The sequence below is a fragment of the Ramlibacter sp. genome (genome assembly GCA_019635435.1).
Taxonomy (GTDB): Bacteria; Pseudomonadota; Gammaproteobacteria; order Burkholderiales; family Burkholderiaceae_C; genus JAHBZM01.
Genome location: JAHBZM010000001.1, coordinates 4,048,394 through 4,157,643, shown reverse-complemented (window position 1 = coordinate 4,157,643; position 109,250 = coordinate 4,048,394). Strand labels below are relative to the sequence as shown.

117 protein-coding genes, 2 tRNA genes and 1 pseudogene (2 of these 120 running past the window's edge) are annotated in these 109,250 nt (G+C 67.7%); 63 read left to right on the top strand and 57 right to left on the bottom strand.

The features are described from left to right. Together dhaK (KF796_20295) and KF796_20290 are read right to left on the bottom strand one after the other, a co-directional pair. On the bottom strand, positions 1–70 hold the 5' end (the start) of the coding sequence (gene dhaK, locus KF796_20295; protein ID MBX3588979.1) for a dihydroxyacetone kinase subunit DhaK. 914 nt of this gene lie to the left of the window's left edge; the window shows 70 of its 984 coding nt (coding positions 1–70); it begins with the start codon at positions 68–70; its stop codon lies beyond the left edge, outside the window. A 52-nt stretch (positions 71–122) separates the two neighbouring features. Continuing rightward, entirely contained in the window at positions 123–1,151 is a 1,029-nt protein-coding gene (locus KF796_20290; protein ID MBX3588978.1) for a LacI family DNA-binding transcriptional regulator, read from the bottom strand. Positions 1,152–1,524: 373 nt separating this feature from the next. Between KF796_20290 and KF796_20285 the strand changes: the two genes are divergently transcribed. From KF796_20285 to KF796_20245, 9 genes and pseudogenes are all read left to right on the top strand, one after another. Next, on the top strand, positions 1,525–2,856 hold the full coding sequence (locus KF796_20285) for an extracellular solute-binding protein (GenBank protein MBX3588977.1): 1,332 nt from the start codon (positions 1,525–1,527) through the stop codon (positions 2,854–2,856). 103 nt (positions 2,857–2,959) lie between these two features. After that, positions 2,960–3,856, top strand: a pseudogene (locus KF796_20280) (sugar ABC transporter permease). Continuing rightward, a complete protein-coding gene (locus KF796_20275; protein ID MBX3588976.1) occupies positions 3,853–4,800 on the top strand; it encodes a carbohydrate ABC transporter permease in 948 nt (315 codons plus the stop codon). Before KF796_20280 ends, KF796_20275 begins: the two are co-directional and overlap by 4 nt. After that, positions 4,797–5,000, top strand: coding sequence for a hypothetical protein (locus KF796_20270; protein MBX3588975.1), 204 nt, complete (start codon positions 4,797–4,799; stop codon positions 4,998–5,000). The genes KF796_20275 and KF796_20270 overlap by 4 nt, the downstream gene beginning before the upstream one ends. Then, positions 4,997–6,106: an ABC transporter ATP-binding protein gene (locus tag KF796_20265; protein ID MBX3588974.1), complete on the top strand. Its 1,110-nt coding sequence runs from the start codon at positions 4,997–4,999 to the stop codon at positions 6,104–6,106. The genes KF796_20270 and KF796_20265 overlap by 4 nt, the downstream gene beginning before the upstream one ends. After that, the gene (locus KF796_20260) at positions 6,099–7,109 is read left to right on the top strand and encodes an ABC transporter ATP-binding protein (protein MBX3588973.1); all 1,011 of its coding nucleotides are present in this window, start codon (positions 6,099–6,101) and stop codon (positions 7,107–7,109) included. Before KF796_20265 ends, KF796_20260 begins: the two co-directional genes overlap by 8 nt. Positions 7,110–7,137: 28 nt before the next feature. Then, entirely contained in the window at positions 7,138–7,776 is a 639-nt protein-coding gene (gene dhaL, locus KF796_20255; GenBank protein MBX3588972.1) for a dihydroxyacetone kinase subunit L, read from the top strand. Next, positions 7,773–8,756 carry a dihydroxyacetone kinase subunit DhaK gene (dhaK, locus tag KF796_20250; GenBank protein ID MBX3588971.1) on the top strand — a complete coding sequence of 328 codons (984 nt, stop codon included), beginning with the start codon at positions 7,773–7,775 and terminating at the stop codon, positions 8,754–8,756. Before dhaL ends, dhaK (KF796_20250) begins: the two co-directional genes overlap by 4 nt. A gap of 43 nt (positions 8,757–8,799) precedes the next feature. Further along, positions 8,800–9,924 (top strand): ABC transporter substrate-binding protein, encoded by a 1,125-nt coding sequence (locus KF796_20245; GenBank protein ID MBX3588970.1) that lies wholly within the window; start codon positions 8,800–8,802, stop codon positions 9,922–9,924. A 10-nt stretch (positions 9,925–9,934) separates the two neighbouring features. On the opposite strand, the gene KF796_20240 is transcribed toward KF796_20245, so the two are convergent. Together KF796_20240 and KF796_20235 are read right to left on the bottom strand one after the other, a co-directional pair. After that, on the bottom strand, positions 9,935–10,687 hold the full coding sequence (locus KF796_20240) for an enoyl-CoA hydratase/isomerase family protein (GenBank protein ID MBX3588969.1): 753 nt from the start codon (positions 10,685–10,687) through the stop codon (positions 9,935–9,937). Between the two features lie 43 nt (positions 10,688–10,730). Beyond that, positions 10,731–11,774 (bottom strand): amidohydrolase family protein, encoded by a 1,044-nt coding sequence (locus tag KF796_20235; GenBank protein ID MBX3588968.1) that lies wholly within the window; start codon positions 11,772–11,774, stop codon positions 10,731–10,733. Between the two features lie 260 nt (positions 11,775–12,034). On the opposite strand from KF796_20235, the gene KF796_20230 reads away from it, so the two are divergent. Beyond that, positions 12,035–12,742 carry a FadR family transcriptional regulator gene (locus KF796_20230; protein MBX3588967.1) on the top strand — a complete coding sequence of 236 codons (708 nt, stop codon included), beginning with the start codon at positions 12,035–12,037 and terminating at the stop codon, positions 12,740–12,742. A 133-nt stretch (positions 12,743–12,875) separates the two neighbouring features. Here KF796_20230 and KF796_20225 read toward each other — a convergent pair whose 3' ends face one another. Next, positions 12,876–13,802 carry a LysR family transcriptional regulator gene (locus tag KF796_20225; GenBank protein MBX3588966.1) on the bottom strand — a complete coding sequence of 309 codons (927 nt, stop codon included), beginning with the start codon at positions 13,800–13,802 and terminating at the stop codon, positions 12,876–12,878. Positions 13,803–13,941: 139 nt separating this feature from the next. On the opposite strand from KF796_20225, the gene KF796_20220 reads away from it, so the two are divergent. The 9 genes from KF796_20220 to KF796_20180 are packed head-to-tail and all read left to right on the top strand — an operon-like array spanning position 13,942 to position 20,412. Further along, complete coding sequence (locus tag KF796_20220; GenBank protein ID MBX3588965.1) at positions 13,942–14,778, top strand: intradiol ring-cleavage dioxygenase; 837 nt, start codon at positions 13,942–13,944, stop codon at positions 14,776–14,778. Positions 14,779–14,798: 20 nt separating this feature from the next. Further along, positions 14,799–15,890: a C4-dicarboxylate TRAP transporter substrate-binding protein gene (locus KF796_20215; protein MBX3588964.1), complete on the top strand. Its 1,092-nt coding sequence runs from the start codon at positions 14,799–14,801 to the stop codon at positions 15,888–15,890. Continuing rightward, positions 15,887–16,450, top strand: coding sequence for a TRAP transporter small permease (locus tag KF796_20210; GenBank protein MBX3588963.1), 564 nt, complete (start codon positions 15,887–15,889; stop codon positions 16,448–16,450). Before KF796_20215 ends, KF796_20210 begins: the two co-directional genes overlap by 4 nt. Continuing rightward, positions 16,447–17,766 carry a TRAP transporter large permease gene (locus tag KF796_20205; protein ID MBX3588962.1) on the top strand — a complete coding sequence of 440 codons (1,320 nt, stop codon included), beginning with the start codon at positions 16,447–16,449 and terminating at the stop codon, positions 17,764–17,766. Before KF796_20210 ends, KF796_20205 begins: the two co-directional genes overlap by 4 nt. 8 nt (positions 17,767–17,774) lie before the next feature. Then, positions 17,775–18,074 carry a YciI family protein gene (locus tag KF796_20200; GenBank protein MBX3588961.1) on the top strand — a complete coding sequence of 100 codons (300 nt, stop codon included), beginning with the start codon at positions 17,775–17,777 and terminating at the stop codon, positions 18,072–18,074. 14 nt (positions 18,075–18,088) lie between these two features. Further along, a complete protein-coding gene (locus KF796_20195; protein ID MBX3588960.1) occupies positions 18,089–18,427 on the top strand; it encodes a Dabb family protein in 339 nt (112 codons plus the stop codon). Then, the gene (locus KF796_20190; GenBank protein ID MBX3588959.1) at positions 18,417–19,034 is read left to right on the top strand and encodes a nuclear transport factor 2 family protein; all 618 of its coding nucleotides are present in this window, start codon (positions 18,417–18,419) and stop codon (positions 19,032–19,034) included. Before KF796_20195 ends, KF796_20190 begins: the two co-directional genes overlap by 11 nt. Positions 19,035–19,076: 42 nt before the next feature. Further along, the gene (locus KF796_20185) at positions 19,077–19,625 is read left to right on the top strand and encodes an NAD(P)H-dependent oxidoreductase (GenBank protein MBX3588958.1); all 549 of its coding nucleotides are present in this window, start codon (positions 19,077–19,079) and stop codon (positions 19,623–19,625) included. Positions 19,626–19,656: 31 nt separating this feature from the next. After that, on the top strand, positions 19,657–20,412 hold the full coding sequence (locus tag KF796_20180; protein MBX3588957.1) for a sulfite exporter TauE/SafE family protein: 756 nt from the start codon (positions 19,657–19,659) through the stop codon (positions 20,410–20,412). Here KF796_20180 and KF796_20175 read toward each other — a convergent pair. From KF796_20175 to KF796_20165, 3 genes are all read right to left on the bottom strand, one after another. Next, a complete protein-coding gene (locus KF796_20175; GenBank protein ID MBX3588956.1) occupies positions 20,358–23,741 on the bottom strand; it encodes a response regulator in 3,384 nt (1,127 codons plus the stop codon). The two genes, KF796_20180 and KF796_20175, sit on opposite strands and share 55 nt — an antisense overlap. Positions 23,742–23,846: 105 nt before the next feature. Then, a complete protein-coding gene (kefC, locus tag KF796_20170) occupies positions 23,847–25,694 on the bottom strand; it encodes a glutathione-regulated potassium-efflux system protein KefC (protein MBX3588955.1) in 1,848 nt (615 codons plus the stop codon). A gap of 2 nt (positions 25,695–25,696) precedes the next feature. Then, positions 25,697–26,326, bottom strand: a complete 630-nt coding sequence (locus KF796_20165; protein ID MBX3588954.1) for an NAD(P)H-dependent oxidoreductase — start codon at positions 26,324–26,326, stop codon at positions 25,697–25,699. 63 nt (positions 26,327–26,389) lie between these two features. Here KF796_20165 and KF796_20160 point away from each other — a divergent pair, with 63 nt between their 5' ends. Both KF796_20160 and KF796_20155 read left to right on the top strand, forming a co-directional pair. Next, positions 26,390–27,007 carry a ParA family protein gene (locus tag KF796_20160; protein ID MBX3588953.1) on the top strand — a complete coding sequence of 206 codons (618 nt, stop codon included), beginning with the start codon at positions 26,390–26,392 and terminating at the stop codon, positions 27,005–27,007. A gap of 94 nt (positions 27,008–27,101) precedes the next feature. Beyond that, positions 27,102–27,557, top strand: a complete 456-nt coding sequence (locus tag KF796_20155) for a MaoC family dehydratase (GenBank protein MBX3588952.1) — start codon at positions 27,102–27,104, stop codon at positions 27,555–27,557. Positions 27,558–27,642: 85 nt separating this feature from the next. Here KF796_20155 and KF796_20150 read toward each other — a convergent pair whose 3' ends face one another. Beyond that, positions 27,643–27,927 carry a DUF4148 domain-containing protein gene (locus tag KF796_20150; GenBank protein ID MBX3588951.1) on the bottom strand — a complete coding sequence of 95 codons (285 nt, stop codon included), beginning with the start codon at positions 27,925–27,927 and terminating at the stop codon, positions 27,643–27,645. 213 nt (positions 27,928–28,140) lie between these two features. Between KF796_20150 and KF796_20145 the strand changes: the two genes are divergently transcribed. Further along, the gene (locus KF796_20145) at positions 28,141–29,070 is read left to right on the top strand and encodes a LysR family transcriptional regulator (GenBank protein ID MBX3588950.1); all 930 of its coding nucleotides are present in this window, start codon (positions 28,141–28,143) and stop codon (positions 29,068–29,070) included. On the opposite strand, the gene KF796_20140 is transcribed toward KF796_20145, so the two are convergent. From KF796_20140 to KF796_20130, 3 genes are all read right to left on the bottom strand, one after another. Beyond that, a complete protein-coding gene (locus KF796_20140; protein MBX3588949.1) occupies positions 29,060–29,386 on the bottom strand; it encodes a hypothetical protein in 327 nt (108 codons plus the stop codon). The genes KF796_20145 and KF796_20140 overlap by 11 nt on opposite strands. A 134-nt stretch (positions 29,387–29,520) precedes the next feature. Beyond that, positions 29,521–29,988 carry a tRNA (uridine(34)/cytosine(34)/5-carboxymethylaminomethyluridine(34)-2'-O)-methyltransferase TrmL gene (trmL, locus tag KF796_20135; protein MBX3588948.1) on the bottom strand — a complete coding sequence of 156 codons (468 nt, stop codon included), beginning with the start codon at positions 29,986–29,988 and terminating at the stop codon, positions 29,521–29,523. 131 nt (positions 29,989–30,119) lie between these two features. Further along, complete coding sequence (locus KF796_20130) at positions 30,120–30,815, bottom strand: ComF family protein (protein MBX3588947.1); 696 nt, start codon at positions 30,813–30,815, stop codon at positions 30,120–30,122. A gap of 34 nt (positions 30,816–30,849) precedes the next feature. On the opposite strand from KF796_20130, the gene KF796_20125 reads away from it, so the two are divergent. The 8 genes from KF796_20125 (at position 30,850) to KF796_20090 (ending at position 37,101) form a co-directional block, all read left to right on the top strand. Further along, the gene (locus tag KF796_20125; GenBank protein ID MBX3588946.1) at positions 30,850–31,752 is read left to right on the top strand and encodes a biotin synthase; all 903 of its coding nucleotides are present in this window, start codon (positions 30,850–30,852) and stop codon (positions 31,750–31,752) included. An 81-nt stretch (positions 31,753–31,833) separates the two neighbouring features. Then, the gene (locus KF796_20120; GenBank protein ID MBX3588945.1) at positions 31,834–32,310 is read left to right on the top strand and encodes a DUF2244 domain-containing protein; all 477 of its coding nucleotides are present in this window, start codon (positions 31,834–31,836) and stop codon (positions 32,308–32,310) included. A 64-nt stretch (positions 32,311–32,374) separates the two neighbouring features. Beyond that, positions 32,375–33,556, top strand: a complete 1,182-nt coding sequence (gene coxB, locus KF796_20115) for a cytochrome c oxidase subunit II (GenBank protein MBX3588944.1) — start codon at positions 32,375–32,377, stop codon at positions 33,554–33,556. 35 nt (positions 33,557–33,591) lie between these two features. After that, positions 33,592–35,205, top strand: a complete 1,614-nt coding sequence (ctaD, locus tag KF796_20110) for a cytochrome c oxidase subunit I (protein ID MBX3588943.1) — start codon at positions 33,592–33,594, stop codon at positions 35,203–35,205. Between the two features lie 7 nt (positions 35,206–35,212). Beyond that, positions 35,213–35,323: a cytochrome oxidase small assembly protein gene (locus tag KF796_20105; protein MBX3588942.1), complete on the top strand. Its 111-nt coding sequence runs from the start codon at positions 35,213–35,215 to the stop codon at positions 35,321–35,323. A gap of 13 nt (positions 35,324–35,336) precedes the next feature. Further along, a complete protein-coding gene (locus KF796_20100; protein ID MBX3588941.1) occupies positions 35,337–35,963 on the top strand; it encodes a cytochrome c oxidase assembly protein in 627 nt (208 codons plus the stop codon). Next, positions 35,960–36,178, top strand: a complete 219-nt coding sequence (locus tag KF796_20095) for a DUF2970 domain-containing protein (GenBank protein MBX3588940.1) — start codon at positions 35,960–35,962, stop codon at positions 36,176–36,178. Before KF796_20100 ends, KF796_20095 begins: the two co-directional genes overlap by 4 nt. Before the next feature lie 41 nt (positions 36,179–36,219). Next, positions 36,220–37,101 carry a cytochrome c oxidase subunit 3 gene (locus KF796_20090; protein ID MBX3588939.1) on the top strand — a complete coding sequence of 294 codons (882 nt, stop codon included), beginning with the start codon at positions 36,220–36,222 and terminating at the stop codon, positions 37,099–37,101. A gap of 65 nt (positions 37,102–37,166) precedes the next feature. Here KF796_20090 and KF796_20085 read toward each other — a convergent pair whose 3' ends face one another. Further along, positions 37,167–37,388, bottom strand: a complete 222-nt coding sequence (locus KF796_20085; protein MBX3588938.1) for a twin transmembrane helix small protein — start codon at positions 37,386–37,388, stop codon at positions 37,167–37,169. A gap of 3 nt (positions 37,389–37,391) precedes the next feature. On the opposite strand from KF796_20085, the gene KF796_20080 reads away from it, so the two are divergent. The 6 genes from KF796_20080 to KF796_20055 are packed head-to-tail and all read left to right on the top strand — an operon-like array spanning position 37,392 to position 42,364. Then, entirely contained in the window at positions 37,392–38,177 is a 786-nt protein-coding gene (locus KF796_20080; protein ID MBX3588937.1) for an SURF1 family protein, read from the top strand. Then, positions 38,116–38,865 (top strand): hypothetical protein, encoded by a 750-nt coding sequence (locus KF796_20075; protein MBX3588936.1) that lies wholly within the window; start codon positions 38,116–38,118, stop codon positions 38,863–38,865. The genes KF796_20080 and KF796_20075 overlap by 62 nt, the downstream gene beginning before the upstream one ends. 2 nt (positions 38,866–38,867) lie before the next feature. Continuing rightward, complete coding sequence (locus KF796_20070) at positions 38,868–40,034, top strand: COX15/CtaA family protein (protein ID MBX3588935.1); 1,167 nt, start codon at positions 38,868–38,870, stop codon at positions 40,032–40,034. Continuing rightward, positions 40,031–40,930, top strand: coding sequence for a heme o synthase (locus KF796_20065; protein MBX3588934.1), 900 nt, complete (start codon positions 40,031–40,033; stop codon positions 40,928–40,930). The genes KF796_20070 and KF796_20065 overlap by 4 nt, the downstream gene beginning before the upstream one ends. A gap of 10 nt (positions 40,931–40,940) precedes the next feature. Continuing rightward, complete coding sequence (locus KF796_20060; GenBank protein ID MBX3588933.1) at positions 40,941–41,549, top strand: SCO family protein; 609 nt, start codon at positions 40,941–40,943, stop codon at positions 41,547–41,549. A gap of 2 nt (positions 41,550–41,551) precedes the next feature. After that, complete coding sequence (locus KF796_20055; protein ID MBX3588932.1) at positions 41,552–42,364, top strand: DNA alkylation repair protein; 813 nt, start codon at positions 41,552–41,554, stop codon at positions 42,362–42,364. Positions 42,365–42,454: 90 nt separating this feature from the next. Here the strand turns inward: KF796_20055 and KF796_20050 are convergent, their stop codons facing one another. From KF796_20050 to selD, 4 genes are all read right to left on the bottom strand, one after another. Then, positions 42,455–43,492: a tripartite tricarboxylate transporter substrate binding protein gene (locus KF796_20050; GenBank protein MBX3588931.1), complete on the bottom strand. Its 1,038-nt coding sequence runs from the start codon at positions 43,490–43,492 to the stop codon at positions 42,455–42,457. A 71-nt stretch (positions 43,493–43,563) separates the two neighbouring features. Then, positions 43,564–45,264 carry a GGDEF domain-containing protein gene (locus KF796_20045; protein ID MBX3588930.1) on the bottom strand — a complete coding sequence of 567 codons (1,701 nt, stop codon included), beginning with the start codon at positions 45,262–45,264 and terminating at the stop codon, positions 43,564–43,566. A 75-nt stretch (positions 45,265–45,339) separates the two neighbouring features. After that, positions 45,340–46,275 (bottom strand): RNA polymerase sigma factor RpoH, encoded by a 936-nt coding sequence (gene rpoH / locus KF796_20040; GenBank protein ID MBX3588929.1) that lies wholly within the window; start codon positions 46,273–46,275, stop codon positions 45,340–45,342. 205 nt (positions 46,276–46,480) lie between these two features. Further along, a complete protein-coding gene (gene selD / locus KF796_20035) occupies positions 46,481–48,760 on the bottom strand; it encodes a selenide, water dikinase SelD (protein MBX3588928.1) in 2,280 nt (759 codons plus the stop codon). A 92-nt stretch (positions 48,761–48,852) separates the two neighbouring features. Between selD and KF796_20030 the strand changes: the two genes are divergently transcribed. Both KF796_20030 and KF796_20025 read left to right on the top strand, forming a co-directional pair. After that, positions 48,853–49,383, top strand: a complete 531-nt coding sequence (locus KF796_20030) for a TlpA family protein disulfide reductase (GenBank protein MBX3588927.1) — start codon at positions 48,853–48,855, stop codon at positions 49,381–49,383. 54 nt (positions 49,384–49,437) lie between these two features. Then, complete coding sequence (locus tag KF796_20025) at positions 49,438–50,541, top strand: transglutaminase family protein (GenBank protein ID MBX3588926.1); 1,104 nt, start codon at positions 49,438–49,440, stop codon at positions 50,539–50,541. A gap of 21 nt (positions 50,542–50,562) precedes the next feature. Here the strand turns inward: KF796_20025 and KF796_20020 are convergent, their stop codons facing one another. Continuing rightward, positions 50,563–51,195, bottom strand: a complete 633-nt coding sequence (locus KF796_20020) for a glutathione S-transferase C-terminal domain-containing protein (GenBank protein ID MBX3588925.1) — start codon at positions 51,193–51,195, stop codon at positions 50,563–50,565. Between the two features lie 8 nt (positions 51,196–51,203). Beyond that, entirely contained in the window at positions 51,204–51,884 is a 681-nt protein-coding gene (locus KF796_20015) for a DJ-1/PfpI family protein (GenBank protein ID MBX3588924.1), read from the bottom strand. Positions 51,885–51,990: 106 nt separating this feature from the next. Between KF796_20015 and KF796_20010 the strand changes: the two genes are divergently transcribed. Further along, positions 51,991–53,022, top strand: a complete 1,032-nt coding sequence (locus tag KF796_20010) for a helix-turn-helix domain-containing protein (GenBank protein ID MBX3588923.1) — start codon at positions 51,991–51,993, stop codon at positions 53,020–53,022. Here KF796_20010 and KF796_20005 read toward each other — a convergent pair whose 3' ends face one another. From KF796_20005 to KF796_19985, 5 genes are all read right to left on the bottom strand, one after another. Continuing rightward, positions 53,023–53,685 carry a DUF3047 domain-containing protein gene (locus tag KF796_20005; protein MBX3588922.1) on the bottom strand — a complete coding sequence of 221 codons (663 nt, stop codon included), beginning with the start codon at positions 53,683–53,685 and terminating at the stop codon, positions 53,023–53,025. It abuts the gene before it with no gap. A 19-nt stretch (positions 53,686–53,704) separates the two neighbouring features. Beyond that, the gene (locus tag KF796_20000; GenBank protein ID MBX3588921.1) at positions 53,705–54,532 is read right to left on the bottom strand and encodes a DUF547 domain-containing protein; all 828 of its coding nucleotides are present in this window, start codon (positions 54,530–54,532) and stop codon (positions 53,705–53,707) included. A 4-nt stretch (positions 54,533–54,536) separates the two neighbouring features. Next, positions 54,537–56,795, bottom strand: coding sequence for an FAD-dependent oxidoreductase (locus KF796_19995; GenBank protein MBX3588920.1), 2,259 nt, complete (start codon positions 56,793–56,795; stop codon positions 54,537–54,539). 126 nt (positions 56,796–56,921) lie between these two features. Continuing rightward, complete coding sequence (locus KF796_19990; protein MBX3588919.1) at positions 56,922–57,470, bottom strand: AhpC/TSA family protein; 549 nt, start codon at positions 57,468–57,470, stop codon at positions 56,922–56,924. A 90-nt stretch (positions 57,471–57,560) separates the two neighbouring features. After that, entirely contained in the window at positions 57,561–58,397 is an 837-nt protein-coding gene (locus KF796_19985) for an AraC family transcriptional regulator (GenBank protein ID MBX3588918.1), read from the bottom strand. A gap of 146 nt (positions 58,398–58,543) precedes the next feature. Here KF796_19985 and KF796_19980 point away from each other — a divergent pair, with 146 nt between their 5' ends. The 4 genes from KF796_19980 to alkB are packed head-to-tail and all read left to right on the top strand — an operon-like array spanning position 58,544 to position 62,580. Beyond that, a complete protein-coding gene (locus KF796_19980) occupies positions 58,544–59,596 on the top strand; it encodes a hypothetical protein (GenBank protein ID MBX3588917.1) in 1,053 nt (350 codons plus the stop codon). Beyond that, positions 59,593–60,918 (top strand): TIGR04283 family arsenosugar biosynthesis glycosyltransferase, encoded by a 1,326-nt coding sequence (locus tag KF796_19975; GenBank protein MBX3588916.1) that lies wholly within the window; start codon positions 59,593–59,595, stop codon positions 60,916–60,918. Before KF796_19980 ends, KF796_19975 begins: the two co-directional genes overlap by 4 nt. Then, on the top strand, positions 60,911–61,930 hold the full coding sequence (locus KF796_19970) for a nucleoside hydrolase (protein MBX3588915.1): 1,020 nt from the start codon (positions 60,911–60,913) through the stop codon (positions 61,928–61,930). Before KF796_19975 ends, KF796_19970 begins: the two co-directional genes overlap by 8 nt. Further along, complete coding sequence (alkB, locus tag KF796_19965) at positions 61,927–62,580, top strand: DNA oxidative demethylase AlkB (protein ID MBX3588914.1); 654 nt, start codon at positions 61,927–61,929, stop codon at positions 62,578–62,580. Before KF796_19970 ends, alkB begins: the two co-directional genes overlap by 4 nt. A 12-nt stretch (positions 62,581–62,592) precedes the next feature. On the opposite strand, the gene KF796_19960 is transcribed toward alkB, so the two are convergent. Beyond that, positions 62,593–64,230, bottom strand: coding sequence for a hypothetical protein (locus KF796_19960; GenBank protein MBX3588913.1), 1,638 nt, complete (start codon positions 64,228–64,230; stop codon positions 62,593–62,595). A gap of 105 nt (positions 64,231–64,335) precedes the next feature. Here KF796_19960 and KF796_19955 point away from each other — a divergent pair, with 105 nt between their 5' ends. Further along, positions 64,336–64,944 carry a hypothetical protein gene (locus KF796_19955; GenBank protein ID MBX3588912.1) on the top strand — a complete coding sequence of 203 codons (609 nt, stop codon included), beginning with the start codon at positions 64,336–64,338 and terminating at the stop codon, positions 64,942–64,944. Positions 64,945–64,973: 29 nt separating this feature from the next. On the opposite strand, the gene KF796_19950 is transcribed toward KF796_19955, so the two are convergent. From KF796_19950 to KF796_19935, 4 genes are all read right to left on the bottom strand, one after another. Then, entirely contained in the window at positions 64,974–65,717 is a 744-nt protein-coding gene (locus KF796_19950) for a VF530 family DNA-binding protein (protein ID MBX3588911.1), read from the bottom strand. Positions 65,718–65,742: 25 nt separating this feature from the next. Beyond that, on the bottom strand, positions 65,743–66,648 hold the full coding sequence (locus KF796_19945) for an acyltransferase (GenBank protein ID MBX3588910.1): 906 nt from the start codon (positions 66,646–66,648) through the stop codon (positions 65,743–65,745). A 69-nt stretch (positions 66,649–66,717) separates the two neighbouring features. Next, positions 66,718–67,137 (bottom strand): hypothetical protein, encoded by a 420-nt coding sequence (locus KF796_19940; GenBank protein MBX3588909.1) that lies wholly within the window; start codon positions 67,135–67,137, stop codon positions 66,718–66,720. 9 nt (positions 67,138–67,146) lie between these two features. After that, positions 67,147–67,614 carry a nuclear transport factor 2 family protein gene (locus KF796_19935; GenBank protein MBX3588908.1) on the bottom strand — a complete coding sequence of 156 codons (468 nt, stop codon included), beginning with the start codon at positions 67,612–67,614 and terminating at the stop codon, positions 67,147–67,149. Between the two features lie 74 nt (positions 67,615–67,688). Here KF796_19935 and KF796_19930 point away from each other — a divergent pair, with 74 nt between their 5' ends. Both KF796_19930 and KF796_19925 read left to right on the top strand, forming a co-directional pair. After that, positions 67,689–68,327 carry a TetR/AcrR family transcriptional regulator gene (locus KF796_19930; GenBank protein MBX3588907.1) on the top strand — a complete coding sequence of 213 codons (639 nt, stop codon included), beginning with the start codon at positions 67,689–67,691 and terminating at the stop codon, positions 68,325–68,327. 21 nt (positions 68,328–68,348) lie between these two features. After that, a complete protein-coding gene (locus KF796_19925; protein ID MBX3588906.1) occupies positions 68,349–68,966 on the top strand; it encodes a DUF2889 domain-containing protein in 618 nt (205 codons plus the stop codon). A 124-nt stretch (positions 68,967–69,090) separates the two neighbouring features. On the opposite strand, the gene KF796_19920 is transcribed toward KF796_19925, so the two are convergent. Continuing rightward, positions 69,091–69,870 carry a GNAT family N-acetyltransferase gene (locus KF796_19920; protein MBX3588905.1) on the bottom strand — a complete coding sequence of 260 codons (780 nt, stop codon included), beginning with the start codon at positions 69,868–69,870 and terminating at the stop codon, positions 69,091–69,093. Positions 69,871–69,993: 123 nt separating this feature from the next. Between KF796_19920 and KF796_19915 the strand changes: the two genes are divergently transcribed. From KF796_19915 to KF796_19895, 5 genes are all read left to right on the top strand, one after another. Continuing rightward, the gene (locus tag KF796_19915; protein MBX3588904.1) at positions 69,994–70,455 is read left to right on the top strand and encodes a YHS domain-containing protein; all 462 of its coding nucleotides are present in this window, start codon (positions 69,994–69,996) and stop codon (positions 70,453–70,455) included. A gap of 66 nt (positions 70,456–70,521) precedes the next feature. Then, the gene (locus KF796_19910; protein MBX3588903.1) at positions 70,522–70,989 is read left to right on the top strand and encodes a hypothetical protein; all 468 of its coding nucleotides are present in this window, start codon (positions 70,522–70,524) and stop codon (positions 70,987–70,989) included. Then, positions 70,986–71,810: an alpha/beta hydrolase gene (locus KF796_19905; protein MBX3588902.1), complete on the top strand. Its 825-nt coding sequence runs from the start codon at positions 70,986–70,988 to the stop codon at positions 71,808–71,810. The genes KF796_19910 and KF796_19905 overlap by 4 nt, the downstream gene beginning before the upstream one ends. Next, entirely contained in the window at positions 71,804–72,418 is a 615-nt protein-coding gene (locus KF796_19900; protein MBX3588901.1) for a VTT domain-containing protein, read from the top strand. Before KF796_19905 ends, KF796_19900 begins: the two co-directional genes overlap by 7 nt. Next, a complete protein-coding gene (locus KF796_19895) occupies positions 72,415–73,560 on the top strand; it encodes a hypothetical protein (GenBank protein ID MBX3588900.1) in 1,146 nt (381 codons plus the stop codon). Before KF796_19900 ends, KF796_19895 begins: the two co-directional genes overlap by 4 nt. Before the next feature lie 89 nt (positions 73,561–73,649). On the opposite strand, the gene KF796_19890 is transcribed toward KF796_19895, so the two are convergent. The 6 genes from KF796_19890 to ftsY all read right to left on the bottom strand — a co-directional run bounded on the left by KF796_19890 (position 73,650) and on the right by ftsY (position 78,876). Beyond that, a complete protein-coding gene (locus KF796_19890; protein ID MBX3588899.1) occupies positions 73,650–74,261 on the bottom strand; it encodes a CDP-alcohol phosphatidyltransferase family protein in 612 nt (203 codons plus the stop codon). A gap of 2 nt (positions 74,262–74,263) precedes the next feature. Further along, a complete protein-coding gene (locus KF796_19885; GenBank protein MBX3588898.1) occupies positions 74,264–74,884 on the bottom strand; it encodes an ATP-binding cassette domain-containing protein in 621 nt (206 codons plus the stop codon). After that, positions 74,881–75,594 (bottom strand): hypothetical protein, encoded by a 714-nt coding sequence (locus KF796_19880; protein ID MBX3588897.1) that lies wholly within the window; start codon positions 75,592–75,594, stop codon positions 74,881–74,883. The genes KF796_19885 and KF796_19880 overlap by 4 nt, the downstream gene beginning before the upstream one ends. After that, positions 75,594–76,526 (bottom strand): hypothetical protein, encoded by a 933-nt coding sequence (locus KF796_19875; protein ID MBX3588896.1) that lies wholly within the window; start codon positions 76,524–76,526, stop codon positions 75,594–75,596. The genes KF796_19880 and KF796_19875 overlap by 1 nt, the downstream gene beginning before the upstream one ends. Before the next feature lie 4 nt (positions 76,527–76,530). After that, complete coding sequence (locus KF796_19870) at positions 76,531–77,739, bottom strand: ABC transporter substrate-binding protein (GenBank protein MBX3588895.1); 1,209 nt, start codon at positions 77,737–77,739, stop codon at positions 76,531–76,533. Positions 77,740–77,802: 63 nt separating this feature from the next. Next, complete coding sequence (gene ftsY / locus KF796_19865; protein MBX3588894.1) at positions 77,803–78,876, bottom strand: signal recognition particle-docking protein FtsY; 1,074 nt, start codon at positions 78,874–78,876, stop codon at positions 77,803–77,805. A gap of 29 nt (positions 78,877–78,905) precedes the next feature. On the opposite strand from ftsY, the gene KF796_19860 reads away from it, so the two are divergent. From KF796_19860 to coaD, 5 genes are all read left to right on the top strand, one after another. Then, a complete protein-coding gene (locus tag KF796_19860) occupies positions 78,906–80,321 on the top strand; it encodes an insulinase family protein (GenBank protein MBX3588893.1) in 1,416 nt (471 codons plus the stop codon). Positions 80,322–80,337: 16 nt separating this feature from the next. Then, complete coding sequence (locus KF796_19855) at positions 80,338–81,720, top strand: insulinase family protein (GenBank protein ID MBX3588892.1); 1,383 nt, start codon at positions 80,338–80,340, stop codon at positions 81,718–81,720. A 121-nt stretch (positions 81,721–81,841) separates the two neighbouring features. Next, positions 81,842–82,429: a hypothetical protein gene (locus KF796_19850; GenBank protein MBX3588891.1), complete on the top strand. Its 588-nt coding sequence runs from the start codon at positions 81,842–81,844 to the stop codon at positions 82,427–82,429. Positions 82,430–82,464: 35 nt separating this feature from the next. Continuing rightward, positions 82,465–83,061 (top strand): 16S rRNA (guanine(966)-N(2))-methyltransferase RsmD, encoded by a 597-nt coding sequence (rsmD, locus tag KF796_19845; GenBank protein MBX3588890.1) that lies wholly within the window; start codon positions 82,465–82,467, stop codon positions 83,059–83,061. A gap of 57 nt (positions 83,062–83,118) precedes the next feature. Then, positions 83,119–83,619, top strand: coding sequence for a pantetheine-phosphate adenylyltransferase (gene coaD, locus KF796_19840; GenBank protein ID MBX3588889.1), 501 nt, complete (start codon positions 83,119–83,121; stop codon positions 83,617–83,619). 3 nt (positions 83,620–83,622) lie between these two features. Here coaD and KF796_19835 read toward each other — a convergent pair whose 3' ends face one another. Next, positions 83,623–84,324, bottom strand: coding sequence for an alpha/beta fold hydrolase (locus KF796_19835; GenBank protein ID MBX3588888.1), 702 nt, complete (start codon positions 84,322–84,324; stop codon positions 83,623–83,625). Positions 84,325–84,454: 130 nt separating this feature from the next. On the opposite strand from KF796_19835, the gene KF796_19830 reads away from it, so the two are divergent. Then, complete coding sequence (locus KF796_19830; protein ID MBX3588887.1) at positions 84,455–85,144, top strand: histidine phosphatase family protein; 690 nt, start codon at positions 84,455–84,457, stop codon at positions 85,142–85,144. Here KF796_19830 and KF796_19825 read toward each other — a convergent pair. From KF796_19825 to KF796_19795, 7 genes are read right to left on the bottom strand one after another with little or no spacing between them, the layout of a single operon-like run. Then, complete coding sequence (locus KF796_19825; GenBank protein MBX3588886.1) at positions 85,108–86,436, bottom strand: tetratricopeptide repeat protein; 1,329 nt, start codon at positions 86,434–86,436, stop codon at positions 85,108–85,110. The genes KF796_19830 and KF796_19825 overlap by 37 nt on opposite strands. Then, the gene (locus tag KF796_19820; protein MBX3588885.1) at positions 86,426–87,847 is read right to left on the bottom strand and encodes an amidase; all 1,422 of its coding nucleotides are present in this window, start codon (positions 87,845–87,847) and stop codon (positions 86,426–86,428) included. The genes KF796_19825 and KF796_19820 overlap by 11 nt, the downstream gene beginning before the upstream one ends. 19 nt (positions 87,848–87,866) lie before the next feature. Then, positions 87,867–89,357 (bottom strand): ABC transporter substrate-binding protein, encoded by a 1,491-nt coding sequence (locus KF796_19815; GenBank protein MBX3588884.1) that lies wholly within the window; start codon positions 89,355–89,357, stop codon positions 87,867–87,869. A gap of 59 nt (positions 89,358–89,416) precedes the next feature. Further along, positions 89,417–90,286, bottom strand: a complete 870-nt coding sequence (locus KF796_19810) for an ATP-binding cassette domain-containing protein (protein MBX3588883.1) — start codon at positions 90,284–90,286, stop codon at positions 89,417–89,419. Further along, the gene (locus KF796_19805; protein MBX3588882.1) at positions 90,283–91,275 is read right to left on the bottom strand and encodes an ABC transporter ATP-binding protein; all 993 of its coding nucleotides are present in this window, start codon (positions 91,273–91,275) and stop codon (positions 90,283–90,285) included. Before KF796_19805 ends, KF796_19810 begins: the two co-directional genes overlap by 4 nt. A gap of 11 nt (positions 91,276–91,286) precedes the next feature. Continuing rightward, positions 91,287–92,162 (bottom strand): ABC transporter permease, encoded by an 876-nt coding sequence (locus KF796_19800; GenBank protein MBX3588881.1) that lies wholly within the window; start codon positions 92,160–92,162, stop codon positions 91,287–91,289. After that, positions 92,159–93,109, bottom strand: a complete 951-nt coding sequence (locus tag KF796_19795) for an ABC transporter permease (GenBank protein ID MBX3588880.1) — start codon at positions 93,107–93,109, stop codon at positions 92,159–92,161. The genes KF796_19800 and KF796_19795 overlap by 4 nt, the downstream gene beginning before the upstream one ends. Before the next feature lie 44 nt (positions 93,110–93,153). Between KF796_19795 and KF796_19790 the strand changes: the two genes are divergently transcribed. Beyond that, positions 93,154–93,441, top strand: a complete 288-nt coding sequence (locus tag KF796_19790) for a YfhL family 4Fe-4S dicluster ferredoxin (protein MBX3588879.1) — start codon at positions 93,154–93,156, stop codon at positions 93,439–93,441. A 4-nt stretch (positions 93,442–93,445) separates the two neighbouring features. Here the strand turns inward: KF796_19790 and KF796_19785 are convergent, their stop codons facing one another. The 8 genes from KF796_19785 to KF796_19750 form a co-directional block, all read right to left on the bottom strand. After that, positions 93,446–93,871 (bottom strand): hypothetical protein, encoded by a 426-nt coding sequence (locus KF796_19785; protein MBX3588878.1) that lies wholly within the window; start codon positions 93,869–93,871, stop codon positions 93,446–93,448. Between the two features lie 20 nt (positions 93,872–93,891). Further along, positions 93,892–94,500 (bottom strand): aminoacyl-tRNA hydrolase, encoded by a 609-nt coding sequence (gene pth, locus KF796_19780; GenBank protein MBX3588877.1) that lies wholly within the window; start codon positions 94,498–94,500, stop codon positions 93,892–93,894. 78 nt (positions 94,501–94,578) lie between these two features. Then, entirely contained in the window at positions 94,579–95,235 is a 657-nt protein-coding gene (locus KF796_19775) for a 50S ribosomal protein L25/general stress protein Ctc (GenBank protein ID MBX3588876.1), read from the bottom strand. Between the two features lie 115 nt (positions 95,236–95,350). Then, positions 95,351–96,331: a ribose-phosphate pyrophosphokinase gene (locus tag KF796_19770; protein ID MBX3588875.1), complete on the bottom strand. Its 981-nt coding sequence runs from the start codon at positions 96,329–96,331 to the stop codon at positions 95,351–95,353. 63 nt (positions 96,332–96,394) lie between these two features. After that, positions 96,395–96,471 (bottom strand) — tRNA-Gln (locus KF796_19765). A 33-nt stretch (positions 96,472–96,504) separates the two neighbouring features. Further along, positions 96,505–97,398: a 4-(cytidine 5'-diphospho)-2-C-methyl-D-erythritol kinase gene (gene ispE, locus KF796_19760; protein ID MBX3588874.1), complete on the bottom strand. Its 894-nt coding sequence runs from the start codon at positions 97,396–97,398 to the stop codon at positions 96,505–96,507. 27 nt (positions 97,399–97,425) lie between these two features. Then, a complete protein-coding gene (locus tag KF796_19755) occupies positions 97,426–97,905 on the bottom strand; it encodes an outer membrane lipoprotein LolB (GenBank protein ID MBX3588873.1) in 480 nt (159 codons plus the stop codon). A gap of 23 nt (positions 97,906–97,928) precedes the next feature. Next, entirely contained in the window at positions 97,929–99,668 is a 1,740-nt protein-coding gene (locus KF796_19750) for a tetratricopeptide repeat protein (GenBank protein ID MBX3588872.1), read from the bottom strand. 39 nt (positions 99,669–99,707) lie between these two features. Between KF796_19750 and mutM the strand changes: the two genes are divergently transcribed. Genes mutM through mutY form a run of 3 tightly spaced genes read left to right on the top strand, consistent with a single transcriptional unit; the run spans position 99,708 to position 103,571 of the window. Next, the gene (gene mutM / locus KF796_19745; GenBank protein MBX3588871.1) at positions 99,708–100,523 is read left to right on the top strand and encodes a bifunctional DNA-formamidopyrimidine glycosylase/DNA-(apurinic or apyrimidinic site) lyase; all 816 of its coding nucleotides are present in this window, start codon (positions 99,708–99,710) and stop codon (positions 100,521–100,523) included. A 49-nt stretch (positions 100,524–100,572) separates the two neighbouring features. Further along, positions 100,573–102,534 (top strand): dynamin family protein, encoded by a 1,962-nt coding sequence (locus tag KF796_19740; GenBank protein ID MBX3588870.1) that lies wholly within the window; start codon positions 100,573–100,575, stop codon positions 102,532–102,534. Further along, a complete protein-coding gene (gene mutY, locus KF796_19735; GenBank protein ID MBX3588869.1) occupies positions 102,531–103,571 on the top strand; it encodes an A/G-specific adenine glycosylase in 1,041 nt (346 codons plus the stop codon). The genes KF796_19740 and mutY overlap by 4 nt, the downstream gene beginning before the upstream one ends. On the opposite strand, the gene rapZ is transcribed toward mutY, so the two are convergent. From rapZ to KF796_19720, 3 genes are read right to left on the bottom strand one after another with little or no spacing between them, the layout of a single operon-like run. Further along, positions 103,568–104,431 carry an RNase adapter RapZ gene (gene rapZ, locus KF796_19730; protein ID MBX3588868.1) on the bottom strand — a complete coding sequence of 288 codons (864 nt, stop codon included), beginning with the start codon at positions 104,429–104,431 and terminating at the stop codon, positions 103,568–103,570. The two genes, mutY and rapZ, sit on opposite strands and share 4 nt — an antisense overlap. 59 nt (positions 104,432–104,490) lie before the next feature. Next, positions 104,491–106,155, bottom strand: a complete 1,665-nt coding sequence (recN, locus tag KF796_19725; GenBank protein ID MBX3588867.1) for a DNA repair protein RecN — start codon at positions 106,153–106,155, stop codon at positions 104,491–104,493. Between the two features lie 12 nt (positions 106,156–106,167). Then, a complete protein-coding gene (locus KF796_19720) occupies positions 106,168–107,052 on the bottom strand; it encodes an NAD kinase (protein ID MBX3588866.1) in 885 nt (294 codons plus the stop codon). Positions 107,053–107,080: 28 nt separating this feature from the next. Here KF796_19720 and hrcA point away from each other — a divergent pair, with 28 nt between their 5' ends. Then, on the top strand, positions 107,081–108,085 hold the full coding sequence (hrcA, locus tag KF796_19715) for a heat-inducible transcriptional repressor HrcA (protein MBX3588865.1): 1,005 nt from the start codon (positions 107,081–107,083) through the stop codon (positions 108,083–108,085). Between the two features lie 24 nt (positions 108,086–108,109). Continuing rightward, a tRNA-Ile gene (locus KF796_19710) sits at positions 108,110–108,186 on the top strand. A 178-nt stretch (positions 108,187–108,364) separates the two neighbouring features. Here KF796_19710 and KF796_19705 read toward each other — a convergent pair. Together KF796_19705 and KF796_19700 are read right to left on the bottom strand one after the other, a co-directional pair. Beyond that, positions 108,365–109,054 (bottom strand): SOS response-associated peptidase family protein, encoded by a 690-nt coding sequence (locus tag KF796_19705; GenBank protein MBX3588864.1) that lies wholly within the window; start codon positions 109,052–109,054, stop codon positions 108,365–108,367. Between the two features lie 78 nt (positions 109,055–109,132). Then, on the bottom strand, positions 109,133–109,250 hold the 3' portion of the coding sequence (locus KF796_19700; protein MBX3588863.1) for a hypothetical protein. The gene runs 110 nt beyond the window's last position; the window shows 118 of its 228 coding nt (coding positions 111–228); its start codon lies beyond the right edge, outside the window; the stop codon is at positions 109,133–109,135.

Genomic DNA, 109,250 nt, shown 5'->3' with positions numbered 1-109,250 from the left:
CATGGGCCGCGCCGAACCCCAGCATGCTTTCATACACCAGATCGCCTGGCAGGTTGGTGAACTTCTTCATCGCACGTGGTTCGGGAGGGGTGACAGATTATGGGCAGCGCGTGGCGGGCCTGTCACGCGAGGTTTTCCGCAGTAAGGATCTCCACCCTGGGGTTGCTGACCGCCAACGCGCCGCGCACTTCCTCGCACAGCATGCGCAGCACCTTGGCGGCGGTCATCACGGCGTAGTAGACGTCTTGCTGCAGCACATAGGAGACGGCGTTCGAGGTCAGCAGCGCGCGGTGGGCTTCGAGCAGGTCATGGACGACAAAGCCCAGCGTGCTGTCGTAGCCCAGCGACTGCAGGGCGCGGCTGACGCCATGCGCCCCCGGCCCGACGTTGTACAGGGCGTGCAGCGGGCCGCCCGTGGCCACGGGGTCCAGAAAGCGCTGGGCGAAGCTGAAGGCGGCATCTTCCGCCTCGGGCAGCTCGTCCAGTTGCAGCAGCGTGGCGCCGGGGTAGCGCTCCTCCATCACCTGGGTGAAACCGATGCGCCGGTCAATCTCGGCGCAAAAGCGGGTGGCCGGCGACAGCAGCGCCACCCGGCCCGGCCCCTCGCGCGGCAGGCAGCGGCCCAGCAGCACGCCGGCCGTGCGGCCGGCGGCCCGGTTGTCGGCGCCCACAAAGGTTTCGCGCAGCGAGCCCGGCACGTCCGAGAACAGCGTCACCACGTGCACGCCAGAGCGCACCAGCTCGTTGATGGCCAGTTTGACCGGGGGCACGTCGGGCGCCAGCAGGGCGATGCCGTCCAGATCGGTCATGCGGGCGAGTTCGTTGGCGAAATCCGCGCCATCCACATTGGGCAGGCGGTGGGTGATCTCGGTGATGTGCTGGTGCCGGAAATCGCCGGCCGACTGGGCGACGACGCGGTCCACCATGTCAAAGAAACCGCGCCGCAGCGCCGGCAGGACAAAGGCAAACCGGTAGTTGGGCGTGGAGCGGGGCCGGCCCCGGCTCGGGCTGGCTGCGCCCAGCGTCTGCATGACCGCCCGCACCTTGTCCACCGTGGCCGGGTTGACCCCGGGGCGGTTGTTCAGCACGCGGTCCACGGTGGCGGTGCTGACTCCCGCGGCCTCGGCGATTTGGGTGATGGTGATGGCCATGGTGCGCAGATTGAGTGAGGGGTTTGCCCGAATTACATCTGCCAACCCCGTCCTGTCTGTCCCGAATTTACCGCATTTCCCATCAAAAGTTGCCGCGCGCCTTGCCGGGGAGCTCTGGAGCGCGATTCCAAAGTTCGGTTCAAATTTTTGATGGAATTAGGGTTTGTATTGATTGATGTATTAAATGATGGAATTAACATCAATTCCATCAAGCGAGGCATCTCCTCATGCCGTCCAGCCGCAGGGCCGGGAGGAGGCCCCGTCTGATCGGCGGCTCACGCCGAGCCCACCGGGGGCGCAGACAAAGGGTTTGCGCCTTCATTCATGCAACCAGTCGTGGCCAGAGCCACGCTAGCGAGATGGAGACGAACACATGAGCAAGGTCAAAACAACCCTCTGGCGCGCTGTCGCCGGGGCCGCGCTGGGCCTCACAGCGCTGGCGGCGCAGGCCCAGGACAAACAGCTGACGCTGTGCTGGGCCGCGTGGGACCCGGCCAACGCGCTGGTGGAGTTGTCGAAGGACTTCACGGCCAAGACCGGCATCCAGATGAAGTACGAATTCGTGCCCTGGCCCAACTTTGCCCAGCGCATGCTCAATGAGCTCAATTCCAAGGGCAAACTGTGTGACCTGCTGATTGGCGACAGCCAGTGGATCGGCGCCGCCGCGACCGAGGGTCACTACGTCAAGCTCAACGAGTTCTTTGACAAGAACGCGATCAGGATGACCGACTTCATGCCGGCCACGGTCGAGGGCTACTCCACCTGGCCCAAGGGCACCAAGAACTACTGGGCCTTGCCAGCGATGGGCGACGCCGTGGCGTTCACCTACCGCAAGGACTGGTTTGCCCGCCCCGAGCTGCAGGCCGAGTACAAGAAGAAGCACGGCCACGACCTGGCGCCCCCCGCGACCTGGGACGAGTTCAAGAAGATTGGCGAGTTTTTCCAGAACCGGGTGATCGACGGCAAGAAGGTGTACGGCGCGGCGCTGTACACCGAGCGCGGTTCCGAGGGCATCACCATGGGCGTGACCAACACCATGTACGCCTATGGCATGGAGTACGACAACCCCAAGAAGCCGTATGACATGAAGGGCTACATCAACGGCGCCGGCGCCGTGAAGGGCCTGAAGTTCTACAAGGAACTGTATGACTGCTGCGTGCCGCCGGGCCACAGCAACGCCTACATGACCGAAGACCTGGACGCCTACAAGTCGGGCCAGGTGGCCATGCAGATGAACTTCATCGCCTTCTTCCCGGGTATCTCCAAGGACCCGCAGGTGGGCGGCGAGAAGACCGGCTTCTTCCCCATCCCCAAGGGCGACAAGCAGCATGCCCAGCTGGGCGGGCAGGGCATCTCGGTGGTCAAGTATTCCGACAAGAAGGACCTGGCCCTGCAGTACATGAAGTGGTTTGCCCAGCCGGCCATCCAGAAGAAATGGTGGGACGGCGGCGGCTTCACCTGCCTGAAGTCCATCCTGGAGTCCCCCGGCTTCGAAACCAGCACGCCTTACGCCAAGGTGTTCCTGGACTCCATGAAGATCGTCAAGGACTTCTGGGCCGAGCCCAGCTATGCCCAGCTGCTGTTGTCGATGCAAAGCCGGGTGCATGAGTACGTGGTGGCCGGCAAGGGCACACCGCAACAGGCGCTGGACGGCCTGCTCAAGGACTGGACCCAGGTCTTCAAGGACGACGGGAAACTGAAGTGAACCCAAGGCCATCACGCAGCGCATGGAGCATCCTGTGAACTCAACCGCCCTCTCCGCAGCGACGGTGGCCGAAGGCCCCCGGCCTTCCGCCGCCGTCGCACCGCGCCCCTTGCTGGCCCGTCACGGCCTGTCAGACAGGGCCCTGGCCTGGCTGTTCGTCGGGCCCACCATCGCGCTGCTGCTGGCCTTCAACATCTTTCCGCTGCTGTGGACGATCTACCTGTCGTTCACCAACTTTCGCGCCAACCGCCCCAGTGCCCAGGTGCAGTGGCTGGGCCTGTCCAACTACCAGAGCGTGCTCAATGACGAGCGCATCTGGGAGAACATGCGCACCACCGCGCACTTTCTGGGCTGGTCCATCCTGCTGCAGCTGGTGCTGGGCTTTGCGCTGGCGCTGCTGATCAACCGCAAGTTCCGCTCCCACAGCTTCTGGAGCACGGCCATCCTGTTGCCCATGATGCTGGCCCCCGCCGTGGTCGGCACGTTCTGGAAGTACTTCTTCGAGCCCCAGTACGGCATCTTCAATGCGGCCTTCCGGCTGCTGGGTGGCACGGGTGACTTCACCATGCTGGGCGACACCCAGCTCTCGCCCTGGGCCATCGTGCTGGTGGACACCTGGATGTGGACGCCCTACGTCATGCTGCTGCTGCTGGCCGGGCTGCGCTCCATCCCCACCTACCTGTACGAGGCGGCGGAGATCGACCGCGCGTCCGAGTGGACCAAGTTCTGGCGCATCACCCTGCCCATGGTCATGCCCTTCATCATCCTGGCCCTGCTGTTCCGCTCGATTGAGAACTTCAAGATGTTCGATCTGGTGGACAACCTCACCAATGGCGGCCCGGGCTCGGTGACCGAGCTGGCTTCCATCCACCTCAAGCGCGAGGCCTTCGAGAAATGGCGCACCGGCTACAGCTCGGCCTTCGCCATCATTCTTTTCGTGGCCATCTACGGCATGTCGCTGGTGACCGTTCGTTTCCTGGACAAGGTGAAGCAGCGATGAAAGCCATTCCGCACAGCCCGCTCGAACCCTCGGCCCTGGCCAAGTGGGTCAGCGGCATCCTGGTCATCGGCTACACCGTGCTGTCGCTGGTGCCGCTGGCCTGGATCCTGATGACCAGCCTGCGCACCCCGCAGGACGCGATTGCCTACCCGCCCAAGGTGGTGGCCGAAGCGTCGCTGGTCGGCTACGTCAACCTGTTCACGACGCGCTCGCGCGTCTCCAGCGAGGAGCTGGCCCAGCTGCCACCCCCCGCCACCTGGTACGAAGGCCTGGTGCGTGAGCAGCAGATGATCCTGGCCGGCCCTTCGCGCTTTTCAGACCGCTACCTGAACTCGCTGCTGATCGGCTTTGGCTCGACCTTCCTGTCGGTGGTGCTGGGCACCCTGGCCGCCTATGCCTTCTCGCGCTTCAGGGTGCCGGGCAAGGAGGACTGGCTGTTCTTCATCCTCTCCACGCGCATGATGCCGCCCATCGCGGTGGCCATCCCGATCTACCTGATGTTCCGCCACCTGGGGCTGAACGACACCCACCTGGGCCTGATCCTGCTGTACACGGTGGTCAACCTGTCGCTGGCGGTGTGGCTGCTCAAGGGCTTCATGGACGAAATCCCGCGCGAATACGAAGAGGCAGCCATGGTCGACGGCTACACCCGCTGGCAGGCCTTTTTGCGGGTGGTGCTGCCCCAGGCCGCCACCGGCATCGCCACCACGGCCATCTTCTGCCTGATCTTTGCCTGGAACGAATACGCCTTCGCCCTGCTGCTGACCAGTGGCACGGCGCAGACCTCGCCCCCCTTCATCCCCACCATCATCGGCGAGGGCGGTCTGGACTGGCCCGCCATGGCGGCCGGCACCACGCTGTTCCTGTTGCCCGTGCTGGTGTTCACCGTGTTGCTGCGCAAGCACCTGCTGCGTGGTGTGACCTTTGGAGCCATCCGCAAATGAGTGCCCCTTCTTCCTTCCCGCGCTGGCTGCGGCGCGCCCCCTGGGAGCGCGGCACCGCGCTGCTGATCGGCCTGGGCCTGCTGATGCTGATGCAGCCCTGGTCCATCGGGGTCTTCAGCTACGGCTTCACCGTGCTGCTGGCTGGCGTAGTGGGCTACTCCATCGCCGGCAAGCTCCCCACCGGAGTGACCCCGTCATGAGCGAAATCAGGCTGCAGAACCTGCAAAAGCGGTTCGCCGACTTCACCGCCGTGGCCGGATCGACGCTGGTGCTCGACAGTGGCAAGTTCGTGGTGCTGCTGGGCCCGTCGGGCTGTGGCAAGACCACCACGCTGCGCATGATCGCGGGGCTTGAATACCCCACCGACGGCCGCATCACGCTGGACGACCAGGACGTTACCTACCTGCGACCGCGCGACCGCGACATCGCCATGGTGTTCCAGCTGTTTGCGCTGTACCCCCACCTGGGGGTGCGCGGCAACCTTGAATTTCCGCTGCGCAACGAGGGTGTGCCGCGCGCCGAGATCGACCGCCGGGTTCGGGAGGTGGCGGCCATTCTGCGCATCGAGCACCTGCTGGACAGCAGCGTCAACGGCCTGGCGGGGGGCGACCGCCAGCGCGTGGCCCTGGGCCGTGCCATCGTGCGCCAGCCCAAGGCCTTCCTGATGGACGAGCCCCTGGGCACGCTGGACGCCGAGTTCCGCGAGCTGATGTGTGTGGAGCTGCGCAAGCTGCACGACCGCCTCAAGACCACCACGGTGTTCGTTACCCACGACCAGAACGAGGCCATGGCCCTGGCCGACCACATCGTGGTGATGAACGAGGGCCGCATCCTGCAGGCCGACAGCCCGCAGGGGATCTATCACTTCCCGTCCTGCCTGTTCGTGGCCCGCTTCATTGGCCGCCCGCCCATGAACCTGCTGCAGGTGCATGGGCCGGTTGCCGCGCAGGCCAGCGAGGTAGGTCTGGGTGGCGCCGTGCAGGCCGTGCCCGCGCCGCACGCGGCAGCGACCAGGGTCTTGCTGGGCATACGGCCCGAGCATGTGACGATGTGCGCCGCCGGGTCGGCGCGGCTGGCGGGGCGGGTGCACAACGTCGAGTACTTCGGCTCGCACTGGATTGCCGAGGTTGGCACCGATGCCGGCGCGGTCCGGGTCGTGGTGGACAAGTCCCAGCGGCCGGCCCTGCAGGACGCGGTCAGCCTGGCCTTTGACACCGACCGCATCGTGATGTTTGACGCCCAGACCGAGCTGCTGATCCCCAGCGCCACCACCGTTCACCACCAACCGAGCATGCGCCATGGCTAGCATTTCCCTGCAGGGCATCCAAAAGCGTTTTGACGGCGTGACGGCCCTGGCCGGCGTCGACCTGGACATTCACGACGGCGAGTTCTTTGTGCTGCTGGGCCCCAGCGGGGCCGGCAAAACCACCACCTTGCGCGTCATCGCCGGGCTGGAGCGGCCCGAGACCGGCCGCGTGTCCATGGACGGGGAAGATGTGACCGCCGCCGCGCCCTCCCGGCGCGACTGCGCCTTTGTCTTCCAGCAGTACTCGCTCTATCCGCACCTGACGGTCTATGACAACCTGGCGTTTCCGTTGCGGGCGCCGCTGCGCCGCGTGGCCGAAGCCGTTATCCGCGAACGGGTGCAGCAGGTGGCCGCCCTGCTGCACATCGAGGGCAAGCTGCAGCGCAAGGCCACGGCCCTGTCAGGCGGCGAGATGCAGCGCGTGGCCATCGGGCGCGCCCTGGTGCGTGAGCCGCGCGGCTACCTCATGGACGAGCCCTTGTCGTCACTGGACGCCAAGCTGCGGGAGGAACTGCGCGTGGAGCTCAAGCGCATCCAGCGCCAGAGCGGGGCCACCGTGGTCTATGTGACGCACGACCAGGTCGAGGCCACCACCATGGCCGACCGCATTGCCATCCTGGACGGGGGGCGCATCCTGCAGGTGGGCACGCCGCAAGAGATCTACCAGGCCCCGGTCTCGGTGGGGGTGGCCCAGCGGCTGGGTTCGCCGGTCATCAACCTGCTGCCCGCCGCCTGGTTCCCCGGCCAGCACCCCCGGGCGGCCGCCACGGTGGGCATCCGCCCCGAGGACGTGGCACTGGCCACAGGCGACGGCGGCGTGGAATGCACGGTGATTGAGTCGTCGCTGCTGAGCCACCACGTGGTGGCCGAGCACGCGGGCGTCGAGGTGCGCGCGCACCTGCCGCATGACGCGGCGCCCGCGCCGCGCTCGCGCATCCGCCTGCACTTCCCGCCCGCGCAATGCCTGTTGTTCGACCCCCAGGGCCAGCGCCTGGCCGCCTGAGTTTTCCACCTCTCACTCCCTTCACGCCATGAACACACAAGACATCATCTCCGCCGCCGCTTCGGTGCATGCCGCCATCCTAGCCAACGAGGAACACATTGAATCGCTGGACCGTGCCATTGGCGACGGTGACCACTTCATCAACATCCGCCGCGGCTGCGAGGCCATCGACGCACTCAAGCCCGATCTGGTGGCGCTGGCGCCCACGGCCGCGCTGCACCGCATCGGCATGAAGCTGCTGAGCACCATCGGCGGCGCCTCCGGCCCCCTGATCAGCAGCTTCTTCATTGCCATGGCCCGGGACCTGGAGGGGCTGGTCGAGCCCGACGCCAGGCAGTTCGCGCGCGCGCTGTCGGCTGGCGTGGAAGCCATCAAGAGCCGCGGCAAGGCCGACCTGGGGGAAAAGACCATGCTGGATGTGCTGATCCCGGCGGCCCGGCTGCTGGTGCGGCTGACGGAGGAGGGCTGCGATCTGGACACGCTGTGCGCCCGCCTCAAGGCCGATGCGCAGGCCAACATGCTGGCCACCCGCGACATGATCGCCACCAAGGGCCGCGCCCACTTCCTGGGTGAGCGCGCCCTGGGCCACATCGACCCGGGCGCCAAGACCAGCCAAGTGGCGCTGTTTGCGGTGTGCGACATGCTGACGGCGAGGGTTTCGTCATGAAGAAATTCGTCAACGATGTCGACAACCTGCTGCACGAGTCGCTGCAGGGCCTGGCGGCTGCGCACGCCGACCTGCTTCAGCTCAGCCTGGAGCCGGTCTATGTGACCCGCAAGGCCTTGTCCAGCCCCAAGGTGGCCTTGATCTCCGGCGGCGGCTCGGGCCACGAGCCGCTGCACTGCGGCTTCATTGGCAAGGGCATGCTGGACGCGGCCTGTCCCGGCCAGGTGTTCACCTCGCCCACGCCGGACCAGATGCTGGCCGCGGCCAGCGCGGTGGACAGCGGCAAGGGCGTGCTGTTCATCGTCAAGAACTACGCCGGTGACCTGATGAACTTCCAGATGGCCACCGAGATGATGCAGCAGCCCTGCGCCACGGTGCTGGTGAATGACGACGTGGCGGTCGAGCGCTCCACCCACGGCACCGGCCGCCGCGGCGTGGCGGGCACCCTGATCGTGGAGAAGATCGTCGGGGCGGCGGCGGAATACGGCGCCAACCTGGAGGCCTGCAAGGCGCTGGGCGACCGGGTCAACAGCCGCACCGCGTCCATGGGCGTGGCCCTGACCAGCTGCACCGTGCCGGCTGCCCGCCGCCCCACCTTCGACATTGCCGACAACGAGATGGAGTTTGGCGTCGGCATCCACGGCGAACCCGGTCGCCGGCGCGGCCCCGTACAGCCCGCTCAGGCGCTGGTGACCGAGCTGCTGGACGCCATCCTGGGCGACCTGTCGCCGCCCGCTGGCGCGCCGCTGCTGCTGCACGTCAACGGCTTTGGCGGCACGCCGCTGATCGAGCTGTACCTGCTCTACCACTGCGCTCAGCAGCAGCTTGAAGCCCGCGGCCTCAAGGTCGTCCGATCGCTGGTGGGCAACTACACCACGGCGCTGGAGATGGCCGGTGCCTCTCTGACCGTCACGCTGCTGGACGACGAGCTGACCCGGCTGTGGGACGCGCCGGTGCACACCGCAGCCCTTCGCTGGTAGCCCTGCCGGCAGGCGCTGTCAGTCCATTCCCAGGAGGTGCATCATGCAAAGACGCCAAGCCCTTGCCCTGGCCGCCGCCGCGGCCTGCTGCCCCGCGTGGCCGGCCACCGCCAGGCCGGATGACCTGGTGGTGCGCCTGGGCCAGTCGGCGCCCCTGGTGGGCCCGAACGGCAGTGTGGGCCGCCAGTTTCGCGACGCGGCGCTGGCCTGGTTTGCCCAGAGTGCGGGCAGTGCGTCGGGCCCCCGCGTGGAACTGACCACCCTGGACGATGGCGGCCAGGTGGAGCGCGCAACGATCAACGCCAAGCTGCTCACCAGCGAGCACAAGGCCATCGGTCTGTTCGGCTTTGTCGGGGCGGGGGCCAACCGCGAGGGCATGCAGGTGGCCCGCGAAGAGGGTGTGCCCTTCATCGCGGCGGTCAGTGGCATGGACGCGCTGCGCCAGCCCGACAACAGCCACGTCTTTCTGCTGCGCGCGGGGCATCGCGAGGAAATCCGCCAGATCATCCGCCACACCAGCACCGTGGGCATCAACCGCGTGGCCTTGCTGTTCGAGTACGAATCAGCCGGCTGGGAAATGCGCGACTCGTTCGACGAGGCGGCGCGCGCGGCCGCCCTGGCCTCGGCCGTGAGCGCCAGCGTGTCGCGCGGCAGCACCGACGTGGCGGCCGCCGTGGCCACGCTGGTGGCGGCCCGGCCGCAGGCCATGGTGCTGGGGGCCAACCCCGGTGCCAGTGCGGCGTTCGTCGCGGCGGCGCGCCAGGCCGGGTTCACCGGTGGGTTCTACACCCTGTCCACGGTGGGGGGCCAGGCCTTGCTGGACCAACTGGGGCCATTGGCCGTGGGCACCTCGGTCTCGCAGGTCGTGCCCTTTCCGTGGAATGGCGGGACACCCGTGGCACGCGAGTTCCAGCACTTTTGCTCCCGCCACCAGATCGTTCCCGACTTTGCCAGCATGGAAGGCTATCTGGCCGCGCGCTGGCTGACCACGTCGCTGGCCAGGGCGCGTGCGCGTGAGGCCTCCAGCACCGCGCTGGCCGCCGCGCTGGAACGCCTGGCGCCCACCGACATCAACGGCTTCCAGCTGACCTTCAACCCGCAGACCCGCAGTGCCTCGGCCTTTGTGGAGCTCACCGTGGTGTCCAGCGCGTTGCGCTTCATGAAGTAGCCGCGCCTGACTATGTCCCGCTGAACCTGGGCGCGCGCTTGTCGGCCCAGGCCGCCTGGCCCTCGCGCAGGTCGTCGGACGCCATGGCGCGGCGCATGTCGTCGTTCAGCGCCTGCACATCCAGCGTGCCGCGCGCCATGCTGTTCAGGTGGCGCTTCATGCCCAGCAGCGGGATGGGCGCCATGGCGGCGCAGGTGTCCGCCAGGGCCCGCACTTCGGGCTCCAGCTGGGCCGGCTCGACCAGATGGGTGAGGTAGCCCATGTCCTTCATCTGCCGGGCGCTCTGCTTTTGGGCCGTGAGGAACAGCAGCTTGGCGTTGTCCAGGCCCAGCCGCGTCACGTAGCGCTCCATGCCGCTTTGGTAGTAGTGCAACCCCAGGCGGGCCGCAGGCATGAACATGTCGATGCCCTGGGCGCCGATGCGAAAGTCGCAGGCCAGGGCCAGGTCGGTGGCCCCGCCATACACGCCGCCGTGCAGCACGGCGATGGTCACGGGCCGGGCCTGCTCCACGGCGTCGACCATGCCGGCAAAGTCCACGGGGCGCTCGCCGCCAATGCTGCCGATGTCGTAGCCGCTGCAAAAATACTTGCCCGTGCCGCGCAGCAGCAGCACCAGCACCGCGGGCATGGTGTTGACCTGGGCGATCAGCTTAGACAACTGCACCAGGTCGTCGGTGGTCAGGCGGTTGGCCTGCTCGGGGCGGCGCAGGGTGATGGTGGCGATGGCGCCATCGACGGTGAGTTCTGGGGAACCGGTGTTCATGGGGCCATTTTCGTATGGCCCGGGGCATGCTGGTTTTCAACGGCTATGACTTGTGCCGGCGATAAAACCCGAGGGCGTTCTTGAACATCACTTTGTCGCGCACGCTGGTGCCAAACGGGGCCAGATACGCCTCGGCGATGGCAATCTGAGCCTCGAAACTTCCATGCAGGGTGATGACAGGCCAGTTGCTCCCCCAGATCAGGCGGTCTGCGCCGAACGCCGTCATCAGCACATCGAAGTGCGGCTTGTAGGAGGCGAGGTCCGTGGGCGATGCGAAGACCACGTCCCCGGGAGCGTACATGTCATAGAACGACGAGAACTTCATGTACACATTCGGGCAGTTGGCGGCGAGACGGCGAATTTCCAGCTCCCAGGTGGGATCAACCGCCGGCCCGGTAGCGCCACCCAGGTGATCGATGATGATGCGCAGATTGGGCACCGCTGTACACAACGCCTGCACCTGGCTCTTCGGGTTTTTCGTTCCCCGGCTGATGATGTCCAGCGTCATGCCACGGGCTGCCAGGTCGCGCAGGCTGGTGAGCTGTGCTGCGCTGAGGGTGATGCCTTCGGCCGGGCCGGTCAGGTAGCCGCGGATTCCCACGAAGCGCGCATCGGCCGCGAAACGCGTGAGATCGGCGGCAAAGGTCGGCGCGCCGATCTCGAGGTTCCCGACGAAATACGAGTAGAACGGATCGCTCTTGACCCGGTCGAGGATCCACTGGTTGTCCTCGACGATGCCGCTTGCCTCCACGACCCCTGCGCCCACGACGCCCTGGGCCTTGGCGAATGCGGTGTACTCCGGTGGCAGCACATCGCGGAAGATCGGCCCTTCCGCTGCCGTGGGCCACGGCACACCGCCTGGGCGTGTCGTCTGCCAGAAGTGAATGTGGGTCTCGACGATGGGCCGCTTGCCGGCTGGCGCGCTGCGTTCGGCGTTGGCGATCGCGGCTTCCAGTTCCAGATCGCCGCTGCTGCCACCGCCACCGCCGCACGCCGTGAATATCGAGGCCATGCCCAGCATCGCTAGCGCCGCGACACCGTGTTTGAAGCCTTTCCTCGCTGTCTCCTTCATGCCTGTCTCCTTCATGCTGATCTCCTTCAGGTTGATCGTGGTGTCTCGGGGAAATGAAGTCGTCTGCGCCACGCGGCAGAGGTCAAGTGGTAAGGCCAATTTATCAAAATGTCAAAATTGGCCTTACCGTACTTTCCCTTATGTTTCCAGCTGTGGGCTTTGGTGCCCTAGAAGGAATTGGAGCTATCAGCCGCGCTACACTTCTCTCGCAAGCTTTCCGCCTGACAGAATGATCTGGTCAGGCCACCTTGCCGAGCTCGGCGCGAAAGACAGTTTTGATTGACCAACTCAAGCCCATTGACACCCGCCGGCTGTACCAGCAGATCGCAGACCAGATTCGCGGGCTCATCCTGAAGGGGAAGTTCCCGGTCGGTGGGCGCTTGCCGCCTGAACGCGACCTGGCGCTGCAATTGGGGGTCTCTCGCCCGTCGGTGCGGGAGGCGCTGATCGCGCTCGAAATGGAGGGCAGCGTCGAAGTCCGGATGGGCGCCGGCGTCTACGTCCGCGAGGTGTCGGATCGGGCGCCGAGCCCGACGAGGTCCCTCGGGGAGAGCGCGATCGAGTTGTTGCAGGCGCGGTCAGCCTTTGAAGGATCGGTCGTGGCGCTTGCCTGCGGCCTGGCAACCCCCGCGGGGATTGCCGTTGTGGACAAGGCGCTGGAAGAAATGCGTTCTGCCATTTCGGAAGGCCAGTCGCCCCTGAAGGGCGACCGGGCATTTCACCTGGCCATTGCCGCGTTGACGCGCAATTCGGTCATGGAGCGCCTGGTCATGGAGTTGTTCGACTCCCGCCACAGCTCGCTCGCTTCGCATCTTCGCGAGCGCTCGGACAACACAGAAACCTGGATGGCGGCACTGCGTGAGCACGAAGCCATCCTGCGTGCATTGGAAAGCCGGGACGTGCTCGGGGCGCAGACGGCCATGCGGTCCCATCTGCAAGCCTCACAGGATCGTTGGGTGGCGTCCCGGCAAGAATGGTCTTGACCCAAGCCGCGCCCCGTGCTCATCGTCTTCCGCCAGGGTTTGAAGCCAGAAAGCCCTGGAGTCCATAGCTGGCGGCCACTGCGTGCTACAAAAACAGTAGCAAATCAATCTTTCCCGCGCGCAGACCCCGGCCTCAAATCCCCTGCCGTCCCGTCCACTTGCGCTCATAGCCGTTCTTCTCAAATGCCTCGACCATGAAGTCGATGAAGCTGCGCACCTTGGCCGACAGGTGCTTTCGGCTGGGGTAGGCGATGTTGATCTGCAGCCGTGGCAGGTCCCATTCGTCCAGCACGGGCACGAGGCGGCCGGCCACGATGTCGTCGTAGACGATGTAGCTCGGCTGCACCAGGATGCCCATGCCGCCCAGCGCGGCGGCGCGCAGGATTTGGCCGTCGTTGCTCTCCAGCAGGCCGGGCGCGGGGATGGTCTGCACCTCGTCGCCGCGGGTGAACCTGAGCTCGTTGGGGTTGTTGGCATACACATAGATCAGCAGCGCGTGGCGGCCCAGCTCGGCCGGGGTGCGCGGCACCCCGTGGGCCGACAGGTAGGCCGGTGACGCGGCCAGGATGCGCCGCGTGGCCGCCAGCCGGCGGATGGTGATGTTGCTGTCGGGCTCCACCTCGCGCGTGCGGATGGCCACGTCAATGTTGTTGTCGATCAGGTCCAGGTAGCGGTTGGCAGACTCCACATGCACGCGCACCTTGGGGTAGCGGCGCGTGTACTCGGGCAGGCGCGGCGCAATGTGCTGCATGGCAAACGAGAGCGAGGCGCTCACGCGCAGCAGGCCGCTGGGGTTGAAGGCGGTGGCGTTGACGGTGGACTCGGCATCGGCCAGGTCCGCCAGCACGGCCCGTGCACGGCTGAAGAACTCCTGCCCCTCGCTGGTCAGGTACAGGCGGCGCGTGTTGCGCTCCACCAGGCGCGCGGCCAGCCGGGCCTCCAGCGCGGCCAGGTGGCGGCTGGCCGCCGCGTTGGACAGGCCCAGCGCCAGTGCGGCGCGGCTCAGGCTGCCGGTTTCGGCCACCTGGACAAAGAGTTCGAGTTCGCGCAGGCGGTCCATGCCGGGGCTCCATGAGGTGCGTTGAGTTTTCCGGTTTCCGGAAGAGTTTTTTGCGTTTTAAGGCCTTTCATTCATTTTCTGAAAAACCTACAGTCCGTTCCATGGCGCTTACCCGAGGGTGGGCCGAGGAGACAAGACCATGAGAAACCTGAACCAGGACACCATCACCCAGGCGGTGATGGCGCGCTTTGCCAACACGCCCGACCCGCGGCTCAAGGAGATCATCAACAGCCTGGTGCGCCACCTGCACGCCTTTGCGCGCGAGGTGAAGCTGACCGAAGCCGAGTGGATGGCCGGCATCGAGTTCCTCACGCGCGTGGGCCACATCACCGACGACCAGCGCCAGGAGTTCATCCTGCTGAGCGACACCCTGGGCCTGTCCATGCTGACGGTGGCCATGAACAACGACAAGCCCGCGGGCTGTACCGAAGCCACGGTGTTCGGCCCTTTCCATGTGGAAGGCGCGCCGCACTACGAGCACGGGGCCGACGTGGCCAACGGCGCCGTGGGCCAGCCCTGCGAGGTGCGCGGCACGGTGCGCGGCCTGGGTGGCGAGCCGGTGGCGGGCGCCGTCATGGAAGTCTGGCAGGCCGATGCCGAGGGCAAGTACGACGTGCAGCGCCAGGACTTGCCGGCCGCCCAGGCGCGCGGCGTGCTGCACTCGGGCCCGGATGGCCGCTACCACTTCAAGTCCATCCTGGCCGAGGCTTACCCGATTCCCGACGACGGCCCGGTGGGCGACATGCTGCGCGCCACCAACCGCCACCCCTGGCGGCCGGCCCACCTGCATTTCATGATCAAGGCGCCGGGCTACGAGACGCTGATCACCCACGTGTTCCGCAACCACGACCAGTACCTGGACAGCGACGCCGTGTTTGGCGTGCGCCAGTCGCTCATTGCCGACTGGGTGCAGCAGCCCGACGGGCACTGGCTCGTGGAGTTCGATTTCGTTCTGGCCCCTGCAAGGCCGCTTTAAAAAACCACTGGAGACACACCATGATCAAGCGCAAGTTCCTGCACACCACGCTGGCCACCGCCCTGCTGGCGGCCGGCCTGTCCACGGCCCAGGCCGACCAGACCTTCAAGCTCACCATTGCGTCCAGCCACCCGGTGGCGCTGCCCTGGGTGGGGCTGATGAGCACGCTGTTCGTGCCCGAGGTCAACAAGCGCGTGGCCGCGCTCAACAAGGGCTACAAGATTGAATGGCGCGAGGCCTATGGCGGCCAACTCTACAAGATGAACGCCACGCTGACCAGTGTGGAGCAGGGCGTGACCGACATTGGCTGGGTGTTCCACAACCTGGAGGCGGCCAAGATGCCGCTGAGCCAGTTCGGCACCGTCACGCCGTTCACCACCGACGACGTGCGCATCATTCTCGACGTGGCCAATGAGATGAACGAGAAGACGCCCGCCCTCAGGAAGGAATGGGAAAAGAACAACATGGTGTTCCTGGGCGCCACCGGCGTTGACACCTACCACCTGTTCACCAAAAACCCGATCGCCACCTACGCCGACCTGAATGGCCGCAAGATCTCGGCGCCGGGCTCCATTGGCCTGTGGCTCAAGGGCTCGGGCGCGGTGCCGGTGGACGGCTCGCTGACCAGCTACTACACCGACATCCAGACCGGCGTGAGCGAGGGCACTTTGTCCATCTCCACAGGCATCCTGCCCAACAAGATTTATGAAGTGGCGCCCTACATCACCACGGTGAACATCGGCGCGCTGTACATCGGCGGCATGGCCATGAACAAGGACAGCTACGGCAACCTGCCGCCCGAGGTGCAGAAGATCGTCAAGGATGTGGGCAAGGAGTACTCCAAGGCGCTGGGCGAGACGCTGATGCAGCGCTACCAGGGCGCGCTCAAGACCATGGCCGAGGTGGGGGCCAAGCAGTCGCCGGCCGTGCGCATCACGGCCCTGAGTGATGGCGAGCGTGACAAGTGGGTCAAGACCATGCCCAACCTCGCGGCCGAATGGGCCAGGACCAATGCCTCCAAGGGCCCGGCCAAGGAAATCGTCAAGAGCTACATGGACGCGCTGCGCAAGCGCGGCGTCAAGCCCGCCCGCGACTGGGACAAAGAGCTTTGAGCTACGAAGCCAACACCGACCTGGAGGCCGGGCCCGCGCCTTCGGCTCCGTCCAGCCCGTTCGGCAAGCTGGTGGATGGGCTCAATGCCTTTGGCTCGGTGGTGATCGGCCTCGTCATGCTGCTCATGTGCGCCGATGTGCTGATGCGCAACCTGCTGAACCGGCCGATTGACGGCGTGGCCGAGCTGGTGGCCACGTCCATCGTGGTGATCGTGTTCCTGCAGTTGCCGGGCACGCTCCGCCATGGCCGCATGAGCCGGGCCGACCTGTTCATTGACCCGTTCATCGCGCGCCGGCCCCGTGCCGGCCTGCGCTTGCGTGCGCTGTTCTCGGCGGCGGGCATTTTTGCCTGTGGCGTGATCGCCTATGCCACCTGGCCCATGCTGGCCAAGGCCTGGGTGGGCAACGAGTTCCTGGGCGTGGAGGGGGTGTTCACCTTCCCGGTCTGGCCCATGCGGGTGGTGGTGGTGCTGGGCGCCACGCTGGCCGCGCTGCAGTACGCGCTGCTGGCCTGGCAGGACTGGCGCGCCGCGGGCGCGGGCGCTGGAGCGGCCGCATGAGCGATCTGCAGATTGGCGTGGTCGCCATCGGCCTGATGCTGGCCGGCATCTACTTTGGCATGCACATTGGCGTGGCGCTGATCGTCACCTCGTTCGTGAGTGTGTGGATGGTCAAGAGCCCCGAGGTGGCCGCGCGCTTTGTGGCGGCCTCGGCCAATGACGCCATTCGCGACTACCTGTTTGGCGTGATCCCGCTGTTTGTGCTCATGGGCATGCTGGTGAGCGTGTCGGGTGTGGGGCGCGACACGTTCGATGTGTTCCAGTGGCTGCTGCGGCGCATCCGCGGCGGGCTGGGGCTGGCCACGGTGGCGGCCAATGCGGTGTTCGCGGCCATCACCGGCATCTCGATCGCCTCGGCCTCGGTGTTCACCAAGGTGGCCGTGCCCGAAATGATCCGCCATGGCTACACGCCGCGCTTCTCGGTGGGCGTGGTGGCGGGCTCGTCGGTGCTGGGCATGCTGATCCCGCCCAGCCTGCTCATGATCATCTACGGCGTGCTGGCCGAGGAGTCGATCGGCCGCATGTTCATCGCGGGCATCATCCCGGGCGCGGTGCTGGCGCTGGGCTTTGCGGTGCTGATCGTGGGCATGGCCTACCTCAGGCCGTCAATGATCGGCACCGAGGACGCGCTGAACGGCGTGTGCGCCGACGGGGCCGAAACGCCGCTGTCGGCGGCCATCAAGTTCGTGCCCATCCTGGTGCTGATCACGCTGGTGTTGGGCGGCCTGTATGGCGGCTTTTTCACGCCCACCGAGGCGGGCGCCGTGGGCGCGGCCGGGGCGCTGGTGATCGCGCTGGTGCGCCGGCGCCTGACCTGGCGCAAGCTGTGGCAGGTGCTGGTGGAGACGGGCTATGTGTCGGTCTCGGTGCTGTTCCTCATCATTGCCGCCATGCTCTACAGCCGCATGCTCGCGCTCACCGGCATGCCCAACTCGGTCACCGAGGGCATCACCCACATGGGGCTGGGGCCCTGGGGCTTCATGGCAGCCTATGTGGGCATTGTCATTGCGCTGGGCTGCATCATTGACTCGGTGTCCATCATGCTCATCATGATCCCCATCGTGCTGCCGATTGCCCGCGCCTTTGGCATGGACGTGGTGTGGTTTGGCGTGGTGACGGTGGTGGCGGTGGAAATCGGCCTGCTCACACCGCCGTTTGGCGTGTCGGTCTACACCGTCAAGTCGGCGCTCAATGACCCCCGCATCACCATTCGCGACATTTTTGCGGGAACATTCCCCTTTGTGCTGATGATGCTCGCCGTGCTGGGGGTCATCATCGCGTTCCCGGGCCTGTCCACCTGGCTGGCCCGCATGTAAGGCAACCCATGATCTTCACCTTCATCCTCATCGACAAGCCGGGCACGGCCGAACTGCGCCAGCGCGTGCGGCCCGAACACAAGGCCTACCTGGCCGCCGTGGCCGACCGCATCGCCTTCGCCGGCCCGTTCACCCATGACGACGGCAGCACCATGGTGGGCAGCCTGCTGGCGATTGACTTCGCCTCGCGCGACGCGGCCCACGCCTGGCTGGCCGACGAGCCCTTCACCCGGGCCGGCCTGTACGCCAGCACCACGGTGCATGCCTTTGTGAACCTGTGGCCGCAGAAAGCCGGCTTTCCGTCGTGATCAAGCACATCGTCATGTGGGACCTGCGCGGCGACACGGCGGCCGAGCGCGCCGCGCAGGCCGACCGGCTCAGCGCCAGCTTTGCCAGCCTGGTGGGGCGCATCCCGGGCCTGCTGCACCTGGAGGTGGGCGTGGACCACAGCGGCGTGGACTACGCCTGCGACGTGGTGCTGTACAGCGAGTTCGAGTCCCAGGCCGCGCTGGACGCCTATGCCGATCACCCCGAGCACCTGCGCGTCAAGCGCGAGCTGGGCAACCTGCGCGTGGCCCGCCACCAGGTGGACTATGCGGCCCCGGCGCGGCCGCTGGCCCGGTCCGGCGCTGTATCCCGGGAGACCTTGCATGACCAATGACCTGCAGGATGAGTTGCTGATCCGCCAGATGGTGGAGCGCTGGGCCGTCTGGCGCGACGCCGGCGACTGGTCGCGTTTTGCCACCGTGTGGCACCCCGAGGGCGTGATGATGGCCACCTGGTTCCAGGGGCCGTTTGCCGAGTTCATCCGCGTCACGCAGGAGGGCTGGGCCCGGGGCGTGAGCATCCTTCACTTTCTGGGCGGATCGGCCATCGACGTGGCCGGCGACCGCGCCATTGCGCAGACCAAGATGACCATTTCGCAGCGCGGCATGGTCGAGGGCGAGGACGGCCCCGTGCTGTGCGATGTGGTCTGCACGGGCCGCTTTTATGACTTTGTGGTGCGCCACGAGGGCGCGTGGAAGCTGCTGCACCGGCAGCCCATTTACGAAAAAGACCGCATCGACCCGCTCGACGCCACGGCCCGGCTGCGGCTGGACGCGGCCGCGCTGGCGCAGTTCCCCGAGGGCTACCGGCACCTGGCCTATATCCAGACCCGCCTGGGCTACACCGTGAAGCTGGACATGCCCATGCTCAAGGGCCCGGAGGTCGACGCGCTGTACCGCCGCGGCGCGCGCTGGCTGGCGGGCGGCGAACTCGAGCGCTAGCCCGCGCATCACACCATTTCAACCGGATCAACAGGAGTTTTCATGACATTCAAGGTACTGGGCATCTGCGGCAGCCTGCGCAAGGGCTCGTTCAACGGCATGGCGCTGCGCGCGGCGCAAAAGCTCGCGCCCCAGGGCATGGCGATCGACATCGCCGACATTGCGGGCATCCCGCTGTACAACGACGACGTGCGCGCTGCCGGCGAGCCCGCCGCTGTGGCCGCCCTCAAGGCGCAGGTGCGCGCGGCCGACGCGGTGCTGCTGGTCACCCCCGAATACAACTTCTCGATTCCCGGGGTGCTCAAGAACACGCTCGACTGGCTGTCGCGCCCGCCCGAGCCACCGTTTGACGGCAAGCCCGTGGCCATCATGGGCGCCAGCCCGGGCCCCGTGGGCACGGCGCGCGTGCAGTACCACCTGCGCCAGGTGCTGGTGTTCATGAACACCTTCACGGTCAACAAGCCCGAGGTGTTCATCAGCCACGCGGCCAGCAAATTCAACGCCGAAGGCGAGCTGACCGACGAGGCCACGGCCAAATTCATCGGAGACCTGCTGGCATCGCTGCAAGCACTGGCCGCGCGCGTCCGCTAAGCTTGCGGGCTTTGCACGCAGGCTGCCGATCTTGACCTTTCCCCTCATCACCGACTGGCATTTCTATGCCGTGGCCATTCCGGCCGTGCTATTGCTGGGCATCAGCAAAAGCGGCTTTGGCGCGGGCTTTGGCTCGCTGGCCGTGCCGCTGATGGCCATGGCCGTCACGGTGCCGCAGGCGGCCGCCATCCTGATGCCGGTGCTGCTGCTCATGGACCTGCTGGGTCTGCACGCCTTCCGCAAGCATTTTGACTGGAAGCTCATCCGCTTCCTGGTGCCGTTTGGCCTGCTGGGCACGGTGATCGGCACGCTGCTGTTCAAGCTGCTGGATGCGCACACGGTGGCTGGCATCGTGGGCGTGTTCACGCTGCTGTTCCTGGCGCAGCGCCTGCTGTTCCCGCCGCGACCGGACAGCCCCAGTCCGCCCAGATGGCTGGGTGCCATTCTCACCACCACGGCGGGGTTCACCAGCTTTGTGGCCCATGCGGGCGGCCCGCCGGTCAACGCCTATGTGATCCCCATGCGGCTGCCGCCGCTGGTGTTCACCGCCACCATGGCGGTGCTGTTCTTCGTAATCAACCTCAGCAAATGGGTGCCTTACGCCTGGCTGGGCCTGCTGGACCTGCGCAACCTGGCCACCTCGCTGGTGCTGCTGCCGCTGGCGCCGGTGGGCGTGTTCATTGGCGTGCGCATTGCGCACCGGATCAACCCGGTGCTGTTCTACCGCTTCATCTATGCCGGCATGCTGCTCACCGGGCTCAAGCTGGTGTGGGATGCCGTGCGCTGAGGCGTCTTTGCCTCCTCCACGGGGGCCGGCAGCTGGGGCTGAAGGGCGCCGATCAACGCTCTCATGGTGGCGTCCAGCAGTTCCAGCCGCTCCTTGATCTCGGGCAGATCCAGTTTGGCGCGCAGCGCCAGTTCCAGCGCGCCGGCCGCGGCCTCCACGGTCACCGCGCCCACATTGCCCGACACGCCCCGGGTGGTGTGCGCGAGACGTTCGGCCAGCACGAAATCACCCACCGCGAGCGCCTCGCGCACCTGCTGGGCGACGTGGTGCTGGCCCTGCACATAGCGGCCCAGCATGGCCAGGTACAGCGGCTGCTTGCCCATCATGCGTGACAGGCCCAGCGCCGTGTCCAGTCCGGGCACGTCCCGGGGAAGCTTGGGGTCGTTGTTCGCGGCCGGGGTCACCGCGGCGGGCTGCGGTGCCGGTGCGGCGCTGCGGGCGGTCTGCGGGGGCTGGGCGGCCCCGGGCCGGCGGACCCAGCGCACCAGGATGGCCTGCAGCGCCTCCGGGTCGATGGGCTTGACCACGAAATCGTTCATGCCGGCGTCCGCACATTTCCTGCGGTCCTGTTCCATCGCGTTGGCCGTCATGGCGATCACGGGCAATTGGGCGTAGCGTTCCTGGTGGCGGATCTGGCGCGTGGCGGTCACGCCATCCATCACGGGCATCTGCATGTCCATGAACACCAGGTCGTAGGCGGCGGCATCGAGGCGGGCCAGCGCCTGTTCACCGTCATCGGCCACGTCCACCACCAGGCCCATGTCCTCCAGCAGCTCGCGGGCGACCTGCTGGTTGATGTCGTTGTCCTCGACCAGCAGGATGCGCGCGCCGCGGATGGCCGTCAGCCCGGTGTGGCTGTCCGCTGCCGGGCCGCCAGCCTGGGGGCTCGCCGGAGCGGTGGCTTCGGTGCGGCGCCCGCCCAGCGCCTCGATGGTGGTGTCAAACAGGATCGACGGGCATACCGGCTTGACCAGCACGTTGTCGATGCCGGCATCGCCGGCTTCCTTGAGCAATTCCTCGCGGCCATAGGCCGTCACCATGAGGAACATGGGCGTGGCGTCCAGGCCCAGCGCCTTGATGCCGCGCGCGGTCTGCATGCCATCCATGCCTGGCATGCGCCAGTCCAGGTAGACGATGTCGTAGGGCTGCTTGTTCAGGGCCGCCTGGCGCACGGCCTCGATGGCCGCGGAGCCGGAGTCGGCCTGGGACACCACGAAGCTCATGTCCTCGAGCATGCCGGCGATGGCGGCGCGCGCGTGGTCGTTGTCGTCCACCACCAGCGCGCGGCAGCCGCGCAGGTCGGGATAGGGCTGGCGCGCCGGGCGGCTTGCGCTGCCAATGCCCACGCGCGCGCTGAACCAGAACGAGCTGCCCTCGCCGTGCACGCTTTCCACGCCCACTTCACCGCCCATCAGGCCGGCGAGCTGCTTGGAGATGGCCAGGCCCAGGCCGGTGCCCCCGAACTTGCGGGTGGTCGAGGTGTCGGCCTGCGAGAAGCTCTGGAACAGCCGGCCGATCTGCTCGGGGGTGAGGCCCACGCCCGTGTCCTGCACCCGGAAGTGCAGCAGCACGTCGGTGTCGGTGTGCTCGCTGGCCCGCACCGAGATCATGATTTCGCCGCGCTCGGTGAACTTGACCGCGTTGTTGGCATAGTTCAGCAGGATCTGGCGCAGGCGCAGCGAGTCGCCCACCAGGTGGGGTGGCACGTCCGGGGCCACCTCGAACACCAGTTCCAGGCCCTTGGCGTAGCACTTTTCGCTGATCAGGCTGGCGGTGTTGTCCAGCAACCGCTCGAGTTCGAAGTCGGTGCTTTCCAGCTCGAGCTTGCCGGCCTCGACCTTGGAGAAGTCCAGGATGTCGTTGATGATGCCCAGCAGGTGCTGGCCCGAGGTCTGGACCTTCTGCAGGTAGTCGCGCTGGCGCTGCGTCAGGTCGGTTTTGAGCACCAGGTGCGACAGCCCGATGATGGCGTTCATGGGCGTGCGGATTTCATGGCTCATGTTGGCCAGGAAATCGGATTTCATCCGCGTGGCTTCCTCGGCCATTTCCTTGGCCCGGCGGATCTCGGCGTCCTGCTTGCTGCGCTCGGTGATGTTGCGGCTGATGCCCAGCAGGCCCTGGGGCTCGCCCAGCTCGTCCCACAGGGGCGAGACGACGGTGTCGAACAGGGCGCGCTGCCCGTCCGGGTAGGTGACCCAGTACTCGGAGGACTGCTCGTGCAGCAGTTGCAGCGATCTGGCGTCGCGCTCGTGCATGGCCTGGGCGATGTCGGGGGGGAACAGGTCGTCGCAGCACTTGCCGATGATGTCGGTCACCGGCATGCCCACCAGCGCCGCGTAGGCGGTGTTGCAGCCCAGGTAGCGGCCGTCGCGGTCCTTGTAGAAGATCAGGTCCGAGATCGAGTTGATCAGCGAGTTGAGCGTGGCTTCCTGGCGCTTGCGGCCCTGCTCGGCCTGCTTCTGGCCCGTGATGTCCTTGAACGCGGCGATGTTGAGCGTGCGCTTCTCGTCCTGCGCGACGAAGGTGGTGACCTCGACATCAATGATGGTGCCGTCCTTGCGGCGGTTGCGGTCCTGGAACACCACCGGCTTTTTCGACTGGCGGCGCTGTTCCCGCAAGGCCAGGGCTCTTTCGGGTGAAAAATCGATGGCGAAGGTCGGCAGGGGCATGCCCACGAACTCCTCGGCCGAGTAGCCCAGGACATCGCAGGCGCCCTGGTTGGCGTAGATCACGGTCTGGTGGTCCGGGTCAACCCAGAGCATCGGCCCCGAGTTTTCCACCACCAGTGAATTGAACATCATCTTTTCCTCGTAGCGCTGCCGGTCGGTCACGTCACGGAAGGTGATGACGCTGCCCACGCAGCGGCCGTGGATGCGCTGGGGGATGACATGGCGCTCCAGCACGCGACCATCGTTCATCTCGATCACGCTGAAGTCCTCGGCCTCCGGGTCCATCTGGCGCCGCTCGACGAGCGCCCGGAAATCCTGCGCATCGCGGACCTGGGTGACCTGGAATTCGACCAGGGCGGCACTGTCCATGTCGCTCAGGCGGTCCTCGGGGATGCCCCAGATCTCGACGAAGCGGATGTTGTAGTACAGCGAGTTGTCGGAAAACTGCAGCGTCAGGATGCCGTCGTTGGCCGCGTCCAGCGTGGACACCAGCAGCTCATGCGAACCGCGCAGACCGACCAGCTCCCGATCGCGCAGGTCCAGCTTGCGCCGGGTGTCGGCCAGTTCGCGCTGCAGATGGGCCAGGGCCTCGCCGGCGCCGTGGGACGGCGGATCGGCATCCAGCAGCGAGATGGCCAGCTCGACGGGGGCTCGGTCCATGATGAAACTCTCCTTCGAAGGGGAGCCTTCATCACATCACGGGCCCGCCCGGGGGCCTTAAGCCATTTGCTCAAGGGGCTTAGGCGTGTGGCTGAAGGGGGCGCCTCACTGGCCTTCCCATCCCGGGGGGCGGCCGCCGGCGGCCTTCAGGCGCTCGTCGCGCTCGGCGCGTTCGCGGGCCATCTGTTCCTCCAGTTGGGAACGCCCCTGCTTGACCACCGCGATCAGCTTGGCCCGGTCCTTGTGGAAGGGGTACATCTGCTCGAACAGCTCGATGTTGTGGCGCCGGAAGCGCATGGCGTGCTGGCGGGCCTCGTGCGGCGGGTAGCCCAGCACCTCGAGCACGGTGCGCGCGCTGCGCAGGCTGGACTCGAACATCTCGCGCTCGACCCGCATCACGCCGCGGTCGCGCAGCTCGTTCCAGTGGGTCACGTCGCGGGCCCGCGCCACGATCTCCAGGTGGGGGAAGTGCTCGCGTGCGAGGTCCACCACCTCCAGTGACTGGGCCACGTCATCCACCGCCACCACCAGGATTCTGGCCGTGGCGGCGCCCGCGGTGCGCAGCAGGTCCAGCCGCGTGGCGTCGCCGTAGAACACCTTGTAGCCGAACGAGCGCGCGGCCTCGATCATCTCGGCGTCGTGGTCCAGCACGGTGGCGGCAATGCCCTGGGCGGTGAGCATGCGGCCGATGATCTGGCCGAAGCGGCCAAAGCCCGCGATGATGATGGGCGCGTTCTGCGGCTCGGAGATTTCCTCCATGTCCGGCACATTGCAGTTGGCAAAGCGCGGCAGCACCAGCTTGTCCACCGCCACCAGCACCAGCGGGCTGAGCAGCATCGAGATGGCCACCGCACCGATCAGCAGCGACGCCGTTTCGGGCGAAAACACGCTGGCGCCGGCCGCGGCCTGGAACACCACAAAGGCAAATTCACCACCCTGCGCCAGCAGCAGCGTGAACACCGGCCGCTCCTGGAAGGGCAGGCCCATCAGGCGCGACAGGCCGTAGATCACCACACCCTTGACGGCCAGGAACGCCACCACGATCAGCGCCATGAGGCCCGGTGAGCGCGCCAGCACGCCAAAGTCGATGCTCATGCCCACGGCGATGAAGAACAGGCCCAGCAGCAGGCCCTTGAAGGGCTCGATGTCGGTCTCCAGCTCGCGCCGGTACTCGCTTTCGGCCAGCAGCACGCCGGCCAGGAAGGCGCCCAGCGCCATCGACAGGCCCACCAGCTGCATCAGAGCGGCAATCGCCACCACCAGCAGCAGCGAAGCCGCGGTGAAGATCTCGGGCGTGTCGCTTTTGGCGATCCAGCGCAGCGCGGGGCGCAGCAGCAGGCGGCCGCCGAGCACGATGCCGGCAATGACTGCTACGATTTTGATAGCTTCCAGTGCCCGGTTGACGGGGACTACAGCCTCATTGGCCTCTGAAACCACGCCCAGCAGGGGCATCAGCGCCAGGATCGGGATGGCGGCCACATCCTGGAACAGCAGGATCGAGAAACCCGCCTGCCCGCTGGACGTGGGCATCAGGTTGCGCTCGCCCATGACCTGCAGCGCGATCGCGGTGGACGACAGGGCCAGCCCCAGCGCCGCCACCAGGCTGATGCGCCAGGGCACGCCCGCGGCGCAGGCCCCCGCGAACAGCAGGGCCGCGCAGCCCAGCACCTGGGCGCTGCCCCAGCCAAAAATCGGCCGGCGCAGGCTCCACAGCCGCCGGGGCTCCAGTTCCAGCCCCACCAGGAACAGCATCAGCACCACGCCGAACTCGGCGAAGTGCAGGATGTCTTCCACATTGGTCACCAGGCCCAGGCCCCAGGGCCCGATGGCAATGCCCGCGGCCAGGTAGCCAATGATCGAGCCCAGGCCCAGGGCCTTGGACAGCGGCACGACGAAGACCGCCGCGCCCAGGTAAATGAGGCTGTTGGTCAGCCAGGTGGGGGCGTGTTCCATGCTCAGGTGTCCTCGGGGCGGTCGGTGGGGGGCACTTCGCAGGCCGGGCATTGCTCCAGCTCGTCCAGCTCGGGCCACTGCGGGTAGCTTTGCAGGCGCTCGGCAAACACCTCGACATGGGCCTGGACCTCGTCCTCCCCCGCGCTGTGGGCGCCGTGCAGCAGCAGCGGCGGCAGGAAGCGCATGCCGCACAGCGCGGCCGTCTGCTCATAGGGCGGCAGGAAGGCGTCAAAGAAATAGCGGTTGTAGCTCTGCGGGTGGTAGGAGGACTCGGGCCCGCCCGTGGTGGCCACCAGCCACAGGTCCTTGCCGCGCAGCGCGGTGCCGCCGGTGCCGTAGGCCCAGCCGTAGCTCAGCACCTCGTCCAGCCAGAGTTTGAGCAGCGCCGGCATGGAATACCACTGCACCGGGTGCATCAGCACCAGCAGGCTGGCGCTGGCCAGGCGGGCCTGCTCGGCCGGCACGTCAATGGCGTAGTCGGCATAGGTGGCGTACAGGTCGTGGGCGTCCACCCCCGCCAGGCCGCGGGCGGCGGCGAGCAGCCGGCGGTTGACCCGGGACTCGCGCCAGTTGGGGTGGGCCGCCAGCAGATAGACCGGGGGCGGCAATTCGGTGGTTGCGGGATCGTCCATACCGCTAACATAGCGTAACTGCGGAAGTACATCGCACGCCCCCTCACTTCACAGGAGCTGCTCATGCCGGTCGTGGTCGTTGCCAATCCCAAAGGCGGTGTCGGGAAATCGACGCTGGCGACCCATGTCGCCGGCTACTTCGCGAGCCGGGGCCATCCGGTGATGCTCGGGGACGCCGACCGCCAGCAGTCGTCCCGGCTGTGGCTCGGACTGCGGCCACCCGAGGCAAGGCCGATCAGCACCTGGGAGCTGACCGCCGACAACCTAGCCAAACCGCCCAAGGGCACGACCCATGTGGTGCTTGACACCCCGGCGGGCCTGCACGGCAAGATGTTCAAGGAGGTGCTCAAGCTGGCCGACCGGGTGATCGTGCCGCTGCAGCCCAGCGTGTTCGACATTTTTGCCACGCGCGCCTTCCTCGACGAACTGGCCGAGCACCGCAAGGCGGCGCAGCTGCAGGTGGGCATTGTGGGCATGCGGGTCGATTCGCGCACCATCGCGGCCGACAAGCTGCACGAGTTCGTCGACAGCCTGGGCCTGCCGGTGCTGGGCTACCTGCGCCACACGCAGAACTACATCCACCTGGCGGCGCGTGGCCTCACGCTGTTTGACGTGGCGCCGGGCCGGGTCCAGAAGGACCTGGAGCAGTGGGAAGGCATCTGCCGCTGGCTCGACGCCTGATGGCGCGCCCAGGGGCGTTTGCGGTGGCGCTTGCGGGCGGCGGCCTGTCACTGGCCCGACAAGCGGGCGAGCCCATGGTTGCTACATTGGGCGCATGAAAACCTTTCAAACGCTTTCCGAGCTGCCGCCGCTGGTGGGGCAGGAGGTCGCTGTCAGCGACTGGATCACCATCACCCAGGAGCAGGTCAACCTGTTCGCGCAGGCCACGGGCGACCACCAGTGGATCCACGTGGACGTGGAAAAAGCCAAGGCGGGGCCGTTTGGTGCCCCCATTGCGCACGGCTTCCTCACGCTGTCGCTGATCCCCCGATTTTTTGAATCGTCCATGGAGATCCTGGAGTCGCGCATGGGCGTGAACTACGGCCTGAACCGGGTGCGTTTCACCTCGCCCGTGCCCGTGGGCAGCCGCCTGCGCGCGCGCATGAAGCTGCTGGCCTGCGAGCCGATCGCCAACAACGGCATGCAGATGACCTGGAGCGTGACCGTCGAGTGCGAGGGCCTGGACAAGCCGGTCTGCGTGGCCGAGTCGCTGGCCCGCCGCTACCCCTGAGCGGGCGGCCGTCTTCGCGCCCCCCAAAAGCCAAACCGCCAGGCCCGTGAGGGCGTGGCGGCTGGCCGTGGGCGCGGTTGCCGATTTACATCAGGCCGATTTCACCCTGGGGGATTTCGCCGGCGCGCAGCGCGGCAGCGGCTTCGGCGCGGACTTCGGCGCGGTCCAGACCCGACTTCACCACAGCGTGAACGCCGGTGCCGCCGTTGCTGATCATGACCGGGTTGCGGGCTTCGGCCTGCACTTCGGCGCGGCTGCGCTGGCCGTCGATCTGCATGGCGTACTGCGAACCGTAGTACTCGTCCGCGTGGGCGCCAAAGGCGGCCAGGGTGGACAGGGAGGCGATGGCGAGAATGTGAGTGGCTTTCATGATGAAGGTCCTTTCGTGGTTGAGTGACATTTCCGGGCTTGGCGGGCTTCATCAACCCGTCAACTCCAGCCTCGGTGAGTCGCCTGGAAGGCTTTCTTTCTCATCGATGGTTCGTACTTTACGCAGCCCATCGCCATTTGGAAACCGTATAGTCATCAATTGAACATTGCGGTATCTGCAATAATGGTTGATCTTGTATCAGATTTGTTTCAAATGGATCGCTTCCTGTCGATGAGGGTGTTCCAGCGCGTGGCGGACGAAGGCGGCTTTGCGTCGGCCGCGCGTGCGCTGGACATGTCGCCCGCTGCCGTGACCCGCACGGTCGCGGCGCTGGAAGAGCAACTGGGCGCGCGGCTGATGCAGCGCACCACGCGCAAGCTGTCACTCACCGACGCTGGCGAGGCCTACCTGCTGCGGGTGCGCAACATCCTGCACGAGGTGGCCGATGCCGAGTCCGAGGCCGCCGAACATGTGCGCGAACTGCAGGGCACGCTGCATGTGCTGGCCACGCCGGTGCTGGCCTCGTATTTCCTGTCGCCGCGCATCGCCACCTGGCACGCCCGCCACCCCAAGGTGCAGCTGGAACTGGCGATCGAGCCGTTTCCGCAGTCGCGCATCGAGGAGTTCGATGTGACCTTCCTGGTGGTGGACGAGGGCTTTGATGCCGACATCGTGGCCCGGCCGCTGGCCACCACCGACTGGATTGCCTGCGCCTCACCCGATTACCTGAAGCGCGCCGGCACGCCGGCCGTGCCGCAGGACCTGCCGCGCCACACCTACCTCAAGTTCCAGTGGCCGCAGAATTCCGGACACAGCGGGCGCCGCACCCGGCTGGTGCCGGCAGGCGGCGGGGGCGGGCCGGTGGAGGTGGACTGGACGCCGGCCCTGCAGACCACCAGCTTTGACGTCTTGCTGCGCACCGCGCTGGACGGCGCGGGCATCACCTTCCTGTCGCGCCTGCTGGTGGCCAACCACCTCGCGCGCGGTTCGCTGGTGCAGGTGCTGCCCGACTGGATCTTTGGGCGCTTCACCATTTACGCGGCCTTGCCCACGCGCAAGTTCATGCCGGCGCGCACGCGGGCCTTTCTGGATTTCCTGGCGGAGTTTGCGCCGCAGGCGGCGGCGCCTGGCGTCAGATCCTGACGAGCAGCCGGGACGGCAACCAGCCGTCAAAGCAGGGCAGCAGGGCGTTGATGCGCCGCGCCGCCTCGGTCTGGCTGTGGCCGCGGGCAATGCATGCGTACAGCTCGCTGCGCAGCATCCAGAACTCCTTGACCGAGGTGGCGGCCTGCAGCTTGAAGCGCAGGCGCTGGGCGTCGGAGCCGCTGCAGTCGTGCACGGTCTGGTGCAGGTGCTGGCGAACTTCCTGGAGGGTCAGCTTGACGGCGAACGCGGCGCGTTCTGCGGGGTCGCCTTGCGGCGCGGCGGGCGGCAGGCCCAGCACTCTTCTCATGGCCATGATCACGGACTTCTCCAGGTCTTGTAGACACGTTGCGTTGCGCGAACGGGTCGCCGCGCCTGAACCGGGTGGGGTGCCACCCAAGACCACAATTATTGAATAATTCAAGCTTAAAGTAAATAAGCCTGAAGTAATCAGGTGCTGGCGAAGCCGTTCTGGCGCCAGGCCTCAAAGACCGTGACCGCCACGGCGTTGGACAGGTTCAGGCTACGCTGCCCCGCGCGCATGGGCAGGGCCAGCCGCTGGGCTGGCGCGAAGCTGTCACGCAGCTCAGGCGCCAGGCCCCGGGTTTCAGAGCCAAACACCAGCCAGTCGCCGGGCTGGAAAGCCACCTCGTGCGGCCGCCGCGTGCCACGCGTGGTCAGGGCAAAGAGCCGGGCCGGATCGGGCTGCTGGCTGGCGAGAAAGGCGGCCCAGTCGCCGTGGCGGCGGACCTCGGCGTACTCGTGGTAGTCCAGCCCGGCGCGGCGCATGTGCTTGTCATCCATTGAAAAGCCCAGCGGCTCAATCAGGTGCAGCGTGCAGCCGGTGTTGGCCGCGAGCCGGATGACATTGCCGGTGTTGGGCGGGATTTCGGGTTCGACCAGGACGATGTGGAACATGGCGCGCTATTGTGACGATTCATGGTGGCGCGGCCACGCCGAGCCGGGTTCAGAGCCCCCACGCTCCCCCGCTTTGAGTGGGTCGCTGCCCCCCGAGGGGGCCTTCGCGCCTTGGGGCGGCCCGGCGGCGCTCAGTCAGTGCGCGCGAGCACCAGGGCCGTGACATGGGCCGCACCGGCCCCGCGCAGTGCCCGGGCGGCGGCGTGCAGCGAGGCCCCGCTGGTCATCACATCGTCCACCAGCACCACCCGGCGCTCCCGCAACTGCGCCGCGCGCAGGGGCTCCACCGCAAAAGCATCACGCACGTTGTGCTGGCGGGCCGCCCGGTCCAGCGCCCGCTGGGGTGGGGTGTCGCGCACGCGCAGCAGCAGCGTGGCGTCGGTTTTGGCCGGCGCCAGGCGGCGCGCCAGCAGCAGGGCCTGGTTGAATCCGCGCTCGCGCAGCCGTTCGCGCGACAGCGGCATGGGCAGCACGAGGTCACTGGTTTCCAGGGCCGGCTCGGCCCAGGGTGTGCTGCGCAGCAGGGTGGCAAAGGCCCGGGCCCAGCCGGCCTGGCCGCGGAACTTGAAGTCGGCGATGCAGTGCGACCAGGGGTAGGCGTAGGCCACCGCGGCCAGGCAGGCATCCAGCGGCGGCGGTGCCGCCACGCAGGGCCCGCACCGGCGCAGGCCGGCGGCCACCGGCTCGGCGCACGTGGCGCAGCGTGGCACCGGCTGCGCAAACCGCGCCACGCAGCTTTCGCACAGCGGCCGTGAAGGCCATGCCTGGCAGACCGCGCACTGCCCGGGAATGGCGGCTTCGGCCCTGGCGATCAGCTCACGGAACATCGGCTCAATATACTCGGCGCTGCCCCCGCATTCCATGGCTTCCGAACGCCCCCCCACCATCGACCCTGTCGCCGCCGCGCGCTGGCAGCGGTCCGCGCCCGCGGCCTCACCCTGGCTGCACGAAGAGGTGGCGCGGCGCATGGAGGACCGGCTGCAGTGGATCAGGATGCAACCCGCCGCCTGGGCCCACTGGGCGCCAGTGCGCGGCGGGCTGCAGGCCCATGCGCTGCTGGCCGCGCGCTACCCGGATTCGGATTGTTTTGTGGTGGAAGTCCAGGACAGCCGGGCACAGCTTGCTATGCAAACCATAGCAAAGCCGTGGTGGCAACCGGGCCGCTGGCGGGGCGGCAAAACCCGGGCCGCGCCGCCACCGGAAGGCGCCGTGCAGATGGTCTGGGCCAACATGGCCCTGCACATGGAAGCGGACCCGCTGGCGCTGATCCGCCAGTGGCACCAGGCGCTGGCGACCGATGGCTTCGTCATGTTCTCGGCGCTGGGGCCCGACACGCTGCGCGAGCTGCGCGCGCTGTACCAGGCGCTGGGCTGGCCGGCGCCGGCCCATGAATTCACCGACATGCACGACTGGGGCGACATGCTGGTGCAGGCCGGGTTTGCCGAACCGGTGATGGACATGGAGCGCATTGTGCTGAGCTGGGAGAGCCCGGGCCGGATGATCCAGGAGCTTCGGGAACTGGGCGCCAACCTGCACCCCGCGCGGTTTGCCGGCCTGCGCGGACGCCGCTGGCGGGCCGATCTGGAGCGGGAACTGGCGGCCCGGCTGGCGCAGCCGGTGCCGTCCGGGCGGCTCTCGCTGACCTTCGAGATCATCTATGGCCATGCCCTCAAGCCGGCGCCGCGGGTGCGCATGGACGAGCACAGCGCGGTGTCGCTGCGCGACATGCGCAGCATGCTGCGCTCGGGCAAGCCCGGACGCTGAAGCCCGAGCGCGCCACAGGGTGGGCGGGTTTAGGGGTAAACCCACGCTACAATTGACGGCTGATTTTGTAGGCGCACGCCTGTGTCGAGCCCCGTTTTCCGATTCGCCACCACCTCGGGCCAGAACATCCACTGGTTCTTGAAGCGCAACTGCTCGGTCACTCCCGCCCAGCTGGGCTGGATGTACCTGTCACTGTGCGTGGTGTCGCTCGGCATCGGCATGCTGTTCTGGTGGCAGGGCGCGCATCTGGTGCTGCCATTTGCCTGGATCGAACTGATGGCGGTGGGCGCGGCCTTCCTGGTCTATGCCCGCCATGCCACGGACGGCGAGCGGATTTCGCTGGAAGGCGGGCAGCTGGTGGTGGAGCTGGAGAATGCGGGCAAGCTGGAGCGCGCGGAGTTCAGCCGCGAATGGGTTCGCGTCGAGCCCACCGCCGGCGACCGTTCGCTGATCGCACTGTCGGCCCGGGGCCGCACGGTGAGCGTGGGGCGCTATGTGCGCCCCGAATTGCGCCCGGCGCTGGCGCGAGAGATTCGAATGGCCTTGCGCGCGGCGTGAGGCTTCGCCGGTGTGGCTGGCGGTGCGGGATTGGTTAAATTGAGGCAATGAAGAAGTGAACACGATGAAGAGCATTTCCAGCAAATTGGCTTCACTGCTGCTGAATCTGGGTCTTGCCACTGGCGCCTGGTTCAGCACCGCGGCGTGGGCTGTCAACGACCTGCCCGGCGGCCCCGCAGTGCGCCAGCTCAACCTGCCTCCGGCGGTCACCCGCATTGCCGAGGAGCAGCACTGGCTGCACTGGTTCATGATGATCCTGTGCACGGTGATCTTCATTGCCGTGTTCGCGGTCATGTTCTATTCGATCTGGAAGCACCGCAAGTCGGTGGGCCACAAGCCGGCCAACTTCCATGAGTCGGTCACGGTCGAGGTGATCTGGACCATCATCCCCTTCATCATCGTGATCCTGATGGCGCTGCCCGCCACCAAGGTTCTGGTGGCCTCCAAGGACACCACCAACGCCGACCTGACCGTCAAGGCCACCGGCTACCAGTGGAAATGGGGCTACGACTACATCAAGGGCGAGGGCGAGGGCATTGGCTTCGTCTCCACGCTGGACGCCACGCACCGCGAGATGTCCAACAACGGCGCCAAGGGCGACATCCCCGACGACTACCTGCTCAAGGTCGACAACCCGCTGGTGGTGCCCGTGGGCAAGAAGGTCCGCGTGATCACCACCGCCAATGACGTGATCCACGCCTTTGCCGTGCCGGCCTTCGGCATCAAGCAGGACGCGATTCCCGGCTTTGTGCGTGACACCTGGTTCCGCGCCGAGAAGATCGGCATGTACTACGGCCAGTGCCAGGAGCTGTGCGGCAAGGAGCACGCCTACATGCCCATCAACGTCAAGGTCGTGTCCGCCGAGGACTACACCAAGTGGGTCGATGGCGAGAAGAAAAAGATGGCCGCCAAGCTCGACGACCCGAGCAAGGTCTGGACCCTGGAAGACATCATGAAGCGCGGCGAGAAGGTCTACGCCGCCAACTGCGCGGCCTGCCACCAGCCCAACGGCAAGGGCGCTGGCCCGATCAAGGCGCTGGACGGCTCGCCCAAGGTGCTGGACGCCGACAAGAACGTGCAGATCCACGTGCTGCTGAACGGCCAGAACAATGGCGCCATGCCCGCCTGGAAGCAGCTGTCGGACACCGACCTGGCGGCCGTGATCACTTTCACCAAGAACAACTGGTCCAACAAGACCGGTCAGCTCGTGCAGCCGGCTGAAGTGCTGGCCCAGCGCGGCAAGTAAGCCGCTGGCGCAACGGACAAATCAAGGAAACCAAGATGAGTGCAGTCCTCGACCATCACGCCCACGACGATCACCATGACCATGCGCCCACTGGCTGGCGCCGCTGGGTCTACGCGACCAACCACAAGGACATCGGCACGCTGTACCTGCTGTTCTCGTTCACCATGCTCATGGTGGGCGGTGTGCTGGCCCTGCTGATCCGCGCCGAGCTGTTCCAGCCCGGCCTGCAGCTGGTCAACCCCGAGCTGTTCAACCAGCTCACCACCATGCACGGCCTGATCATGGTGTTCGGCGCGATCATGCCGGGCTTCGTGGGCTTCGCCAACTGGATGATCCCGCTGCAGATCGGCGCGGCCGACATGGCCTTTGCCCGCATGAACAACTTCAGCTTCTGGCTGATGGTGCCGGCCGGCCTGATGCTGGTGGGCAGCTTCTTCATGCCCGGCGGCGCTCCCGCGGCCGGCTGGACGCTGTACGCGCCGCTGACGCTGCAGATGGGCCCGTCGATGGACGCCGGCATCTTTGCCATGCACATCCTGGGTGCCTCGTCGATCATGGGCTCGATCAACATCATCGTGACCATCCTCAACATGCGCGCCCCCGGCATGACGCTGATGAAGATGCCGATGTTCGCCTGGACCTGGCTCATCACCGCCTACCTGCTGATCGCCGTGATGCCCGTGCTGGCCGGCGCGATCACCATGACGCTGACCGACCGCCACTTCGGCACGACCTTCTTCAACCCCGCCGGCGGCGGCGACCCGGTGATGTACCAGCACATCTTCTGGTTCTTCGGCCACCCCGAGGTGTACATCATGATCCTGCCGGCCTTCGGCATCATCAGCCAGATCGTGCCGGCGTTTGCGCGCAAGAAGCTGTTTGGCTACGCCTCCATGGTGTACGCCACCAGCTCGATCGCCATCCTGTCGTTCATCGTCTGGGCGCACCACATGTTCACCACCGGCATGCCGGTGACGGGCCAGCTGTTCTTCATGTACGCGACCATGCTGATCGCGGTGCCCACGGCCGTGAAGATCTTCAACTGGATCGCCACCATGTGGCAGGGCTCGATGACCTTTGAAACCCCCATGCTGTTCGCCGTGGGCTTCATCTTCGTGTTCACGATGGGCGGCTTCACGGGCCTGATCCTGGCCATGGCGCCGATCGACATCCAGCTGCAGGACACCTACTACGTGGTGGCCCACTTCCACTACGTGCTGGTGGCCGGCTCGCTGTACGCCATGTTCGCGGGCTACTACTACTGGTCGCCCAAGTGGACCGGCGTGATGTACAACGAGTTCCGCGGCAAGGTGCACTTCTGGTGGTCGCTGATTGCCTTCAACGTGACCTTCTTCCCGATGCACTTCCTGGGCCTGGCCGGCATGCCGCGCCGCTATGCTGACTACCCCATGCAGTTCGCCGACTTCAACGCCGTGGCCTCGTTTGGCGCATTTGCCTTCGGTCTGGCGCAGGTTTATTTCTTCCTGTTCATCGTGCTGCCCACCATGCGCGGCAAGGGCGAAAAAGCTTCGCAAAAGCCCTGGGAAGCCGCCGAAGGCCTGGAGTGGGAAGTTCCCTCGCCCGCGCCCTTCCACACCTTTGAAACCCCGCCCAAGCTCGATGCCACGGCGACCAAGGTGATCGGCTGAGGACGGCATGACCCCCGAACAGAAGAAGAGCAACCTGCGCATGGCGCTGATCCTCGCGTCGGTGGCCGTGGTGCTGTTCTTCGGGTTCATGGTCAAGATGGTTCTGTTGTCCCGCTGAAGCCGGTCAACCCATGAGCCTTCGCAGCGCAAACGTCAGGATGGTGGGCAAGCTGGCCGTGATCACGGCCGGCATGTTCGCGTTCGGCTATGTGCTGGTGCCGGTCTACAAGTCCATCTGCGAGGCCACGGGCATCAACATCCTGTCGCTGTCCGAGCGGCAGGTGCCCGGCAACGGCACCGCCGGCAAGGACGTCAAGCTGCCGGCCAATTCGCAGGTCGACCTGAGCCGCACCATCACCGTTGAATTTGACGCCAATTCGCTGGGCCCCTGGAAGTTCAAGCCCGAGCGCAACTCGGTGCAGGTGCACCCGGGCCAGTTGACGACCGTGATGTACGAGTTCCAGAACGTGCAGGACCGCCGCATGGCGGCCCAGGCGATCCCGAGCTACGCGCCGCGCCAGGCGGCCTCGCATTTCCACAAGCTCGAGTGCTTCTGCTTCAACCAGTACACGCTGGACCCGGGCGAGAAAAAAACCTGGCCCGTGGTGTTCGTGATCGACCCCAAGCTGTCGAAAGACGTCAAGACCATCACGCTGTCGTACACCTTCTTTGAAATCGGTGGCAAGGTGCCGCCACCGCCGGCCGTGGCCCTGTCCACCGTGCCTGCGGCGCCCGTCAAGCGGGAGGCCGGTTCGTGAGCGCCTCGCAGCGGCCGGTCGCGGCCGCCCCCAAGGCCTCGTTCCTGCGCACGGTCAAGACCGTGGCCTGGTCGTTCATCGGCATCCGCAAGAACAGTGAATACAAACAGGACCTGGCGCAAGCCAACCCCCTGCACATCATCGTGGTCGGCATCGCCGCCGCGGTGTGCTTTGTGGTGGGGCTGGTGGTGCTGGTCAACTGGGTCGTCAAATGACGGCCCCGCAATGATTAAAAGATCGAGAGTCAGGAGCTGATATGAGTTCAACCGCCCACGGCACCACGCCATACTATTTCGTTCCCCAGCCCTCGCGCCATCCGGCGTTCGCGGCTTTCGGGCTGTTCTGGGTCATTCTGGGCGCGGCCCAGTGGATCAACGGCCATGGCTGGGGCAAGTTCTCGCTGATGTTCGGCCTGCTGTGGCTGTTTGGTGTGCTGTTCCAGTGGTTCCGCGACGCGGTGGGCGAAAGCGAAGGCGGCCAGTACGGCCACAAGATCGACCTGTCGTTCCGCTGGAGCATGAGCTGGTTCATCTTCTCGGAGGTGATGTTCTTCGGCGCCTTCTTCACCGCGCTGTGGTGGATGCGTTCGCACTCGGTGCCCGCGCTCGGCAGCCTGGACAACGCGCTGCTGTGGCCCGACTTCAAGGCCGTGTGGCCCAGCCTGGCCGCCGGCGCCACGGCATCGCCCGGTGGCATCGTCGAGCCCTTCCAGACCATGACGCCGTTCTGGCTGCCCACCATCAACACCGCGTTGCTGCTCAGCTCGGGCGTGACGCTGACCATTGCCCACCATGCCCTGCGCGAGAACCACCGCGCCCGCACCATTGCCTTCATGTGGATCACCGTGCTGCTGGGCGTGACCTTCCTGGGCGTGCAGGGCTACGAGTACTACCACGCCTACCACGAGATGGGCCTGACGCTGGCATCGGGCGCCTACGGTTCCACCTTCTTCATGCTCACGGGCTTCCATGGCTTCCACGTGTTCGTCGGCATGCTGATGCTGCTGTTCATCACGCTGCGCCTCATGAAGGGCCATTTCACCGCCGACCGCCACTTCGGTTTTGAAGGCGCGGCCTGGTACTGGCACTTCGTGGACGTGGTCTGGCTGGGTCTGTATGTGCTGGTGTACTGGCTGTAAGCAGCCTGCGCCCATGAAAAAAGCGCCGCGAGGCGCTTTTTTTGTTGATGCCGCCGCCCGGTGCGCTACTGCCCGGCCTGGATGCCCGTGGGGTGGATGTAGCCGAGTTTCCAGGCAATCAGGATGCAGATGAACAGCAGGATGGAAAACCCCACGCGGAACGCCAGTGCCCGTACCATGTTGCTGGTCTTGGCCTTGCCCTCACGCCCGTCCTTCATCATGAAGAACAGGGCAGAGCCCAGGCTGGCCAGAATGGCCACGAACGCGAGCACCACCAGGTATTTCATGGAGTGCATTATCCCGTGAGTGCAAAAAAACCGCGCCGCCCTGGCCTGCGCTTCTGGCTCATCACCCTGGCCACCGTGGCGGGCGTGGCGCTGACCCAGGCGCTGGGCTTCTGGCAGCTCTCGCGCGCCGCCCAGAAAGAAGCGATCCACGCCAGCATTGAGGCGCAAAAACAGCGGCCAGTCCTTGATAACCGGGCACTTGCTGCTATTGAAAATGTAGCAAGCGAGATTCACCGGCCAGTCCGGCTGCGGGGCCAGTGGCTGCCCGGGCACACCATCTACCTGGACAACCGGCAGATGGGGGGGCGGCCGGGTTTTTATGTGCTCACGGCCTTCCAGCCCGCCGGCCTGCACGAGGTGGTCATGGTGCAGCGCGGCTGGGTGGCCCGCAACTTCATCGACCGCGAGCGCCTGCCACCCGTGCAGACGCCGCCGGGCGAGGTGCTGGTTGACGGGCGCCTGGCGCCGGCGCCTTCGCGGCTGTTCGAGTTCACATCAGGGTCGGCCGCGGGGCCCGAATCAGGGTCTTCCGTCATCCGGCAAAATCTGGACCTGGCCGCCTATGGCGCGCAGACCGGCTTGCCGGTGGCGCTCTGGACCGTGCTGCAGACGGGTGCGGCCTCCGAAGGCCTGCAACGCGACTGGCCCGAGGTGGCCAGCGGGGTCGGCAAACACTACGGTTACGCTTTTCAATGGTTCGGGCTCAGCGGCCTGATGGCAATTCTCTATGTCTGGTACCAATTCATCGCACCCCGACGCAAGCGGCCGCAGGCCACCCGAGGCGTTTGACGAGCCTCTGGGCCTGACGGTCCATTCCATGCCCACGCTTCAGGAGGCCACGGCCGGCGACGCGGGCCGCACCGTGCGCGGGCGCTGGAAAATGATCGCCGTGCTGCTGGTCTGCGCGGCGCCGGTGATTGCCTCGTACTTCACCTACTACGTGGTGCGGCCTGAGGGCCGGCGCAACTATGGCGAGCTGGTGGAGCCGCAGCGCCCGCTGCCCGACATCACGGGCATCACGACCGACGGCAAGCCCGTGAACCTGCGCAGCCTCAAGGGCCAGTGGCTGCTGATCAATGTGGCGGGCGGGGCCTGTGATGCCGCGTGCGAGAAACACCTGTACCTGCAGCGCCAGCTGCGCGAAGGCCTGGGCAAGGACAAGGACCGGCTCGACTGGGTCTGGCTGGTGCCTGACGCCGAGCCGGTGCGCGCCGCGCTGCTGCCGGCGCTGCGGCAGGCCACGGTGCTGCGCGTGGACTCCGCTCAGTTGGCGCAGTGGCTGGAACCCTCATCAGGGCGATCGCTGCATGACCAGCTCTACCTGGTGGACCCGCTGGGCAACTGGATGATGCGGTTTCCCCCGGTCAACCTCGCGGCGAAGATTGACGCGGCCTCGGCCGCGAAGATCAAGCGCGACCTGGAGCGCCTGATGCGCGCCTCGGCGTCGTGGGACGAAGCCGGCCGGCCGGCCCACTGAGCATGGACGCCACCCAGCCCCTGTACGACCTCGCGCCCGCGCTGCGCCTCATGCTGATGGGCGTGGTGGTGGCGCTCGGCCCGCTGGCCTGGGTCTGGGTCCGCAACCCGCAGGCCTCGCCCACGCGGCGGCTGCGCGCGCTCACGCTGCTCACGCTGTTCCTGACCTTCGACCTCGTGCTGTTCGGTGCCTTCACACGGCTGACCGACTCGGGCCTGGGCTGCCCCGACTGGCCCGGCTGCTATGGCAATGCCAGCCCCGTGGGCGCGCATGCCGAGATCAGCGCGGCGCAAAGCGCCATGCCCACCGGCCCGGTCACGCATGGCAAGGCCTGGGTCGAGATGGTGCACCGCTACCTGGCCACCGGCGTGGGCGTGCTGATCCTCACGCTGGCCGTGACCACCTGGCTGCAGCGCAAGCACAACCAGGGCGGGGTGCCGGTGAACCCGTGGTGGCCCACGCTCACGCTGTTCTGGGTCTGCCTGCAGGGCGCGTTTGGCGCGCTCACGGTGACCATGAAGCTGTTCCCCGCCATCGTCACGCTGCACCTGCTGGGCGGGCTGGTGCTGCTGTGCCTACTGTGCGCGCAGGCGGTGCGCCACACCCAGGCCTGGCGCGAGACCACGCCCGTGCCGCTGGCCAATGTCACGCGCTGGCTGCTGCTGTCGGTGTTCGCGCTGGTCTGGGCCCAGGTGGCGCTGGGCGGCTGGGTCAGCACCAACTACGCGGTGCTGGCCTGCAACACCTTTCCCACCTGCCAGGGCAGCTGGTGGCCGTACATGGAATTTCGCGCCGGCTTTGAACTCTGGCGCGAGCTGGGCATGACGGCGCAGGGCGAGCACATCGGTTTTGGCGCGCTCACCGCCATCCATTTCACGCACCGCCTGTTCGCGGGCGTGGTGTTTGTCGCGCTGGGCCTGCTGGCCTGGCGGCTGAACCGCATCCATGCGCTGCGCACGCAGGCTCGCTGGCTCGCGGGCCTGGCCCTGCTGCAGTTCGCCACCGGCCTGTCCAACGTGGTGCTCGACTGGCCGCTGGTGGCCGCGGTGCTGCACACCGGTGGCGCCGCCGCGCTGGTCGCGGTGCTGACCTGGGCGCTGGGTGAAAGCCGCTTTGCCGGCAACTCCGTGAGCGCCTCCAAACTCAACGCATCGAGCCTTTCCGCATGACGAGTCCCTCCCAAACCGCCATGGCGCCGTCGCGCATCCAGCAGTTCCACGCACTGACCAAGCCGCGCGTGATCCAGCTCATCGTGTTCTGCGCGCTGATCGGCATGGTGCTGGCCGTGCCCGGTGTGCCCACGCTGGCCGAAGCTGGTCGCGCTGCGTTGGCTTGCCTGGGCATCTGGCTGGTGGCGGGCGCCGCCGCAGCCTTCAACTGCATTGTCGAAAAAGGCATCGACGCCAAGATGAAGCGCACCGCCTGGCGGCCCACGGCCCAGGGTGAGCTCAGTGACTGGGAGACCCTGCTGTTCTCGGCCGTGCTGTGCGCGGCCGGCTCCTGGCTGCTCTACGTGTGGGTCAACCCGCTGACCATGTGGCTGACCTTTGCCACCTTTGTGGGCTATGCGGTGATCTACACGATGATCCTCAAGCCGTTGACGCCGCAGAACATCGTGATCGGAGGCGCCTCGGGCGCCATGCCGCCGGTGCTGGGCTGGGCGGCGATGACCGGGGACGTCGGCCCCGAGGCGCTGATCCTGTTCCTGATCATCTTCCTGTGGACGCCGCCGCATTTCTGGGCGCTGGCCCTGTACCGCGTGGAGGACTACCGCAAGTCGGGCCTGCCCATGCTGCCCGTGACGCACGGCAACGAGTTCACGCGGCTGCAGGTGTTCCTGTACACGCTGGTGCTGTTCGCGGCCTGCCTGATGCCGTTTGCCTATGGCATGAGCTCGTGGCTGTACCTGGTGGTGGCGCTGGTGCTGAGCTGCGGCTTCACCGGCTACGCCTGGAAGCTCTGGCGCAACTACTCCGACGCGCTGGCGCGCCGCACCTTCCGTTTCTCGTTGATCCACCTCAGCCTGCTGTTCGCGGCGCTGCTGCTGGACCACTACCTGCTTTGAGGCTTCTCACATGAACCGTCGAATTGCTACGTATTTCATAGCGGCAAGTGCCCTGCTGGCGGGGACTACAGGCCTGTTGACTGCCTGTTCGGAGCAAAAGCCGCAGTTCCACGCGATCGACATCACGGGCGCCGACTACGCCAAGGACTTCCCGCTGACCGACCACAACGGCCAGCCGCGCGGCATCGCCGACTTCAAGGGCAAGATCGTGGTCGTGTTCTTCGGCTACACCCAGTGCCCCGATGTCTGCCCCACCTCGATGGTTGAACTGGCCGAGGTCAAGCGCTCGCTGGGCCCCGATGCCGACAAGCTGCAGGGCGTGTTCATCACGGTCGATCCGGCGCGCGACACGCCCGAGGTGCTCAAGGCCTACATGGCCAACTTCGACCCGTCATTTCTGGCGCTGCGCGGCACGCCCGAGCAGCTCGCCGCCGTGGCCAAGGACTTCAAGGTCTACTACAAGAAGGTCGACGGCAAGACCCCCACGAGCTACACCATGGACCACTCGGCGGGCAGCTACATCTACGACACGCAGGGCCACATCCGCCTGTACACGCGCTACGGTGGCGGCGCGCAGGCGCTGGCCGACGACGTGAAGCTGCTGCTCAAGAGCCGCTGACCATGGTGCAGCACCTGCTGGGGCGCAAGGGCGCGGCGCGGATCGCGCTGATCCCGCCCGAGGTGCTGCAGGCGCTGGGCGACGGGCTCGTGCCCACGGTCAACCTCAATGAATTCCTTGCGCTCGACCTCGCGCGGCTGGCCCGTGCGGTGGCCGGCCACATCGGGCTGGACGCTCATGCCGAGCGCCTGACCGATACGCTGGCCATGCTGGCCGCCTTCAAGCCCATGAAGCGCCACGAGCATGTGGCCCGTGCGCTGTACGACATGACCGCGGCCCGTGCGGACCGTGATGCCGTGGCCCATGCGCTGGCCAGCCACGCGAGCGACGTGGCGCGCGCCTGGGCCACGCAGTGGGTGATGTTCTCGGGCCTGGGCCTGGCCGGCAAGCTCGCGAGCGTGCGCCGGTTTGCGGCCGACGCGCACTTTGGCGTGCGCGAGTTTGCCTGGATGGCCCTGCGTGACGAGGTGGTGGCCGCGCCCGACGAGGCGCTGGGCCTGCTGCTGCCCTGGGTGCGCAGCACCGACGAGAACGTCCGCCGCTTTGCCAGCGAGCTCACGCGCCCTCGCGGCGTCTGGTGCGCGCAGATCGAGGTCTTCAAGGCCGAGCCCTGGCGCGCGCTGCCCCTGATCGAGCCGCTGCGCGCCGACGCCAGCCGCTATGTGCAGAACTCGGTGGCCAACTGGCTCAATGACGCCAGCAAGAGCCAGCCGCAGTGGGTGGACGGGCTGTGCGAGCGGTGGGCGCGGGAATCCGCGGCGCCGGCCACCGCCTACATTGTCCGCCGCGCCCGCCGGACGCTACAGAAAACATAGCGCACAGTGGCCGCCAGGCCTGGACTCCAGCCCGATTTGATTTAAAAAGCCGCTCGCGGCGGCTTTTTCGAGGGGGGTGGAGGCGGCGGCTTACTGGGCCTTGATCCCGCGCATCACAATCACGCCGCCCAGCAGGTTGGTGTCTGACTTGACCCGGTTGGCCAGGCCTTCGGCCGAGGTGCCAGCCACCTGCCAGCCTTGCTGGAACAGCTTCTGGCGCACGTCGGGGCTGCGCGCGATCTCGCTGATCAGGCCCGACAGCTTGGCCACGATGGGCTTGGGCAGGTTGGCCGGGCCCGCGGCGGCGGTCCAGATCTCGAGCTGGAAGCCGCGCACGCCGCCCTCGTCCAGGCTGGGGTACTCGGGCACCAGCGGGCTGCGGTTGACCGAGGTCACGCCCACGGCCTTGAGCTTGCCGGCGCGGATCTGCGGCGCCGCCAGGCCCGGGGGCAGCAGCGCGAGCTGGATCTGACCGCCGATCATCGCGTTGATGACCTGCGGGTTGCCGGGGTAGGGCACATGCACCGGCGCAATGTTGGTCTTGGTCTTGAGCAGTTCCATGCCGATGTGGCCCACGGTGCCGATGCCGGGCGAGGCGTAGCTCCACTTGTCACCGCCGTTGCGCGCGGCCAGGAAGAACTCCTGCGCGTTGTTGAAGGGCAGGCTGGCCGGCGCGGTGAGCAGCAGCGGCGCGGTGCCGATCAGGCTGATCGGCGCGAGGTCCTTGATCGGGTCAAACGGCGTGGCCGGGTTCAGGATCTTGGCGATCGTCATGTTGCCGTTGATCATGATGCCCAGCGTGTGGTTGTCGGTGGACTTGGCCACCACGTCGGCCGCGATGTTGCCGCCCGCGCCGGGCCGGTTCTCGACGACCACCGGCTGGCCCAGCGCCTTGGACAGCGGCTCGGCGATGGTGCGGGCCACCAGGTCGGGCGTGGAGCCGCCGGGGAAGCCCACCATCAGGCGCACCGGCTTGGTGGGCCAGTTCAGTGGCGCGCCCTCGGTGCTCTTGGCGCTCTTGGCAGGCTTGGACGCCGGGCTTTTGGCGGGCGTCTGGGCCAGGGCGGTGCCGCACACGAGTGCGACGGCGGCCAGCAGGGTGGCCCGGCGGGGAAGTTGCTTGAACATGCGGAAGACTCCTTGAGTTTGGAAAGCCCGGCGGGTTGGCCGCGGCAGGCCGTCATGCTACAGGCAGATCGTCAGAAATTCATGGCGCGAATCGACTTGCGTGTGTCCCTGGCCATCTCGGCCACCACCTCCTGTAACCACTTCAGGCTACTGGCCGCGTCGCGCTGGCCGTCGGGCAGGATCGCGGCGGCCACGTGGAAGCGCAGCGTCACGCCGCCGGGCAATGCCTCGGACTCGCGCAGCCCGCTGGCCACCACGCGCGTGGCGCAGGCCTGTACCGCCAGGTCGGTGGTGGGCCCGTCAAGCAGCAGCGCGAATTGCTGCTCGCCCACGCGGGCCACGAGGTCCACATCGGTCACCACATGGCGCAGCAGCGAGGTGGCCAGCACCAGGGCGCGGTCGCCGGTCTCGCGACCGTGCTCCAGCACCATGCTGTCCAGGTTGGCCAGCCTGACCACCAGCAGCGCGCACGAATGGCCCTGGCTGGCCGCGCGGGCCAGCGCGCCGTCAAGGCGGCGCATCAAGGTGCGGTTGTCGGCCAGCCCGGTGAGCGGGTCGGTGCGCGACAGCGAGGCGGCCCGCACCTGGGTCTCGCGCCGCAGGGTGCCGCGCAGGCTCAGCGCGTAGAACAGGATGGGCATCTCCAGCATCGCGCCAATCGACAGGCCATAGCGCGTCAGCGCGCTGGTGGGGATCAGGTTCATCCCCCGCGCCAGCGGGAACAGCGCCAGCAGCACCACCGGCATAAAGCCCAGCGCAATGAGGCGGATGGCCGGGTCATCGCCCTGGGCCCAGACCAGCCCGATCAGCACCATGACCACGGCCAGCGACAGCACCGTCAGCACCATGACCACGGCGAAGCTGGCGCGCGATGTCAGCACCGTGTCCAGCGCCACCGACGACAGCACGGCCAGGATCAGGGCCCACACCGCGAGGTCCAGGTGGCGCGAAAAGCGCGCGGGCTCGGTCACCATGCGCACGAACCACAGGCCCACGGCCGACGACACGCCCGGCAGGATGAAGGTGGCCACCTCGTTCCAGCGCAGCCATTCGTTCCAGATGTGCTGGGCGCCCACGCCCAAGTAGGCCAGCTGCCCCGCGCTCAGCGCGAACACATAGGTCGCATAGGCCGCAAAGTTGCGGTCGCGGTAGACCACGGCGTTGGCCAGGGACACGAGCACGATCAGCGCGGCCAGGCCAAAGTAGGCGCCCAGCAGGAACTGCTCGCGCTCGCGCGAGGCGGCCAGCTCGCGCAGGTTGTACAGGTTCAGCGGCGTGGCGAAATTGACGCGCGCATGCTCCACGCGCAGCCAGTAGCGCACCACGTCGCCGCGGCGGCCGGCCAGCTCGAAGGTCGGGAAACGGCCGGGCAGCGGCCAGTCGGACACGGCCTTGCTGTCGCCGGCCTCGTGGCGCACCCACTGCCCGTCGGCGCCGCGGTAGAACAGCTGGGCCCGGTCCACCCCCGACGAAGCCAGTTCAAGAAACCAGTGGCCGGTGGGCGGCGTGACGGCGTCAAACTGGAACCACAGGGCCTTGCCGTCGATGTTGTACTGGGGGTGCGTGCCGCGCAGCGCCCAGGGCACCGGCGGCTCGCCCGCTTCCAGCTGCTCGACCTTGACCTGCGCCGTCGGGTCTATCCAGTACAGGCTGCGGTTGTCCAGCGACAGCGGCGCGGTGGTGGGGGTCAGCGTGATGGGGCCGGGCAGTTCCTGCGCCACGGCGGCGCACAGGCCCGCCAGCCAGAGCACCCCCACCCACCATTTGCGCATTCTTGACACCGGGCTGATTGTCACAAAAAAGGCCCGGGGATGCCGGGCCTTTCGGGTTTCAAAGCGTTGCGCTGATCAGGCGTACGCCGCCAGCGCCTTCTTCATTTTCTTCATGGCGGCCACCTCGATCTGGCGGATCCGCTCGGCGCTCACGCCGTATTCGGCGGCCAGGTCGTGCAGCGTGAGGCCGCCCGAGCCGTTGTCGTTGACCTTGAGCCAGCGCTCCTCCACGATGCGGCGGCTGCGCGCGTCCAGGCTTTCCAGCGCGGTGGCAATGCCGTCGGTGGCCAGCTCGTCACGCTGGCGCGACTCCATCATGGCCGTGGGCTCGTGGCTGGCGTCGGCCAGGTAGGCGATCGGGCCGAAGCCTTCTTCGCCATCGTCATTGGGCGCCGGGTCCAGCATCACATCGCCGCCCGACATGCGCGTTTCCATCTCGATGACTTCCTCGCGCTTGACGTTCAGCTCCTTGGCCATGACGTCGATCTGGGCGTCGGTCAGCGTGTCGCGGTGGGTTTCCACATCGGCGTCGTCCTTGAAGCCCTGCTTCATCGAGCGCAGGTTGAAGAACAGCTTGCGCTGGGCCTTGGTGGTGGCCACCTTGACCATGCGCCAGTTCTTCAGGATGTACTCATGGATCTCGGCGCGGATCCAGTGCAGGGCGTAGCTCACCAGGCGCACGCCCTGGTCGGGGTCAAAGCGCTTCACGGCCTTCATCAGGCCGATGTTGCCTTCCTGGATCAGGTCGCCGTGGGGCAGGCCATAACCCAGGTACTTGCGCGAGACCGACACCACCAGGCGCAGGTGCGACAGCACCAGCTTTCCGGCGGCTTCGAGGTCGTTTTCATCCTTGAGCTTGCGCGCGAAGGTCTGCTCTTCCTCGAGCGTGAGCATCGGCAGCCGGTTGACGGCGGAAATATAGGCGTCGAGGTTGCCCAGCGGGGGCACAACAGCCCAAGGGTTGGCAACGGCGAGCGCGGTGGCGGGAGAGGCTCCAGTGGCAGTAGTCATACCAGAACTCCTTTCAAATCAGAATCAATGTTAGCACTCTGGTAGATCGAGTGCTAATCGGGAGGTTCTATCGGTCAGATAGCCAGCCCCTAGGGTAACCCCTCAGACTTAGCCGAATGTGAGGGAAAGAGTAAATATGTGAGTGGGCGCACACATTTTCTCGTGTTGCACACCCTGAGCTCGAGTCGCGGCGCGAGGCGATGACTCATCGCACCAGCCCCACAGGCGCCATCTCGTCGCCCTGCGCCAACACTCGCCCAATGAAGGCGGCGCTGGCATACCCCGCCTCCCGCAACGCCGCCAGACAGGCGGCGGCCTGATCCGCCGGCACACTCGCCAGCAGCCCGCCCGCGGTCTGCGGGTCAAACAGCAGCGGGTAGCGCGGGTCGCTCACAAACACGTCCTGGTTGCGGATGGCGCGGCGCAGCCGCACGTTGGCGGGCTGCAGCGAGCTCACCATGCCGGCGGCCACGCAGTCCAACGCCCCATCGAGCAACGGCAGTGCCGACAGCTGCAGTTCGGCGTCCACGCCGGAGGGCCGGGTCATCTCCACCAGGTGGCCCAGCAGGCCAAAGCCCGTGACATCGGTGCAGGCGGTGGCGCCATGGGTTCGCAGGATCTGCGAGCCAGCGCGGTTGGACACCTGCATCGACTGCAGCGCGGCGTCGATCCAGCGGCCCCTGGCAGCGGCCAGCGCGTGCGCGGCAAACAGCGTGCCCGTGCCCAGCGGCTTGGTCAGCAGCAGCACGTCGCCGGGGCGCATGCCGCCCTTGCGCATCACGCCCTTCAGGTTATCGTCCACCAGCCCGTTGATGGCAAAGCCCAGCGCCAGCTCGCGGCCTTCGCCGGTGTGGCCGCCGACCAGCGCGCAGCCGGCTTCGTTGAGCACCTCCACGGCCCCGGTCATCATCTGCAGCAGAAGGTCACCCACCTTGGCCTCCAGGCCCGCGGGCACCGTGGCAATGGCCGTGGCCGATTGCGCTTCGCCACCCATCGCAAAGATGTCGCCCAGTGCATGGTGGGCCGCGACCTTGCCGAACAGGTAGGGGTCGTCAATGAACGCGCGGAAGAAATCCACCGTGTGCACCATGGCCTTGCCCGGCGGCACGCGCACGATGGCCGCGTCGTCGGGCGATTGCAGGCCCACCAGCACATCGTCACGCTCCACGGGATGCAGCCCGCCCAGCGCGCGTGACAGCACAGTGGCGCCCACCTTGGCGCCGCAACCGCCGCAGCGCATGGCGATGGCCGAGAGGGCCTGCAGCGACTCGTCGGGCGTCAGCGGCAGCGTGGGTGCGATGGCGACCGGTGGCTGGCTGGCCATGGGCGGGAACTCGCTGAAGCGCTGCATGAAGCGGCGGTCGATCCAGTCCTTCCAGCGCCAGACCCAGTCGCCCTCAAAGCCCAGCGCGCCGCGCGAGGCGATGGCGTGGCGGTCGCCGGTGCTGATCAGCGCCAGCCAGCGGCGCTGCGGCCGGTAGGGGCGCAGCGGCAGGCCCCGCACGCTGCGGCGCAGGTTGTCGGCCAGCGGCGGCCCCATGCGCACCGCAAACACGCCGGCCTTCTCCAGCGGGCGGTCCACGATGGCGGCGATGTCGCCGGCCGCAAAGATGCGCGGGTCGGTCAGGGTCTGCAGGCAGTCGTTCACCTGGATGAAGCCGCCGGCGTCCAGTGCCAGCCCGGTGCTGCGCAGCCAGGCGGGCCCGCCGGCCTGCGTGACCCAGATGATCTCGTCGGCGTTCTGCCTGGCGCCTGTGGCGGTCTGCAACTGGCCCTCGCGGACCTGCTGGACTTCGGCGTTGAGGTGCAGCTTCACGCCGCGCTGCGCCAGCACGCGCTCAAACCGGCGTTGCACGCCCGCGTTGTGCGTGGGCAGGAGGGTGGCGCTGGCGGTGAACAGGTGAAACGTCAGCTCGTCGGGGTCGCGGCCCAGGGCTACCAGCTCGTGGCGCAGCCGGTGCTGCATGGCCAGCGTGAGTTCCACGCCACCGGCGCCGCCGCCCACCACCGCGAGCGTGGTGGGGCCGGCATGCTCGCGCACGCGCGCCAGCAGGGCCAGCCAGCGCTGGTTGAACTGGTGGATGGGCTTGACCGGCACGGCATGTTCGGCGGCCCCGGGCACCTTGGCAACCTGCGGCGTGGAGCCGATGTTGACCGACAGCAGGTCGTAGGGCACGGGCGGGCGGTGGGCGCACAGCACCTGGCCCGCGACGCGGTCGATGCCGATGACTTCGTCGCGGTACAGCCGCGCGCCGGCAAACACCGCAAGGCGCGCCAGGTCGATGTGCACCTCGTCATAGTCGTAATGCCCGGCGATGTAGCCCGGCAGCATGCCGGAATAGGGCGTGTGCGTGTCGGTGCAGATCACGGTGAGCCGCACGCCGGGTTCGGGCTGCATGCCAAAGCGCCGCAGCACGCCCACATGGCTGTGCCCGCCGCCAATGAGGACGATGTCGCGCAGGACGGGTTGTTCAGGCGTTTGCATGCGGGCTCATCATCAGGGTTATAACTTGGCGTCTTTCACACAGCGCATTTTGCGGAGTTTTTGCCAGTGGCCGTATTCGCTTTCCTCGCACCATGAACAGGCCTGCCTTGTGGCGTGGCCTGGCTATGGCCTGGGCGCTGTGCTGGCCCCTGGCGGGTTGGGCCGGTTTTGAGGTCCAGCCTTGGCCCGCGGCAAAGCCGACGCCGGCTTTGGCGCTGGCCGGTCTGGATGGCCAGCCGTGGACCCTGGCCAGCCTCAAAGGCAAGGTGGTGGTGCTGAACTTCTGGGCCACCTGGTGCGAGCCTTGCCGCGCCGAAATGCCGTCGCTCGAGCAGTTGGCGCAACTGCACGCGGCCGGCGGCAAGCTGGTGGTGCTGGCCGTCAATTACCAGGAGCATGAAGCGCGCGTGCGCCGGTTCCTCGAGGGCACGGGGCTGCAACTGCCCGTGGCCATGGACCGTGACGGCACCGCCGCCAAGGCCTGGACCCGGCGCATCTTCCCGACCACGGTGATCATCGACGCCACCGGCCGGCCCCGCTTCACGGTGACCGGTGAGTATGATTGGGCTGCTCCGGATGCCGAAAAGCTGATCGCGCCGCTGTTGAAGGCGGCCAGCCGCTGAGGCCTGGCATCCGCAACCCCCCATTCGCCCTTGCGCCACGACCAGGAAACACCCATGTCTGAATTCAACCGCCGCCAACTTCTGCAAGCCTCTGCCGCGCTGGCCTTGCCCGGCTTTTCTTCACTCGCCGCGGCCGAGCCGCGCCAGTTCAGCCCGCGCCCGGGCAACTGGCGCACCTTTGAAATCACCACGCAGGTCGAGGTGCAGAACCCCCAGGGCACCACGCGCGTCTGGCTGCCGATTCCGTCGGTCGACAGCGACTACCAGCAGTCGCTGGACAGCCATTGGTCCGGCAATGCTCAAACCATGCGGCAGGCTGCGGATGCGCATTACGGCGCCCGGATGCTGGTGGCCGAATTTGCCCCGGGCGAGCCCAGGCCCCAGGTGGAGCTGGTCAGCCGCTTTCGCACGCAAGACCGCGCGATCGACTGGAGCAGCAAGAAGGCCGTGAGCGAAGACCCGGCCCTGCTGAAATACTGGACCCAGCCCACCGAGCTGATGCCCACCGACGGCATCGTGAAAAAGACCGCGCTGGAAGCGACGCGCGGCGCCACGTCGGATGTGGACAAGGTGCGCAAGCTGTACGAATGGACGGTGGCCAACACCTTCCGCGACCCCAAGGTGCGCGGCTGCGGCGTGGGTGACATCAAGACCATGCTGGAAACCGGCAACCTGGGCGGCAAGTGCGGCGACATCAATGCACTGTTCGTGGGCCTGTGCCGCGCGGCGGGTGTGCCGGCGCGCGATGTCTATGGCATCCGCCTGGTGCCTTCGGCCTTTGGCTACAAGCAGCTGTCGGGCAACCCGGCCAACCTCACGGGCGCCCAGCACTGCCGCGCCGAGGTGTTCCTGGCGCAATATGGCTGGGTGGCCATGGACCCGGCCGATGTGGGCAAGGTCATGCGCTTTGAAACGGCGGACTGGATCAAGTCCACCAGCGACCCGGTGGTGGCCCCGGTCTACAAGGCGCTGTACGGCGGCTGGGAGGGCAACTGGCTGGCCTTCAATACGGCGCACGATGTGGCCCTGCCCGGCTCCAGGGGCCCGAAGGTGGGCTTCTTCATGTACCCCAACGGCGAGAACGCGGGCGGGCGCTTCGACACGCTGGCCCCGGACGAATTCAAGTACATCATCACGGCCCGCGAGATCAAGGCCTGAGCGCCGGGGCCTGGGGGCGCCTCAGGCCAGCGTCTTGTACAGCCGTGCCTCGTGCGCCAGGCATTCACCAAAGGCGGGCCGGGCCTTCACCTGCGTCCAGTAGGCGTGCAGGCCCTCAACGCCCTGAAAGCCCACGCCCGACTGCTCGCACAGCATCAGCGCCCAGGCGAGGTAGGCGTCGGCCACGGTGAACTGGTTGCCCACCAGAAACGGACGATCCGCCACACGGCTTGCCACGGTACGCAGCTTGTCGGCCAGCCGGCCACATGACCACGCCTTGACGGCATCAGGCGCGTCGCGCTGGAACATGGGGTAAAGGCATTGCTTGTGAATCTCGGTGCCAATGAAGCTGAGCCACTCCAGCGTTTCGTCGTGCGCCCAGGTGCCGGCTTGCGGCAGGTAGCCGGCGCTGCCTTGCGTGGCCGCCTGCCGGGCCAGCACCTGCAGCACGGCGGCGTTTTCGGTGAGCAAACGGCCATCGTCAAAGCGCAGCACCGGCACCTGGCCCTTGGGCGCGATGGAGAAATAGTCGGTGCCTGTTTCCAGTTGCTTGCGTGACAGCGACACCGGGATGAGGTTGACCGCCAGACCGGCTTCACGGATCAGCAGGTGGCTGGCAAACGAGCAGGCAAGGGGGGCGAAATAAAGGTCCATGGAGGTGCTCACTGGGCAGGGAGTTGTGGAATCCGGGAGGCCAGGGCCTGGATGCGCCGCGCGCCATCGGCCTCGAATTGCCGGATGAATGCCTGGGCCATGGCCGGCGCCTCGTCCGGCGTGCCATTGCCAAAGGGCGGCTCGGGGTAGTACTCGATGCCCAGCTGCAGCGTCTTCGCCACGTCTTCCCCCGCCAGAAGGCCTGCCAGGAACAGGCTGGCGTCGATGCTCGCGGACACGCCGGCCCCGGTGATGATCTTGCCGTCACGGTGGTAGCGCCGGTGGTTGACCGTGGCGCCGTGGGCGGCCACCTTGTCGCGGCAGGCCCAGTTGGTGGTGACTTCCTTGCCGGTGATCACGCCGGCCTTGCCCAGCCATTCCACGCCATTGCAGATGCCCACCGTCCAGGTGGACGTGGCATGCAGCCGCACGAGGGTGGCCATCAGTTCGGCATCGTCCAGCCCCGGCGTGACGCCCGGGCCGCCGGGCACATAGAGGATGTCGGTGGATTCGGTCTGCGCATAGCTGCGCCAGGCCTGCAGCGCCAGGCGCCGGGTGTCGGCCCAGACCAGGCCGGTTTGAGGGGCCACAAACTCCACGTCCATGCCCGGCAGGTTGGCCAGCACCTCGTAGCCGCCCACAATGTCCAGGGCGGTGAATCCATCACGCAGCACGATCGACAAACGCATCTTGGGTCCTTCAAATAAAACAGGGAGTGTGGATTCTTGGTTCTTCCGGCCTCGGTGTGAATTGTCGTTATCGACTTCTTTATGGTGAAATTCGCCAATGACGCGAATGGCCCCCCAAACCTCTCTCCCAAGCACCCCGCAAGGCGCCACCGAGGTGGCCCTGCTGGCCTATGCCGGCTGCATGGGCACCGAGCTGTTTGCCCTGGCGGATGTGCTGCTGATCGCCAACCACATGGCCGCCGCCCTGGAGCCGGGCCGGCATCGCCCCTTCGCGGCCCGGGTGGTCAGCGCGGCGGGCGGTCCGGTCACGCTGGCCGGCGGGATTGCCGTGAGCACCCGGGCGCTGCGCGGCGCGCCGGCGCTGATGGTGGTGCCCGGCCTGGAAGTCAGCCGCTTCGGCCAGTGGGATGAGCGCCTGCCCTTGCTGGGCAGGGAGCTGGCGCTGATCCGGCGCCGGGCGGCGCGGGGCCATGCCGTGGCCTCGGTCTGCATCGGCAGCTTTTTGCTGGCCGAGGCCGGCCTGCTCGATGGCCGGCGCGCCACCACGGCCTGGCCCTTTGCCCGCGAGTTTGCGCAGCGTTACCCGGCCGTCACGCTGGACGCGGGCGCGGTGTTGCAGGAAGACGGCGTCGTCACCACCACGGGCGCCGTCAGCAGCGCCTTTGATCTTGCGGTGCACCTGGTGGCGCGGCACATGAATGCGCGCATCGCGCGTGCCACCTCGCGGTTTGCCCTGGTCAGCACCACCCGCAGCACCCAGCTGCCCTATGTGGACGCGAGCCTGATGCCGGCCGCGCAGCAGCCCTTCGCGGACCGGGTCAACCGGCTGCTGCTGGCGGGCCTGCCCAGCGCCTACGACCTCACGGCGCTGTCGGCGGCGCTGAGCGTCAGTTCACGCACGCTGCTGCGCCGCTATGCCGCCGAGACCGGCCTGTCACCGCTGGCCTGGCTCAAGCGTGCGCGGGTCGAGAAGGCCAAGCAGCTGCTGGAGAAGTCGGGCCTGAGCCTGGGCCAAATCGTGCAGGCCGTGGGCTACCAGGACGTGGCGACCTTCTCGCGCCTGTTTGTGCAACAGGTCAAGGAGACGCCGGCGCAATACCGGCGGCGGCACCTGCGCGCGGGGCCGGTTGCGGGTTGATCAGGGCTCGAGGCGAAGGTCGCCCACATACGCCAGGCTGGTGCCGGCGGTGTTGTCGCTGTCTGCACCGATGACCACGGCCAGGATGGGCGGCACGGTGGTACTCTCATGGCCAAAGGCCTGCAGAAAATCGGCGCTCAGGTTCTGGCGGTGGCTGCGCCACTGGCGCAGCGGGCTGGCCGGGCCGTCCAGCACCCGCCAGCGCACACGGGCGCTGTAGGCGTTGGGCAGCGTCGTGCCCGCGGGCAGCGCCGGATCCCACACGTAGCACAGCGTGGCCGCCGGCAGCGGTTCGGCGCTGATCGCGCGGGCCATGCGCAGCAGCGTGCGCTCGCCAAACGGCAGGGCCGACAGCGGCAGGTCAAACATCACGCAGACCTTGAGCGCCGCATCGTCGCCCTCGCGGGTGCGCAGGTCGGCATGGGCCAGGGGCTGGTCCAGCCGCCAGCGCCAGGCGAGCGTGGCGCCGGGCGAAGGCACCCAGGGCGTGATGTCATGCACCAGCGTGCCGTAGGCCCCCGCGGTGGCCAGCTTGGCCACGCGCGTGCCGTCCACCTCGGCCAGCGTGATGCGGGCCAGCGGCACCTTGCCGCCGGGCAGGCCGGCCACGCGCCAGGGCGCGGGCGCGGCCGGGCCCGGCGCGGCAGAGAATGGCGCGAGCACGGGCGCCTGCGCCAAGGCGCTAGCGGCCCACAGCGTTAAGAGACCAGTCGTAGTCCAGGAACGTGATCGGAACATGCTTGGCCTTGATGGCATCGCGGTCGGCGGGGCTGTTGGCGAGGTGATTGGCGTAGCGTGCCATCACGTCCTCCAGCTGGTTGAAGCCCTGATGGCCTTTCTCGAAATCCTCGCGGAACCACTTGAAGATCATGCTGACCTGCAGCTTGCCGTCGGCGTAGCGGTTGCGCGTGCGGTCAGCCATGAAGCGCTGCAGGCCGTCATCCAGCTGCGCGTCCAGCCGTGCGGCTGTGAAGGCCTCGGGCCGCAGCGCCGGGCAGCCGATGCTCGCGCAGTTGACGGCCGCGTGCACGCGCGGGTCCTGGTGGCGCGGGCGCAACTGCTCGTGTTCGATCCAGTCCAGCGTGCGCTCCTCGCCCAGCAGCGTGAAGAACTTCTTTTTCCACGGCGACTGGAACACCGAGCCGATGTCCTTGATCGATTTCAGGTCGGGGTAGCGCGTCAGGATCAGCTCGACGGTGAAGCCGTTGTAGGCGTTGATCAGAAAGGCCATCTGCTGCGCGCGCGGCCAGCCCGCGAACTGCGCAGCCGTCACGGCCGACCAACCGGCCAGCACCTTCTGCAGCGCTGCGCGGTCAGCGGCAAAGCCCTTGTAGTCCACCCGCGTCTGCCTGTTGTCGGCCAGCCATCGCACGTGTTTTTTCAGCAGGGCGTCCCAGGGGGCGAAACTGACGTCAATCGCCCCTGTTTCCTGGCCCAAAGTGGCTGGAGTCCAGACCAGCTGGGCACTTATTGCTATGAATTTAAGAGCGACACGACGCTGAAGTGTCATGCCTTCAGCCCCGCTTCCAGTCGTGGTACCTGCGCACCCATTCCAGCAGCTGGTGCGGCTGGTGCGCACGCTTCCATTCGCCGGCCGCGTACTTGTTGGCTTCAGACAGGGTGGGGTAGGTGTGGATGGTGCCGAGGATCCTGTTCAGGCCCAGCCCCTGCTTCATGGCCAGCACATACTCGGCCAGCAGGTCGCCGGCATGGGTGCCCACGATGGTCACGCCCAGGATCTTGTCCTTGCCCGGCACGGTCAGCACCTTGACGAAGCCCTGGGTCTCGCTGTCGGCAATGGCGCGGTCCAGGTCGTCGATCATGTATCGGGTGACTTCCACCGCAATGTTTTTTTCCTTCGCCTCCTGCTCGTTCAGGCCCACGCGCGCCACCTCGGGGTCGATGAAGGTGGCCCACGGGATCACCGAGTAGTCGGCCTTGAACTTCTTGAACTCGCCAAACAGCGCGTTCACCGCCGCGTACCAGGCCTGGTGCGATGCGGTGTGCGTGAACTGGAACGGCCCGGCCACGTCGCCCGCCGCGTAGATGTTGGGGTACAGCGTTTGCAGGTACTCGTTGGTGTCCACGGTGCGCTGGGTCGGGATGCCCAGTTCTTCGAGCCCGTAGCCCGTGAGCCGCGCCACGCGGCCCACGGCGCACAGCAGCTCGTCAAACTCGATGCGCTTTTCGGCGCCGCCATGCTCCACCACCAGCACGCCACCCGTTCGGGCTGAGCCTGTCGAAGCCTCTGCGGTCGCTTCGACAGGCTCAGCGCGAACGGAGGGGAGCTCAGCGCGAACGGAGTGGGGCTCAGCCTGAACGGAGTGGGGCTCGCAGCGCAGCGCCTTGTGGCCCGTGAGCACCTGCACGCCGTCGGCCTGCAGGGCCTTGCGGGCGAGCTCGGACACTTCTTCGTCCTCGCGCATCATGATGCGCGGGGCCATCTCGACCTGCGTGACTTCGGCGCCCAGGCGCGCAAAGCTCTGTGCCAGCTCGCAGCCGATCGGCCCGCCGCCCAGCACCACCAGGCGCCGGGGGATGTGGTCGAGTTGGGCAAAGCTGTCCCACAGCGTGTCGCTGGTCACATAGCCCACATCGTCCAGGCCCGGCAGGGGCGGCACAAAGGGCCGCGCGCCCGCGGCGATCACGATGCTGCGGGTGGTCAACACCTGCTTGCCACCGCCGTTCAGCGCGATCTCCACCGTCCAGGGGTTGATGATTTTGGCGTAGCCCTGCAGCACCTCCACACCCAGGCCGGTGTAGCGCTCCACGCTGTCGTGCGGCTCGATGTCGGCAATCACCTGGTGGATGCGCTGCATCACCGCCTTGAAGCTGAACTGGGGCGGTGTGTCCGTCAGCCCGTAGTGGCTGCCATGGCGCATCTGGTGCGCGAGCTTGGCGCTCTTGATCAGGGCCTTGCTGGGCACGCAGCCGTAGTTGAGGCAGTCGCCACCCATCTTGTGGGCTTCCACCAGCGTGACCTTGGCCTTGACCACGGCCGCGATGTAGGCCGACACCAGCCCGCCCGCGCCGCCGCCAATCACCACCAGGTTGCGGTCAAAGCTTTTGGGTTTGACGGCGGCCCACCTGGCGTAGACCTTGCGCTTTTGAACCGCCTCGACGATCTTGCGCGCGATCAGCGGGAACAGGCCCAGCAGCACAAAGCTGCCCAGCAGGCCAGGGCTCAGGATGCCCTTGAGCGAGTCGATCTGTGCGAGCTGGGTGCCCGCGTTCACATACACCGCGGTGCCGGCCAGCATGCCCAATTGACTGACCCAGTAGAAGGTCAGGGCCTTCATCTTGGTCAGGCCCATGACCAGGTTGATCACGAAGAACGGCACCACCGGAATCAGCCGCAGCGTGAACAGGTAGAACGCGCCATCTTTCTCGACGCCGCGGTTGATCTCGGCCAGCCGCTGGCCAAACCGCGCCTCGATGCTGTCGCGCAGGACAAAGCGCGCGGCCAGAAAGGCCAGCGTGGCGCCCAGGCTGGAGGCAAACGAAACAATCAGCGTGCCCCAGCCGAGGCCGAACACCGCGCCGCCAGCCAGCGTGAGAATGACCGCGCCGGGAAACGACAGCGCCGTGACGGCCACGTACACGGCGAAGTAGGTCGCCACCACCGCGAGCGGGTGGCTGGCATACAGCCCGGCAAACGCCGACTGGCTTTGTTTGAGGTAGTCCAGGCTCAGGTAGCGGCCCAGCCCCAGCGCAAAGTAGAGCGCCACCAGCGCCACGATGACCAGGGCCACCGCCAGCTTCTTGTAATTCATTCAGCAATCCTCCGGGTTGGGGTGAGTCGCTCCCCGGAGCCTGTTCTTACAGGGCGACTGGCTGGCCGGTGCCCTGCGACGCTACCAGCATCGCCGCGGCCGGACAAGGCTTGTGGCGCGGAGGGTTCAGACCTCGCCCGTGTACTCGCCGCGTGCCGGGTAGTCCTTGGCCACCGCGAAGTCGATGGCGCCCAGCAGGTCCTGGAACTGCGGGCGGGCAAACGGCATGGTCTGCACCGCGCCGTAATAGAGCGTGCCGTCGGGCCGCACCAGGAACACGCCCGGCTCGCTGAACAGCGCGGGCTCTTCGATGCCGATGGACGTGGTGCCGCGCGAGGTGCTGATGTACAGGCCCCACTGGCGCGCCGTCTTCAGGCTCAGGCCATAGCCAAACTTGACGCCGCTGGCCTTGACCTTGTCGGCCATCTGGCGGGCGCGGTCCTCGGTGTCGCTGCTCAGCGCCACCACCTGTACGCCGCGCTGCGCGAACTCGGGCGAGAGGCGTTCCAGCTCGAGCAGGTACTTGGCGCAGATCGGGCAGTGCAGGCCGCGGTAGAACACCAGCAGGTCAAACGGCGTGCCCGGCGACTGGCCCAGCACAAAGCGCTCGCCGTTGGTCAGCGGCACATTCAGGGCAGGCACGGGGTGGCGGGGCAGCAGGGCAATCGGGGTCATGCGGGAATCTCCAGAAAAGGTGTCTGGAAATCATAGGCCGGGATGCGAGACGATTTGAAACCATTAGTGCCTGATGATTGATTGATCGTCTCAAGTCCAGGCGCCAGCCGGGGTGGTCTGGCGCAGCCACTCGGTGGGCGCGCAGCCGACCCGGCGCGCAAACGCGCGCGTGAAGGCACTGGCGCTGCCATAGCCCACCTGCTGCGCCACCAGCTTCAGCGCCAGGCCCTCGCGCAGCCGGCGCTGCCCGCAGCCTACGCGCCAGCCCGCCAGGTAGTCGGCCGGCGTCTGGCCCACCACGGTGTGGAACCGCGCGGCGAAACGGGCGCGCGACATGCCGGCCTGGGCGGCCAGCTGCTCCAGCGTCCAGGGCCGGGCCGGGTCTTCGTGCAGGGCCAGCAGCGCCTTGGCCAGCCGGGCGTCGGCAAGGCCCGCCAGCGTGCCGCCACGGCTGAGCCCCTGGTCCAGCGCGAACCGGAACAGGCGGATCAGCAGCAGCTCGCACAGCCGGTCCAGCGCGGCCTGGCGGCCGCAGCGGCTGTCAAACGCTTCCTGCAACAACACGCCCAGCAGCGCGTCGGTGCCGGGCAGGCGTTGCAGTGGCACCTGCAGGAAGGCGGGCAGTGAGTCGCCCATGGGGCTGCCCTCGCCGCCCAGGTTGACGCTGGCGCACACCAGCTCGGCCGGCCCTTGCCGGTCAGCAATGAGTTGGTGGGGCGCCGCGCGCGGGACGAAAATGACCGATGGTTCGGCCAGGTCCGTGACGCGGCCCTGGTCGTCTGTCAGGCGCACCGGGCCCCGCACCACGAGGTGCAGGTGGCCGTGGTGGGGCTGCGCGGCAAACTCTTTCACGCCGCGCAGCGGCCCGCTGTAAAACACGCTGGCACGCAATGAAAACTGCTGCAGCAGAAACGAAAGGCGGTCCATGGCGCGGTACGATAGGTCAAAAATGGTTGGCAATTTGCCCTTCAAGTATCGCCCAGGCGGCCTGAAGGCGCCACCAGGGAAAGAAACACCGGCCCATGGCGACCAAACGGCATGCGCTTTCACAACCGGCAAGGGGATGGACCTGAATGCACTCAGTCGCTGAACGGGTGACGGCACTGCGCCAGGCGCTGCGGCTGGCGGACAGCGCCTGGGCCGACGTGCCGCTGGTGCCGCTGCGCGACAAGGGCCTGGCACATGACCACGTGCGGCTGGTGGGCACGGGGGTGCTCGCGCGCATGCCCAAGCAGAGCCAGCTGGGGCTGGGCGCGCAGGCCAATCTGGCCTACCAGCGCGCCTGCTTCGAGCGCGCGGCGGCCGGGGGGCACACGCCCGCGCTGCGGGGGGTGTTGCCGCCTTCTGCAGCCTTGCCACGCGGGGCCTTGCTGGTGCAGGAGATCGTGGGGCGCAGCGCCGGCTTGCCGGCCGACCTCGCCGCCATGGCGCGCACCCTGGCCAGCCTGCATGCACTACCGCTGCCAGCCCAGCGTGCGCCCTTGCTCGATGCGGCCGATCCGCTGCAGGCGCTGGGCGAAGAAATCGCCGTGCAGGCCGCGCACCTGCCCGCCGCGGGCGTGGACCCGGTGGTGGCACAGGGCATCGCGCGCGAGCTGGCGCGCCTTCAGCATCTGTGCAGCGGCGCTGCGCGGCCGCAGCGCCGCCTGATCGCGTTCGACGGCCACCCCGGCAATTTCATCGTGGAGGCGGCGGGCCGCGCGGTGCTGGTGGATCTGGAAAAGTGCCGCTACAGCTACCCCGCGCTCGACCTGGCCCATGCCACGCTCTACACCTCCACCACCTGGGACCTGGACACCTGCGCCGAACTGTCGGTCGATGAGGTGCTGGGCTTTTACGCCGCCTGGTCGCAGGCCGTGGGCCCGCAGGCCGGGCCCGCGCAGCGCTGGCTGGTGCCGCTGCGCCGGGCCATGTGGCTGTGGTCGGTGACCTGGTGCGCCAAGTGGCGGGCTCTGTCACCCCGGGCTGCAAGTGCCGGCACCGAAGGCGAGGACTGGTCGGCCGAGCGCAGCGACGCGGCCCTGGTGGCCCATGTGCGCAACCGCGTCGATCACTACCTGAGCGCGCCGGTGCTGGCCAGGGTGCTGGACGAGTTCGACGCGCTGGACCGCGCCCTGGCCGCATGAGGCTGGCCATCATCGTGCCCGTGCTGGGCGAGGGGCCGGGCCTGTTGCCCTGGCTGCAGGCCTTGCAACCCCTGCGCGCGCGCGGTGCGCAGGTGGTGGTGGTGGACGGGGGCGGCTCCGGTTCCGATGCGCGCGCGTCGTTTCCGCATGACCTTGCCGACCAGCTGTTGCGGGCGCCGCGCGGCCGGGCCGGGCAGATGAATGCGGGGGCATGGGCCTGCCCCACCGCCGACGCGCTGCTGTTCCTGCACGCCGACACCGGGTTGCCGCCCGATGCCGACCAATTGATCGCCCGGGCCCTGCAAACGCACGACTGGGGCCGGTTTGATGTGCGCATCGAGGGGCGCTCGCGCTGGCTGCCCGTGGTGGCCGCGATGATGAATGCGCGGTCGCGCCTGAGCGGCATTGCCACCGGTGACCAGGCCCTGTTTGTGCGGCGCCGCGTGTTTGAGGCCGCGGGCGGCTTTGCGGCCCTGCCGCTCATGGAAGACCTGGACCTGAGCCGCCGCCTCAAGGCCGGCTCGGCGCCGGCCTGCCTGGCGGCGCGCGTGACCACTTCGGGCCGGCGCTGGGAGCGCCACGGGGTGTGGCGCACCATCGTGCTGATGTGGCGGCTGCGCGCGGCCTGGTGTCTGGGCGCCGACGCCCACGCGCTGGCGCGCCGCTATGGCTACCAGCCGCGCGCCGGCGCCGCTGTGGCGGTGCTGGCCAAGGCGCCCGTGCCGGGCCTGGCCAAGACCCGGCTGATCCCGGCGTTGCGAGCCGATGGCACCGCGCTGGGCGCGGTCGGTGCCGCGCGGGCCCAGCGCGGCTTTGCGCTGCAGACCCTGCGCACGGCGGCGCAGGCCGCCACCGGCCCCGTGGCCCTGTGGTGCGCGCCCGATGTAAACCACCGGTTTTTCCGCGCCCTGCGTCGGCGCTTTGGCGTGGCGTGCCTGCCCCAGCCGGGTGGCGACATCGGTCAGCGCATGGGCGCGGCCATGGCCCTGCACTTTGGTCGCACGCCGCGCCAGCCGCTGTTGATCGTGGGCACCGATTGCCCGGTGCTGACGCCGGCACACCTGCAGCAGGCCGCCGACGCGTTGCAGGCCCATGACACAGTGCTGATCCCTGCCGAAGACGGCGGCTATGTGCTGCTGGGCCTGCGCAAGCCGCTGCCCTCGCTGTTCAAAGAGGTGGACTGGAGCACCGCGCAGGTGCTGGCGCAAACGCGGGTGCGCTTGCAGGCGGCGGGCGCAACCTGGCTGGAGCTGCCCACGCTGTGGGACGTGGACGAGCCCGCCGACTGGCAACGACTGCAACGTGAGACTCAACATGCCTGACACCGACGCACGCCCTGATCACCGCACCGACGACTGGTACCGCGCGCGCCTGGCCCTGCCGCGGGGCCGCGTGCGCTGCGTGATCGACACCGACGCCGCCAACGAGATCGACGACCAGTTTGCCCTGGCCTGGGCGCTGCGCGAACCGGCGCGGCTGGAGGTGGCGGCGGTCTATGCCGCACCGTTTTCGTTTGCCCACCGCCGCGCGCTGCTGCCACAAGCCCCCGCTGATGCCGCGCCCTTCAACCCGCCCGCTGAAGGCAAGGCGCGCAGCCATGACGAGATCATCAAGGTGTACGAACTGCTGGGCCAGCCCCATGCAGGGCGGGTGTTTCGCGGCAGTGCGGGCTACCTGCCGGCGCCGCGCGAGCCGCTGCGCAGCGAGGCCGTGGACCACCTGATTGCCACGGCGCGCGAGCATGCACCGGGCGGCCCGCCGCTGTATGTGGTGGCGCTGGGGTGCGTCACCAACATCGCCAGCGCGCTGCTGCTCGCGCCCGACATCGTGGAGCGCATCGTGGTGGTCTGGACCAGTGGCTACCCCAGCCATGCGCCGCACATCAACCACAGCTTCAACCTGGAGCAGGACCTGTGGGCCAGCCAGTGGCTGCTGGACAGCGGCGTGCCCCATGTCTACCTGCCGGGCTACCACGTGGGTGCGCAGCTGCGCCTGTCATTGGCCGAGATGGAGCGCTACGTCAAGGGCCGCGGTGCCATGGGCGACTACCTCCATCACCTGTTCACCCACAACCCGTTGTGGCCCCTGCTGGGCGTGGACGGTGCCACCGCCAACGCGCAGCCGCACAGCTGGGTGATCTGGGACGTGATCAACATCGCCTGGCTGCTCAACCCCCACTGGGTGCCCAGCGAGCTGGTGCGCACCCCGGCGCTGGGCGACGACCTGCGCTGGCAGGTGCGGGCCGGAAGGCACCTGATGCGCGAGGCGCATGGGGTGCAGAGGGATGGGATTTTCGCGGCGTTCTTTGCATCGCTGCCGGGCAGCACCCCGTGACGGGCGACCTGTTCGGCGAACCCATCGCCACCCCGGGACAGCGGGAAGCCTTGGGCGCACAGGCTTGCGTGCTGCGTGGCTTTGCAAGGTCTGACGCCCCAGTGCTGCTGCAGGCGCTGGAGGCCGTGCTGCGGCAGTCGCCATGGCGGCACATGACCACGCCCGGGGGCTTCACCATGTCGGCGGCGCAGACCAACTGCGGGCCTCTGGGCTGGGTATCGGACAGGCACGGCTACCGCTACGCCGCGCGGGACCCGCTCTCCGGCCAGCCCTGGCCCGCCATTCCCCCGGCGTTTGAACGACTCGCGCGCGACGCGGCGGCCGCAGCCGGGTTTGCAGGCTTCGAGCCCGACGCCTGCCTGGTCAACCGCTATGTGCCAGGCGCCCGCCTGAGCCTGCACCAGGACAAGGACGAAGCGGCTTACGAGCACCCCATCGTCTCGGTGTCGCTCGGCATTCCGGCGGTCTTCCTCTGGGGTGGCCACGAGCGCAATGACAAGGCCGACCGCGTGCCGCTGTTCCATGGCGATGTGGTGGTGTGGGGCGGCGCGGACCGCCTGCGCTACCACGGCGTGTTGCCACTCAAGCCCGAGCAGCATCCGCTGCTGGGCGAGCAGCGGATCAATCTGACGTTGCGACGGGCGGGTTGAGTTCGCGCATCCTCAGGGGGTGTCGTCGAAAAGATGGGAGATGGCGCGCAGGGCAGAGGTGGGCACGCGATTCTGTCCGGCGGGCGAGAAATGGGTGACATTGAAGGCGTGGTTGCCATGCGCGTTGTTCCAGCCCTGGTAATACAGACCCACCTCCAGATTGTTGTTGTACACGTTCGATGCGTACCCGCCCTGGGCGTTCATGGCGACGGTGGCCAGGTTGTACAGCCAGGCGCCAGGCACGTTCGCGAAGTCCGTGATGATGGCCTGGCGTGTCTGGCCCGCATCCCAGAATTCGATGGAAGCCACGCCCTGCGCCAGCCGGTTGAAAAAATGGCAGCGCATGTAGGTGTGCGAGTTGCAGAAGTAGTTGAGCCGTTCTTCCTTGAGCAGGATGGCGGCGTCGTTGATGTTGCGTGCGCGGACAATCGCGCCGCCCACGCCGGCCGCCGCGTGGCGGCGGTTGACTCCGTGAGGATAGCGTCCATCGTCCAGAAAACCTTGCAGACGGTCGAGCACATCCTCGACCCAACGGTTGCTGAGCGCAGCCACTGCGATGACGCCGTCCGCAATGAAATCCCTCATTCGAGTATGACGGTTGGGCGTGAGTGCCGGAAACAGCGCCAGCAGTTTCACAGCCCAGTCGGCGGGCAACCGGGCCTGGTCCATTCGGGAGAGCAACTGCCGCATGCCGGTCCAACCATTGGTGTTCGACGCAATGCTGTTGTGAAGGCGGTCGGCGAACGCCTGGCCGCCCGCGGTCGTGGCCGCTGACGCATCCAGTAGCCAGGCGGGCCGGATGGCCAGATTGTTGAAGTTACCCGCGGTGGCGGTGATGAGGTCCTCGGTCCGTGCGATGGTGAGGCTGACCCGAAGACGCATCAGCAATGTTCGCGCGTTGGCCGGTGTCAGCGCGCCACCCCCGTGCAGCAGGGCGCGCGCAACGCCCCGGATTTGCGTTCCAGTGAGGGCGGGAGCTGCCGTGAGCGGATCGATGCGCAGATCATGTGTCAGCGCGTCCAGCTGGGTGGGCGTCACGGCGTTCAGATGGCCCGGGGCGGCGCGGAACAGCCGGATCACTTCCCTGAAATGCGTGCCGCCCAGGCCGTTGCCTCCGGCGTGGCACAGGTCCGAGTAGACGCGCAGCACCAGCGCCCCGCTGGAGGGCAGGAGTTCAGTCAAGGCATCATGCAGATCGGTCGGGGATAGCTGGGCACGCAAGGCGGTGAACATCGTGCGCACCTGGGTGCCGTTGATCGATCCCCCTCCCTGGCACAGTCCGGCAATCAGCGTGGCGGCCTGACCTGGCTGGATGGCGCCCCCGCCAGTGACCAGATCCAGCAACAAGGTGCGAATTTGCGCCGCTGTCAGTGGCGCAAGGTCGCCCACCACGGCAAGCATCTGCGCCGGTGTCATGGCACCTGCGCCTGCCGCCAGTGCTGCCACCAATGTGCGGAAGTCCGCCGCCGACAACCCGGCGGCCCCCATGGGCGCCAGCGCATTGACGAGGTTGACCACCTCCGTCGCCGTGGCAAAGGGATTCAGTTCCTGGAAATTGAGCTGCCGCGCGTAGTGGGATCGGTCGCCCAGCCCCACGCGGACCGTGTTCATGCCCGCCAGGCCAAATCGCATCTCGATGACGGATGTCATTGCCTCTTCCCCTGTGCGCTACGGTTGATTTGTGGCGCGATTATGGGGTGCCGTTTGTCTCACTACACTAGTTCGCATCTCCCTCCCTCCAAAATCCCCCACCCCATGGAATCATTTCTCCTTCTGGTGACGCTCGTCGCCACGGCCGCCTGGTGGCACAAGGCGCAGGACCAGGGCCGGCGCGTCGCGCTGCTGGCGCGCCAGCTGGGCAACTACCAGATCGAAAAGCACATGGAGACGCTCACGCAGGGCTACCTGCGCGCGCTGGGCGAGGCTGACGCGCAGCGGCGTGAGCAGGTCTGGGCACTGCTGCAATCCACCGAGCAGGCGCTGGACAGCGAGTTCAGCCGCTTCGCCGCCGACTTTGCGCGGCTGGACAGCGAACACACGCGTGTGAGCCGCTTGCCGCTGTACCTGCCGCTGCTCACGCGCCTGCTGCCTCAGGCCACTTTCGACATGCGCCAGGCGCTGGCCATCCATGCCGCGGGCATCCACCGCGCGGCCCAGGGCGCCAACCCGGCGTCGCACCGGGACCGCGCGTTCACGCTGTCGGCCGAGCTGTTTCTCATGCAGCACAGCTGCCACTGGTTCTGCAAGTCCAAGCTGGTGGCCTCGGCCCGTTTGCTCGCGCGCCACCAGACTTCCTACGACCAGGTGCTGGCGTCGGTGTCGCCGCAGACGCGCAACGCCTTTGCGGCCCTGGTTGGGCATTGAATCGGGCTGGAGTCCAGACTGGGCGCCCACTACGCGCTATCAATAACGTAGCGTTCCTTGCGCATCACCAGCGCAAACAGCTCGCTGGCCAGCCAGCCGTCCAGCCAGGCCCTGACGTGAGGCCAGGGCGCCGTGGACCACCAGGCCGCGTCCACCGCCGCAAATTGCCGCACAAACGGAAAGATCGCGGCGTCGGTCAGGCAGGGCGTGGCGCCGCCCAGGCAGGGGCTTAGGGCCAGCTGCGCTTCCAGCGGCACCAGCAGGCAGGCCGCGGCGTCGTCGCGGTAGTCGGCCGCGCTGCGCTCCGGGTGCCGGTTGGCGTATTTGTAGCGGTCCAGCCAGTGCTTGAAGGCGCCGTCGTTGGTGGCCAGCAGGGCCTGTTGCGCCGGTGTGTCGCTGCGCGGCAGCCAGCCAGCCGGGTCATGCATGTGAAGGGCCCAGCGCATGATGTCCAGGCTCTCGTCGATCACGCGGCCATCGGGGCAGTGCAGCACCGGCACGGTGCCTTTGGGCGACAGCGCCAGCAAGGCGGCCGGCTTGTCGCGCAGCATGTAGAGGTACAGGCTTTCCACCTTGTCGCGGGCCCAGGGTGTGCGGCGCAGGAACTTCAGGCTCGAGCCCACGCTGGGTTCATGCGTGAAGCAGCGCACGGGGATGCGCGCTCCCAGTTCAGCCCAGCCATAGTGCGCGGCCAGGGCCGTGACCATGGCCTCCAGCGTCACGCCGTGCAGCGGGTTGTTCGGTTGGGCAGCGGGAAGGTGCGCGTCGGGCATGGCGCCATTGTGCCGGCCCGCGGACTCAGCCCGCGGCGGGTGCCGCGAGCAGGGCGCTGATCTGTGCGTCCTTCTGGGCCCACAGGTCGGCCAGCCAGCGGTGGAAGAGGCCGCGGAATTCGGAGTCGCCCTCGTAGTCTCCGCCCATGAGCTCAGCCGGGATCGGCAGCTGGCGCGCGCGCAGCACCACCTGCGGCGTGCGGCCGCACAGGAACTCCCAGAACGTGGGTGCCCCGCCGGGATAGACGATGGTCACGTCAATCAGTGACTGGAACTGTCCGCCCATGGCGTCCAGCGCCAGCGCCAGCGCGCCGGCCTTGGGCTTGAGCAGGTGCTGGTAGGGCGAGCCCTGGGCCTGGTGCTTGACCGCGGTGAAGCGCGTGCCCTCGGCAAAGTTCATCACGCTGGTGGGCACCAGCGAAAACTTCTGGCAGGCGCGGCGCGTGGTCTCGCGGTCCTGGCGGCGCAGGTCGGGGTTCTTGCGCAGCTCGGCCTTGCCGTGGCGCTTCATGAACGGGAAGTCCAGCGCCCACCAGGCCAGGCCAATCACCGGCACATAGATCAGCTCCTGCTTCAGGAAGAACTTGAGCATGGGGATGCGCCGGTTCATGACCCGCTGCAGCACAAAGATGTCGACCCACGACTGGTGGTTGCAGTTCACCAGGTACCAGCCCGCGTAGGGCAGGTCGGCCACGCCCTGCACGTCCCAGGTGGTGCGCTGGGTCAGCCGCATCCAGCCGCCGTTGCAGGCGATCCAGGCGGTGGCGATGGCATTGAGCACCGGGTCAATGCGCTTGCGCACCGCGCCAAAGGGCAGCACCAGCTTGACCAGGGACACGGCAAACAGCAGCGCACACCAGAACAGCGTGTTGACGACGAGCAGGATGAAGGCAATGACGCCCCGCGCGAGCGGGGGCAGGAAAGCAAGCATGTTTGGGAGTCTGGGAAGCGATAGGAGCGCCCATTGTCTCCCGCCGGCGGACCGACCTTCTGCGACAGATCAAAACAGCATCAGCAGCGCGATGCCATACAGCGCACTCGCCAGCACCATGCCGCGAAACGGGATGCTGAACCAGTACCGCCAGGCCAGGTGCGCATAGCCAACCAGCAGCACGCCGCCCAGTGCCAGCAGAAACGTGGAGCCCAGCAGAAAGGCCGGCTGTGCCAGCGCCAGGTACCCCCACACCAGGCCAAACAGGATGGCGCCATAACTGTGGCTGGCGTTGAATCCGATCCAGGCTTTCCACACTGTGGTTTCGCGGGTCAGGCGCAGCACGCCGGCCTGCATGCAGGCTTTGAGCGCGGCATCGCGCGGGTCGAACTTGTCGCCGCTGAAGGTGTAGAGCAAATGGACCAGCCCCAGGGCGAGAACGATCAGGGCGCTGGCGGCCAGCAGCAAGGCAGCATTGGAGGGGGGCATCGATGGCTTTCAGTGCAAAGCGGTGGTGTCGGTGATCGGTTCGGCCAGCGCTTCGCTCAGGCCGCTCGCGGCCATGCGCTCGCAATAGGCCTGGAGCTTTTCAGTGTCGCAATGCACCGCGAGCCGGTGGACCTTGCCCCAGCGCAGCACAAACTCATGCACGCCCTGGTTGGAGCCCCGGCTGCCGTCGGGCAGGCCGAAGTGGTCGGTCCAGGTGACCGTGGCCACGGTGTGCCAGGGCCAGCCCGTGACGGCAATGGCCCCCACGTCAAAGCGCAGGTCGGGCATCAGGCGCTTCAGCCGCCCGTACCAGGCGGTGGTGGCGGCCAGCGTGCGGCGCTCGCCGGCCAGCGCGTGGTGGCCGTACATGACGTGGCAATGCGCGGGCGCAAACTGCACCACGATGCGCTCGTAGGCGCCGGCGTTGATGGCGGCAAAGGCGCTGCGCAGCTTGTGGCGAACGATCTGGTGGTACATCGCGGGCTCCTTATCTTTACAAGAGAAAGATGCCGCATCATGCCGCCTCATGTTTCTCGTGTCAAGATACGCGCATGGCCAGCCGAAAACCACCACCCAGGCCTTACCACCACGGCAATCTGCGCGAGTCGCTGCTGGCCGCGGCGGACGAACTGCTCGGGCGCTCGGGCCTGCCTGGCCTGACGCTGCGCGAGGTGGCGCGTGTTGCGGGGGTGTCGCATGCCGCGCCCTACCACCACTTTGCCAACCTGGACGACCTGCTGGCGGCCGTGGCGGCGCGCTCCTTCGAGCGCCTGGGGCAGGCGATGGAAGCGGCGTCAAGGCAGCCCGATGCGCGCGAAGCGCTGCTGCAGATTGGCGACGCCTATGTGGGCCACGCGCGCGCCCAGCCCGCGCATTTCCGCCTGATGTTCGGCCCCATGCTGGCGCGCAAGGCCGAGTTCCCGGCGCTGGCCGAGGCCGCGCGCCGCAGCTTTGACGTGCTGCTGGCCACCGCCGAGCGCTACGCGCCGGGTGAGGGCGCCGCGGTGGCGCTGTCGGGCTGGTCGCTGGGCCATGGCTTTGCCAATTTGGCGATTGACGGTGCCTTTGAGGGCCTGCCCGTGGCCGTGAGCCCGGATGTGGCCATGGCGCGCCGCCTGCATGAGTGGCTTCTCCCCGTGCGCGACAGGCCTGCTGCGCCAACGCGGGCAAAATCGGGGCAACGTCGTTGATCGCTCCCGCAGTTCCATTCCATGCTCAGTTCCCCCGTTGCCCGCTCGCCCCTGCACACCCGTGCCATCACCTTCCGGGGCTATGCCCGTGACGACGGCCTCTGGGACCTGGAGGGTGAACTGCACGACAGCAAGCACTATGGCTACGACAGCAGCCATGGCCGGCGCGAAGCCGGCGACCCGATCCACCACATGAGCCTGCGGGTCACGGTGGACGACAGCTTCTGCATCCGCGACATCAGCACCTCGATGGACAGCACCCCGTTCGGCGAATGCCAGACCGCTGACCGCACCATGAAAAAGATGATTGGTCAGACCATGGGTCCGGGCTGGCGCCAGGCCATCGACCGCACCATTGGCGGTGTGCAGGGCTGCACGCACCTGCGTGAACTGCTGTTCAACATGGCCACCGCCGCGTTCCAGACCATTCCCCATGCGCGTGAAGTGCGCCGCGTCAAAGAGGGCGGCCCGCGCGACGAAGGCACCGACCCGCCGTTCTACATGGGCAAGTGCATGACCTGGGATTTCAATGGCCCGGTGGTGGCGCGCGTGGCGCCGCGGTTCATCGGCTGGGTCAAGCCGGTGCGCAAGTCGCCGGAGCAGGTTGCGGCCGTGCCTTCGGGCAGTGATCCGGGCTGAGCTTTCGTTGTTCACGCCAAGCTTGGTGCGGGATCAGGCGGACAGGGCACTCTCCTCCGCTCGTGTCCTCCGGGTCGGCTTCGCCGCCCCTCCCCGGAGCGGCGGCCGAGGTATTCGACCTTGCCTACCGCAACGGCGCACCCACGCCAAACCGCGCCAGCCGCTGCGCCGCCCAGCGGCTGGCGGGTTGAAGATCGAGCAGGGTGAGGAAGTCAATGGTCTTGAACTCGCGGTCCAGCGCCGGCGGGCCGCACACCTGCCCACCCAGCGCCAGGTAGGCGGCCAGCAGCTTGGGAATGCGCACCGGCCCCGGCGCCTGGGCCCCAAGGTCGCAGGCGAACGCGGCGTGGGGCTGGGTGCACAGCGCGGCCGGCGCGGCGTGCGCCTGCAGTTGCTGCCAGGCCGCCGCGCCCACGGCCGCGTCCTGTGAGGTGAGCGAGCTGCAGCCAATCAGGTAGCGCTGGCCGCGTGACTGGGCGTAGTGGGCAATGCCCTTCCACAACGTGCTCAGCGCCGGGTAGTTGCGGTGCCCGTCGAGCAGGCAGGCCCGGCCCAGCTCGAGCAACTGGCCCCGCAGCGGCTCAAACGGCGCAAAGTCAAACTCGCGCTCGCAGTAGTAGCCATGGTGGGCGGCGGCGCGCACCCCGGTCTGCAGGCGGTAGGTGCCCACGAGCTGGCCGGTAGCGCCGTCTTCCACCAGCAGGTGGTCGCAGACCTCGTCAAACCGGTCGGCGTCGCTGCAGGTTTCCCAGGACTGGTCCAGCCCCTCGCGCAGCTCGAGGTTGAACACCATGAAGCGCAGCGCCTGGGCCGCGCGCAGGTCCTCCGGGCTGTCGGCCAGGCGCGCGCGGTAGCCGGACCGCGCGCCAGCGGGCGGCGCGGCGGTGGGCGAAGGCAGGCGCATCAAGGGCATGGTGACAGTTTGGTCGTTGCCCGCAGAAAAAAATTACAGTCGGCCACCTTCTTTGTAAGGAAGTTCTGTGCCCCGCGACTCAACCGCAGTCCCAGACCCGTTTCAGGAGTTCCCATGCGTCGTCGTCATCTGTTCCGGCTTGCCGCCGCCCTGAGCCTGGCTGCCGGCCTGGCTGCTCCCGCCCTGGCCGGTGAGGCCGCCGTCTACACCGGCCTGTTCAGCAGCCTGGCGGTTGGCGGCCACGACCCGGTGGCCTATTTCACCGAAGGCAAGCCGGTCAAGGGCGATGCCCAGTTTGAAACCACCTACAAGGGCGTGAAGTGGCGCTTTGCCTCCGCCGCCAACCGCGACCTGTTCGTGGCCGCGCCGGAAAAATACGCGCCCCAATACGGCGGCTACTGCGCCTGGGCGGTGGCCGAAGGTGGCACCGCCTCGGGCGATCCGCGCTACTGGAAAATCGTGGAGGGCAAGCTGTACCTGAATTACGACGCCGACGTCCAGAAGAAGTGGGAGAAAGACATCCCCGGCAACATCGGCAAGGCCAACCGCAACTGGCCCACGGTGCTGGGCAAATAATCGAGGAGACACCCCATGCAAGCCGCTGCCCTGACCCCTTCCGCGCCATCGCGCACCCGCTCGGCGGTGCTGATCGCGCTCACGCTGTACATCGCGTTTGTGTTCATCCAGTCGCTGTTCTTCAAGTTCACCGATTCGCCCGAGACGCAGTACATCTTTGGCACGCTGGACGGCTGGGGCGCGAGCCTGGGCTTCCCCGGCCTGTTTGCCCACAGCGGCATCTTCAGCCAGTACGTGGTGGGCTCGGCCGAGCTGGTGGCTTCGGGGCTGCTGCTGGCCGGCCTGTTCGGGCGCATGCCGCTGGTGCAGGTGCTGGGCGCGCTGATGGCCCTGGGCGTGATCAGCGGCGCCATCTTCTTTCACCTGTTCACGCCACTGGGCGTGCAAGTGCGCAACGTGGACGGCACGCTGGACGGGGGTGAGCTGTTCGCGCTGGCCTGCGGCGTGTGGGTGGCCGCGGCCCTGATCGTCTGGCTGCGCCGCGCGCAGGTGCTGGGCTTCGTCGCGCGCGTCACGGGCCGCCGGGCTGCATGAAGGCCGGGCGCACCGTCAGCGCGGTGGCGGTGCTGCTGGCCACGTTGGGGTGCGCGCCGCCGGGGCCGCGGCTGGCCGGGCGGGATATGGAGCCGCTGCGCCACAGCGTGCAGGTCGGCCCACCCGTGAACGCCACCGTGAGCTACCTGTCCAACGGCCCCACCACGGGCACGCGTGTGATTTTTGTGCATGGCACGCCGGGCTCGGCCCAGGGCTGGACCGATTACCTGCTGGACCCGCTGCCCGGCGTGGAGGTGGTGGCACTGGACCGCCCGGGCTTTGGCCACAGCGGCCCCGATGGCGCCGTGACCAGCCTGGCGGCCCAGGCGGCCGCCGTGGCCGCGCTGCTGCCCGGCGAGGGGCGGCCTGCGGTGCTGGTGGGCCACTCGCTGGGCGGCCCGATCGCGGCCTGGGTCGCGGCGCAGCATCCGCAACGCGTGCAGGGCCTGGTGTTGCTGGCCGCGTCGCTGGACCCGGCCCTGGAGGTGATCCACCCCATGCAGTACGTGGGCCAGTGGTGGCCGGTGCGCAGCATGCTGCCGCGTGCGATCCGCAACGCCAATGAGGAACTCATGGTGCTCAAGCCCGAGCTCCAGGCGCTGCAGGTGCTGCTGCCCCGCGTGGTGGCGCCCACGATCATCGTGCACGGCAGCGTGGACCCGCTGGTGCCGGTGGCCAATGTGCCCTTCATGGAGGCCCACCTGACCGCCACGCGCTGCCGCCAGACCCGGCTGCTGGACAACGTCAATCATTTCCTGCCCTGGAACTCCGAGCCCGTGGTGCGGCAGGCGCTGCAGTGGGCCCTGGCACCGCCATGCTGATGCCCTGGAGCGAGCTGATGGCGGCGCTTGACGCCGTGCTGCTGGGCGACTCGCCGGCCTGGGCGCTGTGCCTGGCGCTGGCGTTGACCACGCTGCTGCTCGAAGACGTGGCCATTGCCGCCGGCGTGGCGCTGGCGGTCAAGGGCGCGCTGTCGTGGGAACTGTCGTTTGCCGCCGTGGCCGGCGGCATTGCGGTGGGCGATGCGGGCCTGTACGCACTCGGTTGGGGCGCGCGCCGCGTGCCCTGGCTGCACCGGCGCTACATCGCGCAGCGCCACCGCCGCAGCGAATGGGTCCAGCACCAGTTGCGCGAGGGCCTGCCCACGGCGGTGCTGCTGGCGCGGGTCATTCCCGGCCTGCGGCTGCTGACCTACACGGCCTGCGGTTTTGTGCGGGTGCCGCTGGCGCCGTTCTGCTTCTGGGTGGCGCTGGCCGTGGCGCTGTGGACGGCCGGGCTGTACTGGTTCAGCGCCCATGTGGGGCACCTGCTGGCCGCGGCCTGGGGCGTTCCGCTGGGGCTGGCCGTGGCGCTGCCCATCCTGCTGCTCGCTGCCGGCGTGCCACTGGCGCGGCGCATTCATCAACATTTCCAGGCTTCCACCCCATGACCACCGCCGCCGTCCCTTCCCGCCCCGAGGCCTGGCCCCGGCCGCACGAGGGCATGCCGCCGTTTGACAACAGTGGCGCGCCGCTGAGCTTCTTCGAGTTCTGGCCGATGTGGGCCTTCTACCCGCCGGTGGCGTTGTACGCGGGCTGGCTCATGCTGCGCCACCGCGGCATCCTGTTGCCCACGGTGGCCAACCCGTCGTTCCCGGGCGGTGGTTTCTATGGCGAGTCCAAGGCCGAGATCCTCGAGCTCGCGGTCCGCCATGCGTCCCAATGGGTGGCCCCTTTCATCGCGGTGGATCGCGCCGCCGGCGCGTCGGCGCAGACTTCGGCGGCGGAAACCCGCGCGGCGCTGGTCCAGCTGGCCGACGCCGGTCTGTCACTGCCCGTGGTGGCCAAGCCCGACCTGGGCTGCCGGGGCGCGGGCGTCAAGCTGGTGCGCAACGCCGCGCAGCTGGAGAGCTACATCCTGGGCTTCCCGGCCGGCGCACGCTTTCTGCTGCAGCGCTATGTGCCCCATGAGGGCGAGGCCGGCATCTTCTACTGCCGCCATCCGGGCGAGCCGCGCGGGCGCATTCTGTCGATCACGCTCAAATACTTTCCGTATGTGTATGGCGACGGCAAGCGCACGCTGCGCGAGCTGATCCTGGCCGATGCACGGGCCGGCCAGGTGCCGCACCTGTACCTGCAGCGCAATGCGTTCCGGCTGGACGAGGTGCCGGCCTTTGGCGAGCCGGTGCGCCTCGCCTTCGCCGGCAGCCACAGCCGGGGCGCCATCTTCCGCAACGGCACGCACCTGGTCACGCCGGCCATGGTGGCGCGGTTCGACCAGATCGCGCAGAGCCTGCCGGAGTTTTACTTCGGGCGCTTTGACATCCGCTTCGAGGACTTTGCCCGCGTGCAGGACGGCGAGGGCTTCACCATCGTCGAAGCCAATGGCGCGGGCGCCGAGAGCACCCATGTCTGGGACCGGCGCACCCCCCTGCTGCGCGCCTGGAAAGACCTGATGCTCCAGTACCGCCTGCTGTTTGAAATTGGCGCGGCCAACCGCGCGCGGGGCTTCAAGCCGCTCACGCTGGCGGAGTTCCGCCGCTGGTACCGCCGCGAGAAAGTCCTGACCCCGCTTTACCCGCCGACAGATTGACGGTGCAGGCGCCGCCGGGCCGCCCCAAGGCGGCTGCAGCCCCCTCGGGGGGCAGCGCAGCACACGAAGTGGCAAGCGTGGGGGCCATCCTAGTCGGGCCGGAACGCGCGCCAGCCCCAGACGATGCGCATGGCCGTGGTCACGGCGCAAAGCCCGGCAAACACATAGGCCAGCGTGCCGAAGTGCCGGGGCCACAGGCCCATGGCCGTGAAGAAGGCCAGCGTTTCAGTGGCTTCGGTCAGGCCCCCCAGAAAGTAGAACGACTTGGCCGGCCAGGCCGTGCTGGTCATGCCGCGCTTGGCCGCCATCACGGCAAAGGCCAGAAAGCTGGTGCCGGTGCCGATGAAGGCGGCCAGCAGCACCGCCGCGGGCAGCGCGTTGCGCGCCGGGTCGGCCACGGCAAAGGCCAGCGGGATGCTGGCGTAGAACAGGAAATCCAGCGCAATGTCCAGAAAGCCGCCCTGGTCGGTGGGCTGCGTCCGGCGCGCCACCGCGCCATCCAGCGCGTCGCACAGTCTTGAAAGAAAAATGGCTGTAGTCCCCGCCAGATGGGCACCACTTGCTATCAAAACCGCAGCAACCAGACCGATCAGGAAGCCCGCCACCGTGAGCTGGTTGGCCGTGACGCGGCGGCGCGCCAGCACGCCGGCCAGCGCGTCCACGGCGGGCTGGATGAGCGCGGCGGCGTGGCGGTCCAGCATGGCTACAGGCGCGTCAGGTGGGCGGGGTCGGCCACGTCGGCCGCGTCGTGCGTGACCAGCAGCACCGGAATCTGCCGCGCCCGCACGGTGGCAAAGACAAACTCGCGCATGCGTTCGCGCAGGCCCGCGTCCAGCCGTGAGAACGGCTCGTCCAGCAGCAGCGCCTGGGGGCGCGCAAGCAGGGCGCGCATCAGCGAGACCCGCGCGCGCTGGCCGCCCGACAGCGTGGCCGGGTCCGCATCGGCCAGGCCGGGCAGCTCGAGATCGGCCAGCGCCTGGCGCACCTGGTCCTCGCGCTGCGCGCGGGGCCCGGGCGGCACGGCAAACAGCAGGTTCTCGCGCACCGTCATGTGGGCAAACAGCAGGTCGTCCTGGAACAGGATGCCGACGCGGCGCTGCTCGGTGGCCAGCGCGTCCAGCGCGCGGCCCTGCAGGTGCACGCTGCCCTCAAAGCTGAAGGCCGGCGCCAGCGTGCCGCACACGGCGGCCAGCAGGCTCGACTTGCCCGAGCCGCTGGCCCCCATGAGCGTGTGCACCACCCCGGCCGGAATGGCCAGGCGCAAACCGGTGATCAGCGCGTTGCCGCCAATCCGCAAGGCTGTCACGTCGATCTGCAGGGTCATGCCACGATCTTCGCAAATCGGCGTGGCCGGCCGGCCCAGGCGGCCAGTGCAAACACCACGGCCGGCAGCAGCCACTGCAGCCAGGCATAGGCCGCGGTGAGCGAGCGCTGGCCGCCGTTGGCCAGCGTCACGGCCTCGGTGGTGACGGTGTTGAAGCGCCCGGCGCCCACAAACAGCGTGGGCAGGTACTGGGCCACGCTCACCGCAAAGCCAACCGCGAAGGCGGCCAGCAGCGCCGCCTTGAGCAGCGGCCATTTGATGCGCAGCAGAAACGCCCCCCGGTGCCGGCCGAGTGACGCGGCCACCTGGCGGTAGCGCGCGTCAAAGCCCAGGTAGGCCGGGCTCAGCGCAATCAGCACATAGGGCACGGCCGCCAGGCTGTGGGCCAGCCACAGGCCGGGCCAGCGCGCGTCGATGCCCCAGGCCAGCGCGAGCCGGTGCAGGCCCACCACCCACAGCACCGAGGGCAGCAGCAGCGGCAGGTAGACCAGGCGCCTCAGCCGCGCGTCCCAGTGTGGGGGCGCGCATTCGAGCCAGGCCACGGACCAGGCCAGGGCGCTCAGGCTCGCGGCCAGGCCCAGCTGCACCGTGGTCCAGAGCGTGCCGGCGCTGCGGCCCACCGAGTGCCAGGCCTGCAGGCTCAGGGCCTCGGGCCACAGGCGCGGAAAGGGCCACACGCCGGCCACGCTGCCCACGGCCAGCGCGGCCATCACTGCCGTAGATCGCGCCAGCCGGGCCACGGCGGCCGCAGGCGCGGCCCGGGCGGGCGGCGGTCGCGCCGGCCGCTGGCCCAGCGCGCGCGCCGGTGCAGGGCCCGGCGCAGCGGCCACAGCGCGGCGGCCAGCAGGCCCACACAGGCCGCCAGCAGCCAGGCCGCGGCCGCGCCCTGGGCATTGAGGCGGGCGTCGGCATCGAGCAGCCATTGCCAGCACAGCACGGCCAGCGTGGGCGGCGAGGTGGGGCCGATCACCAGCGCCATGTCGACCACCGTGAGGCCGTAGGCCAGCACCGCCACCAGCGGGCCCCACAGGCGCGGCCACAGCTGGGGCCACAGCACGCGCCACCAGGCCGTGCGCGGCGCATAGCCCATGCTGCGGGCCTGCTCCAGTTCACGCTGCCAGCGGGTGGCCACATCGGCGCGCTGCAACTGGGTGGCCGCGGCCCAGAGCAGAAACGGCACCTCCTTGGCCACCAGCACCGCGATCAGGCCCAGGCCCCAGGGATCCTGCGTTGTGGGCCAGGGCGGCGGCGCCTCAAAGCCCGTGGCCCAGGGCGACAGCGCCCGCAGCAGCCAGCCGCTGGGCGCCACCAGAAAGGCCAGGCCAACGGCGAACGCCACGTGCGGCACCGCGAGCATGGGCGGCAGGGCCTTGACGGTGCGCTGCCAGAACGGGCCGGGAAAACTGTGCGACAGCAGCCAGGCGGCCAGGGCCACCGACAGCGCGGTGGCGCCCAGCCCGGTCCACAGGCTCATGGCGAGCGCGCGCGGCCATTGCGGATCGGCGGCCAGGGCCTGCCAGGCCGGCCCGTCCAACCCGGCCCTCAGCGCAGTGGCCGCGGCCCACAGCAGCGGCACGGCCACCAGCGCGGCCAGCCCGGCGGCGATGGCCGTGGACGCCGGGCGGCGCGGGCCAGCGGCCATGGGCTCACTGCCCGTAGCGGCGGGTCCACTCGCGCTCGAGCGGGTCCACCCAGCTGCCGTGCGGCTCCAGGATCACGGGCACCGTCTGCGTGAGCTGCCCGGGCAAGGGCTGGCTGCCAAAGCGGGCGCGCTCGGCCGCGGGCAGCTTGTCCAGCGCAAGCACGGTCGGGTCACCCCACACTGCAATATCGGCCTTGCGGGCCTGGGCTTCGGGCGACAGCATGAAGTTGATCAGCACCTGCGCACCCTCGCGGGCATTGGCGTTGAACGGGATCGCCAGGAAGTGGGTGTTGCCTATCGACCCCCCGGCCATTTGCCAGCTGTAGACCGTCTCGGCCTGGCGCCTGGCCACGATCTCGTTGGCGGCCTCGTTGGGGTTGAAGGTCAGGGCCACCAGCAGCTCGCCGTCGGCCATCATCTGGCGGATCGCGGCCGGGGACGCGGGAAACTGCTTGCCCGCGCGCCACAGCTGCGGGTGCAGCGCGTCCAGGTAGGCCCACAGCGGCGCGGCAGCCCTGGCCAGCGCCTCGGGCGTGACGGGCCGGTACAGCGCCGACCGGTCGCTGTTGAGCTCGACCAGCGCCTGCTTGAGGAAGGTGGTGCCCAGGAAGGCGGGTGGGCGCGGGTAGGTCAGCCGGCCGGGATGGGCCCTGGCAAAGGCCAGCAGCTCGGCCATGCTGCGCGGCGGCGTGGGCACGCGCTTGCGGTCGGCATAGAAGGTGAACTGCGCCATGCCCCAGGGCGCTTCCAGCCCTTCCACCGGTTCGGAAAAATCCATGCGGGTGGTGGGCTTGCCCGCCACATCCACGTACTGGAAGCTGGGCAGGCTTTCGGCGAACGGGCCAAACAGCAGGCCTTCGCGCTTCATGGTGAGGAAGTTCTCGCCATTGATCCAGATCGCGTCCACCGTGCCCCCCGTGAGCTTGCCCGCGGCTTTTTCGCTGCGTACGCGCTTCACGGCCTCGGCGGTGTCGGTGAGCTTGACATGCTCGACCTGCACGCCAAAGCGCTGGTTCACCTCGGCCGCCACCCACTGCAGGTAGGCGTTGGTGCGCTCGCTGCCGCCCCAGGCATTGAGAAACACCTTCTGGCCTCTGGCTCTGGCTTCAATGGCGGGCCAGGCGGTACCGGTCTGGGCCAGCAGCGGCGTGCTGGCGCCGGCGGCCAGCAGGGCCAGGGCCTGGCGGCGCGACAGGGAAAGGCGGGAGGTCATGGGCACGGGTTCCTTGGAGTGATGACGTGAGTCGGCGCCGGCCCCGCGTTCTTACGCGGGGCGTCAGGCCAGCAGTGCCTGCGCGAACTCACGCGCATTGAAGGTCTCGAGGTCCTCGAGCTTTTCGCCCACGCCGATGAAGTACACCGGTACGGGCCGCTCCTGCGAGATGGCGGCCAGCACGCCGCCCTTGGCCGTGCCGTCGAGCTTGGTCACGATCAACCCCGTGAGTTGCAGCGTGTCGTCGAAGGCCTTGACCTGGCTCAGCGCGTTCTGGCCCGTGTTGCCGTCGATCACCAGCAGGACCTCATGCGGGGCTGTGGCGTCGGCCTTGGTGACCACGCGCTTGATCTTGCGCAGCTCTTCCATCAGGTGCAGTTGCGTGGGCAGGCGCCCGGCGGTGTCCACCAGCACCACGTCCTTGCCACGCGCCTTGCCGGCCGTGACAGCATCGAAACTCACGGCCGCCGGGTCGCCGCCCTCCTGGCTCACGATCTCCACGGTGTTGCGGTCGGCCCAGACGCCCAGCTGCTCGCGCGCCGCGGCGCGGAAGGTGTCGGCCGCGGCCAGAAGCACCGAGGCGCCGTCGCCCGCGAGGTGGCGCGTCAGCTTGCCGATGGACGTGGTCTTGCCCGCGCCGTTGACGCCAGCCACCATGATCACCGTGGGCTGGTGCTCGCCAATGACCAGCTGCTTTTCCAGTGGCTTGAGCATGCGCGTCAGCGCCTCGATGAGCAGGTTGCGCACCTGCACCGGGTGCGTGGCGCCGGTGTCCTTGACGCGGCGCTTGACCTCGTCAAGCAGCTGTTGCGTGGCCTTGACGCCGGTGTCGGCCATCAGCAGCGCGGACTCCAGGTCTTCGTACAGCGCATCGTCGATGCGCGCGCCGCTGAACACCGAGGAGATGCTCGAGCCGGTCTTGCGCAGGCCGGCGCTGAGCCGGTCCAGCCAGCGCGCGCGCTCGGGGGGCGTGGCGGGTATTGCGGGGAGCTCGATCGGGGCCGTGAGCGCGCTGCCGATCAGGCTGGGGCCCTCGCCAGGTGGCAGTGCCGGTGGTTTGGCCGCCGCGGGCGCCGGCGTGGCGGGAGCAGGCGCGGCGGGCGGCGCAGCGACTTTTTTCCGGAAGAAACTGAACATTGAACGGCTTTTTAGAATCACACCATTCTATGAAACACCCCCTGCGGCGCCTGCGCGCCCCCATTTCACTCGCGCTGGCCCTGCTGGGACTGCCCCTGGCCACCCTCGCGGCCGACCCGCCCGCGCCGGCCCGCGTCGCGCAATTCACCCTTGGCAACGGCCTGACGGTGATCGTCAAGCCGGACCGCCGCGCGCCCACGGCGGTGCAGATGCTGTGGGTTCGCGTGGGTTCGTTTGATGAGGTGGACGGCACCAGCGGCGTTGCGCATGTGCTGGAGCACATGATGTTCAAGGGCACGCCCGAGGTGCCGGCCGGCCAGTTTTCGCGCCGTGTGGCGGCCCTGGGCGGGCGCGAGAACGCCTTCACCGGACGGGATTCCACGGGCTACTACCAGCAGATCCCGGCCGGGCGCCTGGAGGACGTGATGAAGCTCGAGGCCGACCGGTTTGCCCACAACCAGTGGCCCGACGAGGAGTTCCACAAGGAGATCGAGGTGGTCAAGGAAGAGCGCCGCATGCGCACCGAAGACCAGCCGCGCGCCCAGCTGTACGAGCAGCTCAATGCGGCGGCCTTCATGGCGTCTTCGTACCATCGCCCCGTGGTCGGCTGGATGAGCGACCTGGACGCCATGACGCCCGATGACGCGCGCGGCTTCTTCCGCCAGTGGTACACGCCCGCCAATGCCGCGCTGGTGGTGGCCGGCGATGTGGAGGTGGACGAGGTGCGCCGCCTGGCCGAAAAATACTACGGGCCGATTCCCGCGCGGGCCCTGCCTGCGCGCAAGCCGCGCACCGAGCCCGCGCAGGCGGGGCTGCGCCGCATCGAGTTCAAGGCCCCGGCCGAGCAGGCCTACCTGACCCTGGCTTTCAAGGTGCCGCAGATCACGGTGCTGGACAACTCGCCCGCGGTGGACGACGCGCTAGCGCTCACGGTGCTGGCCGCGGTGCTCGACGGATACCCCGGCGCCCGGCTCGAACGCGCGCTGACGCAGGGTCCGGACCGTCTGGCCGACAGCGCGGGCGCCTCCAACGGCCTGTGGGGCCGCGGCCCCCAGCTGTTCATGCTGGACGCGGTGCCCGCTCCCGGCAAGACCAGCGCGCAGGTGGAGGCCGCGCTGCGCGCCGAAGTGGCCCGCGTGGCGCGCGACGGCGTGACCGAGAGCGAACTCAGCCGCGTCAAGACCCAGTGGGTGGCTGGCGAGGTCTACAAGCTCGACTCCGTGATGAGCCAGGCCCGCGAGCTGGGCAGCTACTGGGTGCTGGGCCAGCCGCTGGATGCGGGTGAACAGCTGATCCAGCGCCTGCGTGCCGTGACCTCGGCGCAGGTGCAGGCGGTGGCCGGCCGGTATTTTGGCGACGACCAGCTCACCGTGGCCACCCTGCTGCCGCAGCCCGTGGACAAGAGCCGCAAACCCCGCACACCCCCATCGGGTTCGCGTCACTGATCCCCGGGAGCCTGACTTGACTTTTCAATTTGCTATCAAAAGTGCAGCGGTACGTGCCCTGCTGGCGGGGACTACAGCCCTTTTCCTTGCCCAACCGGCACTCGCGGCACTGGCCCTGCAGCACTGGAAGCTGCCCAGTGGCGCGGAAGTCTGGCTGGCTGAAAGCCCGGCCATTCCGATGCTGGACGTGCAGATCGACTTTGACGCCGGCAGCCGCCGCGACCCGCCGGCCCAGTCGGGGCTCGCCAGTGCGATGGCGGCCATGATGTCGCGCGGCATCCGCGCCGCCGATGGCCCGGGCGCCAGGGGTGACTACCCCGCGGCGCTTGACGAGAACCAGCTCAGCGAGGCCTGGGCCGACCTGGGCGCCTCGTTCGACGCCAGCACCGACAGCGACCGGCTGAGCTTCAGCCTGCGCTCGCTGACCTACCCCGACCTGCTGGCGCGGGCCACGCAACTGGCATCGCGCCAGATCGCCGCGCCGGCGTTCCCCGCCGACATCTGGCAGCGCGACCGCGAACGCATGGTGGCCTCGATCAAGGAGGCCAACACCCGGCCCGGCACCATCGCGGGCAAGGCCTTTGCCCAAGCCGTCTATGGCGATCACCCGTACGGACGGCAGACCACGGAGGAAACCCTGGCGCGCATCAGCGTGGCCGACATGCAGGCCCTGCACGAGCGCCATGTGCTGGCCTGCCGTGCCCATGTCATCCTGGTGGGCGCGGTGACCCGCGCGCAGGCCGAGACCCTGGTCAACACGCTGCTGTCGCGCCTGCCGGCCGGCAGCCCGCAGCGCTGCGCGCCCTTGCCGCCGGTGCCCGAGGTGGCGGCGCTTGCGGCACCCAGCGAGCAGCGCATCCCGTTTGAATCGGCACAGGCCCATGTGTTCATCGGCCAGCCCGGCATCAAGCGGGCCGACCCGGACTACTTTCCGCTCATCGTTGGCAACTACATCCTGGGCGGAGGGGGCTTTGTCTCGCGCCTGACCAACGAAGTGCGCGAGAAGCGCGGCCTGAGCTACAGCGTCTACAGCTACTTCGCCCCCGCGCGGCATGCGGGCGCCTTCACGCTGGGCCTGCAGACCCGGCCCGACCAGGCCGACCAGGCGGTGCAGGTGGCACGCGAGGTGCTGCGCCAGTTCGTGGCCGAAGGCCCGACCGAGGCCGAACTGCAGGCCGCCAAGGACAACCTGATCGGCGGCTTTGCGCTGCGCATCGACAGCAACCGCAAGCTGCTGGGCAACATCGCGGGCATCGCGTGGAACCAGCTGCCGCTCGATTATCTGGACACCTGGACGCAGCAGGTCAGCCGCGTCACGGTGGCCGACGTCAGGGCCGCGTTTGCGCGCACGCTGCAACCGCAGCGCATGGCCACGGTGATCGTGGGGGCCAGGCACTGAGCCCCCCGCTTTCGTGATGCACTGGACAAGTTGCAAACCAGAGTGTGAAAAGGTGTAACGCCTGCATCGTTTTTCTTGCCGAAGTCGTAGGTTGGGCGTAAACAATTGGCAGGAACTCCGTATGTCGATACTCAAAAGTCTTTTTGCAAGCAAGGAAGGTGCGTCCCGGCCCCCGTCGGGGCCTGAGACCGGGCCTGTGAAAATGAATCTCGAGGAGCGCATGGCGTTTCGCCGCGAGATGCTTTACGAGGCCATCAAGGTCACCATGCAGGCCCACGGCGTGTTGTCGGCAAGCTACAAGTTCCGGGTGGTGCGCAACGACAAGCGCGGCCACCAGTACTCGGTGATGATCGACCTCAACACCGACTTCCTGCACAACCGCGAAGGCCAGCCCGAGCACCTTGTGGCCGTGGGGGCCGCCATCACCAAGAACGCCATGACGCGCTATGGCGTGGTGGTGGCCGGCGTGTACTGGCGCGTCAATGACGAAATGCAGGGCTTTGACCGCAACCGGGCGGGCCACAGTGTGCCGGCGTCGCTGCCGCCTGAACTCTCGCAGCGCCAGAAATACGAGCGCGCCACCGCCGACGAGCTCGCGGCCTTCGAGGCCGCGTGGCAGAAGGGCCAGGAACTGCACGTGGGCGATCGCCTGTATTCGTCCGACCTCGCGCCGCTGACCGGCGACTCCAGTTCGGGCGACAGCCGCTGAACCGACGGGCCGCGGCGCCGGTTAAGCTCGGCGCCATGAGCAAAGCAGCCCCGGCACGTGCGCACCCCGAAGGCGGTGCCCGTCACGACATCCGCATCATCGGTGGCCAGTGGAAGCGCACCCGTCTTGCGGTCGCCGACAAGCCCGGCCTGCGCCCCACGCCTGACCGCGTGCGCGAGACCCTGTTCAACTGGCTCGGCCAGGACCTCACGGGCTGGCGCTGCGTGGATGCGTTCGCGGGCACCGGTGCGCTGGGCTTTGAGGCAGCCTCGCGCGGCGCGGCCAGCGTGCTGATGCTGGAGCACGACGCCGGCCTCGTGGCCCAGTTGCGCAAGGTGCAGGACCGGCTCGCGGCGCATGCCGTGAAAGTACAGCGCGGTGACGGGGTGGCGGGGCTGAAGGCGCAGGCGGCGGGTTCGGCGGACCTGGTGCTGCTGGACCCGCCCTTTGACCGTGATCTTTTCAGCGCGGCGCTGCAGGCCGGCGTGCACGCGCTGGCGGGCGACGGGCAGATCTACCTGGAGGCGCCCATGGCCTGGGACGATGCCGCGTTGCAGCCACTGGGCCTGTGCGTGCGGCGCCATCTCAAGGCGGGCGCGGTGCACGCGCACCTGTTACATCGCATTGCATAATGCATTGCAGCAAATGCATGAATCTGCGGTTCGCCGCGCCTGGCACAGGAGAGCCTGATGGTCCATAACGTCATTGCCGTCTACCCCGGCACCTTCGACCCGATCACCCTGGGGCACGAGGATGTGGTGCGGCGTGCGACGCAGTTGTTCGACCGCGTGATCGTGGCGGTGGCCGCGGGCCACCACAAGAAGGCGATGTTCACCCTGCAGGAGCGCATCGAGATGGCGCGCGAGGCGGTCAAGCCCTTTCCCAAGGTGGAGGTCGAGAGCTTCTCGGGCCTGCTGCGTGATTTCGTGGTGGCGCGCGGCGGCAAGGCCATGATCCGCGGCCTGCGCGCCGTGACCGACTTTGATTACGAGTTCCAGCTGGCCGGCATGAACCGCAGCCTGATGCCCGATGTGGAGACGGTGTTCCTCACGCCGAGCGACAAGTTCCAGTTCATCAGCAGCACCTTCGTGCGCGAGATCGCCGTGCTGGGCGGCGAGGTCGACAAGTTCGTCTCGCCGCTGGTGCAGGACCGGCTGGCCGAGAAAGTGCGCAGCCTCGGGCGCGACTGACGCTCAGGCCACGCGCGCGAGCCAGTCCCGCAGGCGGGCATTCACCAGGTCCGGCCGCTCCATGGTGAGCATGTGGCCGCAGCGGGGCACCTCGACATACTCGGCCCCCGGCACCAGCGATGCAATTTCGCGGGAGCATTCGGGCGGGGTCAGCTGGTCGGCCTCACCGCACATCACCAGCACCGGGCAGCGCAGCCGGGGCAGGTGAGGGCGCGCGTCGAGCCGGTCCATGATGGCCCGGTTCTGGCGGATCAGCCGCTCGCCGCCGGCGGCCAGCACAAAGTCCAGATACCCCTGTACCAGCGCCGGGTTGGCGGCCTGCGCCGGATGGAAGGCCAGCGCCACATTGGGCTCGATCACCTCGCGCACCCGTCCCTGATCAAACAACGCAATGGCGGCCTCGCGCAGGGCCCGCATGTCCGGGGTCTCGGGCCGCGCATTGGTGCCCAGCAGGGCCAGCGCCTGGATGCGCTGGGGCGCCTGGCGTGCCATTTCCATGGCGATGATGCCGCCCATTGAGGCGCCGCACAGGATCAGCGGGCCGGGGTGCGCGGCCAACAGCGCCGCGGCCATGTCGCCCATGCTGGCTTCGTTCTGGTGGGCCTGGGCCACACGGGGTTGCCAGGGGTCGGCCAGCGCCGCGGTCTGGTCGCGCCACATGGTGGCATCGGCCGCGAGGCCGGGAATCAGGAGCAGTTCAGCCATGCGCGGGATTCTGCCATGCCACCTGGATTGCTATTAATTGAATAGCGTGAAGTGCAAGCTGCATGCGCTCTACAGGCCTGAATGCGCGTGAAGAATTGGAGAAAACCGGGGTCTGCGGGATAATCGGTCGATGACCGAACTGATCCTGATCCGCCATGGCGAAACCGACTGGAACCGCGAGCTGCGCTTCCAGGGCCAGGTGGATGTGCCTCTCAATGCCACCGGTCATGAACAGGCGCGGCGCCTGGCCCGGCGCCTGGCCGGCACCCCGGTGCAGCAGCTCTACCAGAGCGACCTGCAGCGCACGCGCGAAACGGCCGAACCCGTGGCCCGGCAACTGGTGCTCACGGGTGTGAATGAGGTGGCGCTGCGCGAGCAGCACTTTGGGCGCGTGGACGGCATGCGCGTGGGCGACATCCAGCAGCAATACCCCGAGGACTGGGCCAGCTGGCTGACCTTCAACGAGCACTATGCGATACCCGGCGGCGAGACCACGCGGCAGTTCCATGCCCGCGTGATGGAAGCGGTGCGGCGCATCGTCGCGTCCCACCCGCAGCAGACCGTGCTGGTGGTGACCCACGGCGGCGTGCTCGACATGATCTACCGCACGGCGCGCGCGCTCGGGCTCAACGGCCCGCGCCAGAGCGAGATTCCGAATGCGGGGCTGAACCGGGTGCGCTTTGAGGGCGATGCAATCCACATCCTTGACTGGGCCGACACCCGGCACCTGGCCGACCTGCCGCCGCAGCCGGTCTACGACCAGGCCAAGGTGGCCGCGACGGCTCAGCCCAGCGCCGAGCTCAACCCCAGTTCGGCGTAGACGCTGGCGGCCTGGCGCCGCAGCCGTTGTGACTCGGGCTGGCCGCGCAGCTGCGGTTGCAGCACCTGCTGGGCGGCGCTGAGCTGGCCGTTGCGGATCAGGGCGTCAAGATGCACCTGCGCAAACAGGTCGCGCTGGGCGTGGCTGCCGCCAATCTCGGCCATGCGGGGCAGGGCTTGGCCCAGTGCGTCCACGGCTGTGGACCAGTCACCGCGCGCATGCGCCAGCAAGCCGCGGCTGGCGGGCACGGCCACGCGCTGCCAGGCCGCCTGGGCATGGGTGGGCGCCCGCGATGCATGCATTTCGATCTGGCGCATCAGGCGATCGGCCTCGGGCCGCTGCGCGCGCGCCAGCCCGTAGAGGTATTGCATGTCCAGAAACGGCAGCACCTGGTCGTGCACGCGGGGCGCGAGGTAGCGACCCAGGTCAAGCCAGCGGTCGCCCACGTCCACACCCGCGAGTTCGAGCCGCGCCAGCAAGGAGACGGCGTTGATCTGGTCCTGCGAATATTCCTTGACCACGCCCCACACCTGGCGGTCGTACAGCGCGAGGACTTCGTCATGCGCGCCGAGCTCCAGCGCAAACAGGGCCTGGTGCCACCAGTTGTGGGTGACCATGAAGGAGTTGAGCCCGCTCCAGGTGTCGCTCATGTCGGCCATGAAGGCATGGCCTTCGCGCAGCCGGCCCTGGGTGAGCATCACGTGGGCCAGGGCGTGGTGGGCCCAGGGCTCCTTGCGGCACAGGTCAATGGCGTGGCGCGCGGCAGCCTCGGCCTGCTCCAGCAGGTGGCACTGCTCCCAGGCAAACGCCAGCATGCCATGCAGGTAGGGCACGTCGGCGGCGGCGGGCCGGGCCGCCAGCGCCATGCGCAGCATGCCCGGTGAATCGCCCTGGTTGAACAGGTGGTAGTGCCCGAGCTTGAGCGAGACCAGGTCGCGGGGAAACTCGCGCACCTGTTCCTCGTGCAGCGCAATCGCGCGCGGCACATCACCATCGGCCCAGGCCCGGATGGCGGCCACGAAGCGCTGTTCGCGCGGCGTGCCTTTCAGGGGCGAGGCCTGCGCGCGCTCGATGAAAGGGCGGGCATTGGCGGCCGCGTCGGCGGACTCGGCGAACAGGTGCAACGCCGCGCCACAGGCCTGCACGATGGGGCTGTGGTCGGTGGCGGTCGCGTCCAGCAGGTTGACCGCACGCGCCTCGCTGGCAATGAAGCCTTCGACGAAATCGTTGACCGCGGCCAGGCTGTCCGCGTGCTGCAGCGTGACCGGATTGCCGAGGCTGTCAGTCAGCATGGTCCAGCGCGGCCGATGGCGGCTCGGGCCAGGGACGCTGGGGGTCGCGAATCAGCTCGAAGGCCCGCGACACCTGCAGCACGCCCAGGTCGTCAAAGCGCGCGCCGGTGATCTGCAGGCCGATGGGCAGGCCCGCCTGGGTGTAGCCGCAATTGATCGAGGCCGACGGCTGCTCCGACATGTTGAACGGCACGGTGAAGCCGATGTGTTCCAGCGGGCGAAGCGGGTCGTTGGTGGGCGACGGCAGTTCGGCCGCGAACGCGGGGACCGGTGCAGTGGGCGAGATCACGTAGTCAAACGCGCTGCAGGCCTTCACCGCGGCCAGCCGGGTCAGATGAAACTGGTTGAACGCCCTGAAAACATCCTCGCCGCTCATGCCGGCCGCGCTGTCACCCCATTGCTGGATATAGGGCAGCACACCGGCTTTGCGCGCGGGCGGCAGGGCCCGCATGTCCAGAAAGGAGCGCATGCGCCAGAAGTGGTCCATGCCATCAAGCATGGCCTGCGTCATGAACGGCGGCATGGGCGTGACGATGGCGCCTGCGCGCTCGAACAGGCGGGCGGCCTGCACAACCGCGGCGCGGACCTCGGGCTCCACGGCCAGGCCGCAGCCGGCCTCCAGCAGCAGGCCGATGCGCAGGCCGCGCAGTTTGTCGGTGCCCTGGTCAAAGTCATGCCAGGCAATGTCCTGCCAGGGCAGGCTCATGGTGTCACGCGTGTCGGGCTGCGAGAGCACGGGCATCAACGCGGCCGAATCGGCCACGCTGCGCGTCATGGGGCCGGCAGCGCGCCCCATGTAGGGCGGGTCGATCGGGATGCGGCCCAGGCTGGGCTTGAGGCTGAAAATGCCGCACCAGCCCGCTGGCAGCCGCAGGGAGCCGCCGATGTCGGTGCCCAGGTGCAGCGGGCCATAGCCCGCGGCCGCGGCCGCCCCGGCCCCGGCACTCGAGCCACCGGGGGTCTTGGACAGATCCCAGGGGTTGCGCGCCAGCTTGTGAAAGCTCGACAGGCCCGACGACAGCATGCCGTAGTCGGGCATGGTGGTTTTGCTCACCATGACCGCGCCGGCTTCACGCAGCCGCGCGGCGGGTGGCGCATCGGCCGGCATGGGGGCCAGGTCGGTGGCCGTGGTGCCCAGCGGCATGGGGTCGCCCGCCGTGGCCAGGTTGTCCTTGAGCGTGACGGGGACGCCGTCCAGCGGGCCCAGGGGTTCGCCCTTGAGCCAGCGGGCCTCGGACGCGCGGGCCTGGGCCAGCGCCAGTTCGGGCCGCAGCAGCCAGGTGGCGCACAGGTGGGGTTCCCAGCGCGCGATATGGCCCAGTACCGACTGGGTCACCTCGACGGGAGAACACTCGCCACGCCGGTAGGCGTCGGCAAGTGCGGCGGCGGACAGTTCGTGCAGTGCGGTCAAGACGCAGTCGGTTTTCGCGTCAGGACCAGCTCAAGGCCGACAGGTCGTTCACGAACAGCGGCATGTCTTTCCACAGGCCCTTGATGTTCTTGTTGGCCACGGTGACCCATTGCGGCTGGTACAGAAAGGCGTGCACGCAGTCGTCGGCGATGAGTTTCTGGATTTCGCCGATCAGCTTCTTGCGGTCGGCCTCGCGCGGCGAGGTCTTGTACTTGGTGTACAGGTCGTTGAACTTGGGGGACTCGTAGTTCCAGTAGTAGGGCTTGGCGAAGTTACCCAGGTCAAACGGCTCGACGTGCGAAATGATGGTCAGGTCGTAGTTCTTGGCACCGTAGGTTCCGCTGAGCCACTGTGCCCACTCGACGTTCTGCAGCTTGGCCACAATGCCGACCTTGGCCAGCATGGCCGCGATCACCTCGCCGCCCTGGCGCGCATAGGGGGGCGGGGGCAGGGTGATCGTCAGTTCCAGTGGCGTGGTGATGCCGGCTTCCTTGAGCAGGGCCTTGGCTTTTTCCGGGTTGTAGGGGTTCACGCCCGTGGTGTCGATGTAGCCAAAGGCGCCGGGCACATAGTGGCTGCCGATGGGCGCGCCATAGCCGTCGCCCGCGCCCTCGATCACGGCCTTGCGGTCGATGGCCGCGGCAATCGCGCGGCGCACGCGAACGTCGTCCAGCGGCTTCTTCTTGTTGTTGATGGCCAGGATGGTCTTGGCGCGCGAGCCGCTCACCACCACCTGGAACTTCGGGTTGCTCTTGAACTGGGGCACGCTGCGCGGCGTAACGCGCGGGAAGGCGTCCACGTCGCCGGCCAGCAGGGCGGCAACCTGGGCTGCCGGGTCGGCGATGAAGCGGAAGGTGGCGCGCTTGAGCTTGATGGCCGCCGCGTTGCGGTAGCCGTCCCATTTGGTCAGCGTGGCCGACGAGCCCTTGACCCAGTTCTCTAGCTTGTAGGGGCCGGTGCCCACGGGCTTGGTGGCGTTGGTGTCGGCGCTTTTGGGTTCCACAATGATGGCCGTGGCCTGGCCCATGAGGAACAGGAAGTCGGGGTCAAGCTCCTTGTTGATCACCACCAGCGTGTGCTCGTCGATGGCGGCCACGCTTTCCATGCTGGCAAAGGTGCGCTTGTCCTTGTTGGTGCTTTTCTCGGCGCCCGCGCGCTGGAACGAGAACTTCACGGCCTGGGCATTGAAGGGTTCGCCGTTCTGGAACTTCACGCCCTTGCGCAGCCGGAAGGTGTAGGTGCGCAGGTCAGGCGAAATTTCCCAGCTCTCCGCGAGCAGCGGCGACACGGTGCCGTCGGAATTGACCTTGGTCAGCGTTTCGTAGATGTTGTACAGCGTGATTTCGGCAATGGCCGATGCCGCGCCCGCTGTCGGGTCCAGCCCCGGGGGCTCGAGCGCCATGGCCAGCACGATCGCATCTTTCCTGCCCTGGGCCAGTGCAAATTCGGGCAGGGCCAAAGGCACGGAGGCCAGGGCGGCGGTGGACAGCACGGTGCGTCGGTTCAGCATGGTTTCACTCCAGGAAGGTTTCCACAACGAAAGGGTTGAGTCGCAGGACGTAAGTTACATCATCCGCGAGATGGCGCGGATTGCGCAAGGGGGGCTTGGGCCGGGACGCCCGCGCCGGCACGCCGCCGGCGTCCCGGCTGCGCCTGCGGGACGGCGGCCAGCAGGGCTTGCGTGTAGGGATGCTCGGCGGCGCTGAACAGGCGCTCGGGCGGCCCCTGTTCCACGATCCGGCCCTGCCAGATCACCGCCACCTCCTGGCACAGGTGCTGGACCACGGCGAGGTCATGGCTGATCAGCATGTAGGTCACGCCAAACTCGTTTTGCAGGTCCTGCATCAGGTTGAGAACCTGGGCCTGCACCGACACGTCGAGCGCGCTGACGGGCTCGTCGGCCACGATCAGGCGGGGCCGCGTGATCAGCGCGCGCGCGATGGCGATGCGCTGGCGCTGGCCACCGGAGAACTCGTGCGGGTATTTGTCCAGGTCGCTCGCGCGCAGCCCGACCGAGGCCAGCACCTCGGCGGCTTGCTGGCGTTGCGCGGCGCGCGGCGTGTTGCTCAGCGCCGCGAGGGGCTCGGCCACGATGCGGCCCACGGTCTGGCGCGGGTCCAGTGAACCGTAAGGGTCCTGGAACACCATTTGCACGTCGCGCCGGGCTTCGCGCAGATCGGAGGGGGACAGCGCATGCAGGTCTCGGCCCAGCAGCTTGACCGAGCCCGATGTGGGCTTGTCCAGCGCCATCACGAGGCGCGCCAGGGTGGACTTGCCGGAGCCCGATTCACCCACGATGCCCAGGCTGCGACCGGCCTGCACCGTGAAACTCACGCCGTTGAGCGCCTGCACGCTGCGTGGCGCGCCAAACAGAGACTCACGCGGCAGGGTGTATTCGCGGACCAACTGGTCCACCCGCAGCAGCGGCGACGTGCTCATGCGGCCTCTCCTGAAGTCAGGGCGGCGATGGCCTCCAGCCGGCTGCAGCGCACGATGTGGCCGGGCTCGGTTTCCACGCCGGGTGGCGGCTCGGTGAGACAGTGCGCGACCGTGTAGGCGCAGCGCCCCGCGAACGGGCACCCCGCGGGCAGATCCACGAGTTCGGGCACGGTGCCGGCAATGGTGGCCAGGCGCTGGCCCCGCGCCGACCGCAGGCTGGGCCGGGCCCCGAACAGGCCCCGGGTGTAGGGGTGCGTCATGCGGGCGAAAACGGCATCGGTGGGGCCGCTTTCCACCACGCTGCCGCCATACATGACGAGCATGCGTTCGACGTTCTGGGCAATCACGCCCAGATCGTGCGAAATCAGCATCAGCGCCATGCCGCGCTCGGCCACGAGTTCGTCGATCAGGTCCAGGATCTGTTGCTGGATGGTCACGTCCAGGGCGGTGGTGGGCTCGTCGGCAATCAGAAGGTCGGGGCCGCAGGCCAGCGCCATGGCGATGGTGATGCGCTGGCGTTGCCCGCCCGAGAACTGGTGAGGGTAGGCGTCCACCCGCCGGGCCGCGTCCGGTATGCCCACGCGGTCGAGCAGGGCGATCACCTGCTTGCGCGCGGCCGGGCCTGTGAGGCCGCGGTGCAGCCGCAGCGGCTCGGCCACCTGGCGGCCAATGCTGTGTACCGGATTGAGCGCCGTCATCGGTTCCTGGAAGATCATGCCGATGCGGTTGCCGCGCAGGCGGCACAGCTCGCTGTCCTTCTTGCCCACCAGTTCCTCGCCGTCAAAACGGATGCTGCCGCTGACCTGCGCACTCTCGGGCAGCAGGCCCAGCAGCGACATCACGGTGATCGATTTGCCGCATCCGGACTCGCCAATCAGGCCCAGTGTTTCTCCGCGTTCGAGCGAAAACCTCACGCCGCGCACCGCCTCGGCCGGGCCGCGCTGCGTCTGCAGGCGCACATGGAGATCCTGGACTTCGAGCAGTGGCATGGGTCTTGGGCCTATCGCTTTCGCGCCAGCCGCGGGTCGAGCAGGTCCCGCAGGCCGTCGCCCAGCAGGTTCAGTCCCATCACCGCCAGGGCAATGGCCACGCCGGGAAAGACCGCGAGCAGCGGGGCCTGGAACATCAGGGTCTGGGCCTCGCTCAGCATGCGGCCCCAGGAGGGTTGCGGCGGCTGCGTTCCCAGCCCGAGGTAGGACAGCGCGGCCTCGGCCAGGATGGCAATGGCAAACCGGATGGTGGCCTGCACGATCAGCACCGAGGCGATGTTGGGCAGCACGTGCTCCATCGTGATGCTGAAGGCCCCTTTGCCGCAGGCCCGCGCCGCGAGCACGAATTCGCGCGACCAGATGGTGTTGGCCGAGGCCCGCGTGATGCGCGCGAAGGTCGGGATGTTGTACACACCAATGGCAATGATGGCGTTGACAATGCCGGCGCCGAACACGGCGGTCATCATGATCGCCGACAGGATGGCCGGGAACGCGAAGCTGAAGTCCGACAGCCGCATGATCAGCTCCTCGACCCAGCCGCGCCGCGCGGCCGCCAGCAGGCCCAGGGCCGTGCCCACGACCAGGCCGATGCCCACGGCGATCACCCCGACGAGGATCGAGGCCCGCGCCCCCACGAGCAGCAGCGAGGCCACGTCGCGCCCGTAGGGGTCGGTGCCCAGCCAGTGGCTGGCGCCGGGGGGCTGCAGCTTGCCGCGCATGTCGATCTCATAGGGCGAGAAGGGCGTCCAGACCAGTGACAGCGCCGCCGCCAGCAGCAGCAACAGCGTCAGCACGCCGCCAATGACGAACGCGCGATGGCCCAGCGCCCGCCGCCAGAAGCCGGGCGCGCTCTGGCCGACAGGCAGGGGAGGGAGCACGGCACTCATATGTCGCTGGCCTTCACGCGCGGATCGATCACGGCATACAGGATGTCAACCACGAAGTTGACGACGACCACCATGGCCGCCAGCAGCATCACGCAGTTGCGCACCACGATCAGGTCGCGGTTGGAGATGGACTGGAAGATCAGCCGGCCCAGGCCGGGCAGGTAAAAGACATTTTCGACCACGATGGTGCCGGCCAGCAGTTCGGCGAACTGCAGCCCCATCACGGTGATCACCGGGATCAGCGAATTGCGCAGCACATGGCCCCACAGCGTTGCGCGCTGTGACAGCCCCTTGGCCCTTGCGGTGCGCACAAAGTCTTCACGCAGCACCTCGAGCACCGCCGAGCGGGTGATGCGCGCGAGGATGGCCGCCTGGACCACGGCCAGCGAGATGGCCGGCAGCAGCAGGGCTTTCAGGCCCTGGGCGATGCCGTCGTCCCAGCCGGGGAAGCCGCCGGCGGCAAACCACTTGAGGTGCACCGAGAACAGCAGGATCAGCAGGATCGCGAACCAGAAATTCGGGATGGCAATGCCCACCTGGCTCAGGCCCATGAGACCAAGGTCGCCGAGCTTGTTGTGGCGTGCCGCCGCGTAGATGCCCGCGGTCAGCGCCAGCACGGTGGTGATGGCCATGGCGATGAAAGCCAGTGGCACGGTGACGCTCAGGCGTTCCAGCACCAGCTCGGACACCGGGCTGCTGTAGGCATAGCTCAAGCCCAGGTCACCCGTGACCATGCCGCTGACCCAGCTCCAGTAACGCTCAAGCGGCGGGTGGTCGAGCCCCAGCTTGGTGGCCAGGGCCAGCACGGCGTCGGGCGAGGCGTCGGGGCCCATGAGAATCTGGGCCGCGTTGCCGGGCAGGATTTCCAGCACCAGGAACACCACGACCGACGCGCCCACCAGCGTTGCGATCAGGGTGATGAAGCGCTTGAACAGGAAAAGACTCATGAAGCGCCGGATAATGCCAGAACTTCCCGCTGGAGAACTTTCGCATGGCACTGATGATCACGGACGACTGCATCAACTGCGATGTGTGCGAGCCGGAGTGCCCGAACGAGGCCATCTACCTGGGCGAACTGATCTACGAAATCGACCCCGGCAAGTGCACCGAGTGCGTGGGCCATTTTGACGAGCCCCAGTGTGTCCAGGTCTGCCCCGTGGCCTGCATTCCGGTCAATCCGCAGCACCTGGAGAGCCGCGAGACGCTGATGCAGAAATACCTGCGGCTGACGGCGGCAGGGGACCCCCGCGCCGCCACCGGCCCCGATGCGGCTTCCTAGGCTCCTAGGCTTTTGACGCCTTTTCCTTGGGCGCCTTTTTCTTCGCCGTCTTTTTCTTCTTGGCTGCCTTGGCGCCATCGGGCGCGATCGCCGTGAAGTAGGCCGGCTTCTTGGGCTTGGTCATGACCGGCCGGGCCGGTTCGGCCTCAGGCTGCGCGCGCGTGGGGGGAATGTAGGCCGGGGCGGCCTGCGCTTCCTGGCGCAAGCGCTCCTTTTCCATGGCGGCCGCGGCCTGGGCGTCACGCTGGGCCGCGCTGCGGGTGTCGCTGCGCTGCTGGGCCGTGCGCTCGTCCTGCGCCTGCACCACCTGCCCGCCAGCGCAGGGCGCCTGGCTGTAGGTGTTGCCGCATTTGTAGGCATTCTGGGCGCTGGCGCTTGCCCCAAGGGCACTGAGTGCTATCAAAACTGAAGCAATTTGAAGCTTCTTCATGTCATCCTCCCTGTGGTTGATCAATCGGGCTGCGGCCGCGGCGGCTTGGGCCGGGGCGGTTTGTGGGTGTGGACTATCAGTGTCGCCTTGTCCATTTCGCCCGCGAGCAGGGCGGGCACGGCCTTGAGCGTGCGGGCGATGCAGTCCTGCATGGCTTCGCGCTGGTCGGGAGCGGGTTTCTTGAGCACCCAATGGATCACCTCCGACTTGACGCCGGGGTGGCCGATGCCCAGACGCAGGCGCCAGTAGTCCCCCGTGCCGAGCTGGGCGTGGATGTCGCGCAGCCCGTTGTGGCCGGCATGGCTGCCGCCGAACTTGAGCTTGGCCTGGCCGGGCACGACATCAAGTTCGTCGTGGGCAACCAGAATCTCCTCAGGCTGGATCTTGAAGAACCTCGCGAGCGCGGCCACGGATTTGCCGGACAGGTTCATGAAGGTCTGCGGTTCGAGCAACCAGAGGGTTTGCCCATGAACCGTGGTGCGCGCCACGAGGCCGTGGTAGCTGCGTTCGTGCGTGAGCGTGACCTTGAGCTCGGCGGCCAGGGCATCGATCCACCAAAAACCGGCGTTGTGGCGCGTGGCTTCGTACTCGGGGCCTGGGTTGCCCAGGCCAACAAACAGTCTGATCATGGGCCTGTATTAGAGACGAAAAAAAGGCCCGCGCGTGCGGGCCTTGAGATGCTGCAGGCCACGAGGGCCGCGCCGGGCTTATTTCTTGGCTGCGGCCTTGGCATCGGCCTTGGCGGCGGGCGCCTTGGCGTCGGCCGCGGGCGCTGCGGCGGCAGCGGGTTCAGCAGCTTCTTCACCACCGGTCTGGACCACGGACACCAGCACCGGGTTGGTCTTGCCGTGGGTCACGGCCGACACGCCCTTGGGCAGCGTGATGTCGTTCAGGTGCAGGGAAACACCCTTCTTCAGGCTGGACAGGTCCACTTCAATGAACTCGGGCAGGTCGGCCGGCAGGCAGGCGATGTCGAGTTCGGCCATCACGTGGTTGACCACGCAGTGGTCAAACTTCACGGCCTGGGATTCCTCGGACTTCACGTAGTGAAGCGGCACCTTCATGTGCAGCTTGGTCTTGGCGTCCACGCGCTGGAAGTCGATGTGCTGCACCAGTTGCTTGTACGGGTGGTATTGCACGTCGCGCAGCAGCACCTTGGCGGTCTTGCCGGCCAGTTCCATCTCGAGGATGGTGGAGTGGAAGGCTTCCTTCTTGAGGGCGTGCCACAGCGCGTTGTGATCGAGTTCGATCAGTTGCGGCTGGCCTTCGCCCCCGTAAACAATACCGGGCGTCTTGCCGGTGTTGCGCAGACGGCGGCTCGCACCCGTACCCTGCTTGGCGCGCTCAAAAGCGACAAATTTCATGACTGACTCCTGAAAGAGTCCACCGCGACCAGTGTGACTCCGTTGAAAAAACCACCGTTGCCGGTGGCGACTGGCTGACTTGCGGCGTCAGCGGGCCGGTGTGCCCGGGGAAGCCTCAGAAGAGGTTTTCCTGGTCCGAGAACAGACTCATGACCGACTCACCCTTGGCGATGCGCTGGATCGTCTCGGCGATCAGCGGTGCCACGGTGAGCTGGCGAACCTTGGTGCACGCTTTCGCGGCATCGCTCAGGGGGATGGTGTTGGTCACCACCACCTCGTCGAGCGCCGAACCCTGCGCGATGCGTTCCATCGCCGGGCCGGAAAAAATCGGGTGCGTGCAATACGCGTAAACCTTCTTGGCGCCGCGCTCCTTGAGCACCTCGGCGGCCTTCACCAGCGTGCCGGCGGTGTCGATCATGTCGTCCATGATCACGCAGTTACGCCCGTCGATCTCGCCGATCACGTGCATCACCTCGCTCACATTGGCCTTGGGCCGGCGCTTGTCGATGATGGCCAGGTCGGTGTTGAGCTGCTTGGCCAGGGCCCGGGCCCGCACCACGCCGCCCACATCGGGCGAGACCACGATCAGGTCTTCATAGTTCTTCTGCCGCACATCGCTCAGCAGCACCGGCGACGCGTAGATGTTGTCCACCGGGATGTCAAAAAAGCCCTGGATCTGGTCAGCGTGCAGGTCCATGGTCAGGACCCGCGAGACGCCCACCGTCTGCAGCAGGTTGGCCACCACCTTGGCCGAGATCGGCACCCGGCTCGAGCGCGGGCGGCGGTCCTGGCGGGCGTAGCCGAAATAGGGGATGACGGCGCTGATGCGTTCGGCCGAGGCGCGCTTGAGCGCGTCAACCATGATCAGCAGCTCCATCAGGTTTTCATTGGTCGGCGCGCAGGTGGACTGGACCACGAACACGTCGCGGGCGCGCACGTTCTGGTTGATCTCGACCGTGACTTCGCCGTCGGAAAACCGGCCCACATGGGCGTTGCCCAGCGAGATGCCCAGGTGTTGCGCGATCTCGGCGGCAAGGCCGGGATTGGCATTGCCTGTGAAGACCATGAAATCGGAATGTGGTTGAGCGGCCTGCATGGAGCTTCCCGGCGATGAAATGGTTGGTTCCTGTACGTCGCGCGCACCAGTGAGTTGTGCATTTGGCAGGGGAGGAAGGATTCGAACCTTCGCATGCTGGAATCAAAATCCAGTGCCTTAACCAGCTTGGCGACTCCCCTACACAGGTCAACAGCCCGAAAGCTGCCAACCGATCAACTGTCGCTGGACGCCCAGCCCACCAGGGGATGAACCTCCAAATTGCCGCACGTCCTGACTTCCCATTCTGCCGGAGCAGTCTGCAAGGCCATGTCTTGCCGCATTTGCGCAAACACCGCGCTTCCCGAACCGGTCATCCGGCCCTTCAACCCTTGCGACTCGAGCCACTCCAGGACCTGAGTCACCGCGGGGCAAAGCCTCTGGGCAACCGGCTGCAGGTCGTTATGGCCAAACCCGAAGGGATCGCTTGCGAACCCGCCTTCAGGGTTTGCTCCAAATTCGCCATTTGAGTTTGCAGCAAAGCCTGAAATTATAGCAGTTCTGGAATCGCGTTTCAGACCGGCATCGCCAAAAATCAGCCGGGTGTCCAGGCCCTGGGGTGGTTTTGCCACGACAAACCGCGCGGGCGGCAGGGCCAGCGGGCGAATCTGCTCGCCAATGCCCTCCACCAGGGCATGGTGGCCACCCAGAAAAAACGGCACGTCAGCCCCCAGCGCCAGGCCGATGGCCATGAGCTTCGAGACCGGAAGGTCCAGTTGCCAGAGCCGGTTCAGCGCCAGCAGGCAGCTCGCGGCATCCGACGAGCCGCCGCCCATGCCGGCCTGCGCCGGGATGCGTTTTTGCACCCCGATGTGCGCGCCCATCGAGGTCCCGGTGGCGGCCTGCAAGGCGCGGGCCGCCCGCAGGACCAGGTCATCGGGTGGCAGGGGCGGGCCGAGGTCCTCGCGGCTCAGTTGCCCGTCCGCCCTGAGTTCGAAATGCAGGCTGTCGCACCAGTCCACCAGCATGAAGACCGACTGCAGCAGGTGGTAGCCGTCGGCGCGCCGGCCCGTGACGTGGAGAAACAGGTTGAGTTTGGCCGGAGCCGGAACGTCGTGGAGCGCGCGCATGCGCCGATTATCGACAGGCTGCCGGGCTCAGCGGTCCAGCACCACCCGCATTTCGGCGGTGGGCGGTGGCGCGAGGCGACGCGCCTGCAGCCGTCCGTCGGGCAGGCTCGACAGGTCGGCCTGCCAGCCCTCGGCGGGCGTGGGCGTGCCGGCCAGCCAGTCGAACAACGCCGGCACCGGTATGGCGGCGCCCGTGGCCTGGGTCACCAGGGCATCCAGCGAGTCGAATTCGCGTACCTCGCTGCCCGAGATCAGCGTGGCCTTGCCGGGGCCCCAGGCGAGCCGGGCCACGGTGCCGCCCAACGGGTTGAACAGGGCCAGTTCCCCGGCGCCGGCTTTCCCGCTGAGTTCAAACCCGGCGGAAAACGATTGGGGCGGCTGGCCATCCACTTTGAGCGCCAGGCGGCCGCTCCAGGGGCCGGTTTGGGGGTCTTTTGGGCCTGTAGTCCTTGACAGCTGGGCACATCCTGCTATGAAAAATGTAGCGAACACAAGGCCAAGGCCCAGCGCCCTCGGCCAGGCGAACCGGCTCACAGCTTGATGCCCAGGCGCTTCACCGTGGCCAGCAGGGCGGGGTGGTCCGCATTGAGCAGCAGGCCTTCCTTGAGCACGGCCACGGCGCGGTCCTGCAGGCCCAGGGTCCAGAGCACTTCGCCCAGGTGGGCGGCGATTTCGGGGTCGGGCCGCGACTTGTAGGCGCCCTCGAGGATGCGCAGGGCATCGCTCCAGTGGCCCATGCGGAATTCCACCCAGCCCAGGCTGTCGGTGATGAACGGGTCGCCCGGCGCCAGCTTGAGCGCCTGGCGGATCAGGCTCCGGGCTTCGGTCAGCCGCACGTTGCGGTCCGCCAGTGAATAGCCCAGGGCGTTGTAGGCGTGCTGGGCGTCGGGCTTGATGGCAATGACCTGGCGCAGCAGGCGCTCCATGTCGTCGGGCTTGCCCAGCTTCTCGGCCAGGATCGCCTGGTCGTAGAGCAGGTCGGTGTCCCTGGGCTCCTTGGCAACAGCCGACGCGAGCAGGTCGTAGGCCGGCTGGAACTGCTGGTTGTCGCGCAGCAGCTGAACTTCTGCCATGAGCTTCATGCGCGCGTCGCCCGGGTTGCGCTCGGGCAGTCCGCGTAGCAGTTTGCGGGCTTCGTCGAGCTTGCCCTGGCGCGCAAGGATGGAGGCCCGGCGGTTCTGCGCGCTGATCATGTCCTGCGCGTTCTCGATGCGGTTGAGCCAGGCTTCGGCGCCCGGGTAGTCCTTGCGCTTCTCGGCGATCTGCGCCAGCGACAGGTAGGCCTGCGCCAGGCCCCGGCTGCGCTCGGCGCTTGCGGGCTGGGCACTCACCAGGTCCACGTAGCGCTTGAGCGAGGCTTCGGCCGCCGCCTGCTGGTTGTCCTGGACCTGCAGCGTGCCCTGGATCAGCCAGGCCTCGGCGAATTCGGGCCGTTGCGCCGTGACTGCTTCCAGTTGTTTGGCGGCCTCGGCGTAGCGCTGGGCATCGAGCAGCACCCGTGCATAGCCCATGCGGATTTCGGGAGCCGCGCGGCCGTCAAGGTATTGCGTCAGCAACGGCTCGGCCTGCGGCATGCTCGCGGCCATCAGCTCCAGGGCCAGCAGCGCGGGGCCATCGGCCGCGGCATCGACTTTCTGGGCCCGGCGGACCGCGTCAAGCGCGCCTTCGGAGTCGCCCGCGGCCAGCCGCATGCGGCCCACGGTGGTCCAGGCCGCCGCGCCCGTGCTGGCCTGCATGAGGTAGTCGCCAAGCGCCTGTTCCACCACGCTGGCGGCCTGCTTCTTGTCGGCTGCGCGTGCGAAGAAACGGGGCAGGAAGTTCACCGCCGCGTTGCGGTTGGCCGCGGGAACCAGCGCCAGGTCGTCGCGCAGGGGTTGCAGCGTGTCCTGCAGGCGGTTCAGCGCGATCAGGATCTGCAGCACATAGCGGTTGGCCTCGCGCGATTCGGGCTGGGCCTGCTTCCAGGCCTGCGCCGCCTGCAGGGCGGAGTCGCCCGAGCGCGCCTGGAAGGCGATGTCCACGGCGCGCTGGTAGAGCTTGGCGTCGTTGGTCTTGCGCGCCGCGTCCAGGATCAGGGCGTAGGCCGTGCCGGGCTCGTTCCCCTGGGCATTGATCTCGCCCAGCAGCAACTGGTAGAACAGCTCGCCGTCCAGTGCCGAGCTGACGGGCGGATCGGAGGGCGACTTGCCGTCTTCAGGTGTCTGGGCGGCCGCGCATTGCGCCCCGCCAGCAAGGATAAGGGCCAGGGCCAGAGGGGTGAATCGCAGCATCGGCTCATAATAATCCAAGCCTGTTAACCCCTTGCACAGATGCCGGAACTGCCCGAAGTCGAGGTCACGCGCCTGAGTTTTGCCGATCGCATCGCGGGTGCCCGCATCGGACAGGTGCGCCTGGGCAAGGCCCTGCGCTGGCCGCTGGGCTGTGAGCCCGAAGCCCTGGTCGGGCGCGTGGTCACGGGCGTGCGGCGGCGCGGCAAGTACCTGTTGATGGACATGGATCAGGGCCTGCTGCTGCTGCACCTGGGCATGTCTGGCAGCCTGAGCTTCACCCAGGACCCGCGCGAGGCCGGCGTCCATGACCACTTTGACCTGGTGACCAGCCGCGGCCTGCTGCGGCTCAATGACCCGCGCCGGTTCGGCGCCGTGGTTCATGCGAGCGACGAGGGCGCGCCTGTTGCGGTCAAGCTGCTGGGCCGACTGGGGATGGAGCCGCTCACCGATCAATTCGATGCCGCGGCTTTTCATGCCGGGCTGAAGCGGCGCCATGCGCCGATCAAGCAGGTGCTGCTGGCTGGCGACGTGGTGGTGGGCGTGGGCAACATCTACGCCTCGGAGGCCCTGTTCCTCGCGGGCATCCGGCCCACGGTGCGGGCCTCGCGCCTCAGCGGACCGCGCGCGGCGCGCCTGCATGCGGCGGTGCGCGATGTGCTGGCCCGCGCGGTGCAAAAGGGCGGCAGCACCCTGCGGGACTTTTCCAACGCGCATGGCGAAAGCGGCTACTTTCAGCTCGAAGCCATGGTGTATGACCGGGCGGGGCTGCCGTGCCGACAGTGCGGCGGCACCATCCGGCTGCTGCGCCAGGGCCAGCGGGCCACCTATTTCTGCGCCAATTGCCAGAAGCCCTGAGTGCGCAGGGGTGGGCTCGGTGTATATTCAAAGGTCAGCCGGAGACTAAGTGGGCACTTCCTTCAACGAGCAATTCGATCAGCATGGTGCTTGGCGGCGCGAGTTCGCGCTGCGCCTGAAACTTCTGTCGGAGTGGATGAAGGACCATGAACTCCTTGACGCCTCCGTGGAGGAGCGGCTGCGCCGCCTTGAGCTGCAGATGCGTTCCGACAAGGTCATGGTGGCCTTCGTCGCGGAATTCTCGCGCGGCAAGTCCGAGCTGATCAACGCCATTTTCTTTGCCGGCTACAAGCGCCGCATCATGCCGGCCAGCGCGGGCCGCACCACCATGTGCCCGACCGAGCTGGGCTACGACGCGGATGTGCCGCCCTGCCTGCGCCTGCTGCCCATCGAGACCCGCCTGCAGCCGCAGGCCCTGATGGAATGGCGCATGGTCCCGGAAAAGTGGACCCGCATCGATCTTGATGTGAACGATCCGACGCAGCTGGCGCAGGCGCTTGAAAAAGTGGCCGAGGTCCGGCACGTGTCCAAGGACGAGGCCAAGGCCCTGGGTTTCTGGCATGACGAGGTGCCTGAAGACAACCCCATGCTCAATGCCGACGGGCTGGTGGAAGTCCCGCGCTGGCGGCATGCACTGATCAACATCGCCCACCCCCTGCTCAAGCAGGGGCTGGTGATCCTGGACACGCCTGGCCTCAACGCGATTGGTGCCGAACCCGAGCTCACGGTCAACCTGATTCCGCAGGCACATGCGGTGGTGTTCATCCTCGCGGCTGACACGGGGGTGACCAAGTCCGATCTGGCGATCTGGCGCGAGCACCTGATCACCGAAGGCGACAACAACGATTCGCGGCTGGTCGTGCTCAACAAGATTGACACGATGTGGGATTCGCTGAGCACGCCGTTCCAGGTGCAGGCGCAAATTGATCGCCAGCGCGCAACCTCGGCCGAGATTCTGGGGCTGCGGCAGGACCAGGTGATCCCGGTGTCGGCCCAAAAGGGGCTGGTGGCCAAGGTCAACGATGACGCCGCCCTGTTGCAGGCCAGCCAGTTGCCGATCCTGGAGCGCGCGCTGGGCCAGGGCGTGATGGGACAACGGCAAAAAATCCTGCGGGCCGCGGTCGGCGGCGGGATTGCCGACCTGCGCGCCGAGGCGGGTCGAGCCATACACATTCGCCGCCGGGATCTGGCCGAGCAGATGCTGGAGCTCAAGGGCCTGCGGGGCAAGAACACCTCGGTCATCAAGCACATGCGCACCCGCATCGAGCAGGAGCAGGGCGAGTTCGACATCAGCGGAGCGCGCATTCACGCGGTTCGTTCGGTGCACCTGAAGCTCTTGCGCGAGGTGTTCGAGATGCTGGGCACCGGCGCGCTCAAGGCCGAGATGGCCCAGCTCACCACCGCGATGCGTCAGCCCGGCATCAAGCTGGGCGTGAAAAAAGCCTACTTCCAGACGTTTGAACGCCTGCGCGCCGGACTGCGCAAGGCCCAGGCCACGAGCGCCGAAATCCAGAACATGCTCGGCGGGACCTTCCGCCAGCTCAACGCGGAATACGGGTTCTCCTTGCAGGCGCCCAAGGAGCCCGACCTGGAGCGCTATGTGCGCGACCTGGATCTGGTGGAGCGCAGCCACACCCAGTACCTGGGCGTGGGCAATGTGCTGCGGCTGGCCCAGCCCGAATTTGCCGACCGGCTGGTACGTGCGCTGGCCACGCGCCTGCGGGTGGTCTATGAGTCGGCGCTCGGCGAGGTGGAGCTATGGAACAAGTCCGCGGCGGCGCAACTCGATGCCCAGCTGCGTGAACGCCGCCGCAATTTCGGGCGGCGCATGGAAGCCATCGAGCGCATCCAGCAGGCCGCCACGGGCCTGGATGACCGCATTGCCGAAATCAGCGCGCATGAACGCGCGCTGGACGAGCTCGACGCCAAGCTCACCGAACTCACGGCGCATCTCATGAGCACGCCGGCCGGCGGCAGCGCCAACGACGAAGCGCAACTCAAATCCGCATGACGGCGTTTGCCAGTCGCGTGGTCCGCTGGCAGCAGGCCCACGGGCGCAGCGGCCTGCCCTGGCAGGGCACCCAGGATCCCTACCGCGTCTGGCTCTCTGAAATCATGCTGCAGCAGACCCAGGTGTCGACGGTGCTCGACTACTTTGATCGCTTTCTGGCGCGCTTTCCTGATGTGCGCGCATTGGCTGCCGCGGATCTGGACGACGTGCTGGCGCTGTGGAGCGGCCTGGGCTACTACAGCCGGGCGCGCAACCTGCACCGCTGCGCCCAGGAGGTGGTGTCGCTGCACGGAGGCGGGTTTCCACGCACGGCGGCGCAGCTGCAGACCCTGCCGGGCATAGGCCGTTCCACGGCGGCGGCCATCGCGGCCTTCTGCTTTGGCGAGCGGGTGGCGATCCTGGACGGCAATGTCAAGCGCGTGTTGACCCGTGTCCTGGGTTATGCCGACGACGTGGCTCAGGCGGGTCACGAACGCGCCCTGTGGGATGAGGCGACCCGGCTGCTGCCGGCCCGTGATCTTTCCCAGGCGATGCCGCGCTACACCCAGGGCCTGATGGATCTGGGCGCGACGCTCTGCCTGTCACGCAACCCCTTGTGTGGGGACTGCCCGGTCCAGGCTGATTGCGTGGCCCGGCGCGAGGGAGCACCCGAGCGTTACCCGGTCAAAACCCGCAAGCTCAAGCGCAGTGCCCAGGCCCTGTGGCTGCTGCAGGCGCAAACCGAGCAGGGCCAGGTCCTGCTGCGCAAGCGACCGACCCCGGGCGTCTGGGCGGGCCTGTACTGCCTGCCGCTGTTTGACGACCGGCGGGCACTGGAGGCCGCGCTGCCGGCGGCATGCCGGGCCGATCTTCAGGATGACCCCGCATTCACCCATGTGCTGACCCACAAGGATCTGCATCTGCACCCCGTTCGGCTGCAGGTCAGTCCCGACGCGTCGGTGGCGCTGGAAGGCGACTGGTTTGATGCCGACCGCTGGCCGGCCCTGGGCTTGCCTGCCCCCATTCGCACCCTGCTGGCGCGCACGGCAGGCGGCTAGCGCGCGTCCAGCTCGCGATGCCGTCTGAGCGTGACCCACTGGTTACCAAAAGCGGATGCCAACTGCTCCACGAGGTAAACAGAGCGGTGCTGACCGCCGGTGCAGCCAATGGCCACGGTCACGTAGCTGCGGTGGTCCCGCGCCAGCAGTTCCAGCCAGTGGCGCAGGAACTGCTCGATGTGGGTGAACATCTGGTCGACCTCGGGGCTTTGGCGCAGGAAGGCGGCGACGGCGTCGTCCCGCCCTGTCTGGTGCCGCAGTGCCGGCTCGTAGTGCGGGTTGGGCAGCATCCGCACATCGAAAACGTAGTCCGCGTCGACCGGGATGCCGCGCTTGAAGGCGAAGGATTCAAACACCAGCGTCAGCTGGCTGGCGGCGGCGGAGATCAGCGATTTGACGTAGCCCTGCAACTGCGAGGCGCGGATCAGGCTGGTGTCGATGACATGGGCCTGCTCGCGCAGGTCGGCCAGCAGTTCGCGTTCGAGTTCGATCGCGTCCACCAGAACGTGCTGGTGCTCGGTGGCATCGCTGGCGACCTCCTTGCGCGACAGCGGGTGCCGGCGGCGGGTTTCTGAGAAGCGGTGGACCAGCGTGGAGGTGCCCGCGTCCAGGAACAGCGAGCGGAGGTTGACGCCCTGGGCGCGCAGGGCCGCCAGTTGCCGCGGCACCAGCGGCAAGGACGCCGCGCTGCGCACGTCCATGGCGATGGCCACGCGCGTGGCCCGGTGTTCCTGCTCCAGCGCCACGAAGGGCAGCAGCAGTTCGGGCGGCAGGTTGTCAACGCAGTAGTAGCCGGCGTCTTCCAGCGCGTGCAGCGCCACGGACTTGCCGGAGCCCGACATGCCGGTGATCAGGACCACCTCCAGCACGGGCGGGGCGCTGTCAGGTTCCGGCGGTGCGCTGGCCGCGGCCCCGGCGCTCACGGTTTGGGCTCCACCGGGCCTTCTCCCAGCATTTCCTTGGCGTGGGCCAGGGTGGTGCCCGAGAGCCGTTCACCACCGAGCATTCGCGCCACTTCGGCCACGCGGTGTTCGCCCTGCACCGCCGCCACGGTGCTGGCGGTGGCCTTGCCTTCGCTGTGCTTGGCCACCACCAGGTGATGGTCGGCGCAGGCCGCCACCTGCGGCAGGTGCGTGACCGCAAGCACCTGGCGGTCGCGTCCCAGCTGCTTCATGAGCCGGCCCACGGTCTCGGCCACGGCGCCGCCGACGCCCGAGTCCACCTCGTCAAAGATCAGGGTCTGGGCCGTGCCCAGCTCGCTGGTGGTGACGGCAATGGCCAGCGCAATGCGCGACAGCTCGCCGCCCGAGGCTACCTTGCCTACCGGGCGCGGCGTGCTGCCCGCATGGCCGGCCACCAGAAAGCTGATGTCCTCCAGGCCGTTGGCCGTGGGCTGGGCAGCGGGCTCCAGTGCCACCTCGAAGCGGCCGCCCTGCATGCCCAGTCCCTGCATGGCCTGGGTGATCGCACGGCCGAGCAGGGGGGCTGCCTTGCCGCGTGCCTTGGACAAGCGGCGGGCCTCGGTCTGGTAGTCGGCGCCGGCGCGCTGGGCGGCGGCTTCCAGTGCGGCCAGATCGGCGGCGGCATCCAGCCGGGCCAGTTCTTCCTTCCAGGTGGCAAGCAGAGCGGGCAGCTCGGCCGGGGTGCGCTTGTAGCGGCGTGCCAGTGACACCCAGGTGGACATGCGCTCGTCGAGCGCGGCCAGCCGTTCGGGATCGAGGTCGGTGCGGCGCAGCCAGGCGTGCAGCGAGTGCGCGGCGTCTTCGGCCTGGGCCAGGCTTGAAGCCAGAATCTCTGCGAGTCCACGGAATTCGGGCGCGAGATGCTCCTGATTTTGTAGCAGATCGCGAGCCTGCGCGAGCTGGCGTAGGGCGCCGCCGTCGTCGCCTTCCAGCAGTTCGGCCGCCGCCTGCGTGGTGTCGATCAATGCCTGCGCATGGGCCAGCCGCGTGTGGTCGGTGTTGAGCTGCTCCCACTCATCGGCACCCGGCGCGAGCTTGTCGACCTCGCCGATCTGCCAGGCCAGGCGTTCGCGCTCGCGTTGCAGCGAATCCTGCGCGGTCCGGGCATCGGCCAGTGTCTTGAGGGCCTGGCGCCATTGCTGCCACAGGGGGCCCAGGGCGGCGGTGCTGGTGCCGGCGTAGGCGTCCAGCAGGCCGCGCACGGCATCGGGACGCGTCAGGCTCTGCCAGGCATGCTGGCCATGAATGTCCACCAGCCGTTCGCCGACCTCGCGCAACTGGGTCGCGGTGGCGGGGCTGCCATTGATCCAGCCACGGCTTTTGCCCTGGCTGTCCACGGTGCGGCGCAGCAGCAGGCTGTCGGCGCCGTCAAAGCCCGCCTCTTCGAGCCAGCCCGACATCAGGGTTGTGGCGTCGAACTCCGCGCTGATGTCGGCGCGGGCCGCGCCCTCGCGAACCACGCCGGCGTCCGCCCGGGCACCGAGCGCCAGCTGCAGCGCATCGATCAGGATCGACTTGCCGGCGCCGGTTTCACCCGTGAGGACGCTGAAGCCGTCCGACAGGTCAAGTTCGAGTTCGCGCACGATCACGAAATCGCGCAGGGTGATGCGTTTGAGGCTCATGGTGGCAGGGGGTCAGGCAACACCCTCATTCCAGTGGAGCTTCTTGCGCAGGGTGTCGAAGTAGCTCCACCCCTTGGGGTGCAGAAAACGGACATGGTGCTGTGAGCGCCGCACGGTGATCCGGTCGCCGTGCAGCAGCGAGGCCAGCGACTGCATGTCGAAATTGGCGCTGGCGTCGCGGCCCGCTACTATTTCGATAGCAATCTCCGCCGGATCGGCAAGGACGATGGGCCTGTTTGACAGGGTATGGGGGGCAATGGGCACCAGCACCCAGCCCGGGATCGATGGATGCAGCAAGGGCCCGCCCGCCGAGAGCGCGTACGCCGTGGAGCCCGTGGGCGTGGCAATGATCAGGCCGTCGGCGCGCTGGTTGGCCACGAAATGCCCGTCCACCTCGACCCGCAGTTCCACCATGCCCGAGGTAGCGCCACGGTTCACCACCACGTCGTTCATGGCGAGCGCGTCAAACACGCAGTGGCCGTCGCGCCAGACCTTGGCATGCATCAGACTGCGGTGGTCTTCCTCGTACTCGCCCTGCAGCATCGGCGTGAGCGTGGCGCGGAAGTTGTCCAGGGGAATGTCGGTGATGAAGCCCAGGCGGCCCTGGTTGATGCCGATCAGCGGCACGCCATAACTCGCGAGCAGCCGGCCAATGCCCAGCATGGTGCCGTCGCCGCCCACCACCAGGCCAAGATCGCACTGTGCGCCGATGGCGGCCACGTCCAGCGCCGGGTAGTGGCCAATGCCGCTGGACTGCGCGGTGTCTTTTTCCAGCGCCACTTCGCAGCCGCGGTCCGACAGGAAGTGCGCGATGTCCTCCAGCGCGGCCCGGGAGGAACCCGCACCGGCGCCCTGGTACTTGCCAATGAGCGCAACGTGTCGGAAACGGGATTTCATGCGCAAATTACATCATTAAAATGCTTCCATGCTCGATGATCGTGCCAAGTTGTTGCTCAAAGCGCTGGTCGAGCGCTACATCGCCGACGGGCAACCCGTGGGCTCGCGCACCTTGTCCCGCGCCTCGGGTCTGGAGCTGTCGCCCGCCACCATCCGCAATGTGATGTCCGACCTCGAGGAGCTGGGGCTGATCGCCAGCCCCCATACCTCGGCCGGGCGCATTCCCACCGCGCGGGGTTACCGCCTGTTCGTCGACACCATGCTGACGGCCCAGCGCGAGCAGTTGCCCACGCCCAGCCTTGCCGCAGACCAGCCGCAAAAAGTCATCGCGCACGCGGCGCAACTGCTGTCCAACCTGTCGCAGTTTGTGGGCGTGGTGATGGCGCCGCGCCGCACCTCGGTGTTCCATCACATTGAATTCCTGCGGCTGTCCGAGCGCCGCCTGCTGGTCATCATCGTCTCGCCCGAGGGCGATGTGCAGAACCGGGTGATCTTCACCGAGGCTGACTACACCCAGCCGCAGCTGGTGGAGGCGGCCAATTTCCTCAATGCCAACTATTCAGGGCTGGCCATGGAACAGGTCCGTGAGCGGCTCAAGCACGAGGTGGAGAAGCTGCGCGGCGAAATCGCCACGCTGATGCAGGCCGCCGTGCAGGCCAGTTCCGAGGCCATGAGCCAGGCCCAGGAGGATGTGGTGATCTCGGGCGAGCGCAACCTGCTGGCCGTGAGCGATTTCACAGGCGACATGACCCACCTGCGCCGGGCGTTTGACCTGTTCGAGCAGAAGACACAGCTCATGCGCCTGCTGGACATCTCCAGCCGGGCCGAGGGCGTGCGCATCTACATCGGCGGCGAGAGCCAGGTGGTTCCGTTCGAGGAGCTGTCCATCGTCAGCGCGCCCTACGAGGTCGACGGCCAGATCGTGGGGACGCTGGGCGTCATCGGGCCGACGCGCATGCCCTATGACCGCATGATCCAGATCGTGGACATCACCTCGCGGCTGGTCACCAACGCCCTGAGCCACAACAAGTAGGCCTCTACAATCGCGGCTTCGGTCGGGGCGTTAGCTCAGCTGGTTAGAGCAGAGGACTCATAATCCTTTGGTCGTTGGTTCAAGTCCAACACGCCCTACCACCCTCGCACACGGGCCGTCCGGCCAAAGGGCGGCGATGGGGCGAACAAGGAATAGCGCGCCGCAGCCTTTGGCACCAATTTACGCCGCCTTTGGCACCATTTACACCGGCTTTGGCACCGCTTTAACTGCCCGATTTACACCCCCTTTGGCACCGTTTACGCCCCTTTGGCACCAAAGTTAAAGGTCTAGCTGCCCGGTCGAGCCAGGAGCTGGCGCCTTTTTGCCCCTGGCCGGCAGCGGATCGGGCGACGCGTCCAAAGGCCCGCTCCACTGCCGGAAGAACCCCGACGCGTCAGCCACAGAGCATTCCAGCCAGCGCCCGTACTCCTCCGGCGCCAGAATCACGACCATTCGCTTTTCATCGTCAGGCCGATGCATCCGGCTCATGACTGGATGGCCATCGGCGGGCACCGTGAGCATCGCAAAGGTGAAGGCCTCCTGGCCATCCGGATGCCGCCACCGCCTGTAGATCCCGGCGATGCCCATCGGCACGCCACCGGGCTGTTGAATGCGCCACCGCTCGGCCTTGCCGCTCTCCCAGTTCGGCTCATAGATGTACTCGGCAGGAATGACGCACCGCCATCCCTTCTTCCAGGACTCTCGGAAGCTGGGCTTGATCGCCACGGTCTCAGACCGAGCGTTGTATGTCTTCCGCCCCTGTGCAACCTCGACGGCAAAGTGGGGCAGTAATCCAAACATGCCGTCATGGACCTCAAACTTGCTTTTCGACCCGGCCTCCCCGAGCCGAATGAATGGTGCAAGGCCCGTAGGCCAGACGTCCGCAGGCAGCTGATCTGGCGCCCTCTCGACGCCAAAGAAGGTCAGCAGCCGATCGCTACTTGTGACAGGGCGGTAGTTGGAACACACACAACCATGATACGGCGGCGTCACCCCGACCACGATGGAGGGCCGGCAAAGCCGGCCCTCAGGGTCGCTGCGTGTTGGTTACAGAACGTCGGCGTACCTCAATTGCTCGTCCGGCGTCAGGGCCTGCATGAAGTGCAGCACCCGCAGAAGGTCAAGGCTCACATGGCTGACGTCCCCGACCCATTCCCAAGACGCC

Coding starts and splice junctions, on each gene's coding strand:
- mutM (MBX3588871.1), top strand. CDS start 99,708: ATGCCGGAACTGCCCGAAGTCGAGGTCACGCGCCTGAGTTTTGCCGAT.
- KF796_19830 (MBX3588887.1), top strand. CDS start 84,455: ATGACCGAACTGATCCTGATCCGCCATGGCGAAACCGACTGGAACCGC.
- KF796_19860 (MBX3588893.1), top strand. CDS start 78,906: ATGAAACACCCCCTGCGGCGCCTGCGCGCCCCCATTTCACTCGCGCTG.
- KF796_20190 (MBX3588959.1), top strand. CDS start 18,417: ATGACCAATGACCTGCAGGATGAGTTGCTGATCCGCCAGATGGTGGAG.
- rpoH (MBX3588929.1), bottom strand. CDS start 46,275: ATGACTACTGCCACTGGAGCCTCTCCCGCCACCGCGCTCGCCGTTGCC.
- KF796_20290 (MBX3588978.1), bottom strand. CDS start 1,151: ATGGCCATCACCATCACCCAAATCGCCGAGGCCGCGGGAGTCAGCACC.
- KF796_20145 (MBX3588950.1), top strand. CDS start 28,141: ATGGATCGCTTCCTGTCGATGAGGGTGTTCCAGCGCGTGGCGGACGAA.
- trmL (MBX3588948.1), bottom strand. CDS start 29,988: ATGTTCCACATCGTCCTGGTCGAACCCGAAATCCCGCCCAACACCGGC.
- KF796_20200 (MBX3588961.1), top strand. CDS start 17,775: ATGATCTTCACCTTCATCCTCATCGACAAGCCGGGCACGGCCGAACTG.
- KF796_20030 (MBX3588927.1), top strand. CDS start 48,853: ATGAACAGGCCTGCCTTGTGGCGTGGCCTGGCTATGGCCTGGGCGCTG.
- KF796_19795 (MBX3588880.1), bottom strand. CDS start 93,109: ATGAGTCTTTTCCTGTTCAAGCGCTTCATCACCCTGATCGCAACGCTG.
- kefC (MBX3588955.1), bottom strand. CDS start 25,694: ATGGAACACGCCCCCACCTGGCTGACCAACAGCCTCATTTACCTGGGC.
- KF796_20055 (MBX3588932.1), top strand. CDS start 41,552: ATGGTGCAGCACCTGCTGGGGCGCAAGGGCGCGGCGCGGATCGCGCTG.
- KF796_19995 (MBX3588920.1), bottom strand. CDS start 56,795: ATGAATTACAAGAAGCTGGCGGTGGCCCTGGTCATCGTGGCGCTGGTG.
- KF796_20045 (MBX3588930.1), bottom strand. CDS start 45,264: ATGCGCAAATGGTGGGTGGGGGTGCTCTGGCTGGCGGGCCTGTGCGCC.
- KF796_20015 (MBX3588924.1), bottom strand. CDS start 51,884: ATGCGTTTGTCGATCGTGCTGCGTGATGGATTCACCGCCCTGGACATT.
- KF796_20215 (MBX3588964.1), top strand. CDS start 14,799: ATGATCAAGCGCAAGTTCCTGCACACCACGCTGGCCACCGCCCTGCTG.
- ispE (MBX3588874.1), bottom strand. CDS start 97,398: ATGCGCGCGCTCCACGACGTTCCGGCTCCGGCCAAACTCAACCTGTTT.
- KF796_20000 (MBX3588921.1), bottom strand. CDS start 54,532: ATGACACTTCAGCGTCGTGTCGCTCTTAAATTCATAGCAATAAGTGCC.
- KF796_19945 (MBX3588910.1), bottom strand. CDS start 66,648: ATGCTTGCTTTCCTGCCCCCGCTCGCGCGGGGCGTCATTGCCTTCATC.
- KF796_19895 (MBX3588900.1), top strand. CDS start 72,415: ATGACCACCGCCGCCGTCCCTTCCCGCCCCGAGGCCTGGCCCCGGCCG.
- KF796_19925 (MBX3588906.1), top strand. CDS start 68,349: ATGCTCAGTTCCCCCGTTGCCCGCTCGCCCCTGCACACCCGTGCCATC.
- KF796_20070 (MBX3588935.1), top strand. CDS start 38,868: ATGGACGCCACCCAGCCCCTGTACGACCTCGCGCCCGCGCTGCGCCTC.
- ftsY (MBX3588894.1), bottom strand. CDS start 78,876: ATGTTCAGTTTCTTCCGGAAAAAAGTCGCTGCGCCGCCCGCCGCGCCT.
- KF796_19935 (MBX3588908.1), bottom strand. CDS start 67,614: ATGTACCACCAGATCGTTCGCCACAAGCTGCGCAGCGCCTTTGCCGCC.
- KF796_20155 (MBX3588952.1), top strand. CDS start 27,102: ATGAAAACCTTTCAAACGCTTTCCGAGCTGCCGCCGCTGGTGGGGCAG.
- KF796_19875 (MBX3588896.1), bottom strand. CDS start 76,526: ATGGCCGCTGGCCCGCGCCGCCCGGCGTCCACGGCCATCGCCGCCGGG.
- KF796_20195 (MBX3588960.1), top strand. CDS start 18,089: ATGTGGGACCTGCGCGGCGACACGGCGGCCGAGCGCGCCGCGCAGGCC.
- KF796_20100 (MBX3588941.1), top strand. CDS start 35,337: ATGAGCCTTCGCAGCGCAAACGTCAGGATGGTGGGCAAGCTGGCCGTG.
- KF796_20285 (MBX3588977.1), top strand. CDS start 1,525: ATGAGCAAGGTCAAAACAACCCTCTGGCGCGCTGTCGCCGGGGCCGCG.
- KF796_20090 (MBX3588939.1), top strand. CDS start 36,220: ATGAGTTCAACCGCCCACGGCACCACGCCATACTATTTCGTTCCCCAG.
- KF796_19915 (MBX3588904.1), top strand. CDS start 69,994: ATGCGTCGTCGTCATCTGTTCCGGCTTGCCGCCGCCCTGAGCCTGGCT.
- KF796_19825 (MBX3588886.1), bottom strand. CDS start 86,436: ATGCTGACTGACAGCCTCGGCAATCCGGTCACGCTGCAGCACGCGGAC.
- KF796_19905 (MBX3588902.1), top strand. CDS start 70,986: ATGAAGGCCGGGCGCACCGTCAGCGCGGTGGCGGTGCTGCTGGCCACG.
- KF796_20125 (MBX3588946.1), top strand. CDS start 30,850: ATGGCTTCCGAACGCCCCCCCACCATCGACCCTGTCGCCGCCGCGCGC.
- mutY (MBX3588869.1), top strand. CDS start 102,531: ATGACGGCGTTTGCCAGTCGCGTGGTCCGCTGGCAGCAGGCCCACGGG.
- KF796_19960 (MBX3588913.1), bottom strand. CDS start 64,230: ATGACATCCGTCATCGAGATGCGATTTGGCCTGGCGGGCATGAACACG.
- KF796_20020 (MBX3588925.1), bottom strand. CDS start 51,195: ATGGACCTTTATTTCGCCCCCCTTGCCTGCTCGTTTGCCAGCCACCTG.
- KF796_20140 (MBX3588949.1), bottom strand. CDS start 29,386: ATGGCCATGAGAAGAGTGCTGGGCCTGCCGCCCGCCGCGCCGCAAGGC.
- KF796_19800 (MBX3588881.1), bottom strand. CDS start 92,162: ATGAGTGCCGTGCTCCCTCCCCTGCCTGTCGGCCAGAGCGCGCCCGGC.
- pth (MBX3588877.1), bottom strand. CDS start 94,500: ATGATCAGACTGTTTGTTGGCCTGGGCAACCCAGGCCCCGAGTACGAA.
- coaD (MBX3588889.1), top strand. CDS start 83,119: ATGGTCCATAACGTCATTGCCGTCTACCCCGGCACCTTCGACCCGATC.
- KF796_20025 (MBX3588926.1), top strand. CDS start 49,438: ATGTCTGAATTCAACCGCCGCCAACTTCTGCAAGCCTCTGCCGCGCTG.
- KF796_19720 (MBX3588866.1), bottom strand. CDS start 107,052: ATGAAATCCCGTTTCCGACACGTTGCGCTCATTGGCAAGTACCAGGGC.
- KF796_20240 (MBX3588969.1), bottom strand. CDS start 10,687: ATGAACACCGGTTCCCCAGAACTCACCGTCGATGGCGCCATCGCCACC.
- dhaL (MBX3588972.1), top strand. CDS start 7,138: ATGAACACACAAGACATCATCTCCGCCGCCGCTTCGGTGCATGCCGCC.
- KF796_20150 (MBX3588951.1), bottom strand. CDS start 27,927: ATGAAAGCCACTCACATTCTCGCCATCGCCTCCCTGTCCACCCTGGCC.
- KF796_19775 (MBX3588876.1), bottom strand. CDS start 95,235: ATGAAATTTGTCGCTTTTGAGCGCGCCAAGCAGGGTACGGGTGCGAGC.
- hrcA (MBX3588865.1), top strand. CDS start 107,081: ATGCTCGATGATCGTGCCAAGTTGTTGCTCAAAGCGCTGGTCGAGCGC.
- KF796_20220 (MBX3588965.1), top strand. CDS start 13,942: ATGAGAAACCTGAACCAGGACACCATCACCCAGGCGGTGATGGCGCGC.
- KF796_19980 (MBX3588917.1), top strand. CDS start 58,544: ATGCACTCAGTCGCTGAACGGGTGACGGCACTGCGCCAGGCGCTGCGG.
- rsmD (MBX3588890.1), top strand. CDS start 82,465: ATGAGCAAAGCAGCCCCGGCACGTGCGCACCCCGAAGGCGGTGCCCGT.
- KF796_19890 (MBX3588899.1), bottom strand. CDS start 74,261: ATGCTGGACCGCCACGCCGCCGCGCTCATCCAGCCCGCCGTGGACGCG.
- KF796_20225 (MBX3588966.1), bottom strand. CDS start 13,802: ATGGACCGCCTGCGCGAACTCGAACTCTTTGTCCAGGTGGCCGAAACC.
- KF796_20185 (MBX3588958.1), top strand. CDS start 19,077: ATGACATTCAAGGTACTGGGCATCTGCGGCAGCCTGCGCAAGGGCTCG.
- KF796_19985 (MBX3588918.1), bottom strand. CDS start 58,397: ATGGACCGCCTTTCGTTTCTGCTGCAGCAGTTTTCATTGCGTGCCAGC.
- KF796_20245 (MBX3588970.1), top strand. CDS start 8,800: ATGCAAAGACGCCAAGCCCTTGCCCTGGCCGCCGCCGCGGCCTGCTGC.
- KF796_19835 (MBX3588888.1), bottom strand. CDS start 84,324: ATGGCTGAACTGCTCCTGATTCCCGGCCTCGCGGCCGATGCCACCATG.
- dhaK (MBX3588971.1), top strand. CDS start 7,773: ATGAAGAAATTCGTCAACGATGTCGACAACCTGCTGCACGAGTCGCTG.
- selD (MBX3588928.1), bottom strand. CDS start 48,760: ATGCAAACGCCTGAACAACCCGTCCTGCGCGACATCGTCCTCATTGGC.
- coxB (MBX3588944.1), top strand. CDS start 32,375: ATGAAGAGCATTTCCAGCAAATTGGCTTCACTGCTGCTGAATCTGGGT.
- KF796_20085 (MBX3588938.1), bottom strand. CDS start 37,388: ATGAAATACCTGGTGGTGCTCGCGTTCGTGGCCATTCTGGCCAGCCTG.
- KF796_19810 (MBX3588883.1), bottom strand. CDS start 90,286: ATGAGCACGTCGCCGCTGCTGCGGGTGGACCAGTTGGTCCGCGAATAC.
- KF796_20065 (MBX3588934.1), top strand. CDS start 40,031: ATGACGAGTCCCTCCCAAACCGCCATGGCGCCGTCGCGCATCCAGCAG.
- KF796_19750 (MBX3588872.1), bottom strand. CDS start 99,668: ATGCTGCGATTCACCCCTCTGGCCCTGGCCCTTATCCTTGCTGGCGGG.
- KF796_19880 (MBX3588897.1), bottom strand. CDS start 75,594: ATGGCCGCGCTGGCCGTGGGCAGCGTGGCCGGCGTGTGGCCCTTTCCG.
- KF796_19920 (MBX3588905.1), bottom strand. CDS start 69,870: ATGCGCCTGCCTTCGCCCACCGCCGCGCCGCCCGCTGGCGCGCGGTCC.
- KF796_19950 (MBX3588911.1), bottom strand. CDS start 65,717: ATGCCCGACGCGCACCTTCCCGCTGCCCAACCGAACAACCCGCTGCAC.
- KF796_20105 (MBX3588942.1), top strand. CDS start 35,213: ATGACCCCCGAACAGAAGAAGAGCAACCTGCGCATGGCGCTGATCCTC.
- KF796_20260 (MBX3588973.1), top strand. CDS start 6,099: ATGGCTAGCATTTCCCTGCAGGGCATCCAAAAGCGTTTTGACGGCGTG.
- KF796_20235 (MBX3588968.1), bottom strand. CDS start 11,774: ATGAAGGAGACAGGCATGAAGGAGACAGCGAGGAAAGGCTTCAAACAC.
- KF796_19805 (MBX3588882.1), bottom strand. CDS start 91,275: ATGCCACTGCTCGAAGTCCAGGATCTCCATGTGCGCCTGCAGACGCAG.
- KF796_19955 (MBX3588912.1), top strand. CDS start 64,336: ATGGAATCATTTCTCCTTCTGGTGACGCTCGTCGCCACGGCCGCCTGG.
- KF796_20205 (MBX3588962.1), top strand. CDS start 16,447: ATGAGCGATCTGCAGATTGGCGTGGTCGCCATCGGCCTGATGCTGGCC.
- KF796_19885 (MBX3588898.1), bottom strand. CDS start 74,884: ATGACCCTGCAGATCGACGTGACAGCCTTGCGGATTGGCGGCAACGCG.
- KF796_19940 (MBX3588909.1), bottom strand. CDS start 67,137: ATGCCCCCCTCCAATGCTGCCTTGCTGCTGGCCGCCAGCGCCCTGATC.
- recN (MBX3588867.1), bottom strand. CDS start 106,155: ATGAGCCTCAAACGCATCACCCTGCGCGATTTCGTGATCGTGCGCGAA.
- KF796_20175 (MBX3588956.1), bottom strand. CDS start 23,741: ATGGACCGAGCCCCCGTCGAGCTGGCCATCTCGCTGCTGGATGCCGAT.
- KF796_19850 (MBX3588891.1), top strand. CDS start 81,842: ATGTCGATACTCAAAAGTCTTTTTGCAAGCAAGGAAGGTGCGTCCCGG.
- KF796_19770 (MBX3588875.1), bottom strand. CDS start 96,331: ATGCAGGCCGCTCAACCACATTCCGATTTCATGGTCTTCACAGGCAAT.
- KF796_20060 (MBX3588933.1), top strand. CDS start 40,941: ATGAACCGTCGAATTGCTACGTATTTCATAGCGGCAAGTGCCCTGCTG.
- ctaD (MBX3588943.1), top strand. CDS start 33,592: ATGAGTGCAGTCCTCGACCATCACGCCCACGACGATCACCATGACCAT.
- KF796_19975 (MBX3588916.1), top strand. CDS start 59,593: ATGAGGCTGGCCATCATCGTGCCCGTGCTGGGCGAGGGGCCGGGCCTG.
- KF796_19930 (MBX3588907.1), top strand. CDS start 67,689: ATGGCCAGCCGAAAACCACCACCCAGGCCTTACCACCACGGCAATCTG.
- KF796_19870 (MBX3588895.1), bottom strand. CDS start 77,739: ATGACCTCCCGCCTTTCCCTGTCGCGCCGCCAGGCCCTGGCCCTGCTG.
- KF796_19790 (MBX3588879.1), top strand. CDS start 93,154: ATGGCACTGATGATCACGGACGACTGCATCAACTGCGATGTGTGCGAG.
- KF796_20165 (MBX3588954.1), bottom strand. CDS start 26,326: ATGGACGATCCCGCAACCACCGAATTGCCGCCCCCGGTCTATCTGCTG.
- KF796_19900 (MBX3588901.1), top strand. CDS start 71,804: ATGCTGATGCCCTGGAGCGAGCTGATGGCGGCGCTTGACGCCGTGCTG.
- KF796_20050 (MBX3588931.1), bottom strand. CDS start 43,492: ATGTTCAAGCAACTTCCCCGCCGGGCCACCCTGCTGGCCGCCGTCGCA.
- KF796_20130 (MBX3588947.1), bottom strand. CDS start 30,815: ATGTTCCGTGAGCTGATCGCCAGGGCCGAAGCCGCCATTCCCGGGCAG.
- KF796_20275 (MBX3588976.1), top strand. CDS start 3,853: ATGAAAGCCATTCCGCACAGCCCGCTCGAACCCTCGGCCCTGGCCAAG.
- KF796_20075 (MBX3588936.1), top strand. CDS start 38,116: ATGTCTGGTACCAATTCATCGCACCCCGACGCAAGCGGCCGCAGGCCA.
- KF796_20160 (MBX3588953.1), top strand. CDS start 26,390: ATGCCGGTCGTGGTCGTTGCCAATCCCAAAGGCGGTGTCGGGAAATCG.
- KF796_19785 (MBX3588878.1), bottom strand. CDS start 93,871: ATGAAGAAGCTTCAAATTGCTTCAGTTTTGATAGCACTCAGTGCCCTT.
- KF796_20265 (MBX3588974.1), top strand. CDS start 4,997: ATGAGCGAAATCAGGCTGCAGAACCTGCAAAAGCGGTTCGCCGACTTC.
- KF796_20270 (MBX3588975.1), top strand. CDS start 4,797: ATGAGTGCCCCTTCTTCCTTCCCGCGCTGGCTGCGGCGCGCCCCCTGG.
- KF796_19815 (MBX3588884.1), bottom strand. CDS start 89,357: ATGCTGAACCGACGCACCGTGCTGTCCACCGCCGCCCTGGCCTCCGTG.
- KF796_19990 (MBX3588919.1), bottom strand. CDS start 57,470: ATGACCCCGATTGCCCTGCTGCCCCGCCACCCCGTGCCTGCCCTGAAT.
- KF796_20010 (MBX3588923.1), top strand. CDS start 51,991: ATGGCCCCCCAAACCTCTCTCCCAAGCACCCCGCAAGGCGCCACCGAG.
- KF796_19970 (MBX3588915.1), top strand. CDS start 60,911: ATGCCTGACACCGACGCACGCCCTGATCACCGCACCGACGACTGGTAC.